This is a genomic window from Streptomyces sp. VRA16 Mangrove soil, assembly GCF_017377775.1.
Taxonomy (GTDB): Bacteria; Actinomycetota; Actinomycetes; order Streptomycetales; family Streptomycetaceae; genus Streptomyces.
Genome location: NZ_JAFVLN010000017.1, coordinates 115,344 through 229,649, shown reverse-complemented (window position 1 = coordinate 229,649; position 114,306 = coordinate 115,344). Strand labels below are relative to the sequence as shown.

General features: G+C 71.3%; 89 protein-coding genes, 1 rRNA gene and 2 riboswitches (1 of these 92 cut by a window edge). Of the genes, 51 read left to right on the top strand and 39 right to left on the bottom strand.

What is annotated here, in order from left to right; translation table 11 throughout:
- The first annotated feature begins 10 nt into the window (after positions 1-10).
- A 5S ribosomal RNA gene (rrf, locus tag J3486_RS35170) occupies positions 11-127 on the top strand.
- A gap of 94 nt (positions 128-221) precedes the next feature.
- Positions 222-863, top strand: coding sequence for a DNA alkylation repair protein (locus tag J3486_RS35165; protein WP_207827861.1), 642 nt, complete (start codon positions 222-224; stop codon positions 861-863).
- A 21-nt stretch (positions 864-884) separates the two neighbouring features.
- Here the strand turns inward: J3486_RS35165 and J3486_RS35160 are convergent, their stop codons facing one another.
- Complete coding sequence (locus J3486_RS35160) at positions 885-1,496, bottom strand: TetR/AcrR family transcriptional regulator (protein WP_207827838.1); 612 nt, start codon at positions 1,494-1,496, stop codon at positions 885-887.
- 185 nt (positions 1,497-1,681) lie between these two features.
- Here J3486_RS35160 and J3486_RS35155 point away from each other — a divergent pair, with 185 nt between their 5' ends.
- Positions 1,682-3,391, top strand: a complete 1,710-nt coding sequence (locus tag J3486_RS35155) for an MFS transporter (protein WP_207827837.1) — start codon at positions 1,682-1,684, stop codon at positions 3,389-3,391.
- A 39-nt stretch (positions 3,392-3,430) separates the two neighbouring features.
- On the opposite strand, the gene J3486_RS35150 is transcribed toward J3486_RS35155, so the two are convergent.
- Together J3486_RS35150 and J3486_RS35145 are read right to left on the bottom strand one after the other, a co-directional pair.
- Entirely contained in the window at positions 3,431-4,231 is an 801-nt protein-coding gene (locus J3486_RS35150) for a maleylpyruvate isomerase N-terminal domain-containing protein (protein ID WP_207827836.1), read from the bottom strand.
- 87 nt (positions 4,232-4,318) lie between these two features.
- Positions 4,319-5,218, bottom strand: coding sequence for an AraC family transcriptional regulator (locus tag J3486_RS35145; protein ID WP_207827860.1), 900 nt, complete (start codon positions 5,216-5,218; stop codon positions 4,319-4,321).
- A gap of 140 nt (positions 5,219-5,358) precedes the next feature.
- On the opposite strand from J3486_RS35145, the gene J3486_RS35140 reads away from it, so the two are divergent.
- Positions 5,359-5,922: a 3'-5' exonuclease gene (locus tag J3486_RS35140; RefSeq protein ID WP_207827835.1), complete on the top strand. Its 564-nt coding sequence runs from the start codon at positions 5,359-5,361 to the stop codon at positions 5,920-5,922.
- 26 nt (positions 5,923-5,948) lie between these two features.
- On the opposite strand, the gene J3486_RS35135 is transcribed toward J3486_RS35140, so the two are convergent.
- Positions 5,949-6,707, bottom strand: coding sequence for a DeoR/GlpR family DNA-binding transcription regulator (locus J3486_RS35135; protein WP_207827834.1), 759 nt, complete (start codon positions 6,705-6,707; stop codon positions 5,949-5,951).
- A gap of 60 nt (positions 6,708-6,767) precedes the next feature.
- Between J3486_RS35135 and J3486_RS35130 the strand changes: the two genes are divergently transcribed.
- Positions 6,768-7,229 carry a DUF4406 domain-containing protein gene (locus J3486_RS35130; protein WP_207827833.1) on the top strand — a complete coding sequence of 154 codons (462 nt, stop codon included), beginning with the start codon at positions 6,768-6,770 and terminating at the stop codon, positions 7,227-7,229.
- Positions 7,226-7,936, top strand: a complete 711-nt coding sequence (locus J3486_RS35125) for an NUDIX domain-containing protein (RefSeq protein ID WP_207827832.1) — start codon at positions 7,226-7,228, stop codon at positions 7,934-7,936. Before J3486_RS35130 ends, J3486_RS35125 begins: the two co-directional genes overlap by 4 nt.
- Here the strand turns inward: J3486_RS35125 and J3486_RS35120 are convergent.
- On the bottom strand, positions 7,899-8,798 hold the full coding sequence (locus J3486_RS35120; protein ID WP_207827831.1) for an aldo/keto reductase: 900 nt from the start codon (positions 8,796-8,798) through the stop codon (positions 7,899-7,901). The genes J3486_RS35125 and J3486_RS35120 overlap by 38 nt on opposite strands.
- Before the next feature lie 140 nt (positions 8,799-8,938).
- On the opposite strand from J3486_RS35120, the gene J3486_RS35115 reads away from it, so the two are divergent.
- Complete coding sequence (locus J3486_RS35115; protein WP_207827830.1) at positions 8,939-9,304, top strand: hypothetical protein; 366 nt, start codon at positions 8,939-8,941, stop codon at positions 9,302-9,304.
- A gap of 81 nt (positions 9,305-9,385) precedes the next feature.
- Here J3486_RS35115 and J3486_RS35110 read toward each other — a convergent pair whose 3' ends face one another.
- Positions 9,386-10,141: an MBL fold metallo-hydrolase gene (locus J3486_RS35110; RefSeq protein WP_207827829.1), complete on the bottom strand. Its 756-nt coding sequence runs from the start codon at positions 10,139-10,141 to the stop codon at positions 9,386-9,388.
- A gap of 118 nt (positions 10,142-10,259) precedes the next feature.
- Here J3486_RS35110 and J3486_RS35105 point away from each other — a divergent pair, with 118 nt between their 5' ends.
- From J3486_RS35105 to J3486_RS35095, 3 genes are all read left to right on the top strand, one after another.
- Entirely contained in the window at positions 10,260-10,667 is a 408-nt protein-coding gene (locus tag J3486_RS35105) for a MerR family transcriptional regulator (RefSeq protein WP_207827828.1), read from the top strand.
- Between the two features lie 5 nt (positions 10,668-10,672).
- On the top strand, positions 10,673-10,993 hold the full coding sequence (gene trxA, locus J3486_RS35100; RefSeq protein WP_207827827.1) for a thioredoxin: 321 nt from the start codon (positions 10,673-10,675) through the stop codon (positions 10,991-10,993).
- 177 nt (positions 10,994-11,170) lie between these two features.
- Positions 11,171-13,396, top strand: a complete 2,226-nt coding sequence (locus J3486_RS35095; protein ID WP_207827859.1) for an AAA family ATPase — start codon at positions 11,171-11,173, stop codon at positions 13,394-13,396.
- Here the strand turns inward: J3486_RS35095 and J3486_RS35090 are convergent.
- The 7 genes from J3486_RS35090 to J3486_RS35060 form a co-directional block, all read right to left on the bottom strand.
- Entirely contained in the window at positions 13,386-14,189 is an 804-nt protein-coding gene (locus J3486_RS35090) for a hypothetical protein (protein ID WP_207827826.1), read from the bottom strand. The two genes, J3486_RS35095 and J3486_RS35090, sit on opposite strands and share 11 nt — an antisense overlap.
- Before the next feature lie 29 nt (positions 14,190-14,218).
- Positions 14,219-16,432, bottom strand: a complete 2,214-nt coding sequence (gene glgB / locus J3486_RS35085; RefSeq protein ID WP_207827825.1) for a 1,4-alpha-glucan branching enzyme — start codon at positions 16,430-16,432, stop codon at positions 14,219-14,221.
- 55 nt (positions 16,433-16,487) lie between these two features.
- A complete protein-coding gene (locus J3486_RS35080) occupies positions 16,488-17,873 on the bottom strand; it encodes a maltokinase (RefSeq protein ID WP_207827824.1) in 1,386 nt (461 codons plus the stop codon).
- A gap of 345 nt (positions 17,874-18,218) precedes the next feature.
- Positions 18,219-19,919: a maltose alpha-D-glucosyltransferase gene (treS, locus tag J3486_RS35075; RefSeq protein WP_207827823.1), complete on the bottom strand. Its 1,701-nt coding sequence runs from the start codon at positions 19,917-19,919 to the stop codon at positions 18,219-18,221.
- A 37-nt stretch (positions 19,920-19,956) separates the two neighbouring features.
- Positions 19,957-22,128 carry an alpha-1,4-glucan--maltose-1-phosphate maltosyltransferase gene (locus J3486_RS35070; RefSeq protein WP_229379092.1) on the bottom strand — a complete coding sequence of 724 codons (2,172 nt, stop codon included), beginning with the start codon at positions 22,126-22,128 and terminating at the stop codon, positions 19,957-19,959.
- A 205-nt stretch (positions 22,129-22,333) separates the two neighbouring features.
- Positions 22,334-23,551, bottom strand: coding sequence for a S8 family peptidase (locus tag J3486_RS35065; RefSeq protein ID WP_229379091.1), 1,218 nt, complete (start codon positions 23,549-23,551; stop codon positions 22,334-22,336).
- 182 nt (positions 23,552-23,733) lie between these two features.
- Positions 23,734-25,200 carry a cell wall metabolism sensor histidine kinase WalK gene (locus J3486_RS35060; protein WP_207827822.1) on the bottom strand — a complete coding sequence of 489 codons (1,467 nt, stop codon included), beginning with the start codon at positions 25,198-25,200 and terminating at the stop codon, positions 23,734-23,736.
- Between the two features lie 64 nt (positions 25,201-25,264).
- Between J3486_RS35060 and J3486_RS35055 the strand changes: the two genes are divergently transcribed.
- From J3486_RS35055 to J3486_RS35045, 3 genes are all read left to right on the top strand, one after another.
- Positions 25,265-25,822, top strand: coding sequence for a 1,4-alpha-glucan branching protein (locus J3486_RS35055; RefSeq protein ID WP_207827821.1), 558 nt, complete (start codon positions 25,265-25,267; stop codon positions 25,820-25,822).
- A 38-nt stretch (positions 25,823-25,860) separates the two neighbouring features.
- Entirely contained in the window at positions 25,861-26,334 is a 474-nt protein-coding gene (locus tag J3486_RS35050) for a hypothetical protein (protein WP_207827820.1), read from the top strand.
- A gap of 140 nt (positions 26,335-26,474) precedes the next feature.
- The gene (locus J3486_RS35045; RefSeq protein ID WP_229379090.1) at positions 26,475-27,050 is read left to right on the top strand and encodes a hypothetical protein; all 576 of its coding nucleotides are present in this window, start codon (positions 26,475-26,477) and stop codon (positions 27,048-27,050) included.
- Here J3486_RS35045 and J3486_RS35040 read toward each other — a convergent pair.
- Positions 27,047-29,386: a PQQ-binding-like beta-propeller repeat protein gene (locus tag J3486_RS35040; RefSeq protein WP_207827819.1), complete on the bottom strand. Its 2,340-nt coding sequence runs from the start codon at positions 29,384-29,386 to the stop codon at positions 27,047-27,049. The two genes, J3486_RS35045 and J3486_RS35040, sit on opposite strands and share 4 nt — an antisense overlap.
- 58 nt (positions 29,387-29,444) lie before the next feature.
- On the bottom strand, positions 29,445-31,949 hold the full coding sequence (locus J3486_RS35035; RefSeq protein WP_207827818.1) for a protein kinase: 2,505 nt from the start codon (positions 31,947-31,949) through the stop codon (positions 29,445-29,447).
- Between the two features lie 229 nt (positions 31,950-32,178).
- Here J3486_RS35035 and glgP point away from each other — a divergent pair, with 229 nt between their 5' ends.
- Positions 32,179-34,803, top strand: a complete 2,625-nt coding sequence (glgP, locus tag J3486_RS35030) for an alpha-glucan family phosphorylase (protein ID WP_207827817.1) — start codon at positions 32,179-32,181, stop codon at positions 34,801-34,803.
- A 65-nt stretch (positions 34,804-34,868) separates the two neighbouring features.
- Here the strand turns inward: glgP and J3486_RS35025 are convergent, their stop codons facing one another.
- The 11 genes from J3486_RS35025 to J3486_RS34975 form a co-directional block, all read right to left on the bottom strand.
- Positions 34,869-36,434, bottom strand: coding sequence for a M4 family metallopeptidase (locus J3486_RS35025; protein WP_207827816.1), 1,566 nt, complete (start codon positions 36,432-36,434; stop codon positions 34,869-34,871).
- Between the two features lie 298 nt (positions 36,435-36,732).
- Complete coding sequence (locus J3486_RS35020; protein ID WP_207827815.1) at positions 36,733-38,808, bottom strand: M4 family metallopeptidase; 2,076 nt, start codon at positions 38,806-38,808, stop codon at positions 36,733-36,735.
- 489 nt (positions 38,809-39,297) lie between these two features.
- The gene (locus tag J3486_RS35015; protein ID WP_207827814.1) at positions 39,298-39,624 is read right to left on the bottom strand and encodes a hypothetical protein; all 327 of its coding nucleotides are present in this window, start codon (positions 39,622-39,624) and stop codon (positions 39,298-39,300) included.
- A 535-nt stretch (positions 39,625-40,159) separates the two neighbouring features.
- The gene (locus tag J3486_RS35010; RefSeq protein ID WP_207827813.1) at positions 40,160-40,861 is read right to left on the bottom strand and encodes a hypothetical protein; all 702 of its coding nucleotides are present in this window, start codon (positions 40,859-40,861) and stop codon (positions 40,160-40,162) included.
- Positions 40,862-41,103: 242 nt separating this feature from the next.
- Complete coding sequence (locus J3486_RS35005; RefSeq protein WP_207827812.1) at positions 41,104-41,829, bottom strand: PaaI family thioesterase; 726 nt, start codon at positions 41,827-41,829, stop codon at positions 41,104-41,106.
- 31 nt (positions 41,830-41,860) lie between these two features.
- Positions 41,861-42,085 carry a hypothetical protein gene (locus J3486_RS35000; RefSeq protein WP_207827811.1) on the bottom strand — a complete coding sequence of 75 codons (225 nt, stop codon included), beginning with the start codon at positions 42,083-42,085 and terminating at the stop codon, positions 41,861-41,863.
- 41 nt (positions 42,086-42,126) lie between these two features.
- Positions 42,127-44,019 carry an ABC transporter ATP-binding protein gene (locus J3486_RS34995; protein ID WP_207827810.1) on the bottom strand — a complete coding sequence of 631 codons (1,893 nt, stop codon included), beginning with the start codon at positions 44,017-44,019 and terminating at the stop codon, positions 42,127-42,129.
- Complete coding sequence (locus J3486_RS34990; RefSeq protein WP_229379089.1) at positions 44,016-45,860, bottom strand: ABC transporter ATP-binding protein; 1,845 nt, start codon at positions 45,858-45,860, stop codon at positions 44,016-44,018. The genes J3486_RS34995 and J3486_RS34990 overlap by 4 nt, the downstream gene beginning before the upstream one ends.
- Before the next feature lie 64 nt (positions 45,861-45,924).
- Positions 45,925-47,709, bottom strand: a complete 1,785-nt coding sequence (locus J3486_RS34985) for an NlpC/P60 family protein (RefSeq protein WP_207827809.1) — start codon at positions 47,707-47,709, stop codon at positions 45,925-45,927.
- 6 nt (positions 47,710-47,715) lie between these two features.
- Complete coding sequence (locus J3486_RS34980) at positions 47,716-48,510, bottom strand: hypothetical protein (protein WP_207827808.1); 795 nt, start codon at positions 48,508-48,510, stop codon at positions 47,716-47,718.
- A 23-nt stretch (positions 48,511-48,533) separates the two neighbouring features.
- Positions 48,534-51,971 (bottom strand): FG-GAP-like repeat-containing protein, encoded by a 3,438-nt coding sequence (locus J3486_RS34975; RefSeq protein ID WP_207827807.1) that lies wholly within the window; start codon positions 51,969-51,971, stop codon positions 48,534-48,536.
- Positions 51,972-52,441: 470 nt separating this feature from the next.
- Between J3486_RS34975 and J3486_RS34970 the strand changes: the two genes are divergently transcribed.
- From J3486_RS34970 to J3486_RS34940, 7 genes are all read left to right on the top strand, one after another.
- Positions 52,442-60,190, top strand: a complete 7,749-nt coding sequence (locus J3486_RS34970) for a ricin-type beta-trefoil lectin domain protein (RefSeq protein ID WP_229379088.1) — start codon at positions 52,442-52,444, stop codon at positions 60,188-60,190.
- Positions 60,191-60,360: 170 nt separating this feature from the next.
- Positions 60,361-60,855 carry a hypothetical protein gene (locus tag J3486_RS34965; RefSeq protein ID WP_207827806.1) on the top strand — a complete coding sequence of 165 codons (495 nt, stop codon included), beginning with the start codon at positions 60,361-60,363 and terminating at the stop codon, positions 60,853-60,855.
- A 53-nt stretch (positions 60,856-60,908) separates the two neighbouring features.
- Positions 60,909-61,715: a hypothetical protein gene (locus J3486_RS34960; RefSeq protein WP_229379087.1), complete on the top strand. Its 807-nt coding sequence runs from the start codon at positions 60,909-60,911 to the stop codon at positions 61,713-61,715.
- Between the two features lie 107 nt (positions 61,716-61,822).
- On the top strand, positions 61,823-62,758 hold the full coding sequence (locus J3486_RS34955; RefSeq protein WP_207827805.1) for an ABC transporter ATP-binding protein: 936 nt from the start codon (positions 61,823-61,825) through the stop codon (positions 62,756-62,758).
- Positions 62,755-63,522 (top strand): ABC transporter permease, encoded by a 768-nt coding sequence (locus J3486_RS34950; RefSeq protein ID WP_207827804.1) that lies wholly within the window; start codon positions 62,755-62,757, stop codon positions 63,520-63,522. The genes J3486_RS34955 and J3486_RS34950 overlap by 4 nt, the downstream gene beginning before the upstream one ends.
- Before the next feature lie 72 nt (positions 63,523-63,594).
- A complete protein-coding gene (locus J3486_RS34945; protein ID WP_307805065.1) occupies positions 63,595-64,893 on the top strand; it encodes a sensor histidine kinase in 1,299 nt (432 codons plus the stop codon).
- Positions 64,883-65,524 carry a response regulator transcription factor gene (locus tag J3486_RS34940; protein ID WP_207827802.1) on the top strand — a complete coding sequence of 214 codons (642 nt, stop codon included), beginning with the start codon at positions 64,883-64,885 and terminating at the stop codon, positions 65,522-65,524. The genes J3486_RS34945 and J3486_RS34940 overlap by 11 nt, the downstream gene beginning before the upstream one ends.
- On the opposite strand, the gene J3486_RS34935 is transcribed toward J3486_RS34940, so the two are convergent.
- Entirely contained in the window at positions 65,521-66,501 is a 981-nt protein-coding gene (locus J3486_RS34935) for a haloacid dehalogenase-like hydrolase (protein WP_207827801.1), read from the bottom strand. The two genes, J3486_RS34940 and J3486_RS34935, sit on opposite strands and share 4 nt — an antisense overlap.
- Positions 66,502-66,631: 130 nt before the next feature.
- Between J3486_RS34935 and J3486_RS34930 the strand changes: the two genes are divergently transcribed.
- Positions 66,632-67,840 carry a hypothetical protein gene (locus J3486_RS34930; protein ID WP_307805064.1) on the top strand — a complete coding sequence of 403 codons (1,209 nt, stop codon included), beginning with the start codon at positions 66,632-66,634 and terminating at the stop codon, positions 67,838-67,840.
- 39 nt (positions 67,841-67,879) lie between these two features.
- Here J3486_RS34930 and glgX read toward each other — a convergent pair whose 3' ends face one another.
- Entirely contained in the window at positions 67,880-70,168 is a 2,289-nt protein-coding gene (gene glgX / locus J3486_RS34925) for a glycogen debranching protein GlgX (protein ID WP_207827800.1), read from the bottom strand.
- A gap of 162 nt (positions 70,169-70,330) precedes the next feature.
- On the opposite strand from glgX, the gene J3486_RS34920 reads away from it, so the two are divergent.
- The 10 genes from J3486_RS34920 to J3486_RS34875 all read left to right on the top strand — a co-directional run bounded on the left by J3486_RS34920 (position 70,331) and on the right by J3486_RS34875 (position 82,054).
- Positions 70,331-71,551 carry an Ig-like domain-containing protein gene (locus J3486_RS34920; RefSeq protein ID WP_207827799.1) on the top strand — a complete coding sequence of 407 codons (1,221 nt, stop codon included), beginning with the start codon at positions 70,331-70,333 and terminating at the stop codon, positions 71,549-71,551.
- A 199-nt stretch (positions 71,552-71,750) separates the two neighbouring features.
- Positions 71,751-72,953 (top strand): Ig-like domain-containing protein, encoded by a 1,203-nt coding sequence (locus J3486_RS34915; protein WP_207827798.1) that lies wholly within the window; start codon positions 71,751-71,753, stop codon positions 72,951-72,953.
- A 102-nt stretch (positions 72,954-73,055) separates the two neighbouring features.
- On the top strand, positions 73,056-73,823 hold the full coding sequence (locus J3486_RS34910) for an enoyl-CoA hydratase/isomerase family protein (RefSeq protein ID WP_207827797.1): 768 nt from the start codon (positions 73,056-73,058) through the stop codon (positions 73,821-73,823).
- Between the two features lie 284 nt (positions 73,824-74,107).
- Complete coding sequence (locus J3486_RS34905) at positions 74,108-74,611, top strand: ATP-binding protein (RefSeq protein WP_207827796.1); 504 nt, start codon at positions 74,108-74,110, stop codon at positions 74,609-74,611.
- A 297-nt stretch (positions 74,612-74,908) separates the two neighbouring features.
- Positions 74,909-75,697, top strand: coding sequence for a polysaccharide deacetylase family protein (locus J3486_RS34900; protein ID WP_207827795.1), 789 nt, complete (start codon positions 74,909-74,911; stop codon positions 75,695-75,697).
- The gene (locus tag J3486_RS34895; protein WP_207827794.1) at positions 75,694-76,881 is read left to right on the top strand and encodes a YncE family protein; all 1,188 of its coding nucleotides are present in this window, start codon (positions 75,694-75,696) and stop codon (positions 76,879-76,881) included. The genes J3486_RS34900 and J3486_RS34895 overlap by 4 nt, the downstream gene beginning before the upstream one ends.
- A 67-nt stretch (positions 76,882-76,948) precedes the next feature.
- Positions 76,949-77,866: a MerR family transcriptional regulator gene (locus J3486_RS34890; protein ID WP_207827793.1), complete on the top strand. Its 918-nt coding sequence runs from the start codon at positions 76,949-76,951 to the stop codon at positions 77,864-77,866.
- Between the two features lie 55 nt (positions 77,867-77,921).
- A complete protein-coding gene (locus J3486_RS34885) occupies positions 77,922-78,137 on the top strand; it encodes an EF-hand domain-containing protein (RefSeq protein WP_207827792.1) in 216 nt (71 codons plus the stop codon).
- 60 nt (positions 78,138-78,197) lie between these two features.
- Positions 78,198-79,205 (top strand): helix-turn-helix transcriptional regulator, encoded by a 1,008-nt coding sequence (locus J3486_RS34880; RefSeq protein ID WP_207827791.1) that lies wholly within the window; start codon positions 78,198-78,200, stop codon positions 79,203-79,205.
- A gap of 134 nt (positions 79,206-79,339) precedes the next feature.
- Positions 79,340-82,054, top strand: coding sequence for a M4 family metallopeptidase (locus tag J3486_RS34875; RefSeq protein ID WP_207827790.1), 2,715 nt, complete (start codon positions 79,340-79,342; stop codon positions 82,052-82,054).
- A gap of 1 nt (position 82,055) precedes the next feature.
- Here J3486_RS34875 and leuA read toward each other — a convergent pair whose 3' ends face one another.
- Positions 82,056-83,762 (bottom strand): 2-isopropylmalate synthase, encoded by a 1,707-nt coding sequence (gene leuA, locus J3486_RS34870; RefSeq protein ID WP_207827789.1) that lies wholly within the window; start codon positions 83,760-83,762, stop codon positions 82,056-82,058.
- 211 nt (positions 83,763-83,973) lie between these two features.
- Between leuA and J3486_RS34865 the strand changes: the two genes are divergently transcribed.
- A complete protein-coding gene (locus J3486_RS34865; protein WP_374194808.1) occupies positions 83,974-84,672 on the top strand; it encodes a FadR/GntR family transcriptional regulator in 699 nt (232 codons plus the stop codon).
- 132 nt (positions 84,673-84,804) lie between these two features.
- On the opposite strand, the gene J3486_RS34860 is transcribed toward J3486_RS34865, so the two are convergent.
- Entirely contained in the window at positions 84,805-85,737 is a 933-nt protein-coding gene (locus tag J3486_RS34860; RefSeq protein ID WP_207827787.1) for an AraC family transcriptional regulator, read from the bottom strand.
- 102 nt (positions 85,738-85,839) lie between these two features.
- On the opposite strand from J3486_RS34860, the gene J3486_RS34855 reads away from it, so the two are divergent.
- Complete coding sequence (locus tag J3486_RS34855; protein WP_207827786.1) at positions 85,840-86,865, top strand: zinc-dependent alcohol dehydrogenase family protein; 1,026 nt, start codon at positions 85,840-85,842, stop codon at positions 86,863-86,865.
- Between the two features lie 27 nt (positions 86,866-86,892).
- Positions 86,893-87,588, top strand: coding sequence for an NADPH-dependent F420 reductase (locus tag J3486_RS34850; protein WP_207827785.1), 696 nt, complete (start codon positions 86,893-86,895; stop codon positions 87,586-87,588).
- A gap of 16 nt (positions 87,589-87,604) precedes the next feature.
- Here the strand turns inward: J3486_RS34850 and J3486_RS34845 are convergent, their stop codons facing one another.
- Entirely contained in the window at positions 87,605-88,156 is a 552-nt protein-coding gene (locus J3486_RS34845; protein WP_207827784.1) for a glycoside hydrolase family 25 protein, read from the bottom strand.
- Positions 88,157-88,447: 291 nt separating this feature from the next.
- Here J3486_RS34845 and J3486_RS34840 point away from each other — a divergent pair, with 291 nt between their 5' ends.
- Together J3486_RS34840 and J3486_RS34835 are read left to right on the top strand one after the other, a co-directional pair.
- Positions 88,448-89,401: an Ig-like domain-containing protein gene (locus J3486_RS34840; RefSeq protein ID WP_207827783.1), complete on the top strand. Its 954-nt coding sequence runs from the start codon at positions 88,448-88,450 to the stop codon at positions 89,399-89,401.
- 193 nt (positions 89,402-89,594) lie between these two features.
- Positions 89,595-92,303 (top strand): carbohydrate-binding protein, encoded by a 2,709-nt coding sequence (locus J3486_RS34835; protein ID WP_207827782.1) that lies wholly within the window; start codon positions 89,595-89,597, stop codon positions 92,301-92,303.
- Here J3486_RS34835 and J3486_RS34830 read toward each other — a convergent pair.
- The 4 genes from J3486_RS34830 to gcvT form a co-directional block, all read right to left on the bottom strand.
- Positions 92,290-93,660: an L-serine ammonia-lyase gene (locus J3486_RS34830; RefSeq protein ID WP_207827781.1), complete on the bottom strand. Its 1,371-nt coding sequence runs from the start codon at positions 93,658-93,660 to the stop codon at positions 92,290-92,292. The genes J3486_RS34835 and J3486_RS34830 overlap by 14 nt on opposite strands.
- A gap of 158 nt (positions 93,661-93,818) precedes the next feature.
- Entirely contained in the window at positions 93,819-95,081 is a 1,263-nt protein-coding gene (glyA, locus tag J3486_RS34825; protein WP_207827780.1) for a serine hydroxymethyltransferase, read from the bottom strand.
- Positions 95,082-95,088: 7 nt separating this feature from the next.
- Entirely contained in the window at positions 95,089-95,466 is a 378-nt protein-coding gene (gene gcvH, locus J3486_RS34820; protein WP_207827779.1) for a glycine cleavage system protein GcvH, read from the bottom strand.
- A gap of 76 nt (positions 95,467-95,542) precedes the next feature.
- Complete coding sequence (gene gcvT / locus J3486_RS34815; RefSeq protein WP_207827778.1) at positions 95,543-96,667, bottom strand: glycine cleavage system aminomethyltransferase GcvT; 1,125 nt, start codon at positions 96,665-96,667, stop codon at positions 95,543-95,545.
- A gap of 52 nt (positions 96,668-96,719) precedes the next feature.
- Positions 96,720-96,829: riboswitch (glycine riboswitch) on the bottom strand.
- A gap of 1 nt (position 96,830) precedes the next feature.
- Positions 96,831-96,927: riboswitch (glycine riboswitch) on the bottom strand.
- A gap of 141 nt (positions 96,928-97,068) precedes the next feature.
- Between gcvT and J3486_RS34810 the strand changes: the two genes are divergently transcribed.
- The 11 genes from J3486_RS34810 (at position 97,069) to J3486_RS34760 (ending at position 109,653) form a co-directional block, all read left to right on the top strand.
- Entirely contained in the window at positions 97,069-97,710 is a 642-nt protein-coding gene (locus J3486_RS34810; RefSeq protein WP_374194807.1) for an AAA family ATPase, read from the top strand.
- A gap of 129 nt (positions 97,711-97,839) precedes the next feature.
- Positions 97,840-98,664 (top strand): enhanced serine sensitivity protein SseB, encoded by an 825-nt coding sequence (locus tag J3486_RS34805; RefSeq protein WP_207827777.1) that lies wholly within the window; start codon positions 97,840-97,842, stop codon positions 98,662-98,664.
- Positions 98,665-98,782: 118 nt separating this feature from the next.
- Positions 98,783-99,583: an enhanced serine sensitivity protein SseB C-terminal domain-containing protein gene (locus J3486_RS34800; protein WP_207827776.1), complete on the top strand. Its 801-nt coding sequence runs from the start codon at positions 98,783-98,785 to the stop codon at positions 99,581-99,583.
- Between the two features lie 379 nt (positions 99,584-99,962).
- Positions 99,963-100,967, top strand: coding sequence for an ABC transporter permease (locus J3486_RS34795; protein WP_207827775.1), 1,005 nt, complete (start codon positions 99,963-99,965; stop codon positions 100,965-100,967).
- A gap of 117 nt (positions 100,968-101,084) precedes the next feature.
- Positions 101,085-102,854: an ABC transporter substrate-binding protein gene (locus J3486_RS34790; RefSeq protein WP_207827774.1), complete on the top strand. Its 1,770-nt coding sequence runs from the start codon at positions 101,085-101,087 to the stop codon at positions 102,852-102,854.
- Between the two features lie 116 nt (positions 102,855-102,970).
- On the top strand, positions 102,971-103,972 hold the full coding sequence (locus J3486_RS34785) for an ABC transporter permease (RefSeq protein ID WP_207827773.1): 1,002 nt from the start codon (positions 102,971-102,973) through the stop codon (positions 103,970-103,972).
- Positions 103,969-105,063, top strand: a complete 1,095-nt coding sequence (locus J3486_RS34780; protein ID WP_207827772.1) for an ABC transporter ATP-binding protein — start codon at positions 103,969-103,971, stop codon at positions 105,061-105,063. The genes J3486_RS34785 and J3486_RS34780 overlap by 4 nt, the downstream gene beginning before the upstream one ends.
- A 26-nt stretch (positions 105,064-105,089) precedes the next feature.
- Positions 105,090-106,229: an ABC transporter ATP-binding protein gene (locus tag J3486_RS34775; RefSeq protein WP_229379082.1), complete on the top strand. Its 1,140-nt coding sequence runs from the start codon at positions 105,090-105,092 to the stop codon at positions 106,227-106,229.
- 336 nt (positions 106,230-106,565) lie between these two features.
- Positions 106,566-107,963, top strand: coding sequence for a M1 family metallopeptidase (locus J3486_RS34770; protein ID WP_207827770.1), 1,398 nt, complete (start codon positions 106,566-106,568; stop codon positions 107,961-107,963).
- Between the two features lie 28 nt (positions 107,964-107,991).
- Positions 107,992-108,663, top strand: a complete 672-nt coding sequence (locus tag J3486_RS34765) for a trimeric intracellular cation channel family protein (protein ID WP_207827769.1) — start codon at positions 107,992-107,994, stop codon at positions 108,661-108,663.
- 114 nt (positions 108,664-108,777) lie between these two features.
- Positions 108,778-109,653, top strand: coding sequence for a thioesterase family protein (locus tag J3486_RS34760; protein WP_207827768.1), 876 nt, complete (start codon positions 108,778-108,780; stop codon positions 109,651-109,653).
- 136 nt (positions 109,654-109,789) lie between these two features.
- Here the strand turns inward: J3486_RS34760 and J3486_RS34755 are convergent, their stop codons facing one another.
- Complete coding sequence (locus J3486_RS34755) at positions 109,790-110,386, bottom strand: TIGR03086 family metal-binding protein (RefSeq protein ID WP_207827767.1); 597 nt, start codon at positions 110,384-110,386, stop codon at positions 109,790-109,792.
- A gap of 131 nt (positions 110,387-110,517) precedes the next feature.
- Between J3486_RS34755 and J3486_RS34750 the strand changes: the two genes are divergently transcribed.
- Complete coding sequence (locus tag J3486_RS34750) at positions 110,518-111,522, top strand: YafY family protein (RefSeq protein ID WP_207827766.1); 1,005 nt, start codon at positions 110,518-110,520, stop codon at positions 111,520-111,522.
- On the opposite strand, the gene J3486_RS34745 is transcribed toward J3486_RS34750, so the two are convergent.
- A complete protein-coding gene (locus J3486_RS34745) occupies positions 111,482-112,324 on the bottom strand; it encodes an alpha/beta fold hydrolase (RefSeq protein WP_207827765.1) in 843 nt (280 codons plus the stop codon). The genes J3486_RS34750 and J3486_RS34745 overlap by 41 nt on opposite strands.
- Before the next feature lie 18 nt (positions 112,325-112,342).
- Positions 112,343-112,990 carry a TetR family transcriptional regulator gene (locus J3486_RS34740; RefSeq protein ID WP_207827764.1) on the bottom strand — a complete coding sequence of 216 codons (648 nt, stop codon included), beginning with the start codon at positions 112,988-112,990 and terminating at the stop codon, positions 112,343-112,345.
- Between the two features lie 128 nt (positions 112,991-113,118).
- Here J3486_RS34740 and J3486_RS34735 point away from each other — a divergent pair, with 128 nt between their 5' ends.
- Both J3486_RS34735 and J3486_RS34730 read left to right on the top strand, forming a co-directional pair.
- Positions 113,119-113,277, top strand: a complete 159-nt coding sequence (locus J3486_RS34735) for a hypothetical protein (RefSeq protein WP_207827763.1) — start codon at positions 113,119-113,121, stop codon at positions 113,275-113,277.
- A gap of 26 nt (positions 113,278-113,303) precedes the next feature.
- Complete coding sequence (locus J3486_RS34730) at positions 113,304-113,633, top strand: hypothetical protein (RefSeq protein ID WP_229379081.1); 330 nt, start codon at positions 113,304-113,306, stop codon at positions 113,631-113,633.
- A 41-nt stretch (positions 113,634-113,674) separates the two neighbouring features.
- On the opposite strand, the gene yicI is transcribed toward J3486_RS34730, so the two are convergent.
- Positions 113,675-114,306, bottom strand: the 3' portion of a protein-coding gene (gene yicI, locus J3486_RS34725; protein WP_207827762.1) for an alpha-xylosidase. It continues 1,600 nt past the right edge of the window; the window shows 632 of its 2,232 coding nt (coding positions 1,601-2,232); its start codon lies beyond the right edge, outside the window — the gene reads right to left on this strand; its stop codon occupies positions 113,675-113,677.

Here is a 114,306-nt window from a genome sequence, read left to right as displayed (position 1 = left end):
TTCATAGTGTTTCGGTGGTCATAGCGTGAGGGAAACGCCCGGTTACATTCCGAACCCGGAAGCTAAGCCTCACAGCGCCGATGGTACTGCAGGGGGGACCCTGTGGGAGAGTAGGACGCCGCCGAACAAATTTTGAGAAAACCCCCGGACCGGGATACGGTCTGGGGGTTTTCTGCGTTTAAGGGGAGATTTCCGTGGCCGGTACGACACTGGACGACGTGATGGCCGAACTGGCCGCCCTGGAGGACCCGAAGGTTCGGGCCGTGAACGAGAAGCACGGGGACGACCACGGGGTGAACCTCGGGAAGCTGCGGGCGATCGCCAAGCGGCTGAAGACCCAGCAGGAACTCGCGCGGGAGCTCTGGGACACGGGCGACAGCGCGGCGCGACTCCTCGCGCTGCTGATCTGCCGGCCCAAGGCGTTCGCGCGGGACGAACTGGATGCCATGCTGCGACAGGCTCGTACACCCAAGGTGCACGACTGGCTTGTCAGCAATGTGGTGAAGAAGAGCCCGCACGCCGAAGAACTGCGGGTGGACTGGACCGGCGATCCGGATCCCGTGGTCGCCGGTGCGGGATGGACGCTCACCGCCGAGCGCGTCGCGAAAAAACCCGAAGGAATCGACCTCGCAGGGCTGCTCGATGTCATCGAGGCCGAGATGAAGGACGCCCCGGACCGATTGCAGTGGGCGATGAACCACTGCCTGGCCCGGATCGGGATCGACCACCCCGCGCACCGGGACCGGGCCATTCGCATCGGTGAGCGGCTCGGCGTGCTCAAGGACTATCCGACCTCGCCGGGCTGCACCTCCCCGTACGCGCCGGTCTGGATCGCCGAGATGGTGCGCCGGCAAGAAGCGTGAGCGGGGCGGCGGAGTTCGGGGTCAGGCGGATGCTGTCGCCAGGCGTTCGGCTTCCGCGGGTGGGCAGCCCGCCGCCGACAGGACCGCGACGACCGCCGCGCGGCCCGCTTCCGCGGCCGGGAGCACTCCGTCGTTGACGGCCTCCATCAGGCCGAACAGCACCTGCTCGTGGACGTAGGCCAGCGCCTCCGCAGGCAGCGGTGAAATGAACTCACCCTTCTCCAGGGCCTGTTGGATGAGGTCCGTGCAGACATGACGGACCGGGGCCAGTCGTGCCCTGATGCCTTCCATCGTGACGCTGCGCTGAGCCAGGTGGACCAGGAGGCGGTAGCGGTCGGCGATCGGCCAGATGGCCTGGATCGCGCGGGCCACCGCTTCCGCCGGGTCCGTGACACCCTCGCGGCCGGCCGCGTGCGCGTCGGCCACCGCCTGCGCCGCGTCGTCGACCAGCGCCTCGATCAGCGCGTCACGGCTCGGGAAGTGCCCATAGACCGTGCGGCGCACCACCCCCGCCGCGCGGGCGATCTGGTCCATCGACGCGTCGGGGTCGCGGAGCAGTTCGGCGAGGGCGACGTCGAGGATGCGGCGGCGGTTGGCGTCGGCTCGTACGGAAGCGGCAGTCACACCGTTCATTGTGCCTGGGGGCCTGGCCGGCTCGGCATGTGCCGTATCCCTCGCATCTCCCGCATCTCTCGCCGCGCCCGCGGCCTGTTCTCGGCGCTGCCGTTTTGCACACTGCTGTGCAACGACGTAGATTGCACAGCGATGTGTAATTGCACAGCCTTGTGCAAGTTCCTGCCCTGGAGGGGTTCCGCGCCATGCGCCTCGTCATGAACGAGCCGGTCGAGAACATGGACCGGCCGTACGCCCGCCGCTGGTGGGCGCTGCTCGTGCTCTGTCTGAGCCTTCTGATCATCGTGATGGCCAATACGGCACTCACCGTCGCGGCGCCGGACATGACCCAGGACCTGGGTCTGAGCAGCGCTGATCTGCAGTGGGTCATCGACGGCTACACCGTGCCGTACGCCGCGCTGATGCTGTTGCTCGGCGCCATCGGCGACAAGTACAGCCGGCGGGGCGCGCTGCTGCTCGGCCTGGTCGTGTTCGGGGGCGGGGCCGTCGCCGGGTCGCTCGTCGACAGCTCCACCGGGGTCATCACGGCGCGTGCCGTGATGGGTGTCGGGGCCGCGATGATCATGCCTGCGACGCTGTCGCTGCTCGCCGCCACGTTCCCCCGCGCCGAGCGGGCCAAGGCGATCGTGCTGTGGACGGCGACGGCCGGACTCGCCATCGCCGCCGGGCCGTTGGTGGCCGGTGCGCTGCTGCGTGACCACGGCTGGGCGTCGACGTTCCTGATCAACGTGCCGATCGCCGCCGTCGCGATCGTGGGTGCGCTGGTCCTCGTACCGCCGTCGAAGGCCGCCAAGCACGGGCGGATCGACTACGTGGGCGGTGCGCTGTCCGTCGTCTGGGTCGGGGCGCTCGTCTACATGATCATCGAGGGGCCGCACTTCGGTTGGGGTGCCAAGGCCGTGACCGCCGCCGTGGTGGCGGGTGTGGCGCTGGTGGCCTTCGTGGTGTGGGAGCTGCGGCACCCGCGGCCGGTCCTTGACGTGCGGCGGTTCGCACAGCGGCGGTTCGCCGGGTCGAACCTGGCCGTCGCGCTGTTCTTCCTCGCCGTCTTCGGTGCCTTCTACTACCTCACGCAGGACCTGCAGTTCGTGCTCGGGTACGACGCGCTGGAGACCGGTGTGCGGATGCTGCCCCTGGCCGGGGCCGTGTTCGTCGGGTCCGCGCTGACCGGGTTCCTCACGCCGCGGATCGGCATGAAGATCACGGTGACGGCCGGCATGGTCGGCGGGACCGCGGCCCTCGCGCTGCTGACGCGGGTCGACGCCTCGTCGACGTACGGGGACTTCGTACTGCCGCTCGTCATTCTCGGCCTGGCCATCGGGCTCGCGTTGTCGCCCTGCACCGACGCGATCATGGGGTCGTTCCCGGAGAGTGAGCTGGGGGTCGGCGGCGCGGTGAACGACACCTCGCTGGAGCTCGGCGGTTCGCTGGGCATCGCGATCCTCGGCTCGGTGCTCGCCGGGTCGTACTCCTCGCACCTCGCCGACGCGGTCAGCGGGACGAAGCTGCCGGGCGACGCGCTCGCCACGGCGCAGGACTCGGTCGGTGCCGGGTACGTCGTCGCGGAGCGGATCGGGGAGCAGGCGCACAAGCTCGCCGGGCAGGCCGGTGCCGCGACCGATCCGCAGCAGGCGGCGCAGCTCAAGGCGCAGGCCGGTCAACTCGCCGACGGGGCGCGGCAGATGGCGGACGCCGTGGGCGCCTCCTTCTCGGACGCCGTGGCGCACACGAGTGTCGTCGGGGCCGTGATCCTCGGCGTCGGCACCGTCGTCGTGGCCGTGCTGCTGCCGCGCAAGCGGCGGGGCGCGGAGGCCGACGCCGCGGGGCCGGATGCCGGTACGGAGACCGGTACGGCCGGTGCGGCGGCCGACAGCACCTCCGTCAGCGTCGGCTGAGGCGGACGCCCGGGGCCGCGGGCCCCGGGCGGCGTGCCGTCACTGCGTGGCGGTCGCGAGGCAGGCGCGCAGCTCAGCCACCGCTTCGGGAGCGCCGGTGACCGTCACCCCGGACGGGTCGCCGGCGCTCCGGCGGTTCCAGAGGTCGAGCAGCAGGGCCTGGGGCGAGCCGGTCAGAACGGTGTCGGCGGCGGTGCCGTCACCGGTGCCGTCCTCCACGGTGAACTGGCCGGGGCCCGTGCGGATCCGCCAGGCCGCCGCCTTCGTGCCGAGCGCGCGGATCTCGTAGGTCCGGCCGGGGGAAGCGGCGAGGGCGTCCGCGAAGTACTCGGCCCACTCCGTGACGCCGTACGCCGTGAACACCTTCAGCAGCTCGTCGATACCGTCGATCGCCAGGTCCTCGGGGACGGGGGCGATCGGCTCTCCCGCCGCCAGCTCGGCGTCGATGCGGTGGATCACCGTCTCCTGCGCCATCCGGCGGATCCAGAAGCCGACGGACCGGTCCGGCTTGTACCAGCCGCCCGCCGGGTCGCCGGGGGCGCGCGTGGTCAACTCCCCGCGCAGATCGGCGTACGCGCGGTCCAGGAGATCGAACGGCTCGGCGTCGGCCGTGCCCTTCGGCGGCCACTCGGACTCGGTGCCCTCGCGCATCGCGTGCGTCTTGTCCACGTAGACCTGCCCGACGTGCCGCACCAGGTCGGCGACCGTCCAGTCGGGGCAGCTCGGGACCACTGCGGTGGTGTCCGCGGCCGTGGCGACGGAGCGCAGCCGGTCGAAGTCCGCCGCCAGGCAGTCGAGGTAACGGGTGTCGGGCAGAGGCACTCGTACGTCGTGAGTCATGGGGCCAACGTAGCCTCGCCCACTGACAGTCGGCCCTCGACGTACGGTGCCGTGGCCGGAAGGAACGGCCGTGTCCCGCCGGGCGGTTCAGGGCTGTTCCCGCTCCACCGGGAGCCAGAGTTCGGCCCGCGCCGTCGGGCCGTTCGCGGACTCCGTGAGACGGGTGCGCAGGAGTTCGGGGCCGGGGCGGGTGCGGTACGGGTTCGACGGGAACCACTCCGTGTACACATCGCTCCACAGCCGCTGGATCGCCTCCGGCGCGGGGCCCGACGTCGTGAAGACCGCCCAGGTGCCGGCGGGGACCGGCAACGTGGGCAGCCCGGCCGGCAGGTCGTCCCGGAGCGCGGTGCCGGACGGGAGCACCACGCCCTGGTAGTAGTCGAGTTCGCTGCCCTCGGCGCGGCCGGGGTCCAGGTCGTCGCAGACCGCGAGGACGCCCTGCGGCTCCTCGGCCGAGCGCCGCGCCAGGGTACCCAGTGCACCCATGACCTCGCCGTCCAGACCGCGGACGAACTCCTCGATGGCCGTGTTCGGGCCCGAGTACACCAACGGCACCCGGGCCTTCGGCCCGACGACCGTGAATTCCGCCCGGTCCACCACTCGGTACCGCATGCTGCTGCTCCCTTCGACGGTGAGGCGGAAGGAGAGCCGGGGCTGTGAGACCAGCGCGGCGCCGGTGCGCCGGGCCTCGCCGGGGCCGACCCCGTGCAGGGTCCGGAACGCGCGGGCGAACGCCTCGCCCGAGCCGTACCCGTACCGCACCGCGATCGTCAGCAGCGGCTCCCGGCCCGCGAGCACCTCGGCCCCTGCCACGGTCAGCCGGCGCCGGCGCACGTACTCCGACAGCGGCATCCCGGCCAGCGCGGAGAACATCCGCCGCAGGTGGTACTCCGACGTGGCCGCGATCCGCGCGAGCTCGGTGACATCGAGCTCCTGGTCGAGCCGCTGCTCGATGTGGTCCATGGCCTGATTGAGCCGGTCCAGCACCCTGGCCTCCTTCGTCTTCCTGATCACCAAGCTAGGCGCGGCGGCGGGAGGCGGGCCCGACATTCCCTGCCCGGTCCGGTCGGGCGCCCGGTCCATAAAGCGTTCGCGGCCGAGCCGCCCCGCTTCGTACGCTGCCGTGCATGCCGCCCTCCGCGCCCACCGCGCTCCTCAACGTCGTCGACGTCGAGGCCACGTGCTGGGAGGGGCAGCCGCCCCCGGGCGCGGTGAGCGAGATCATCGAGGTCGGGTTGACCGTGGTCGACCTCGCCGCCGGTGTCCGCGTGGCGCGCCGTCGCATCATGGTGCGGCCCGTGCGGTCCCGCGTCGGCGACTTCTGCACCGAGCTCACCGGGATCACCCGGGCCGAGGCCGACGCAGGGGTGGACTTCGCCGAGGCGTGCCGGACGCTGCGCGAGGAGTACGCGGCGCGGACGCGGCCGTGGGCCAGCTGGGGCGACTACGACCGCAAGCAGTTCGAGCGCCAGTGCCAGGGGGCCGTCGGCCGCTGTCCCTTCGGGCGGACGCACATCAACGCCAAGGCCGTGTTCACCGGTAGCCACGGTCTGCGCAAGCGGCCCGGGATGGCGCAGGCGCTGCGGATCGCCGGGCTGCCGCTGGAGGGACGGCACCACAGGGGCGAGGACGACGCGTGGAACATCGCCGCGCTCGTGCTGCATCTTCAGGAACGCGGCGACTGGGAGTAGCTCCGTGGACCCCGGTCCTGCGGGGCTCAGGGCGCGGCGAGGATCTCCACTCCCTGGCTCGTCAGCCGCTCGGTCACCGGGTGGCCGGGGGCCGCGTCCGTGATCACGCCGGTGATGTCCTCCCAGGGCAGCACCCGGTAGCGGGACGCCGTGCCGATCTTCTCCGACGAGGCGAGTACGTAGGTGTCGGCGGCGCGGGACGCGAGGACCCGCTTCATCGCCGCCTCCTCGGCGTCGCCCGTGGTCAGGCCCGCCTCCGGGTGCACGCCCGTGACGCCGAGCAGGAACAGGTCGGCCGACACGTTCTGGGCCGCCTCCACCGCGGCGGCGCCGCAGGCCACCGCCGAGTGCTTGAAGACGCGGCCGCCGAGGAGGAAGAGCTCCGCGCGGGGGTGGTCGATCAGCGCCGCCACGATCGTCGGGCTGTGTGTGATCACGGTGCAGGACAGATCGGGCGGGAGCCGGCGGGCGACGGCGAGTGCCGTGGTGCCGCCGTCCAGGATCACGGCGCTGTCGGGGCGCACCAGCGCGGCCGCCGCCGCGGCCACTTTCTGCTTGCCGTCGGGGGCGACGGTCGTGCGGGTGGCGTAGTCCGCGACCGCGGGCGAGGCGGGCAGTGCTCCGCCGTAGACCCGCTGGCACAGTCCCTCGGCGGCGAGATCACGCAGGTCGCGGCGCACGCTGTCCTCGGAAATGCCCAGGTCGGCGGCGACGTCCTTGGCGACGATCTTGCCTTCGCGGGCCAGCAGGGCCAGCAGATGGTCGCGCCGTTCGGCAGCCAGCATCCGTACCTCTCTCCGGTTCTTGCCTGGTCTTGCACGTTTCTGCATGTATCGTAGCGCGGCATGAACGACGAACAGAACTCCGTGCAGCCCCAGCAGCCCCAGCAGCCCCAGCAGCCCCTGCTCGTGCTGCTCGCCGGTCCCTACCGCTCCGGCACCGGCGGTGACCCGGAGGCCATGGCCGCGAACCTCGCCCGGCTCGAAGAGGCGGCCTGGCCGGTCTTCGCCGCCGGGCACATCCCGATGATCGGCGAGTGGGTGGCCCTGCCCGTGCTGCGGTCCGCCGGAGCGGGACCGACCGACCCCCTCGCCGAGCAGGTGCTGTACCCGACCGCCGAGCGGCTGCTCGCCCGCTGCGACGCCGTGCTGCGGCTGCCTGGCGCGTCCGCGGGGGCCGACGCGGACGTCGCCACCGCCCTGCGCCGCGGCCTGCCGGTCTACCACGACGTGGCCGAGATACCGCGCCGCGTCCCCGCCGCCGACGAGCGCCGCACCCCCGCCGCCTCCGGTCAGGAGACCGTATGAGCACCGGCGCCGCCCCCAGGCCCGGCGTCGACGTGCCCGATCACCGCGGCCGCACCGGGCTCGACCGGGCCGGGCGCGACCTGGACCGCAACCCCGGCGTCGTCGTCCGCGACGTGGAAGTGACCTCGCGGGGCTGGCACGTGCTGCGTCGCACCACCTTCGACTACCGCCGCCGCGACGGGAGTTGGGAGACCCAGCAGCGCGAGACCTACGACCGGGGCAACGGCGCGGTCGTCCTGCCGTACGACGCCGGACGCCGACGCGTGCTGCTCACCCGGCAGTTCCGCTACCCGGCCTACGTCAACGATCACCCCGACGGCATGCTCGTCGAGGCCGCGGCAGGGCTGCTCGACGGCGACGACCCGCTCGCGGCGATCCGTCGCGAGAGCGCCGAGGAGCTGGGCGTGACGCTCGGCCGGGTCACCCCCGTCTTCGAGGCGTACATGAGCCCCGGCTCCGTCACCGAGCGGCTGCACTTCTACGCCGCGCCCTACACGCCCGCCGACCGCACAGGACCCGGCGGCGGAGTGGCGGAGGAGGGCGAGGACATCGACGTACTGGAGCTGGACTTCGACGAGGCCCTCGCCATGGTCCGCGACGGGCGGATCGCCGACGGCAAGACTGTCATGCTGCTCCAATGGGCCGCCCTGGACGGCCCGTTCGCCGCCGTCAGGCCGCGCTCAGCGCCCGCAGTTCCCGCTCGCTGAGCCGGATCGCGCCGGCCGCCACGTTCTGCGCGACGTGCTCGGGGTCGCCCGTGCCCGGGATGGCCAGCACGTTCGGGCCCTGGTGGAGCGTCCAGGCCAGCCGGATCTGGGCCGGGGACGCGTCGTGCGCCGCGGCGATCTCGCGCAGCGCCGGTGAGTCGGCGTCCTGCACGCCGCCCGCGTGCCCGCCCCGGCCCGCGACCGCGAAGAACGGGACGAAGGCGATGCCCTCGGCCGCGCAGAGACGCAGCAGTTCGGCGTCCCCCTCCCGCACCCGGCCGAGCCCGAACGGATTCTGCACGCACACGATCGGTGCCTCCTTGCGCGCCGCGGCGAGCGCCGCCGCGTCCACGCCCGAGACCCCGATGTGCCGGATCAGGCCCGCGTCCCGCAGCTCGGCGAGCGCGCCCACGAACTCGCCGATGTGCGGCGCGCTGAGCTCGTTCACCCGCATGTTGACGAGGTCGAGGTGGTCGCGGCCGAGCTGGCGCAGGTTCTCCTCGACGTCGCCGCGCAGTTCGTCGGGGCGCGCCCAGGCCGCCCACTCGCCGGCGCGGTCGCGGCGCGGGCCGACCTTGGTGGCGACGACCAGGTCGTCGGCGTACGGGGAGAGCGCCGCGTTGATCAGTTCGTTGGCCGAGCGGCGCGAGGAGAAGTAGAAGGCGGCCGTGTCGATGTGATTCACGCCGAGCTCGACGGCCCGGCGCAGGACGCGGACCGACCGCGCGCGGTCGGCGACGGAGGAGTTGTCGAAGGCGGTACGGCCGGGAAGCCGCATCGCCCCGAGGCCGATGCGGTGAACCGGGAGGTCACCGAGGAGCCAGGTGCCGGAGGCGGCTGCGTGCGGGGTGCTGCTGTTCATGGATCTCCTTGCTGAGTACGACACTTGAGAACGGCACTTGAGAACGTCACTGGCGAACGCCACTGGAGTACGACACTTGAGTACGTGGCCTGAGTACGGGCGCTCAGGCGTGAGCGCCCCGCGACGGGTGTGATGGGGACATGACCTCCTCCGCCCCGGCCGCCGCACGCGACAGCGCCCCGCAGTCCCGTGAGTGGATCGGCCCGCTCCTGTCCACGGTCGTGACACTGCCGGGGGCGTTCGTCGCCCACTTCTTCGCGGGGCTCTCGGCGATGGCCTGCGATTCCTGTACGGACGCCCAACTGGCCACCTTCGACCCGAGCTTCGACCGGGGCTTCTCGACGTTCGGGTGGCTGCTCCTGGTGGCACTGGTCGTGCTGGGTGTCGCGTGGCTGCTGCCGTGGCAGCGGCGGTTCACGGCGTACCGGATCGGGGCCGCCGTGGCCGCCCCGTTCCTGGTCGTGGTCGCCGTCCTGGTCTTCGCCTCGCTGGTCAGCTGGCCGTAGCCCGATCCGCAGGCCGTAGCCGGACTGCCGGGCTGGAGCCGGACTGCCGGGCTGGAGCCGGACTGCCGGGCTGGAGCCGGCTCAGAAGGCCGTGCTCTCCCCGGGCTTCAGCAGCCGCAGCCGCTCCGACAGGCCCGCCGCGTCGAACGCCGCCGTCAGCGTCGACCCGTCCTGCGTGAAGTGGCCCCAGTGCTCGAAGTGCAGCGGGACGACGTGCCGGGCGCCCAGGATCCGCGCCGCCTCGGCCGCGTCCTCGCTCGTCAGGGTCAGCGGGGCGTCCGGCACCAGCGGGGTGCGGGCCGCGCCCGCGAACAGCAGGGCCACGTCGATGTCCGGGAACCGGCCGGCGATCTGCCGGACGCGGTCCAGGGAGGCGTTGTCCCCGGACACGTAGACCGTCGGCAGGCCGTCCCCCGCCAGCACGAAGCCGGTGACCTCCCCGACCACCGGCTCGCTGCCCTCCGGGCCGTGCAGGGCGGGGACGCCCGTGATCCGGACCCCGCCGACCTCCACCTGCTCCCAGGCGGGAAGGGCGGTGACCCGGTCGCCGATGCGCTCCCTCGCCGCGGCCGTGGACAGCACGAGCGGCACGTCGTCGAGGGCGTCGCGGCCCGCGCGGTCCAGGTTGTCGGGGTGCTGGTCGTGGGAGAGCAGCACCGCGTCGACCGGCCCGATCCCGGCGCGGGCGATGCCGGGGCCCGCCGTCTTCACCAGCGTCCGGGTGCCGACCGCGTACGTGCCGGGCGCGTCGAACGTCGGATCCGTGAGCAGGCGCAGACCACCCACCTCTATGACGGACGTGGGGCCGCCGACGTATCGGACGGTGAGTGCGGGCATCGCATACCTCCAGGGCTGGTCGTGAACTTCGGGTACAAGAACCCGCTCCGGCCGGATATTCCGGGAATTTCGGCCGGAGCTGGCCTTGACGTCAGGGGCAACGTTTACGGTCGTAGGCATGCGCATCGGAGAGCTCGCGGACCGCGCCGGGGTGACCACGCGGACGCTCAGGTACTACGAGTCGCGCGGGCTGCTGCCCGCGCGGCGCGGCGGCAACGGCTACCGCACCTACGACGAGGAGGACCTGCGGGCGCTGCGGCAGATCCGCACGCTGCAGGACTTCGGGTTCGACCTGGAGGAGACCAGGCCGTTCGTGGAGTGCCTGCGGGCCGGGCATCCCGAAGGGGACTCCTGTCCCGCGTCGCTCGCCGTGTACCGCAGCAAGCTCTCCGAACTCGACGCGCTGATCGGCGAGTTGAGCGCTGTACGCGAGAAGGTCGGAGCGCAGCTGGTGCGCGCCGAACAGGCCATGAACGCGCTGGCCGCGGAGGACGAGTCCGCGCCGCGCTGCGAACTGAGGGAGTGATCACGATGGCGTTCCGTGAGGTGACCAACGCGGACTTCGACGAGCAGGTCGTGAAGTCGGGACGGCCGGTGCTCGTGGAGTTCACCGCCGAGTGGTGCGGGCCGTGCAATCAACTGGCCCCGGTACTGAAGGCCGTCGCCGAGGAGGAGCGGGAGCGGCTCGACGTCGTGGCGATCGACGTCGACGCCAACCCGGACATCGCCGTGCAGTACGGAGTGCTGTCCATGCCGACGCTGATGGTCTTCAAGGACGGGGAGCCGGTGTGGTCGCGGGTCGGCGCCCGGCCGAAGCGGCGGCTCCTGGAGGAATTGGCCGAGGCTCTCTGAAACGAACGAGAAGCCTCTGAAGCAAATCCTGCGGGTTGGAAAGAATCCCTGCCCGGGGTATATTCGGTGTTTCTGTGTGCCCACAGAAAAGGCCCCTCACTGGGGGCCAACTAAACACACCGTACCGGGCAGGGAGCAGTTTTGTCAAGCCGGGAATCCTCCGTATCCGAGAAGGAACTGCAAAAGGAACAGGAATTCATCGACCGGCTCTACGCGCGCGTCGACGAGCTGCGCGGCGAGGCCGCGGAGTCGGTCACGGACGCCCTGACGCCGGTCGGCACCGGTCAGCAGGCCAGGCTGGAGCGCGACCTGCTGGTCGTGGAGCGGTCCGGACTGCTGGCCGCGCTGAACGCGGTCGACGGCTCGCTCTGTTTCGGCCGGATCGATCTCACGGACGACGTGACGCACCACATCGGGCGTATCGGAATTCGTGCGGACGACTCCGCGCTCACCCCGATTCTCATCGACTGGCGTGCGCCGGTGGCGCGCCCCTTCTATCTCGCGACCGGGCATACGCCGATGGGTCTGCGGCGGCGCCGGCACATCACCACCGAGGGCCGGACCGTCACCGAACTGCACGACGAGATTCTCGATCTCGGTGACGACGAGCGCACCGGTTTCGAGGACCCGTCCGGTGACGCCGTGCTGCTCGCCGCGCTGAACTCCGCGCGTACCGGCCGCATGGGCGACATCGTGCAGACCATCCAGGCGGAGCAGGACCGGATCATCCGCCACGACCACCGGGGTGTGCTGGTGGTCGAGGGCGGTCCCGGCACGGGCAAGACCGCCGTCGCCCTGCACCGCGCCGCCTTCCTCCTCTACGAGCACCGGGAGCTGCTCGCCAAGCGGGCCGTGCTCATCGTCGGCCCCAACCCGGCCTTCCTCTCCTACATCTCCGAGGTGCTGCCCGCCCTCGGCGAGACCGGGGTGCTCCTGTCGACCGTCGGCGAGCTGTTCCCGGGTGTCCACGCCACCGCCGTGGACACGCCGCGCGCCGCCGCCGTGAAGGGCGCCGCCGCGATGGCCGACGCGCTCGCCGAGGCCGTCCGTGACCGCCAGCAGATGCCGGAGCCCGGGGCGCCGCTGGTGATCCGGCACGACGACGGCGACCTGATCCTCGACTGGGAGATCGCCTACGAGGCACGGCAGGCGGCCCGCGACACCCAGCTCCCGCACAACCTGGCCCGCCCGCACTTCGCCTTCCGGGTCATCGACGCGCTCACCGACCAGCTGGCCGAGCGGATCGGCGCCGACCCGTACGGCGGGCCGAACTTCCTCGGCCCCGACGACCTCGCGCAGCTCGGCAAGGGCGTCGCGGCCAGCGCCGAAGTGCACGCCGCCATCGCCGAGTTGTGGCCCCGGCTCACCCCGGAGGAGTTCGTCGCGGACTTCCTGGCCGAGCCCGTCCACGTAGCGGACGAGGAGGCCGCGGCGATCCGGCGCGAGGTGACGGGGCCCGCCGACTGGACGCCCGCCGACGTGCCGCTGCTCGACGAGGCCGCCGAGCTGCTCGGGTACGACGACTCCGCCGAGCGGGCCGCCGCCGAGGCCGCGCGCCAGGAGCGGATCGCCTACGCGCAGGGCGTGTTGGACCTGTCGAAGGGCTCGGAGACGTTCGAGTTCGAGGACGAGGACGAGTCCGAGGTGCTCGCCGCGCACGACATCGTCGACGCCGACCGGGTCGCCGACTGGTACGAGGAGGAGGACCACCGCAGCGCCGCCGAGCGCGCCGCCGCCGACCGGACCTGGGCGTTCGGCCACATCATCGTCGACGAGGCGCAGGAGCTGTCCCCGATGGCGTGGCGGCTGCTGATGCGGCGCTCGCCGACCCGGTCCATGACGCTGGTCGGCGACCCCGTGCAGACCAGCGAGGAGGGGGGCGTCGGCGCATGGTCGGACATCCTCGCCCCGTACGTCGAGGACCGCTTCGAGCACACCCGGCTCGGCGTCAACTACCGCACGCCGAGCGAGATCATGGAGCTCGCCGCGGCCGTCGTGCGTGCCGAGCACCCGGGCTTCGAGCCGCCGTCGTCCGTGCGCTCCACGGGCGTACGTCCCTGGGTGCGGGCCGCCGACGACCTGCCCGCGGCCGTGGCCGCGGCGGTCGCCGAACTCACCCCGGACGAAGGCAGGTTGGCGGTGATCGCGCCGCGCGAGCTGCACGGGACGATCGCGGCGAAGGTGGACGGGGTGACGGCGGGCGCCGCCCCCGACCTGACGCACACGGTCGTGCTGCTCGACCCGCGTCAGGCCAAGGGCCTGGAGTTCGACTCGGTGCTCGTCGTCGAGCCGGCCCGGTACGGGACCAGCGATCTGTACGTGGCGCTGACCCGGGCCACCCAGCGGCTCGGCATCCTGCACACCGGTGAACTGCCTCAGGCGCTGCGGCAGTTCACTTCCTGAGCGGGGGCAGGTCGGCGCAGAGGGCGGCCGGGAAGGCGGGCTCGATCCGGTGCACGTCGGTGCAGCCGCCCTTGACGCCGCGGGCGATCGGCTTCCAGCCGGACTTCTCGGCCCGGAAGAACCACCGGTCGCCGATGCTCGCCCCGCAGCCCGGCGCCGCGCCCTTGGGGCAGGCCGGGCCCACGAGGGAGGAGACGTCGAACACCAGCCACTTCCCGTCGCAGTGCTCCTCGCCACGGGAGGTGTGGTTCGGCACGTCGAGCGCCGCGACCGCCTGGTCGTAGGAGGCGGGGGTGCAGCCGGTGGGGGCCGGGTGACAGCCGAGCTCACCGCACAGGCGCAGATCGGGGGCGGTGGCCGCGTCGGCGGTGAAGGTCCGCAGACCGTCGACGCTGAGGACGCGCTTGCCGAGCGGCGCGGGCAGCCGGGTCCGCACGGTCGCCGTCCTCTCCCGTGCGACACAGTCGGGGACGCCCCCGGTCTCGTAGGTGACCTGCACCCACACCGTGCGGTCCGAGGTGCTGGTGACGACCGCTTTCAGATTCCGGTAGCAGGGGGAGCCGCTGCCCTCGACGTTCGGCACCGTCGGGGTGAGGGTCAGGGTCCGGCCGTCCGCGGCGAGCCGGGCGGCCCGCACATCGGTCGGGGCGTACGTCTGCCACCGCGCCGGGGTCGCGGAGGCGGTGCCCCCGGCCCCGGCCGCGCCCGCGTGCTGGGTGCCGCAGGCGGCGAGGACCAGCGCGCCCACGGCGCACAGCAGACTCACGACGACGGATCTGGCAGGCGGCTTCATGGGGTGACCATAAGCCGCCCGAGTCCGTCTCAGGCCGGCCGTAGCCAGACCGTTGCCAGCGGCGGCAGGGTCAGCCTGACGCTGGCCGGACGGCCGTGGGAGCCCTCCGCGTCGGGCTTCACCGGGTCCGGGTTGGTGACGTCGCCGCCGCCGTAGCGGGCCTGGTCGGTGTTGAGGACTTCGTGCCAGGCGGGGATGTCGTCGGGGACGCCGAGCCGGTACTCGTGGCGGACCACGGGGGAGAAGTTGGAGACGGCGAGCAGGGGGGTGCCGTCGGCGGCGTGGCGCAGGAAGGCGAAGACGTTGTCCTCGGCGGCGTCGCCGATGACCCAGGAGAATCCGGCGGGGTCGGTGTCGCGTTCCCACAGGGCGGGCGCGTCGCGGTAGACGTGGTTCAGGTCGCGGACGAGGTCGCGTACTCCGCGGTGGTCGGCCTCGGCTCCGTAGGCGGGGTCGAGGAGCCACCAGTCGGGGCCGTGGGCTTCGGACCATTCGGCGCCCTGGGCGAATTCCTGGCCCATGAAGAGGAGTTGTTTGCCGGGGTGGGCCCACATGAAGCCGAGGTAGGCGCGGTGGTTGGCGCGTTGTTGCCACCAGTCGCCGGGCATTTTGGAGACGAGGGAGCGTTTGCCGTGGACGACTTCGTCGTGGGAGATGGGCAGGACGTAGTTCTCGCTGTAGGCGTACACCATGGAGAAGGTCATCTCGTTGTGGTGGTACTTGCGGTGTACGGGTTCGTGGCTGATGTAGTCGAGGGAGTCGTGCATCCAGCCCATGTTCCATTTGAGGCCGAAGCCGAGGCCGCCGAAGCCGGCGGGGCCGGTGTGGTGGGTGGGGCGGGTGACGCCGTCCCAGGCGGTGGATTCCTCGGCGATGGTGACGACGCCGGGTACCCGGCGGTAGAGGGTGGCGTTCATCTCCTGGAGGAAGTCGACGGCGTCGAGGTTCTCCCGGCCGCCGAACTGGTTGGGGGTCCATTGGCCCTCCTCGCGTGAGTAGTCGAGGTAGAGCATGGAGGCGACGGCGTCGACGCGCAGGCCGTCGATGTGGAACTCCTCGCACCAGTACAGGGCGTTGGCGACGAGGAAGTTGCGGACTTCGCGGCGTCCGTAGTCGAATTCGAGGGTGCCCCAGTCGGGGTGGGCGGAGCGCAGTGGGTCCTCGTGTTCGTACAGGGGGCGGCCGTCGAACTCGGCCAGGGCCCAGTCGTCGCGCGGGAAGTGGGCGGGGACCCAGTCCATCAGGACGCCGATGCCGGCCTGGTGGAGTGTGTCGATGAGGTGTTTGAAGTCGTCGGGGGTGCCCAGGCGGGCGGTGGGGGCGTAGAAGCCGGTGACCTGGTAGCCCCAGGAGCCGCCGAAGGGGTGCTCGGCCACCGGTAGCAGTTCCACGTGGGTGAAGTTCAAGTCGGTGAGGTAGGCGGGGAGTTGCTCGGCGAGCTGGCGGTAGGTGAGGCCGGGGCGCCAGGACGGCAGATGGACCTCGTACACCGAGAAGGGCGACTCGTGGACGAGCCGGGTCGGGCGCTTCATCAGCCAGTCCCCGTCCTGCCACGCGTGGTGGGAGGCGTGGATCACCGAGGAGTTGGCGGGCGGGACCTCGGTGCGGGTGGCCAGCGGGTCGGCGCGCATCGTCTTGCTGCCGTCGGGGCGGGTGATCTCGTACTTGTAGAGCTCGCCCTCGCCGATGCCGGGCACGAACAGCTCCCACACGCCGGAGGAGCCGAGCGAGCGCATCGTGTGGGCCGCCCCGTTCCAGTAGTTGAACGTGCCGACGACCCGGACACCGCGGGCGTTCGGCGCCCAGACCGTGAAGCGGGTGCCCGCCACGTCCTGGTGGGTCATCGGGCGGGCACCGAGCGCGGTCCACAACTGCTCGTGGCGGCCCTCGGAGATCAGGTGCAGGTCGAGTTCGCCGAGAGCGGGCAGCAGGGCGTACGCGTCCGCGGTGCGGTGGGTCGTGTCGGCGTAGGTGATCTCCAGCTCGTAGGCGGACGGGACCTCGCGGAGCGGGAGGAGCGCGGAGAAGAACCCGTCGCCGTCGTCGTGGAGTTCGGCGTGGATGCCGTCCGGCGTGCGGACGGCGACCTTCAGGGCGAACGGGCGCCAGGCGCGGAACGCGGTGCCGCCGTCGGCGGGGTGCGCGCCGAGCACTCCGTGCGGGTTGTGGTGGGTCGCGGTCAGGAGGCGGTTCCGATCCGCCTCGGGGACGGGGGCCGCAGTGGTGGTGGGGCGGGCGGTCACGTGGGGGCCTCCTTGGGCGCCTTCGTTCGTTCCGGGTCGGTGCCGGTCGTGGTTCTTACGGGGCTTTGCTCTCTTCCGCCAGCCTCGCCAGGGCCGCCATCGGGACCGGGAGCCAGTCCGGGCGGTGGCGGGCCTCGTACAGGGCCTCGTAGATCGCCTTGTCCGTCTCGTACGCGCGCAGCAGCACCGGGTCGGTGCGCGGATCCCAGCCGGAGGACTCCGCGTAACCCGTGCAGTACGCGGCCCGGCACGCCTCCGACCAGGCCGGGGACCAGGGGCGGTGGGAGCGGGCCGCGTAGTCGAAGGAGCGGAGCATCCCGGCGATGTCGCGGTGCGCGGGGTGCGGCATCCGGCGCTCGGCCAGCGGGCGGGACGGCTCGCCCTCGAAGTCGATCAGGCGCCAGGCGCCGTTCGGCGCGCGCAGGCACTGGCCCAGGTGCAGGTCGCCGTGGACCCGCTGGGCCTGCCAGGTGTGGCCGCCCGCGGCCAGATCGGCCAGCGCGTCGAACGCGGTGCGCAGCGCGGGCACGTACGGATGCAGCGCCGGGACCTGCTGGGCCGTCGACTCCAGGCGCCGCGTCATGGCCGCGGCCAGCTGCTCGGTCTGGGCGCGGGTGTAGGTGACGGTGGGCAGGGCGTGCGCGAGGGCGGTGTGCACCTCGGCGGTGGCGCGCCCCAGCTCGTGCGCCTCGTACGTGAAGTCCTGCTGGTTGGTGAGGTGTTTGAGGGCCAGTTCCCAGCCGTCCGCCGCGCCGTCGAGGAACGGCTGGAGCAGACCGAGCGTCGTCTCGCCGTCCGCCGTCTCGAACCAGGCGACCGGCGCCGGCACCCGGTCGCAGCCCTCGCGGGCCAGCGCCAGGGGCAGTTCCAGATCAGGATTGGTGCCCGGCAGCACCCGGCGGAAGAGTTTGGCGATCAGCTGATCCCCGTACACCACCGAGGAGTTGGACTGCTCGGCCTGCAGCGGGCGCGGCGCGAGGTCGCGGGGGACCTGGCCGTACGGGCCGCGATGGAAGCGCAGGGCGCCGAGGGCGCCGGGCCTGCGCAGCCGCTCCAGGAGCACGGCGGCCTGGCGCGGGTCCTGCAGCGCCTCGTACGCGACACGGCCGGCCAGCGGGCCCCGGTCCATGTGCCCGATCGCGGCCGAGGCGAGGTGCGGGGCCAGCGCCTCGGCCGTTCCTATGAGCAGCTGGTAGCAGTCGCCGGGGCCGTCGTCGTCGGCCGGTGGCTGATGGGCCCGCAGCAGGAGGTGCAGCAGGGACGCGCGGGGCAGCAGCGGCGTGACGGAGTCGATGGTGAAGCCGGTGACCGGCCGGCCCTTGCCCGCGAACCAGCGCTGGCGCGGCAGCCACTCGCGCAGCAACGGGCCGAGGGACAGGAGTAGTTCGGAGTGACCGTCCACCGAGGCGGTCACAGCGGGCCGGGCTGCGGCTTCCGACATGGCGTCGCGTCCTTTCCCCGGGCCGGGAACGCGGGCGCTCGACGACGGTGTACGCGGTCCCGGGTGCCGAGATGCTGTCCAGAACTGCCAGAGGGGGACGTGCCGAGAGTGCGTGAACGAACGTGCGCGATCCGTGGCGCGGGCCGGAAGGGTGCGCGGCGGCGCCTGTCCCGCACGGTATTGGGGGAGAGTGCCCAAGGGGAGGGGACGGAAACCGGGATTGGCGTGTTCTTGGGCATTCCTCCGGTGCGTACGGGGGCGTACCCGCCGACGCCGTCGGCACCGGCGGCCACGCCGCCCTCACCGTCGTGGTCGAGGACCCGGCGGCGAGGGACGACGCGTCGATCAGAGCCCGTCCTTGCGCAACCTGAACCAGTAGAACCCGTGCCCCGCCAACGTCAGCAGGTAGGGCAGTTCGCCGATGGCGGGGAAGCGGACGCCGCCGATGAGTTCGACGGGGTGGCGTCCGTTGAAGGACTGGAGGTCGAGTTCGGTGGGCTGGGCGAAGCGGGAGAAGTTGTGGACGCACAGGACGAGGTCGTCCTTGTACTCGCGCAGGAACGCGATCACGGCCGGGTTGGACGAGGGGAGTTCGGTGTAGGAGCCCAGGCCGAAGGCCGGGTTCTGTTTGCGGATCTCGATCATGCGGCGCGTCCAGTGCAGCAGTGAGGACGGCGACGACATGGAGGCCTCGACGTTGGTGACCTGGTAGCCGTAGACCGGATCCATGATCGTGGGGAGGTAGAGGCGGCCGGGGTCGCAGGAGGAGAAGCCGGCGTTGCGGTCGGGGGTCCACTGCATGGGGGTGCGGACCGCGTCGCGGTCGCCGAGCCAGATGTTGTCGCCCATGCCGATCTCGTCGCCGTAGTAGAGGATCGGCGAGCCGGGCAGCGACAGCAGCAGGGCGGTGAACAGTTCGATCTGGTTGCGGTCGTTGTCCAGGAGCGGGGCCAGGCGCCGGCGGATGCCGATGTTGGCGCGCATGCGCGGGTCCTTGGCGTACTCCGCGTACATGTAGTCGCGTTCCTCGTCGGTGACCATTTCGAGGGTGAGCTCGTCGTGGTTGCGCAGGAAGATGCCCCACTGGCAGGAGGAGGGGATCGCGGGGGTCTTGGCGAGGATCTCGGAGACCGGGTAGCGCGATTCGCGGCGCACGGCCATGAAGATGCGGGGCATGACGGGGAAGTGGAAGGCCATGTGGCATTCGTCGCCGCCGGAGGCGTAGTCGCCGAAGTAGTCGACGACGTCCTCGGGCCACTGGTTGGCCTCGGCGAGGATGACGACGTCGGGGTACTGGGCGTCGATCTCCTTGCGGACCCGTTTGAGGAAGTGGTGGGTGGCGGGGAGGTTTTCGCAGTTGGTGCCCTCCTCGGCGTAGAGGTAGGGGACGGCGTCGAGGCGGAAGCCGTCGATGCCCAGGTCGAGCCAGAAGCGCAGGGCGGCCAGGATCTCCTCCTGGACGGCCGGGTTCTCGTAGTTGAGGTCGGGCTGGTGGGAGAAGAAGCGGTGCCAGAAGTACTGCTTGCGGACCGGGTCGAAGGTCCAGTTGGAGGCTTCGGTGTCGACGAAGATGATCCGGGCGTCCTGGTACTGCTTGTCGTCGTCGGCCCAGACGTAGTAGTCGCCGTAGGGTCCCTCGGGGTCCGAGCGGGACTGCTGGAACCACTCGTGCTGATCGCTCGTGTGGTTCATGACGAAGTCGATGATCACCCGCATGCCGCGCTGGTGCGCGGCGTCGACGAACTCCACGAAGTCGGCCAGATCACCGAACTCCGGCAGCACGGAGGTGTAGTCCGAGACGTCGTAACCGCCGTCCCGCAAAGGGGACTTGAAGAACGGTGGCAGCCAGAGGCAGTCCACGCCCAGCCACTGGAGATAGTCCAGTTTCGCCGTGATGCCCTTGAGGTCGCCGACGCCGTCGCCGTTGCTGTCCTGGAAGGAGCGGACCAGGACCTCGTAGAAGACGGCGCGCTTGAACCACTCGGGGTCCCGGTCTTTCTGCGGGGTGTCCTCGAAGGTGTCCGGGACGGGCTCATTCATGATCATGGTGTGGGTGACCCTCCGAATTCCTCTTCCAGAGAATTCATCGCGGCGTGGACGGTCGCAGGACGGTGAGGACGTGCGCGGGCGAACGGCCCGGCTCTAGACGCACATAGTTCGTCCTGCCCCAGAGATAGGTGTCGCCGGTGAGCTCATCGCGTACCGACAGGGACTCGTGCCAGCCGAGCCCCAGTTGTGGCATGTCCAACGAGACCGTCGCCTCCTGGGTGTGGTGCGGGTCGAGGTTCACGACCACCAGAACCGTGTTCGAACCACTGTGTTTCGAGTACGCGATCACCGCGTCCTGGTCGGCGTGGTGGAAGTGCACGTCACGCAGTTGCCGCAGCGCGGGGCTGCGGCGCCTGATGTCGTTGAGCGCCGTGAGGAGCGGAGCGATCGTCCGTCCCTCGCGCGCGGCCGACTCCCAGTCCCGCGGCCTCAGTTGGTACTTCTCCGAGTTCAGATACTCCTCGCTACCGGGGCGTAGCGGAGTGTTTTCGCAGAGCTCGTATCCGCTGTAGACGCCCCAGGAGGGGGAGAGGGTCGCGGCGAGGACCGCGCGGAGCTCGAAGGCGGGACGGCCGCCGTGCTGCAGGAACTCATGCAGGATGTCGGGGGTGTTGGGGAAGAAGTTGGGGCGCATGCAGGCCGCCGTTTCGGCCGCCAGCTCCTGGACGTACTCGGTGAGTTCCTGCTTCGAATTGCGCCAGGTGAAGTACGTGTACGACTGCTGGAATCCGATCTCGGCGAGGGTGCGCATCATCGCGGGGCGGGTGAACGCCTCCGCCAGGAAGATGACATCGGGGTCGGCGCGGTTGATGTCCGCGATGACCTGCTCCCAGAACACGACCGGTTTCGTGTGCGGGTTGTCGACGCGGAAGATGCGGACGCCGTGCGCCATCCAGTGCCGCAGGATCCGGGTCGTCTCGGCGATCAGGCCCGGCATGTCCTGGTCGAAGGCGATCGGATAGATGTCCTGGTACTTCTTCGGCGGGTTCTCGGCGTACGCGATCGTGCCGTCGGGGCGGTGGTGGAACCAGTCCGGGTGCTTGTCCACCCACGGATGGTCGGGCGAGCACTGCAGCGCGAAGTCCAGGGCCACTTCCAGGCCCAGCTCCGTGGCCCGCGCCACGAACGCGTCGAAGTCGTCGAGCGTGCCCAGGTCGGGATGGATCGCGTCGTGGCCGCCCTCGTGCGAGCCGATCGCCCAGGGCACCCCGACGTCGTGCGGGCCCGGGGAGAGCGAGTTGTTGGGGCCCTTGCGGTACGTGGTGCCGATGGGGTGGATCGGCGGGAGATAGACGACGTCGAAGCCCATCTCCGCGATGGCGGGGAGCCGGCGGGCCGCGGTGGCGAAGGTGCCGCTGACGGGCCGTTTGCCGGGTTCGACGAGGGCGCCCTCCGAGCGCGGGAAGAACTCGTACCAGGAGCCGTACAGGGCCCGCTCCCGCTCCACGATCAGCGGCAACTCCGGGGAAAAAGTGAGGAGTTCACGCAGCGGGTGCCGGGAGAGTACGTCGTTCACGTCCGGGGCGAGGGCGGCGGCGAGGCGGTCCGCGGGCGGGCGGCCGGGGTCGCGGAGCGCGGCGGCGGCCGCGAGCACGGGGGCGCGCAGCCGCTCGGGTATCCCGGCGGCGGCGCGCTCGTGCAGCGACGCGCCCTCTTCCAGGACGAGTTCGGTGTCGATGCCCGCCGGGATCTTGATCCCGGCCGTGTGCCGCCAGGTCGTCACGGGGTCGCCCCACGCCTCGACCGCGAACGTCCACGCGCCGACCGTGTCCGCCGCGACCTCGGCGCCCCAGCGGTCGGTGCCGGGGGCGAGTTCGCGCATCGGCGCCCACGGGCCCTCCCGGCCGTCCGGGCCGCGGAGCACGACATTGGCGGCGACGGCGTCGTGGCCCTCGCGGAAGACGGTGGCGGTGACCTGGAACGACTCGCCGGGGACGGCCTTGGCGGGCCGCGCGCCGCCGGCGATCAGCGGCCGCACGTCCCGGATGGGGATACGGCCCGTGGTGGGGCGGATCGGGGGTGGCGCCGCCTTCTTGGCGGGACGGACCGCAGGTGGCGCCGCCTTCTTGGCGGGGCGGGGCTTCTTCGGGGCCGGTCCGGCCTTGGCGCCCTTCTCGTCGGCGGCCTGGGCCGTGGGTGGTACCGACCCGTCCCGCCGGGCGGGACGCCTGCCCACGGGCTGGGCTGATTTCTTCTTTGCGGGCATGACCGCTCCTGTCCGCGAGGGATTCGGGGGTTGCGGAGACACGCTTCAGGGCTTGGGGGAGCGAGGGCCGTGCGGGGTACCGGGGGAGCCTTCCACGGTCCTCTGCCGGGCAATCCGGTGCTTTGTTAACTACTCGCGCGTAAGGGCACACACAAGACCGGTCCCGCCGTGGACGACGGGACCGGACCATGAACTCACCTCTCGTTTAAGGGTTGTTGACCTGCAGCAGCTTGTTCGGTGAACCGAGTCCCGCCCCGGTCACCCTGCCCGGAACCGCCCGGTCGACCAGTGCCTTGCTCACCTCCGCGGGCGTCGCCCACGCATGATCGGCGAGATACAGCGCGGCCGCGCCCGCGGCGTGCGGCGACGCCATGGACGTACCGGAGAAGGTGGCGCTTCCGGTGTTGCTCGCGTACGACGCGGACGTGATGTCCACGCCGGGGGCGAACAGGTCGAGTCGGGTACCCCAGTTCGAGAAACTCGCACGCGCGTCTTTCTGGTCGGTCGCGCCGACCGTGATCGCTTCCTTGACACGGGCGGGGGAGTACAGGCTCGCCGGGAGGCCGTCGTTGCCCGCCGCCACCGTGTAGGTGACACCGGAGGCGATGGAGTTGCGTACGGCGGCGTCCAGTTGGGCGTTGGCGTAGCCACCCAGGCTCATGTTGGCGACGGCCGGCTTGTGGGCGTGCTTGGTCACCCAGTCGATGCCCGCGATGACCTGGGCCGTTGTGCCGGATCCGTCGTTGTCGAGGACCCGCACCGCGACGACGTTAGCCTTCTTCGCCACGCCGTAGGTCTCGCCCGCGATGGTTCCGGCCACATGCGTGCCGTGGCCGTTGCCGTCCTGGGCCACCGCGTCGTTGTCGACGAAGTCCCAGCCGGAGGAGGCCCGGCCGCCGAAGTCCTGGTGCGTGGTGCGGATGCCCGTGTCGATCACGTACACGGTCACGCCCGCGCCCGCCGACTCCGGCCAGGTGTAGGACTTGTCGAGCGGCAGATCGTTCTGGTCGATGCGGTCCAGGCCCCACGAGGGCGGGTTCTTCTGGTTGTGGTCGTACGTGACGGCGGTGTCCTGCACGACGGAGGCCACGTCCGGGTCGGCCGCGAGCCTCTTCGCCTGCGCCTCGTTCACCTTCACCGCGTACCCGTTGAGGGCGTTGCTGTAGGTGTGGCGGATTTTCGCCCCGTATTTGGCGGCGAGGCCCTTGCCCGCCGCGGACGGCGCCCTGGTTCCCCCCTTCAGCGTCACTATGTAGCTGCCCGCCACGGCGCCGGGTTCACCGGCGCCGAGTATCCGCCCCTGCGCGGGGGCGGCGTGGGCAGGCAGCGTGATGGCCGAAAGCGCCGCGGCCGTGGTGAGCACGGTGAGTCCACCGGCCCATCGCAGCCGCCGCTTTCGCGTCACTGGCACGGTCACTGCCATGGATGAGTTCCCCTCCTCAACTCAGCGCACAATCACGCCAGTTGGCAGCCTCTCGTGTGGTGTGAAGTGCCACAAGGTCGTACGAGGGGGCGGAATCGGCCATATCGCCCGTGGAGGTGGCGTGAGGGTTGCGGCCGGGTTGCGGCGAATTCCGGCCGGATCCGGGAACGGGCCGGCCGCGGTCAGCCCCGGGGCGCGGCGACCGGCGGAGCCGACGAGCCGGGCAGCCGCAGGACCGCCTCGGTGCCGGCCGGCTCGACGGGCCGCAGCGCGACGGAACCGCCCGAGCGCTGCACGGTCTGCGCCACGATGGACAGCCCCAGGCCGCTGCCGGGCAGGGCGCGCGCCGTGGGGGAGCGCCAGAACCGGTCGAAGACGTAGGGGAGTTCGTCCTCGGGGATGCCCGGCCCCGCGTCGCGCACGGTCAGGACGCCCGCACCGGGACCGGCCGCCAGGCGCACGCGCACCTCGCCGTCGGCGGGCGAGAACTTCACCGCGTTGTCCAGCAGGTTCAGCACGGCCCGCTCCAGCGCCGCCGGGTCCGACAGGACGTACCAGTCGTCGAGCGCCGTGGTGAAGCGCAGCCCCGTGCCGCGCCGCCTGGCCCGCTCCAGGGCACGGCCCACCACCTCGTGGAACGCGACCACTTGGAGGGGCGCGTCCGCGGCGGCGCGATCCGGCCGGGACAGCTCCTGCAAGTCCCCGATGAGACCGGCGAGTTCACCGATCTGGGCGGTGACCGAGTCGAGCAGGTCCCTCTTGGCGGCGGCGGGGATGGCGCGGCCTGTGCGCTCGCTGTGGGCGAGCAGTTCGATGTTGGTGCGCAGCGAGGTCAGCGGCGTACGCAGCTCGTGACCCGCGTCGGCGATCAGCTGTTGCTGCCGGTCGCGCGAACTGGCCAGGGCCTGTGTCATCGCGTTGAACGCCTGCGAGAGGCGGGCGATCTCGTCCTGCCCCTCACTGGGAATGCGGACAGTGAGATCTTCCGTACGCGCGATGTGCTCGGCCGTGGCCGTGAGCCGCTCGACGGGGCGCAGACCGGCCCGCGCGATCCCGACACCCGCGCTCGCGGCGGCCAGCACACCGATCCCGGCGACACCGAGCAGCAGGAACGCGAGATTGCGCAGCGGCTGGTCGACGGAGTCGAGGGGCTGGGCGATGGAGACGGCGTACGGGCGGATGCCGGGCGGCAGCAGGGGGCGCGAGGTGGCGACCCGCATCCGCCTGCCGTCCGAGGTGACGGCGTCATGGAGCGTGTTGTGCCGCAGCCCCCGGGCGACGGCGAGATCGTCGGCGGTGGCCCTGATCGGTTGGTTGCCCGAGTCCGCGCAGAGCGTGCCGTCGGCGCGCACCACCTGCACCGTGTACGGCGACGGCCGCTGGTCCCGCCCGTCGGACAGCGGCGGGGTCGCGCCGCAGGTGTCGACCAGCTGCTTCACGTAGCCCGGGGACGCCTCCACGCTCCGCAGATTGGAGTCCAGCTGCCGCGCCAGCTGCTGCCCCGTGAACACGTACGCCGCCACCGACGCCGCGCTCACCGCGACGGCGACCGCGACCGCCGCGAGCAGCCCGAGCCGGGCCCGCAGCGACAGCCGCCGCAGCCGGTCGGCCGGTCGCCGTGTGCCGTGCCGCGTCCCCGTGAGACTCATGGCGAGAGTGTGTGGCGTGAAGATGAGAATGAGGTGAGCGCGGCGGCTGCGGCAGGATGGCCCCATGGCGATCATCCACAGAACGACCCTGAAGCCCACGAAGCTCGAACTCCTCACGGACTGGCTGCCGAAGCAGCCCTGGTACCGGGGCACCGGCACCCCCGAGCTCGGCAAGGCCGGCGGCTTCCGCCTCGACGACCCGGCCGGGCAGGTCGGCATCGAGTTCCTGGCCGCCACCGACACCTCGGGCCCCGAGCCGGTGACGTACCACGTGCCGATGACCTACCGCGGCGCTCCGCTGCCGGACGCCGACGACGCGCTGATCGGCACGCTGGTGCACGGGGTGCTCGGCGACCGCTGGGTGTACGACGGGACCCGGGACCCGCTGCTCATGGGCGAGTTGGCGGCCCTGCTGAGGGGTGAGGTGCCCGCGCACGCGCAGAGCGTCGACGGCGAGCTCGACCCGACCGTGCACGCCTCGCTCGGCGGCGGCGAGGGCCGCTTGGAGATCGTGCGCGTCCTGGAGCCGGGCTCCACGGCGGCCGGCGGGGTCACCGCCGAGTGGGACCTGGGGAACGGGAGCCGGGTGCGCGGCGTCTTCGCCGTCGTGCGGGGCGACTGACACCGGCTGACACGCGCCCGCGCGAAGGGGGTGCGGGCATGCTCGACGACGTGGTGCAGGGGGCGGTGGAAGGGGTGGTGCGCTGGACCCTGGGTCTGGCCACCGGACGGCGGCGGGAACGGTCCGCGCAGCGGGCCGCAGGCCGGACCCCCGACCCCGTCCTGGCGGCGGCCGAGGCCGGCCGCCCCGCAAACCTGGCCTGCGCGCTGCGGTGGAAGGCCGTGGGACAGAGCGCCTTCACGGACGGCTGGCTGCGCGTGAACCAGGGTGATCCGGTCTGGTGGGACCGCAGGACCAAAGGCCAACTGCCTCTGCCCGCAGCCGGATTCACCTGCGTCGAGCGGCGGATCGCACTGCCCGGCGAGTTCTTCCGCGGCGTCCACGGCACATCCTTCGTCCTGCGGCTGCGTGCCGCGGACGGCTCGCAGGCGGAGCTGTCGGTGGCCGCCCCCACCGCCCCGTACGTCCTGCGGCTCCTCACGGGAAGACCGGGCGTCGACCTGGGCAAGTGACGCCCGATGCCCCGGGAGTTGGCGGGATGTCGGATACCACCGAGGCGGCGGAGTCTGACATGGTGGCACCGTCCCCGGCGGTCACCGCCGGTCGACGCACTGTCACGCCGAGTGGGGGAGAAGCCGGAATGAGTGGACGCATGAGAGCACGCACGGGCACGACCGCGCACGCCACGGCAGCCGCGGCCACGGGCCGCCGGCGGCGCCGGATCGGCATCGCGGCTGCCGCGCTCCTGTCCACCGCCGGCGCGCTCGCCGCCACCACGACGCCCGCTCAGGCCTACAGCCCCAACCCCACGGTCAGCGCCTACTACCGCGACACGGACAGCTGCCCGTGCAGCGGCGGCACGCTCACCGACCCGTTCGACAACACGTACTTCGCCTACGACGCGGGCGGCTACGCGGTGAAGCTGGAGCTGAACCAGGGCGGTTCGTTCGTCGGCAAGGTCGAGTTCCACCCGAACGACGAGAAGCTCTGGGTGTACGACACGAAGAACGACGGCGACACCTTCTACGTGCAGGTCTCGTACACCTCGGGCGGCACCGGCCACAACCTCGGCACCTACTCGGCGCCCGGCACCGACGCCGTCATGGACTACGTGACCAAGGACTTCGACATCCCCGAGGGCGCCTACGTCGACATCTCGGTGTACGACGACGCGGGACTCACGGACTACATCGGCGGCGCCCGGGGCACGGGCGCCGCGATCGCCTAGGGCCTGCCCGGCGCCGCCACCGATCCCGCGGCGCCGCCCTGCGTCGACAGATACAGGGCGCCGCCCAGGACGAGCGGTTCGGTGAGCGGGCCGAGGGCCAGGCTCAGACCCGACGCGGTGGGCAGCCGTACGGAGCCCCCGGTGGAGCCGTCCGCGACGTCCAGAGCGCGGATCTCCCGGCGCGCCACGGCGAACACCCGGTCTCCGGCGAGTGCCAGAGCAGCCGTCGACGCGGGCGCCCGCACGTCCCAACGGGTCTCCCCCGTACGCCAGTCGAAGCCCCGTAGCCGCCCGGACCCGTCCCGTACGACGACGATGTCACGGTCGCCGACCACGGGCGCTGCGGCCGGGGTGACCGCGCCGGCCAGGGTGCGCCGGGTCGCGAGCGTCCGGGGGTCGAGCACGGCGATTCCGCGCCGCCCCGTCGACCAGCACAGCAGCGCGTCGTCGTGCGCGAGCAGCCCGGTGCAGTCGATGTCCCGGCGGATCCGGGGCTCGGGCACCGCTTCGGTGGTGTCCAGGCCGGCCGGGGAGCCGTCGGCGAGCGTCAGATGGACCGTCTTCCCGCGCACGACGAGCGGACCGTGCGCGTCCGGCAGATGCCCCGACCACATCTGCTGCCCGTCGCGCGTCCGCAGCGCCTGCACCTCGACCAGCTCGTCGGCGGCGGACGCCTGGTCGTCGACGTTCGCCACGTACAGTCGTCCGCGCGCGTACGTGAGCGCCCGCAGACCCGTGTAACTCATGCGCTGGTACTGCCACTTGATGTCACCGGTCGCCGCGTCCACGGCCGTGACCCCGGCCGCCGCGGCCACGTAGAAGAGGGTGCCGTCGGTGACGGGCGCGATCGCCGGGGCGCCCGGCGGTGTCCCGGGGAACAGGTCGTCGCTCGTGCGGTCCGCGCCGAAGCCCGCCACCCGCCACTTCTCCTTGCCGGTGGCGAGATCCAGGGCGCGGGCCGCACCGTGCCCGTCGCCGCACACCAGCAGCCCGGCGCCGGCCGTGCACCCGCCGGTCCTGCCCGCGCCCTTGACGCTGCGCGCCCACGGCCGCCAGCCCGCCGGCCGCCGCCCGGTGCCGAGTGCTTCGGCGGTGAACTCGCCGCTGTGCGCGGCGTTCGCGTCCGGTACGGCGAGCGGCGCCGGCTCGTGCCGCTGCGACCCGGCCGCGGCCGGGTCGGACGCCGTGGCGTGCGGGGTGCCGCTCCCGTCGCCGGGCAGCAAGGCGGCGAGGGTGACGGTGAGCGCCGTGGCGAGGACGGCGGCCACCGGGATCCACCAGCGGCGGCGGCGCGGCCGCTCCGGCACGGTCGGCGGGGCCTGCGGGCGGGCGAGCGCCGCGGTCGGGGAGTACGGCACCGCGAGCGGCGGCGGCGCCGTCGCCGGTGACGTGGACGCCGCCTCCAACGGCACGGTGCCCGCCGCCTGTTCGCACCGCTCCACGGCCTCTCGGTGCGCGGCGAACAGGGACAGATAGGGGGCGGGCCAGTACGGGTCCCGCGCGTCCGGCGCCGCCGACAGCTCGGCGGCAAGCTTCGCCGCCGCGAGGCGGTCCGCCGGATCGGGGGCGAGACAGCGGGAGACCACGTCGTGCAGCAGCGGCGGCAGTTCGGACAGGTCGGGGGCGCCGGACGCGATGCGGTAGAGGACCGACGCCGGTTCCTCGTCGTCGAACGGGCCGCGGCCGCTCGCCGCGAAGCACAGGATCGCGCCCAGGCAGAACACGTCGGACGCGGGCACCAGCGCATGGCTGCCCGTCAGATGCTCGGGCGACATGTAGCCGGGCGTGCCGATCAGCAGGCCCGTCGCGGTGAGCGCCGTCGCGTCGAAGGCCTGCGCGATCCCGAAGTCGATCAGGCGCGGCCCGTCAGGGGTGAGCAGCACATTGCCCGGCTTGAGATCGCGGTGCAGGATGCGCGCGTCGTGCACCGCGGCGAGCGCCCGCGCCAGGCCCGCGCCCAGGGAGCGCACGGCCGGCACGGCCAGGGGACCGCACCGGTCCACGGCGTCGGAGAGCGCGGGGCCCGGCACGTACTCCGTGGCCAGCCAGGGGAGCCGGGCGTCCGCGTCGCCGTCGAGCAGCGCCGCCGTGTGCGGTCCCGTCACCGTGCGCGCCGCGTCGATCTCGCGGCGGAAGCGGGTCCTGAACTCCGCCTCGACACCGTCCTCCCCGGCCGCGGCCTTCAGGGTCTTCACGGCGACGAGCGGCCCGGCGACCACCCCGCCCGTGACCTCCCGGCGCCCCAGGAACACCTCGCCCATGCCGCCCGCGCCGATCCGCCCGATGATCCGGTACGGGCCGATGCGGCGGACCGGGCCCTGCCACGGGGTCAGCACGACGCCTCCGCTTCCTGTGCGTCCGTCGGGTCCGTTGCGTTCGCTTTCCGTACGTCCGTCACGGCAGCCGCACCGACGTGATCGCCCCGCGGTCGAAGACCACGTGCGCCACCCCGCCCAGCATCAGGACCTCCGGCCGCCGGATCATGTCGCGGATCAGGACCGCGTCGTCGGTGGCCCGCGGCGCGCCGCGGTCGCCGGGCGCCCCGGGCAGCGGTACCGCCCGCGGGGTGCCGAGCCGGCCGCGTCGCTCGTCCAGCGGGATCACGTACAGCTTGTGGTGGTCGGCGAGGACCGCGCGCCCGTCGGCCAGCAGCGGCGCGGACACGCCCGGGCCTCGGACCGGCGCCTTCACCCGCTGCAGCTGCCGGCCGGTGCGCTGGTCGGAGAGGATCAGCTCGCCGCTGTCGGTGTCCTGCGCCAGCGCGTACCGGCGGTCGGTCGCCGTGACGAGGACATCGGCATCGGCGACCTTCTCGTCCAGCGGATACGTGGAGTGGCTCACGGGCTCCAGGGTGCGGGGCGCGTACCGGTCGACCCGGATCCCCGTCGTGGCGCCCGAGCCGTCGGGGCCCTCGGACTCCCGGCTGTCGCAGCGGATCGTGCCGCCGCCCGCGAACAGGTTCCGGCACCCGGCGGCAGTGGTCCCGGCGGCCCGGCCGAGCACCTTGCCGGTGCGGACGTCGACGGAGATCAGCCCGTCGGGCGTGCGCCCGTAGAGCACCCCGTCGAGGACGGCCACGGCCCGGTACGCGCCCTCCACCGCGGTGCTCTCGGCGGGCTTGTCGCTGAGCGTCCTGTCCCACAGGGTGTGGCCGTCACGGGCGTCGTACGCGCGGATCGAGGCGCCGCTGTCCGCCTCCACCCCGAGCTCCCCGCCGCTCAGGGTCGCGATCACCGTGTCGCCGGCCAGCAGCCCCTGGGTGCCGAACCTGCCGCGCCCCGCGGGCGGCGTGGCCTGCCAGCGCACGGCGCCGGTCCGGGTGTCGCGCAATTGCAGCCGGCCGCCCGAGGCGATCAGGGCCTGCCCGCCCCGCACCTGGGGCGGCAGCCGGTCGCCGGACACGAACAGGGTGCCGGTGGCGCTGACGGACGCCTCCTGCGCAGGGCTGCCCGAGGTCCACAGCCGCTTCCCGTCGGCCGCCGACACCGCCTCGTACGTACCGTTCGTCAGCAGGCACACCACGGCGCGGGTGTCCGCCGCGCAGTTCATCGGCGCGTCGCCGAGCCGCCCGTGCCACGGCTTCCAGCCCGGTGCGCGCTGCGCCGTGAACTGCGGGACGTAGCCGCTGCGGTCGTCGGTGCCGCCCGCGTCGACGCCCGCCTGCGCGACCAGTCGGGTGGGGCTCAGGGTGGTCGTCGGCCCGGGGCTCGCACCGCTCCCGGCCGCACCGCCGCCGTCCGCGCTGCCGCCGCCGCGCAGCGCCAGGTACGCGCCGACACCCGCGCCCGCGACGGCCACCGCCGCGATCACCGCGAGCGCCCGCACCCGGCCGCGGCGGGCCAGGGCCGGTGCGGCCGGGTGCGGGGCCGCGGGCGGCGCGGGCGGGTTCGGGCCCTGGGTGGGGAACTGGTGCGGGGCGAGCGTCCGGGCGCCCAGCGGCTGCTCGGGACCGGCATCCGCCGCGGGCTCGGGCAGCGGCAGCAGCGGGGAGCCCGTCGCGCACAGCCGGGAGACCTCCGCGCGGGTGTCGGCGACGGCCCGCACGACCGGCTCGGGCCACGCGGCCTGCCCCGCGGGACACAAGGCGTCGAGCCGCCCGGCCAGCTCCCGCGCCGTGGGCCGCCGCTCCGGGTCCTTCGCCAGGCAGTCGGCGATCACGGGGCGCAACGCGTCGGGCAGCGCGTCGAGTTCGGCTTCGGCCGCCGCCACCCGGAACAGTACGGCCGCCACCGGCCCGTCCCCGAACAGATCGCGGCCGGTCGCCGCGTACGCGAGCACCGAGCCCAGACAGAACACGTCCGACGCCGCCACCACGTGCCGGCCGCCGGCCATGTGCTCGGGCGACATGTAGGCGGGGGTGCCGACGATCCGGCCCGTCGCGGTGAGCGTGGTGGCGGTCAGGGTGCGGGCCACACCGAAGTCGATGACCTTGGGGCCGTCCGCGCCGAGCAGCACGTTCGCCGGCTTCACGTCACGATGCAGCGCGCCCGCCGCGTGCACGGCGGCCAGCGCCCGCGCCATCCCCGCCCCGAGCCGGGCCACCGCGGCGACGGGCAGCGGCCCGTGCCGGCCCACCGCCCCGGCCAGGGTCGGGCCCGGCACGTACTCGGTGGCCAGCCACACCGGCCCGGCGTCCGCGTCCACCGCACTCGCCACGAGCCGGGCCACACCGGGGTCGTGCACGGACTGCGCGACCAGCGCCTCCCGGCGAAAGCGCCGCAGATGGTCCGCGTCCAGGGCCACCTCGTTGCGGATCACCTTCACCGCGACCAGATCGCCGATCCCGTACCCGGCGACGAGCCGCTCGGGACGGGCCAGGAACACCTCGCCCATGCCGCCCGCGCCGAGCCGCGCCAATGTCACGTACGGCCCCACGGCGCGCGGCGATGTCTCGTACAACGGCCCCGGCATCCCCCGCCGCCCCCCAAGTCGCCCGCATCACAAATGTTTTCGACAGTGTTCCACGTGGTGGGGGCGGATCCGGTTCCGGGCGCCCCGCCGTGCGCCGTGGCCCGAAACCTGATCGCGCACTACCGTCGTGGATGAATTCTCGGGCCGCACGAGGACGCGCGCAGGCCCGGCCCGCTGTGTCCCCTGTGTACTCTCCGGTACTCGTCGAGGTGATCACGTGAAGGCCATCCGTCGGTTCACGGTCCGTCCGGTCCTGCCCGAACCTCTCGCCCCGCTCCACGAGTTGGCCCGTAATCTGCGCTGGTCCTGGCATCCGGGGACCCGCGACCTGTTCGCCCTCGTCGATCCGGCGCGCTGGGCCGCGTCCGACGGCGACCCCATGCGGCTGCTCGGCGACGTCCCGACCGCCCGGCTCGCCGAACTCGCCGCCGACGAGGGCTTCCTGGCCCGGCTGAGCGAGGTCGCCGACGACCTGCGCGGCTATCTCCACGACGACCGCTGGTACCAGACGCAGGGCGGCGGCCCGGGCCGGCTCCCCGCCTGTATCGCCTACTTCTCGCCCGAGTTCGGGATCACCGCCGCGCTGCCGCAGTACTCGGGCGGTCTCGGCATCCTCGCCGGCGACCACCTCAAGGCCGCCAGCGACCTGGGGGTCCCGCTGATCGGCGTAGGACTGCTGTACCGGCACGGATACTTCCGGCAGTCGCTGTCCCGGGACGGCTGGCAGCAGGAGACGTACCCGGTGACCGATCCCAACGAGCTGCCGCTGACCCTGCTGTGCGAGCCCGACGGCAGCCCGGCGCACATCTCCCTGGCCCTGCCCGGCGGACGCAGCCTGCTGGCCCGGATCTGGCAGGCCCAGGTCGGCCGGGTGCCGTTGCTGATGCTGGACTCCGATGTCGAGCAGAACGACGTGCACGCCCGCGAGGTGACCGACCGGCTCTACGGCGGCGGCAGCGAGCACCGCCTCCTCCAGGAGATGCTGCTCGGCATCGGCGGGGTGCGCGCCGTGCGCACGTACTGCCGGATCACCGGGCACGCCCCGCCCGAGGTCTTCCACACGAACGAGGGCCACGCGGGCTTCCTCGGCATCGAGCGGATCGGTGAACTCGCCGCGCAGGGGCTCGACTTCGACTCGGCGACCGAGGCGGTCAGGGCCGGGACGGTCTTCACCACGCACACCCCCGTCCCGGCCGGCATCGACCGTTTCGACCGCGAGCTGGTCGCCCGGCACTTCGGCGGCCCGGACGCCGAGCTGCCCGCCCTCGACGTCGAGCGGATCCTCGGCCTCGGCATGGAGACCTACCCGGGCGGCGACCCGAACGTCTTCAACATGGCCGTGATGGGCCTGCGCCTCGCGGGCCGGGCCAACGGCGTGTCGACCCTGCACGGCTCCGTCAGCCGGGAGATGTTCTCGGGCCTGTGGCCGGGGTTCGACCCGGAGGAGGTCCCGATCACCTCCGTGACGAACGGGGTGCACGCGCCCACCTGGGTCGCCCCCGAGGTGTTCCGGCTCGGCGCCCGCCAGATCGGCGAACGGCGCACCGAGGACGCCCTGTCGATCGGCGGCTCGGACCGCTGGGACGCCGTCGGGGACATCGCCGACCAGGACATCTGGGATCTGCGCCGGTCCCTGCGCGCCCAACTGGTGGAGGAGGTCCGTGAGCGGCTCGCCGCGTCCTGGCGCCAGCGCGGCGCGGGATCGGCCGAACTCGGCTGGATCGACGGGGTGTTGGACCCGGACGTCCTCACCATCGGCTTCGCGCGCCGCGTGCCCTCGTACAAGCGGCTCACGCTGATGCTGCGCGACCCCGACCGTCTGATGCGGCTGCTGCTCGACCCGGACCGGCCGGTCCAGATCGTGGTCGCCGGCAAGGCGCACCCGGCCGACGACGGCGGCAAACGCCTGGTGCAGGAACTGGTCCGCTTCACCGACGACCCGCGCGTGCGCCACCGCATCGTCTTCCTGCCCGACTACGGCATGGCGATGGCGCAGAAGCTCTACCCCGGCTGCGACATCTGGCTCAACAATCCGCTGCGCCCGCTGGAGGCCTGCGGCACGTCTGGCATGAAGGCCGCCCTCAACGGCTGCCTCAACCTCTCGGTCCTGGACGGCTGGTGGGACGAATGGTTCGAGCCGGCCTTCGGCTGGGCGATCCCCACGGCCGACGGCACGGCGACCGACGAGCACCGCCGCGACGACCTGGAGGCGGCGGCCCTCTACGACCTCCTGGAGAACCGGGTCGCCCCGCGCTTCTACGAGCACGGCCCCGACGGACTGCCCGACCGCTGGATCGAGATGGTCCGCCAGACTCTCACCCACCTCGGCCCCAAGGTCCTCGCGGGCCGCATGGTCCGCGAGTACGTGGACAAGCTGTACGCGCCCGCCGCCCGCGCCGACCGCGCCCTCACCCCGGACACCGCCAGGGAGCTGGCGAGCTGGAAGTCCAAGGTGCGCACGGCCTGGCCGCGGGTGGCCGTCGACCACGTGGAGGCGTCCACCGACACGGCGGAGCTCGGCGCCACGCTTCTTCTCCATGTCCGCGTCGCCCTCGGCGAGTTGGGCCCCGAGGACGTCGAGGTGCAGGCGGTCGCGGGCCGCGTCGACGCCGAGGACCGCATCGCGGAGGCGGCCACGGTCCCGCTGAAGCCGGTCGCGGGCCCCGACGAGGAGGGCCGCTGGTCGTACGAGGGCCCGCTCGCCCTCGACCGCACCGGCCCGTACGGCTACACCGTCCGCATCCTGCCCACGCACCGGCTGCTCGCGTCCCCGGCCGAGACCGGTCTGGTGACGGTGCCGTCGGAGGAGGTGAGCGAAGGGGGCGGGGTGCTGATGCGCTGAGCCGGGAACGCGGCCGGGGCGCCCGCAGACCACTGCGGACGCCCCGACCACCGTGGCTGGGACGGCTACTTGACGTTCACGGCCGTCCAGGCGGCGGCGACCGCCTTGTACTCCGCCGAGCTCGCCCCGTACAGGTCGGAGGCCGCGCTCAGCGTCGCCGTACGCGCCTTGGCGTAGTTGGTGCTCGACGTGAAGTACGTCGTCAGCGCCTTGAACCAGATCTGCTCGGCCTTGTCGCGGCCGATCCCGGTGACCGTCGAGCCGTCGGCCGTCGGGGAGTCGTAGGCGACCCCGTTGATGGTCTTCTTCCCGCTGCCCTCGCTGAGCAGGTAGAAGAAGTGGTTCGCGATGCCGGACGAGTAGTGCACGTCGACGTTGCCCGCGCCGGACTTCCAGGAGTCCAGCGAGGCGCCGTCCTTGCTGGGCTTGTCCATGTAGCGCAGCGGCGAGCCGTCGCCGTTGATGTCGATCTTCTCGCCGATGAGGTAGTCGCCCGGGTCGGCGGAGTTGTTCGCGTAGAACTCGACCGAGGTGCCGAAGATGTCGGACGTCGCCTCGTTCAGGCCGCCGGACTCACCGGAGTAGATCAGGCCGGCCGTCGCGGACGTGACGCCGTGGCTCATCTCGTGCGCGGCCACGTCGATGGCGGTCAGCGGGTCCTTGTTGCCGGAGCCGTCGCCGTACGTCATGCAGAAGCAGCTGTCGTCCCAGAACGCGTTGACGTACGCGTTGCCGTAGTGGACGCGGGAGTAGGCGCCCTTGCCGTCGCCGTTGATGCCGCTGCGGCCGAAGACGTTCTTGTAGAAGTCCCAGGTGACCTGCGCGCCGTAGGCGGCGTCGACACCGGCCGTCGCCGGGTCGTTGACGGTGCCGTCGCCCCACTTGTCGTCGGCGTCGGTGAACAGCGTGCCCTTGCCGGACGTGCCGTGGTTCAGGTTGTACGTGGAGTGGCCGCCGCGCGTGCCGTCGGTCAGCGCGTAGGACGAGCCCGACTTGGTCGTGCCGATCTCGACGGTGCCGCTGTACTCGGACGTACCGGTGCCGGTCATGATCGCGTCGAACTGGGTGATCTTCTTGCCGGTCGCGGCGTCCGTGATGACGTGCAGCCGGCTCGGCGTGCCGTCCTTCTTGGTGGACTTCACGACCTTCTCGTAGGCGAGTCTCGGCGTGCCGGTCGCCGCCCAGACGATCTTGCGGGCCCCGGACGGTGCCGCCGCGAGGGAGGCGCCGGTGGTGGCGACGTCGATCGACTTCGACGTGGCGCGGGTGACGCCCTCGCGCTCGCCGGACTTCGACGCGTGGACGACGAGGTCGCCGCCGAGGACCGGGAGGCCGTCGTAGGTCCGCTCGTAGCGGGTGTGGGTCGTGCCGTCGCGGTCCTTCACGACGTCACGGACGACGAGCTTCTCCTTGGAACCGAGCTTCAACTCCTGCGCCGTCTCGGCCGTGTTGGCGCGCGCGTCCTTGATGAGGTCCGCGCGGGCCGAGGCGCTCAGGGCCAGTGGGGTGGCCGAGGGGGCGGACGGCTGGGCGGCGGCGCCGGTGGCGGTGAGGGCACCGGTCAGCAGGGCGCCGGCGGCGACGGCGGTGGCGATGGACACAGTGGTGCGACGGGATATGTGGGGGGTCACGAAGAAAGCTCCTTGAAGGTGAAGTGGGGGGAGGTGAGCTTTGCCGTGCGGGTGATGCGGGTGGTGCGAGTCGTACGGGTGGTGCCAGTCGTACGGGTGGTGCGAGTCGTACGGTTCGTGCGGGAAAACTGTGGCAGTTGAAGACCGGAGATGTCATGTACGTGATCGAAGGATGGCTGGAATTCGTCCGTTGAGCGACAACTGCCGTACGGATTGCGAACGCAGCATGAACGGGCGCGCCGCACCGGGGAGTTGAACCACCGGTGCGACGCGCCCCGCAAGGGAAGTGCGGTACCGCTTACGGGAACGTCAGCTTGAAGCTGTTGATGTAACCCGTGTCCTGCGCGCCGAGGTCCTGGACCTTCAGCTTCCAGGTGCCGTTCGCGGTCTCCGTGGAGGCGTTGACCGTGTACGTCGTCTGGATGTTGGGGGTCGAGTCGTACGAGGACGAGTGCAGCCGGTACGTCTTCCCGCTCGGGCCCACCAGGTCGACCTGGAGGTCACCGCTCCACGTGTGGATGATGTCCACGCCGACCTTCAGGGTCGACGGCGCGTTCCCGCTGACGCCGGAGACGGTCAGGGACGAGGTCACGGCCGCGCCCGGGTAGTCGGGGATGGCCACATCGGTGTCGTTGGTGAACGTCTTTCCGGTGCCCGGGTCGGTGCCGCCGGAGCGCGCACCCACGTTGATCGCGGCGAACGCGTCCTGCACCGCCTTGTACTCGGTGGAGGTGGTCCCGTACAGCTCACCGGCCGCGGCCAGCGCACCGGTGCGCGCGCCCGCGTAGTTCGTGGTCGAGGTGAACTTCGTGGTGAGCGCCTTGAACCAGATCAGCGCGGCCTTGTCCCGGCCGATGCCGGTGACCGGAAGGCCGTCGGAGGTCGGCGAGTTGTAGGTGACCCCGTTGATGGTCTTCGTCCCGCTGCCCTCGCTGAGCAGGTAGAAGAGGTGGTTGGCCGGGCCCGACGAGTAGTGCACGTCGACCGAGCCGATGCCGGAGTACCAGGAGTCCTTGGACGCGCCGTCCTTGCTCGGCTTGTCCATGTAGCGCAGCGGGGTGCCGTCGCCGTTGATGTCGATCTTCTCGCCGATGAGGTAGTCACCGACGTCGGAGGAGTTGTTCGCGTAGAACTCGACGGCGGTGGCGAAGATGTCGGAGGTCGCCTCGTTCAGACCGCCGGACTCACCGGAGTAGTTGAGCCCCGCGGTGTTGGAGGTGACGCCGTGCGTCATCTCGTGCGCGGCCACGTCGATCGACGTGAGCGGCGCGGCGTTGCCGGAGCCGTCGCCGTACGTCATGCAGAAGCAGCTGTCGTCCCAGAACGCGTTGACGTAGTTGTTGCCGTAGTGGACCCGGCTGTACGCGCCCACGCCGTCGCCGCGGATACCGGTCCTGCCCTGGACGTTCTTGTAGTAGTCCCAGGTCAGCGCGGCACCGTAGTGGGCGTCGGCGGCAGCGGTCTCGGTGTTGGAGGCGCTGCCGTTGCCCCACACGTCGTCCGAACCGGAGTACAGGGTGCCGGTGCCGGACGTGCCGTGGTTCAGGTTGTACGTCTTGTGGCCGCCGCGGGTGGTGTCGTTGAGGGTGTACGACGAGCCCGACTGGGCGGTGCCGAGGGTGACGGTGCCGCTGTACTCGGTGTTGCCCGTGCCCGTCTCGATCGCCTGCCACTCGTGCAGCTTCTTGCCGGTGGTGGCGTCGGTGATGACGTGGAGTTCGTTCGGGGTGCCGTCGTCCTGGAGACCGCCGACCACGGTCTCGTACGCGAGCGTGGGCTGCCCCTTCTTCGCGCCCTGCCCGAGCCAGACCACCTTGCGCGGCGCCCGGTCGGCCTCGGTCTTCTTCGACCCGTCCGCCTTCGCGAGGCCGAGCGCCTGCTTCTCGGCGGTGGCGGCCTTCACGTCCGCCGTGGTGTCCACGCCCTTGAGCTGCGCCTTCGACGCCTTGGTGACGCCTTGCTCGGCGCCGGACTTCGCGGTGTCGACGATCAGGTCGCCGCCCAGCACGGGAAGCCCGTCGTAGGTCCGCTCGTACCGGGTGTGGGTGGTCCCGTCCCGGTCCTGGAGCACGTCACGGACGACGAGCTTCTCCTTGCCGGTCAGGCCGAGGTCCTTGGCGGTGTCGGCCTTGCCGGCGTTCGCCTCGCGCAGCAGTTCGGCGCGCTTGGCGGGGGAGAGTTTCACGGGCAGGGCGCCCGGGTCGGCGCCGCGCGCCGCGTTCGCGGTGACGCGGGCCGCTGCCGCGCTCAGGTCGCTGCCGTGCTCGGCCGCGGCCGGGGACGACTGGAAGGCGACGGCCAGCAGGGCGGTGACGGCGCCGACGGCGGCTGCGGCCGTGGCGCGGCGTCTGTGGGAGGTGGAAGTGCTTCTCAACGCTGAACTCCTTCTGCGTGACCGCGGGTTGCGCGGCCAGTGGGGAACGGGCGGCGGGTGGCCGTCCGGGCAGAACGCAGTGCAGGCGGTGCGGGTGGAGTGCGTGACGCGGCCGGGGTGCCTAGGGTCCGTGTTCCTGTGAGGCACTTGTGCGCCGGTCGAGGGGAAGAGTGGCAGGCGGAAGCGTTTCCTGTCAGGAGCGCGTCAGCAGGTTGGCCGGAATTGGTTCGGTGGGCGGGAGAGGGTGTTCGTTATCCGGAGGGCGCGGCCGGGGTTCGTGGCCCCGTGATTTGCGATCCGGATCAGGGATTCCGGCGCGGACGGGGGGCCCACCCGGCCGGGGGTTCGCGTTCGCGGTGCCGCCTTCTTTGATCCGGCTGAGCCCGCCCCCGCAGCGGCCCGAGATCTGTACGTGGCCAGTTTTCGCCCGGTTGGCGCTTCCGGCTGCCACGGCGGGCAGCCGGGGGAGTGGGGCATCCGGGTCAGGAGTCAGGCGCGCGGGGGGAATTGCAGCGCGACGAGCCATACGGCGAACGCGAACTTCAGGAGTTCGAGGCCGACGGCCGGCTCTCCGAGCCCATAGCTCGCCATGGCCGACGCGAAGGCGAACGAGCCCAGCCGGAAGAGGTCGGCCCGGCTCCGGAGCTGCGTCACCGCCGCAAGCCGCTCTTGGCGGCGAAGGTGGCGAAGCCGCTTGAGCTCCGCCTTCTGCTGGTTCAGACGGCACTGTGCGACGGCGATCAGCTCGTCGTGGTTCTGCGGGGACGGAACAAGAAGGTTCTGGCCATCGTCGCCCGACTGCATCATGCTCGCCATGGGAACTGTCCTTACGGGGGAGTTCCTGCTCCTTCTCTGGGTTCCAGCCGCGAGAGAGGGGCAGTGCCGTTGCCTTCTGGCCCGGTACAGAGAAAGACGCGGGCCGGAGAACCTTTCGTTAGGTTCTCCGGCCCGCGCCGTCTGCCGAGCGTCAGGAGGCTCTCGGCTCGTCGGCACCCCCGTTGTCAACGAGCAGCTCAGTGCGCTCTGTTATGCACACTCGCCCCGTCCCCTCCGCAGGTCCCCTTGGACTGCTGCACTGTTGATCAAGGTGAGAAAGGTGCTCGTCCGAGGCGGCGCCTGGGTGCGGCGGTGACTGATTCCTTTCGGCTTCACGGGAACGAGGAGGATCAGTAGTTGATCCCAGAGCTTCGCGAAGTACTTGCCGACAGCGCTGCCGATGGCCAACGCGCTGAAGAAGATGCTGTTCAACATGGGTCCTCTCACTCTCCGATTGGTCGGCTGTCAGCAGCCCACCTTCGGCGGGCGGGTGACCGGCCGGTGTCGGCCCCCGCCCCCGAAGCAAAGGCTGCTGCTAGTCGACGGCGGGCACTCCGAGGAAGCCCATCCCGTCCCCGTTGCCGCGGAGCTTGTTGCGCGCCCGGTGCACGGTCTGCCGAACGTTGTTGTCCGTCATGACGCGACGTCCGAGGGGGTCCCTGATGACTGTTACCGTCTCCCCGGCCAGCCTTGCCTCCTCGGCGAGGTCGAGGGCCTTCGCCACGTCCTCCTCGGTCAGGCCGTTGGCCTTGTTGATGGCCGCGGCCGCTTCCTTCGAGGTGAGCTTGTGGGAGTCGACGAGGAGCACCGATGCCAGCTCGACCCTGGTCAGACACGCGGTCAGCTCGGCGACCCGCTCGCGCACACGCTCCTGCTCCTCCTCCCCCTGAGCAGTGGCGGCGACGAGCATGTCCATGATCTCCTCGTCGTCGTAGGAGACCTCGTGCTCGTACAGCCCGGCCATCGAGCGGTGGTAGTCGGCGATGCCGTTCGTGGCGGCCTTCCACATGTACGGGCCGATGAGGCCCACCTGCTGTTCCTCCAGCGCCTTGAGGGCTTTGCGGAGCAGTTCGTTGAAGACCCAGGTCTCGTTACTCTCCCCTACGTTCCGCCTGACCTTGGCGCGGATCCTGAACTCGTTCTTGCAGATCCAGCACCACTGCTTGCGCTCTCGGGGCTGCAAGTGATCCCCGGCGCTGGGCCTGGCCAGCGGCTGCCGCCTGGATGAGTTGGTCACGGCACGTTCCTTAAGCTCGAACGGGTGGGCATCTGTGACGACCGGCCCCCCTCGACACTGCGCGGTCACCAGTAAGACGTGGGGATCCGGGCTGTTTGTTAGCCCGGCGGTGTGATGCGCACCACGAATCGGACGACTGGCGTCCAAGTCGCCTGTGGCAGTGCCCTGTTACCTCGTGCGAGCGACCATCAGCGCGACCGCCACGATCGCGCGGCCGTGCTGCGAGACGGATGCCGGTCGGGTCAGGGGCGCGGGTCGATCCAAAGGGCCTCGCCCACCGCGTGCAGGGTGCCGTCGGGGGCGGAGACGGACATGCCGTACGCGTGTTTGCGGCCCGATTCCTCGCGGACCCAGGCCGTGACGACGTACGGCGCCCCCGCCACGACCGGCCCGAGCAACGACGCCGAGAGGGACGCCGTCATCGCACCGACCCGCTGCGTACCGAGAAGCCGGCCCGCCCAGTTGCCGGGGCAGTCCAGCGCGCCCCAGACGATCTCGGGCGGCACCGTGCCGTCGGGGGCCGCATGGGCCGGGTCCGGGGTCCAGTCGCAGGCCACGACGTCGTCCCGCCCGTCGACCGTCCCGCAGTGCAGCCGCAGCCCCGTGCCCGGGGTGCGCGCGAGACCGCAGCCGAAACAGTCCGGACCCGCGTCGGCGGGCAGCGTCGCCCGGAGCCGCTCGGCCGCGCGCACCGCTTCCGCGAGCGTGGGCGGCGTGGGCGTCCCGTCACCGGAAAGACCGGCCCCGGCGCCCGCCGCGGCCAGCACACGGCCCTCCGCCGACCTCAACTCGAATCCGGCGTCCGGTACTTCGTGCAACTCGACCGGCGTCTCCACCGGCACCGGGCCACGGAAGTCCACCCGTACCGTCTTCGCCTCGACCAGCGCGGCGAGCCGCCCGGCCACGTAACCCCCGAAGGCGATGCCCTCGTATCCCTGATACAGCGTCGGCACGGTGAGGTGATTCATGGGGCCATCGGATCATCCCGGGACCGGGATGTCACTCGCCCCGTGCCCGCCGGTTGGCGATCAGCAGCCAGACCCACACCGCCACCAGCAGGGCCGAGACCGCGATCCGGCCGGGCGGGTCCTTGTCCACCACACGCCACACCAACAGGCCCAGGCTGATGGCCAGCATCGGCCAGTACAGCCTCGGACCCCACCGGCCGCCCGGCTGCGCCCAGGACGGCCCACGCCCCCCGGAACCCTCGGAACGTCTCGTCATCGTTCCTCCCTTCCCGTGCCGATTGCCCGCTCGGCCGCGCTTCAGCCCGTCATGCTCTCCCGCCACGCCCGGTGCAGCCCGGCGAACTGCCCCTGCCCGCCGATGAGTTCCGCCGGGCTGCCGTCCTCCACGACCTGCCCGTGCTCCATCACCAGCACCCGGTCCGCGATCTCCACCGTGGACAGCCGGTGCGCGATGACGACCGCCGTACGGCCGCGCAGCACCGTCCGCATCGCCCGCTGCACCGCCCGCTCCCCGGGAATGTCCAGGGAACTCGTCGCCTCGTCGAGGATCAGCACCGCCGGGTCCGCGAGCAGCGCCCGCGCGAAGGCGACCAACTGCCGCTGCCCCGCCGAGATCCGGCCACCGCGCTTGCGCACATCGGTGTCGTACCCGTCCGGCAGCGCCGCGATGAAGTCGTGCGCGCCGATCGCCTTCGCCGCCCGCTCGATCTCTTCCCGGCTCGCCTCGGGCCGCCCGATCGCGATGTTCTCGGCGACGGTCCCGGAGAACAGGAACGCCTCCTGCGTCACCATGACCACCCCGCGCCGCAACTCCGCGGTGGACAGCTCCCGCAGATCGACCCCGTCGAGCAGCACCCGCCCGTGCGAGGGGTCGTAGAAGCGGGAGAGCAGCTTCGCCAAGGTCGACTTGCCGGCGCCCGTCGACCCGACCACCGCCACCGTCTGCCCGGCCGGCAGCGTCAGATCGAAGCGCGGCAGCACCTCGCCCCCGGTCCGGTAACCGAACGACACGTCGTCGAAGACGACCTCGCGCCCCGGCTGCCCGTCCGCGACGGCGGGCAGCTCGCGCGGCGAGGCCGGCTCCGGCACCGACGGCGTCTGCGCCAGCAGCCCGGCGATCTTCTTGAGCGACGCGGCCGCGCTCTCGTACGAGTTCAGGAACATCGCGAGCCGGTCGATGGGGTCGTAGAGGCGACGGATGAAGAGGACCGCCGCCGCGAGGACGCCCAGCTCCAGCGTGCCGCCCGCCACCCGGTACGCGCCCCACAGGACCATTCCCGCCACCGCCGTGTTCGCGATGAGCCGGGACCCGACGACGTACCGCGCCATCTCCAGCAGCGCCGTCCCGTTGGACCGTTCGTGCCGTCGGTTCAGGCGCGTGAAGTGGGCGTCGTTCGCGGTCTCCCGGCGGAACGCCCGCACCGGCCGGATCCCGTTCATCGTCTCCACAAACTTCACGATGACCGCCGCGATCGCCGACGACCGCTCCCCGTAGACCCGCGCCGCGCGCCGCCGGTACGACTGGATCAGCACGAACAGCGGCACGAACGACGCCGCGGCCACCGCCCCGATGCCCAGGTCCAGCCAGAGCAGCATCACCGTGATGTAGAGCGACGCGAGGACGACGTTGACCAGTTCCTGAAGACCCTCGGAGAGCAGCTCGCGCAGCGACTCCACGTCCGTCGTCGCCCGCGAGATGACCCGGCCCGACGTGTACCGGTCGTGGAAGTCGACGCTGAGCGCCTGCGCGTGCCGGAAGATCCGGCCGCGCAGATCGACCAGCACGCTCTGGCTGACCCGCGCGGACAGCTGGATGTACGCGTACTGGAACGCGGCCGACGCGCACGCGGTCAGCAGGAACCCGACCCCCACCGCGACCAGCGGCCCGTAGGAGTGGTCGCGGAACGCCGGCACCGCGCTGTCGATGGCATACGCGACGATCAGCGGCCCCGACTGCACCGCGCCCTGCTGGATCAGCAGGGCGAGCACGGTCAGCACGACCCCGCGGCGATGGGGGCCGAGCAGCGACCGCAGCAGCGAGCCGGTCGCGCCCTTCGGGGTCGGCAGGTCGTCCTGGTCGAACGGGTCACCGGAGGAGGGGAGTCGAAGTTCCTCGTCCGGTTGCGCCGTGGCTTCCGTGGCTTCCGTGCCTTGCGCGGTTCCCGGTGCCGCCTCGGTGTTCGTCGTCATGCGCTCGCCGCCTCCCCCGTCATGTCCACCGACTCGTCACCCGACATCAGATACCGGTACTCCGCACTGCTCCGCAGCAGCTCCTGGTGGGTGCCGACCGCAGTGATCCGCCCCTGCGACAGCAGCGCCACCCGGTCCGCGAGCAGCACCGTCGACGGCCGGTGCGCGACCACCAGGGCCGTGCTGCCTGCCAGGACGCGGCGCAGTGCCGCCTCCACCGCGGCCTCCGTGTGCACGTCGAGCGCCGACAACGGGTCGTCCAGGACCAGGAACCGCGGCCCGCCCACGACCGTGCGGGCCAGCGCGAGCCGCTGCCGCTGCCCGCCCGACAGACTCAGCCCCTGCTCGCCGACCTCCGTGCCGACCCCGTCGGGCAGCCGCCGCACGAAGTCGGCCTGCGCGACACCGAGCGCCCGCTCGACGTCCTGCTCGGACGCGTCCGGGGCGCCCATCAGCACGTTCTCCGCGACGGACGCCGAGAACAGGGTGGGCTCCTCGAACGCCATCGACACCAGGGTGCGCAGCTCCTCGCGCGGCATGGCCGTCACGTCCCGGCCGTCCAGCGTGATCCGCCCGGCCGTGACGTCGTACAGGCGTGGCACCAGCGCCGTCAGCGTCGTCTTGCCGCTGCCCGTCGCGCCGACGAGCGCCATCGTCTCGCCCGACCGTATGTGCAGGTCGATCCGGGCCAGAGTGGGCACGGAGTCGGGCGCGGCGTCCGGGTAGCGGAACGCGACGCCCTCGAACCGCAGTCCGCTCTCCGCGGCCCGCCCGTCCGCCGCGTCCTCCCGCACCCGCGGATCCTCCTCCGCCTCGTCCATCACCTCGAAGAAACGGCGCGTCGCTGTCGCCGCCTCCTGGCTCATCGCGAGCAGGAACCCGATGGACTCGATGGGCCAGCGCAGCGCGAGCGCCGTCGACAGGAACGCCACCAGCGTGCCCGCCGACAGATCGCCGTCCGCCACCTGCACCGTCCCCAGCACCAGGGCCGTACCGAGCGCCAGCTCCGGCAGCAGCGTGATGACACCGAGGATCCCGGCGAGCAGCCGCGCCTTGGTCAGCTCGGTGCCGCGCACGGTCTGCGACAGCTCACGGAACGCCCGCGCCTGACTGCGGTGCCGCCCGAACCCCTTGATGATCCGGATGCCCAGCACCGATTCCTCGACGACCGTGGTCAGATCGCCGACCTGGTCCTGGGCGCGGCGCGACGCCTCCGCGTACCCGTGCTCGAACCGGTAACAGACCGCCATCAGCGGCACCGCGGGCGCGAGCAGTACGAGACCGAGCCCCCAGTCCTGCACCACGAGCACCGCGAGACCGGCCACGATCGTCACGGCGTTGACGATGAGGAAGGTCAACGGGAAGGCCAGAAACATGCGTACGACCATGAGGTCGGTCGTCGCACGCGACAACAGCTGCCCCGAGGCCCACTTGTCGTGGAACGCGACCGGCATCCGCTGCAGATGCCGGTACAGATCGCCCCGCATCGCCGCCTCGACCCCGGCCAGCGGCCGCGCCACCAGCCACCGCCGCAGCCCGAACAGCAGCGCCTCCGCGACACCGAGCGCGAGCAGCACGCCCGCGCCGAGCCACACACCGGACGGGTCCTGGTCGGTCACGGGCCCGTCGACGATCCACTTGAGCACGAGCGGAAAGACGAGCGCGAGGCACGACGCGAGCACGGCGACCACCGCGGCCCCCGCCCACCGCGCCCGCACGGGCCGCACGTACGGCCACAGCCGGACGAGCGTCCGCACGGCCGAGTGCCGTACGGGAGCGGCCGGTTGGTCCGGTTCGTCGCTTCGATCAGGGTCCGTGGTCGGTGCATCTGTAGTCGTCATCAGAGGTGAGATTACGGTTTGGCACTGACATCGCCCACTGGGTTTCGCGCGTGGACCCGGTCCGTCACACGCGGTGCACGGTGTGCAGGCTCCGGGCGTAGACGCCGGTGCCGTCCAGCAGCGAGGCGCCGCCGAGATCCGCCATGGTGGGGCCGTTGCCCGTCTTGCGGCTGGACAGGAAGCGCCGCTCGCCCGCCGCGTCCTCGCCGAGGTACATCCCGACGTGGTCGACCGTGACCGTGACGGTGTCGTCGCCGGAGTCGGCGTTGAACAGCACCAGGTCGCCCGGCTGCACATGCGTCGCGGCCGGCGGGGTGGTGCCGTCGGTGCGGTCGACGCGGACCCCCGGCGCGTAGTCGGCCATGTCCCGTGACTTGCGGGGGAGCCGGGTGCCCGAGGTGTCCGCGCCCGCGGCCATCGGCACGCCCAGGTGATGCCCGTACACCATGCGCGTGTAGCCGGAGCAGTCGAGGTTGCCCACCTGCTTGCTGGAGGGCCCCGTGTACGTACCGTCGGGGAACGTCCAGCCGATGCCCATGTACTCGTGGAAGTCGGCGCCCTCGTACCGGTAGCCCTGCGGGTCCAGGTAGCCGTAACCGGCCTCGCCCAGAATCTGCCGGCCCGCCGTCGGCCCCGCACCGCTCTCGACCGCGGGCGCACCCGCCAGGAACATCGCCGCGTACGCGAGGACGTCCGGGGCGGTGGAGCCGACCCAGGCGCGGACGGTGCGCTCCAGGTCAGCGGTCCATGTCCCGTCGAACGGCTCGTCCAGGACGCGCACCCAGGTGCCGTGCGTGACGCTCGGCGGCGTCCGCCAGGTGGCGGCGTCCACCTGGAAGCGGCTGACGGACAGCGTCACCGGCAGGTTGGTGCAGCCGTCGTTGGCCAGCGCGCGCAGGCCCACCCGGCCCGCGCCGAACGTGTCGTCGGTGACGTCGACCGCCCATGCCACCGGCTCGGCGGCCGACGTACGCCACGCCTTGCCCCGGATCCGGGACCCTTCCCGGCGCACCCGGATCGTCCAGTCCGTGCCGGCCTGCACGGCGGTGTCCAGCGTGAGGGCGGTGGTCAACTGCGTGACGACGTCCGCGACTTCCTTCTCCACGCGCAGCTCCACCGCGCCGGACGTCAGGAAGGACAGGCGGGCCCGGTAGTTGTTGTGCGTGTCCTGGTAGCCGAAGGACAGGGCGTACGAACAGGCCTGGCCGGTGGGCACCTTGTCGAAATGGGCGACGGCGCGCACGTCGACATCCGTGACGGCGTCGTCCCGCAGGCTGGCGTGCCGGCTCGCGTAGTCGGTGCTGAGCCGGATGAGACCGGCGCCCGGGGCGACCGCGTAGTCGTCGTCGGCGGGGCCCAGCGTCGACCAGCTGCCGCCGCCGGGCGAGGTGCCCCAGTAAGCGCGGTCCGCCACCGGCAGGGAGGTGTCGGGCAGCGTCCGCTGGAACGTGTCGGCGAACGGCTTCTTGTCCTCGGTGAACGTCCGCTCGGGGCCCGGCAGGACCACGGTCCGCGCCCCGTGCGTCAGCAGCGCGACCCGCCTGCCGCCGGAGGTGACCTCGGTGCGCGCCGGTGTCCCGTCGAGGACGCTGGCGGTGAGCGGGTCGGCGAGCGTCAGGCGCGAGAAGTACGAGGCGTCGAGCGCGGGCAGCGACACCGACGAGCGGGGTCCGGTGAGGCCACCGGAGACGGCGAGGGGCTCGGCCGCCGCCTCCGCGCCCGTCGCGGCCTGCGCGCTCACGCCGCCGAGCCCGGCGAACGGGACGGTGGCGGCGGAGACACCGAGCGCGGCGAGCAGCCGACGGCGTGACGTGTGAGGGACAGAAGGCGCGTGAGGTACGTGAGACATGCGCGGTCAGCCCATCTTGGCCAGCTGACGCCGGACCAGGTCGGAGGGGTGGGAGAAGTCGGCGCCGGTGGCGACCGAGGCGAGGTTCACCGCCGGGAAATAGGCGATCGTGGACCCCTTGCGGGCGACGACGACCTTCAGCGGGGACCGGGTGCCGTCGGAGTCCACGGTCAGGGTCAGGCCCAGCGCCTCGTCGGCCCCTTCGGGCGCGAGCGCCCTTTTCACTTTCGCCGTCCTCACCCGCTCGCCGTTCAGCCGGAAGGTGTACCCGTGCGCGCAGTCGTCCGCCGCCCGGCTGAGGTCCGCCATGGCCCGTGCGGCGCCCTTCTCGTCGTAGGCGGCGAGCGTCAGGAACACCGACGTGATGTCCGGCGCGACGGCGACCGTGCCCGAGCCGCCCTTCCCGCCCTTCTTCGCGGCCGGCTCGCCGATCCACATACGTTGCACGGAAGCCGTCGGCTTGCCCACCACCGCGGCCGACTGCACGTACGCGAGCGGCGCACAGGACGCGTCGTCGACGTCCACGGCGCTCTGCCGCGCGAAGTCCTTCGGCGAGACCTGATCGGTGACCGTGCCGTCCTCGATGTCCTTCTGGGTGAGCGCGGCCGCGTCCAGCTGCGCGGTGCTCAGCGGCCGCGCGCCCGCGCCCCCGCCCAGCACGTCCGGGACGCCGGACGCGACCGTGCCGGTGTCCGGGGTGGCGGCGGTGTCCGGCCGCCCGGTGCCGGAGCCGGAACCGCAGCCGGTCAGCAGAGCGAGGCCCAGTGCGAGGGCGGGGGCGCAACTGCGCAGACGTGCCATGGTGCTTCTTCCGTCGGGGCCGCTCAGCCGAAGCTGAGCTTGCTCGTGTTCCACTTGCTGTCGGCGCTGATGACGGTCGTCCCGGCGCCGAGCGCGGTCTTGCCACCGGCGTAGAACTTGATGCTGCCGTCGGCGGCCATCGCCCACAGGTCGGGGATCTTGTCGTTGTTGACGTCCGGCGTGCCGTGCAGGAACGCCATCGGGTACGCCGTGGTGGTCCAGCCGGTGGCGTACGTGGCGTCGGTGCCGCCGAGCGAGTCCGCCGACGTGGACAGCGAGGCCAGGGTGGCGCCGCCGGTGGTGGCGGGCGCGCCGAGCCGCAGCCGCAGATTGTCCGACTCCGAGCGGAACAGCAGGTCCGGCGTGCCGTCGAGGTTGATGTCGCCGACGGTGACCAGGTCCCGGTCCAGCCAGGCGGTCGTGGCGATCTGGGAGGCCGAGGAGAACGCGGCGCCGGTGTACCCGGTGAACGCCCACAGGCCGCCGCCCGCCGTCGTGGCGAACAGGTCCATCCGCCCGTCGAGGTCGTAGTCGCCCAGGATCACCTGGTCGAACGTGGCCGGATCCGGGGCGTTGGCTGGCAGCCGCACGTCAAGGCGCCGGTCGATGTCGGTGCCGCCGTAGCCGTCGCCGCGGTACACGTACAGCTTGCCGTCGGGCATGCGGGCCAGCAGGTCGCTGATGCCGTCGCCCGGCATCAGGTCGCCGCTGTGGGCGAGCAGGGCGGGCTTGCCGTCGGCGCCCTTCCAGTAGCCCGCGGCGAGCGGTTCGTCGCTCCCGCCGGGGGAGTTGATGAGCAGTTCCCCGTCCTGCTCGGCGGCCGAGAGACTGCGGTGCAGGTCGCCGGTGGCGCTGGAGGGGTACATGCGCAGGTTGCCGTCGCTGTCGATGGCGTACACGTCGGGGATGGCGTCGCCCGTGACGTCACCCGGCCTGTCGGCGGCGTCGCGAGGGGTGACGTAGAAGACGTACGCGGTGGGCGCCGACATGTTGCCCGCGCTGTCCTTGGCGCATACGTACAGGACGTTGGGACCCGCCAGCTTCGGGGTGACCGAAACGGTTCCGGTCTTGCCCGCGGCCACCGTCAGGGTGCTGGAGCAGGACGAGGAGTTGAGCGCGTAGCCGAAGGCGGTGACGTCGGTGTCGCTGTCCGGGGCGAAAGTGAAGCTGCCGGACTCACCGAACTTCTTCGCCGACCAGACGTCCCCGTTCTCGCTCTCCTCCGGGTAGTCCGCTGACGTCACGACGGGCGAGTTGGGGAAACTGCTGTCGTAGACGAACCGACAGGTCGGGTCGTAGCCCGACTTGTTGAGCGGCGCCCAGTCCGAGACCGCGTCGGTCTCGTCCTCGGCCTGCACCTGCCAGGAGTACGTCCAGCCGTTGGTGAGCGAGGACGAGGAGTACGTCACCGAGGCGTTGCCGCCACTGGTCGTGGTCCCCGTCTTCTTCAGAGTCGTGGAGTCCTGGTAACCCGTGTGCCACAGCTCGAAGTTGAGGTGGTCGAGGTCGCCGTCGGCGTCCGAGCTGTGTGCGGACAGCACCAGGTCGCGCTTGCCGATGCGCGGGTAGGGCTCGGTGCGGCTGCACGTCGGTCCGGGGGACATGTCGAGCGAGGAGGGGACCGCGGGCTTGCGGTAGTAGTTCACCGAAAGCCGCGGCGCCGAGGAGCCCTCCGCCTTGAACTTCTTCCAGGCGTACGTGGATGTCTCGTCGTAGGCCCGAAGGCCGATGGTCGTCGACCCCCAGCCGCCGTCCGCCGCGTCCTGGGCGAGCCCCTTGGCGTTGAAGCTCACATAGGCGTCCGGGCACGACGAGTTGTAGCCGTGCGCGATGTCGTGGCTGTCGAGCTCGGTCTTCCAGTCGGGCTGGTTGTTCCAGGTGGTCTTGGAGGAGATCGACCCGGTCTGCCACAGCTCGACCACGCGCCCTGAGCACGACCAGGAGTAGGTCTCCAGGACGCGCACGCTCGCCGAGGTCACCTTGGCGCCCTTGATGTTCTCCAGGTCGAGCCGGAAGAAGGAGCGCGAGGTGCCCCAGGTGTCGGCCTCGTAGCCGACGCGGGCCTCGGTGGTGCCGGTGTTGTAGTTGGCGCCGTCGTAGAAGCTGGACGACGGGTACTTCTTGTACGCGGTCGTCCAGTTGGTGGTGTGCCCGTAGAACGACGGGTCGATGAAGAGCGGGTACGCGGTCGACGCGGCGTCCGTCAGTTTGCTGCCGGGCGTGACGGTCAGCGTCGTGTCGCCGGTGCCGGGTGCGCTCAGGTCGGCGTCCGCGGTGGCCGTGTGCGTGCCGCCGTCCGGGCCCGCCAGGCCGGGCAGCGCGAGGACCTGGGCGTCGGTGAGCCGGTCCGCAGCGGTGTGCCAGGCGGCCTGCCGGGCAGGGGCGGCAGCGCTGCCGCTCGTCCGTACGGACGCGGGGTCGGCGTCCGGCGCGTCGGTGTCGTCGGCGTCGGACGGGGCGTCGGGCGTCTCGCCGGCGCCGTCGTGCGGGGGCGCGCTCTCGTCGGTGGCCTGCGGCGCGGGTTCCTCGGACGGTTCGGCGGGCTGCGGGTCGCCGCCCTGGGTGACGGCGGGCTCGCCGGCCGAGTCCCACAGGTACGGGGTGGGGCTCACGGCGATCTCCGCGCCCGACTCGTCCTGCGCGGTGACGGCCTTCGTGGTCGCGTCGAGGTGGAAGGTCAGATCCGGTGAGGACAGTCCGTACGAGAGCGTGTGCAGCGCCTCGGAGTGCCCGGCCTCGGCGGTGTGCACGATCAGCACATGGCTGAAGCCGCTGTCGCGCGCGGTCAGCAGCAGGTCCACGTCGGGCAGCACGTCCCGGTACAGGGCGCGTTCACCGTCGATCACCGGGGTCGGCAGCGTGCCGGGCCAGGACAGGGTGATCTCGTGGCCGGCGCTGGTGAGCGTGACGAGATCGGTGAACTCCGGTGTTCCGTCGTCGATTTGACGTGCCTCTGAGCCGGTGGTCGCCGGCAGGGCGAAGACGGCCGGGCGGGCGCCGCCGCCCTGGCCCGCGGGGCCGGAGGATGCCTGGCGCACGGTGCGTGTCGCCCTGCCGCCGCCCGCGGAGAACACCACCGGGTCGGCCGCGGCCTTCGGGGCCCAGCCGTGCGCCGTGCGGCGCAGCGTGCTGTCGAGCGGCCGCCACTCGCCGTCGACCTTCGCCCGGAACGGAGCCGCGGAGGCCTCCAGTTGGAAGCTGCCGTCGGGCTTCGCGTACGTCGTCGTCGACTCGGTGCGCAGCGCGGTGACCTCGACGCGGCGGCCGGTGGTGCGCGCCTTGGTCTGGGCGGCCTGTTCGCCGACGGTGGCCTTCGCGGTGCCGTGTGCGTCCCGTGCGGGAGCGGCGTCGTCGACCAGCAGGGGGACCAGGACGCCGGCTCCCAGCGCGGCCGCCACGCAGGCGGCGATCGCCCCCGAGGCGCGACGACCCGGCAGACGCCGGAAAAGACGACGATCCACGACAGTGAACCCCCTTGTGGAAACCGCGGTTGGGCAGAGCCGCTAGAGCATGAACGACACAGGCCCCTCGCGCCACATGCGCCAACCATCCACAGGAGTAACGCAATTGTGATGCGGGTGTGGAACCGGTCGCCCGTCGAACCCGTCAGGGTGCCGCCTGTCTGGGGACATCGAACCCCATGGGCCGCGAAATCCGACATTCCGTCACTTGTTTCGATCGGAGATGATCGAGAAGGCGAGTTACGCCCAACTCGCGCCGCTCGCGCCGGAATCAGGGGGAGCGCTCCCACTTGGCGGAAACTGAATCCGCTCGTTCCGCTTGGGCCCGTTTGGTGGCGTGACGCATCTCACAAGTGCCGCCTCGGGCCCGTTTGACCTGCGCATGTTCGGTCCGCATGATTCCGCCGATCGGTTTCATCGCGACGGGTGTACGGGTCTCTGACGTTCGGTCAGTCTCCGTCGCTCCTGCCATGATTGGGGGCTTCGGCGACGTGTGGGGTGTGCTCTCTTGGTCCGGACGCGGGTGGCTGGCCCGTACCGGTGTCCAGCGAAGCCGACGGGCCGCGCTGCGTCTGACGGTGATCGGCACGCTGTTCATGGCGCTCGTCGTGGGTGCCTTCGCCGGCAACGCCGCGGCGGCACCGCCCGGTTCGGGCGACCGCAGCGGCGTCGAGCTGGTGGACCTGCCCGACCGTGACCCGGCCGTCGCCGCCGAGGAGAGCGCGCTCAGCGAACTCGCCACGTCCGACACGGCGCCGCCGAAGGAGTACGACCCGGCGGCGACCGCAGCACCCGTCGACACCACGCCCGCGCAGGAGGAAGTGACCGGCCTCGCCCCCGGCGACAGCGTCGCCGTCGGCGACCTGCCCATCGAGGTCGGCGCCCCCGAGGACGCCACCGCCGAGGAGGCGGCCTCCCTCGACGGCACGTGGCAGGCCTCCGTTGTCCCGCAGACCGATCTCGACGCCGTCTCCATGGAGGGCCTCGCCTTCAAGGTCACCCCGCCGGCCGGGGCGACCGGCGAGGCCACCGTCACCCTCGACTACACCGCCTTCGCCGAGCTGTACGGTGCCAACTGGGCCGACCGCCTCAACCTCACGCAGTACCCGAGCTGTGTCCTGACCACCCCGGACGTCGAGTCCTGCACCGAGCCCGTAGCCCTGGACACCGACCAGGAAGTCACGGCGCAGGACGACGACACCGAGGACGACGGCAAGCTCGACGGCGAGCGCCGGCTGACCGCGACCGTCGACGTCGCCGCGCTCGCCGGGGACACCACGGCCACCACCGCGTCCACCGCCCGCGCCGACGGCAAGGGCACCGACCTCGCCGACGACGCGGTCTACCGCGGCCCGCCCAGCGCGAAGACCGCCACGCAGATCGCCGACTCCGCCGGCTCCTCCGTCCTCGTCGCCGGCTCCCACGGCAGCGGATCGGGCGGCGACTTCTCCGCGACCCCGCTGGTCAGCGCGGGTAGCTGGTCCGCGGGCGGCTCCTCAGGAGCGTTCACCTACTCGTACGGGCTGAACACCCCCAGTGTCCCCGGCGGTCCCTCGCCGAGCGTGACCTTCTCGTACAACTCCCAGGTCGTGGACGGTCGCACGTCGGCCACCAACAACCAGCCCTCCTGGATCGGCGACGGCTGGGAGTACAACCCCGGCTCCATCACCCGCACCTACAAGGCCTGCACCGACGACCGCGACAACGGCAACAACGCGACCCACAAGACCGGTGACCTCTGCTGGGGCAGCGACAACGCCGTCATGACGCTCGGCGGCACCACCACCGAGCTGGTCAAGAACGACGCGGACGGCACCTGGGCCACCGCCAACGGCGACGGTTCCAAGGTCGACCTGATCAAGGACACCTCGCTCGCCAACGGCGACAACGACGGCGAGTACTGGCGCATCACCACCCGCGACGGCATGCGCTACTACTTCGGCCGCAACAAGACCTCCACATGGAAGGACGGGGACCCGCTCACCAACTCGGTCCTGACCGTCCCCGTCGCGGGCAACCAGTCCGGCGAGCCCTGCTACGACGCGTCCTTCGCCAAGTCCTTCTGCGACCAGGGCTGGCGCTGGAACCTGGACTTCGTCCAGGACCCGCAGGACAACATGATGTCGCTGTGGTGGACCAAGGAGACCAACCACTACGCCAAGGACAACAAGTTCAAGGCGGCCGTCTCCTACGACCGCGGCGGCTACCTGAACCGCATCGACTACGGCCAGCGCGCCTCGACCCTCTACACCACCAAGCCGATCTCCCAGGTCGTCTTCGACACCGACGAGCGCTGCTTCAAGGAGGGGGAGGTCACCTGCTCCGACACCAACTTCACCTCGGGCAACTTCGCGCAGAACCGCATCTGGTACGACACTCCGGCCGACCTGTACTGCGCGGGCGGCACCAAGGAGTGCTGGGTGCCCGTGCCCACCTTCTGGTCTCGCAAGCGGCTGGCCAAGGTCACCACGCTGACCCAGCGCACCGAGGGCTCCACCGAGCTCACCCCGGTCGACCGCTGGACCCTCGACCAGTCGCTGCCCGCCCACCGCACCGACGAGGGCACCGCTCTGTGGCTGGAGTCCATCACCCGCACCGGGTACACCGCGGACGGTGAACCGGCCGAGGACTCCCTGAACCCGGTCGAGTTCCTGCCCAACATCCAGTCGATGCCCAACCGCGTCAAGCGCGGCGCGAACGACCCCAACCCGGTCTTCGACCGACTGCGCATCCAGCGCGTCGTCAACGAGTACGGCGGCGAGACACTCGTCGACTACAAGAAGCCCGACGCGGACAGCGCCTGCGGGACCGGCACCGGCTTCCCCAAACCCGAGGACAACACCGGGCTCTGCTTCCCGGCCTACTGGCACCCGGACCCGGACAAGGCCGACGAAACCATCGACTGGTTCCACAAGTACGTCGTCGCCGGCGTCCAGGAACTGCCCAACCTCGCCGGCTCCCCGGCCGAGACCACCGCGTACCAGTACGTGGGCGACGGCGCCTGGGCGCTGAACCAGGCCGAGTTCTCCAAGAAGAAGACCCGCACCTACGACCAGTGGCGCGGCTTCGGCGTGGTCCGCACGATCACCGGCGCGGACTCCACCACGCAGTACACCTCGACCACCCGCGGCATGTCCGAGACCCGCTACTTCCGCGGCATGGACGGCGACCCGCTGCCCGGCGGCGGCAAGCGCGCGGTCACCGTCACGGATCACGCAGGCGATAAGATCGCCACCGACGACATCGCCTACCAGGGCCGGGTCGCCGAGACGCTCACGTACACCAAGTACAACGGCGAGCTGCTGACCCGCTCGGTCGACTACCCGACCACGCCCCAGGTCCTCGCCACCCGCGCCCGCGACGACGGCGTCCCGGCGCTGAAGGCGTACCGCGTCGACACCGCCAAGTCGAAGACGTGGACGCGGTCCTCTGGCAGCGGGGACGACCCCGACACCGAGCGCACGACCACCACCACGAGCACGTACGACGCCACGTACGGCCTGCCGCTGACGGTGGAGACGACCGCCGACACCGACACCGGCGACACCACGTGCACCGTCAACTCCTATGTGCACAACACCGACCGGCACCTGATCGGCCTGCCCAAGCAGTCCCTCACCACCGCCGGCACCTGCGCCCACGCCCCGAGCGCCACCGCCGACGAGTGGATATCGGGCTCCCGCGTCGCCTACGACAACCAGGTGTACGGCACCGCGCCCACCGTCGGCCTCGCCACGGAGACCTGGGACATCAGCGGCGACGGCGGCTCCTGGACCGAGAACGGCACCGTCGGCTACGACAGCTACGGCCGCGCCACCAGCACCACCGACGCGTTGCAGCACAAGGAGACCACCACCTACGGGCCGACCACGGGGCAGGTCTTCAAGGTCACCAGCACCAACGCCCTGAACCAGTCCAGCACGTCGACGATCGACCCCGCGCGCGGCACCACGCTCACCGACACCGACCCCAACGGCAACACCACCGCCTACGCCTACGACGCGTACGGCCGCACCACCTACGCCTGGGCCCCCGGCCAGACCCCCGGAGACACGGACGAGGCGTCCGCCCACTTCACGTACACGATCGTGCAGGGCGAGCCGGTCCACGTCACCAGCGAGACGCTCAAGGAGGACGGCTCCTACGAGAAGGGCGTCACCTTCTACGACGGTCTCGGCCGCGAACGCCAGCGCCAGGAACCGGCCGTCGGCGGCGGCCGCCTGATCACCGACACCCTGTACAGCGCCGACGGCACGGTCCGCCAGACCAACAACGCCTACTTCGCCAACGGCGAGCCCGGCGACGAGATGTTCGACGTCGACTCCGACAGCCAGGTGCAGAACGCGACGCTGTACGCGTACGACGGCCTTGGCCGCGTCCTGACCGAGACCCCGTACCTCGCCGGCGTCGCCAAGCCGTCCAAGGCCACCAGTTACGAGTACGGCTCCGACTACTCCGTCGTCAACGACCCGGCGGGCGGCACCAGGCAGCGCTCCTACTCCGACGCGCTCGGCCGCACCACCCGCGTCGACACGTACACGGACATCAACCGGACCGTCTTCCGCTCCACGCGCTACGAGTACGACGCCCGCGGCGACCGCGTGAAGGCCGTCGACAGCGAGGACAACACCTGGTCGTGGACGTACGACGCGCGCGGCCGCGAGCTGACCTCGACCGATCCGGACGCGGGCACCTCGCACACCACGTACGACGTCCTGGACCGCGCGGAGACCACCGAGGACCCCCGCGGCGTCAAGGTGTGGACGAAGTACGACGCGCTCTCACGCCCGCTGGAGCAGCGTCTGAACAACAGCTCCGGCACGCTGCTGCAAGCCAACACCTACGACACCGTCACTGGCGGCATCGGCCAGCCCGCCACCTCCACCCGCTACACCGACGGCCTGGGCTACACCATGTCCGTCACCGGCTACACGGAGGACTACCAGGCGACGGTACAGCAGCTGAAGCTGCCGCCGTCGATCGCCACGCAGTACGGCCTGAAGGACACGTACACCTACTCCTACGATTACTCGAAGCAGGGTCAGCTGCGCTCCACGACCCTGCCGGCGGCGGGTGCGTTCGACGCCGAGAAGGTCGTCACCCGCTACAACGAGGACGGCCTGCCGGTCTCCACCTCCGGCCTGAACTGGTACACCGCCGACACGGAGTACAGCCCATGGGGCGAGGTGCTGCGCTCGGTCGCGGGCGAGCAGCCCAGCCGGGTGTGGACGACGAACCTGTACGACACCACCACGGGTGAGCTGACCCGCCAGATCGTCGACCGCGAGTCCACCAGCGACACCACCGCCGTCACCGGGCACCGGGTCAACTCCCGCTACTACGCCTACGACAACGCGGGCAACATCACCCAGACCACCGACGTCAGCAACAGCACCACCGACCGTCAGTGCTTCACCTACGACGGGCTCGGCCAGCTGACCGAGGCATGGACCTCGCCCAACGAGGCGTGCAGGCCCACGGACAAGACGTCCGCCGCGCCGTCCTACGACGACGGCACCACCAACGTCACGGCGGCGAACGACGGTTACTGGCAGTCGTTCACCTACGACGCGATGGGCAACCGCAAGAAGCTCGTCGAGCACGACGCGGCCGGTGACACGGCCAAGGACGCGACGACCGACTACGTCTACGGCAAGGCGGACGGCAGCCAGCCGCACACCCTGACCGGGATGGAGCGGACGTACACCACGGACGCGGGCGCCCGCGTCAAGGAGTCCTCGACGCTCCAGTACGACGCGGGCGGCAACACGACGACCCGCACCACGGGCGGCAACGAGCAGGGCCTGACCTGGACCTGGGACGGCCAGGCCGAGACGGTGTCCGGGTTCGGCGCGCACGGTTCGGGCGAGTTCGTCAACACCGCCACGCATCGCTGCCTCGACGTGCAGTCGTCCTCCACCACGGCCGGCACCCCGTTGCAGATCTACTCCTGCAACGGCACCAAGGCCCAGAAGCTGCGCATCGACCCCGCCTCCGACAGCGACGCCACCACGGGCGCCCTGAAGGTGCTCGGCCAGTGCGTGATGCCGAAGGACGGCGCCACCGCGGCCGGTACCGCCGTCGTCCTCGCGAAGTGCACGGGCGCGGCGAACCAGCAGTGGACCACCACGTCCACGGGCGCGCTCAAGCACGTCGCCTCCGGCAAGTGCGCGGCGCTGCCCGGCGGTACGACGACGCCCGGCACCGACCTCCAGCTCGCGACCTGTGACGGGTCCGCGGGTCAGGTGTGGAAGCCGGCCGACCAGATCCGCTACGTCTACGGTCCCACCGGCGAGCGCCTGCTCGCGCTCTCCGACAGCGAACACACCCTGTATCTGGGGGACACGACCGTGTCCACCAACGCGGGCGGCGACCTGTCGTACACCGAGCGGTACTACTCTCAGCCGGGCGCGTCCACCGTGATGCGGCACGCGCAGGGCACGTCTGCGGCCACCTTGTCGGTGCAGGTTTCCGACCAGAACGGCAGCGCGTACGTCAACGTGCAGCTGGCGCAGGGCAACAAGGTCCAGTTCTCCAAGGCGACCCCGTTCGGCACGGAGCGCGCCGAGAGCGCGAGCTGGCTCTCGCACCAGGGCTACGTCGGTGGCGGTGAGGACTCGTCCACGGGTCTGATCCATCTCGGGGCCCGCGAGTACGACCCGGTCACGGGGCGCTTCCTGTCCGCCGACCCGGTGGTGGACCTGGGCGACCCGGTCCAGCTCAACGGCTACGTCTACTCGGAGAACAACCCGGTCACGTACGCGGATCCGTCGGGCCTCTCGTCCGGCACGGACGCGTCCGACTACTACGACGGCCCCTCGGACTCGGCGGTGGCGGGCGCCCGCTCGACGGCGTCCCGCACGCTCGGCGACGTCATCCTGTCGACGGGCTGGGCGGTCCTCAAGGAGTTCCTCGGCTGGAACGACGTGGTCGGCTGCTTCTCCCGCGGTGACCTGTGGGCCTGCGGCAGCCTGCTCATGGACGCCATCCCGTGGGGCGCGATCTTCTCCAAGGGCAAGAAGATCTGGGGCGCGATCCGGGCGACGATGAGCGCGGTCAGCGCCTGGCGCAAGGCCGTGACCCAGGCCAAGAAGATCCTCGCCATCGCCAAGAAGGCGTGGGAGGTCGCCCGCAAGATGGCCGCGGCGGCGAAGGCCGCCGCGAAGCGGGCCGCGCAGCTGAAGAAGAAGGCGCAGGCCGCGAAGGCCGCCGCCACCCGCGCGGCCAAACGCCAGACACAGAAGATCGGCAACGCGACCCAGCGCAAGGCGCGCTCCGAGGCCAGAAAGACGGCGAGCAGCAAGCCGAGCACGACGGCCCGGAAGAAGTCCGAGGGCGGCGGGAACGAGACCAGCAGCGCCAAGGGCGAGGGCGACGGTGACACCTGCAACAGCTTCGTCCCCGGAACCAGGGTCCTCATGGCCGACGGCACGACCAAGGCCATCCAGGACGTGAAGCTCGGCGACAAGGTCCTCGCGACCGACCCCGACACCGGTGACACCACGGTGGAGACGGTGACGGCCGAGATCAAGGGCCAGGGCCTCAAGCACCTGGTCAAGGTCACGATCGACATCGACGGCAAGAAGGGCACGAAGACCGCGTCGGTCACGGCGACGGACGGACACCCGTTCTGGGTCGAGGAACTCCACGCCTGGGTCCCCGCGACCTCGCTGAAGTCGGGCGAGTGGCTGCGCACCAGCGCCGGCACGTACGTCCAGATCTCGGCGGTCAAGCGCTGGACGGTCGCCTCGTCGACGGTCAACAACCTCACCGTCAGCAAGGTCCACACGTATTACGTGCTGGCGGGGGCCGCGCCGGTCCTGGTCCACAACTGTGGTGGTTCCGGCAGTACGGCTGACCTGTCGACCCCTGAGCTCATTCAACAGGTCGCGGACCGGGCCGACACTCGCATCGCATCGAGTGGCAACAGGGCCGTGGATGGTTCCCGCAAGCACAAATACGCGGAGACCATTCTCGATCGCTACCAGACCATCTTCGAGGATCGTGGGCTGATCACGGAGCGGAGTTACCTGGGTAAGGTCCAGGTGCCGCACGGCACCAAGGGGAGTGCACGCCCGGACGTCTTCGATCCGTCCACCGGCATCGCCTACGACTACAAGTTCACGAAGAACCCGCCAGGGATCGGGAAGCGGCAGTGGGACAAGAACGCTGACAATGTTCCGGGGCTGTTCCTGACCGTCCCGGTGGTTCCCAGGTAAGGAAAGCCAGAAAGAGATTGAAAAGGCAGATAACGCGCGACTGGGCGGATTGTTTCCCGGAGTTCTCCGAGTGGCGGCCACTTCGCCTGCTGCGGAGGGTGGGGCCGGTCGTCCAAGGGGTCACCCTGGATCTGTCCACCAGAGGTGACCAGTACTACCCGACTACGCACGTGCATTCGCTGGTTCGGGACTTTCCTGTCGTCTCGCTCGAACTGGGACAACGCCTCCATGGTTCCTCCGGTGTGCAGGAGGCGATTCAGCTGAAGCAGCATGCCGAGCATTTCCGGTCCGCCGCGGTACGGCTGGAGGAGCAGAGCAGGCTCCCGCTGCGGCGGATGCCCGAGATCCGCGAGATCGTCGAGGCACTGCGGGACTTCGCGCGCGCGGCACAGCGCCATCGGCAGCCCATGGCTGCGCTTGAACTGCAGGACAGCGTCCTGATCCCCGCCGCCTCGGGGGACCGGGCGGAGGTCGCGGAGAGTTTGCGATTGGCGGAGGATCTCTCCGCGGGCTGGTCGAAGTACGAGTCGCCGCCCGGTTGGGAGAGCACGTCTGCCTGGCTGGACTGGCTGGCCGATTCCGCGCAGGACAGTGCTGCGCTGAACGCGCTTGTCGACCAGCAGGTCACCAAGCTGGGTCTGGCCGGCCTGCCGGTCCGGCCGTGAATATCGGCTCGACCAGGAATCGCGTTCTGAATGGACATGGAAAGGATCGTTGGTTGCGCAGAAGAACACGCTTCGGGCTCCTGTCCGGAGCCATAGGGCTGGGGATCATCGGCACGACGGCCATGACGGCCGAGGCGACCACCTACGAAGGCGGCGTCTCGTTCTCCAAGGTCGTCTTCAACAACGGGAAACCGATCGTCGTCGGGACGACGAACGAGGTGAGCGTCCCGCTGACGTTCACCGTGAAGAGCACCTCGGCGCTCGCCGAGTGGGAGGTGTTCGCCTATCGCGGGACCCTCGGCTCCAGCGACTACACGCTGGCCTCCGGTGAGACCCAGTTGAGCTGCTCGAAGTCGACGAGTGACGGGGTGACGACGCGCAACTGCAAGTGGAACATCAGCGTCGACCCGCGCCACATGCCCAGCGGCAACGGCGGCTCGCTCGTCAACAGTGACGCCACCGCGTGGAAGACCGCCGGCCGGGGATTCAAGACGAGCGGCAGCGTCGACACCGACGGGCTCTCCGGCACCGTCTCCCTCCAGCGGTACTCCCGGCTGACCGCCAACGCGTCGCCCGAACCCGCCGTGAAGGGCGGGAAGATCACCGTCACCGGTGTCGTCCAGCGCGCCGACTGGTCCGCCCACACGTACGTCAACTACGGCGGGCGCACGGTGTACCTGCAGTTCAAGCCCGCCGGGTCGGACACGTACACCTCGGTGAAGTCCGTGACCGCGAGCAGCACCGGCAAGCTCTCCACCACCGTCACCGCGGACCGGAGCGGCACCTGGCGCTGGAAGTACTACGGGAACTCCACCACGGGCGCCAGCACCTCGACCGGGGACTCCGTCACCGTCGGGTAGCGGTCCCGGACCCCGCGAGTCGTAGCGGCCCATCAACCGATCGGTTGATGGGCCTTCGAGCGTGATGGGCGATGCCCGGACCCTGCCCCCGCCGGGAGTCTTGAGGCATGACGACAGGGACCAGTACGACCACCGCGGCGCCGCTCATCGAGGTGAGCGGGCTGCGCAAGACCTACGACGGGCGGGCCGTCGTCGACGGGGTGTCCTTCTCCGTCGCCGAGGGGGAGATCTTCGGCATCCTCGGGCCCAACGGCGCCGGCAAGACCACCACCGTGGAGTGCGTCGAGGGGCTGCGGACCCCGGACGAAGGGCGGATCCGGGTCGCCGGGCTCGACCCCGTACGCGATCACGCCACCCTCACCGGCATCCTCGGAGCCCAGCTCCAGGAGAGCGAGATCCAGCCCAAGCTCACCGTGAAGGAAGCGCTGGAGCTGTACTCGGCGATCTACCCCGACCCGCTCGACTGGCGGCCGCTCGCCGAGCGGCTGCGGCTCACCGAGAAGCTCGGCACCCGGTTCGCCAAGCTCAGCGGCGGCCAGAAGCAGCGCCTGTTCATCGCGCTCGCCCTCGTCGGCAACCCCCGGATCGTCGTCCTCGACGAGCTGACCACCGGACTCGACCCGCGCGCCCGCCGCGACACCTGGGCGCTCATCGAGGACGTGCGCGACAGCGGCGTCACCGTGCTCCTCGTCACGCACTTCATGGAGGAGGCCCAGCGGCTCTGCGACCGTATCGCCGTCATCGACAAGGGACGCGTCGCCGCCCTCGACACCCCCGCCGGGCTGATCAGCCAGGCCAACGGTGCCACCGTCATCTCCTTCACGCCGTCCGCGCCGCTGGACGAACGGGAGCTCGCCGCGCTGCCCGGGCTCGCCTCCACCGACCACCGCGACGGCCGGGTCACCCTCACCGGCAGCGACGAGACCGTCAACGCCGTCATCAGCCTGCTGGCCCGCAACCACGTCACCGCCCACCAACTCCGAGTCGTCGACGCCACGTTGGACGACGCGTTCCTCGACCTGACGGGAGCCGGCCAGTCATGAGCACCGCCACCCTCACCCCCGCGTCCAAGGCCAACCGGGCCGTCCTGCGCACCGAGTTCACGCTCTTTCGCCGCGAGGCCGGAAGCCTCATCGGCATCCTGCTCTTCCCCGTCGCCCTCCTGGTGATCCTCGGCTCCATCCCGTCGTTCCGGGAGGCCGACGACGGGCTCGGCGGCATCCGGCTCGTCGACGCGTACGTGCCCGTCACCGTGCTGCTCGCCATGATCGCGGGCGGCATCCAGTCGATGCCGCCGATCATCACCGGGTACCGCGAGCGGGGCGTCCTGCGCCGCATGTCGACGACGCCCGTACGGCCCTCCGCCCTGCTCAGCGCGCAGATGGCGATTCACGGGACGGCCATCGTGCTGGGCGCCGCGCTCTGCCTGGCCGTCGGCCGCATCGCCTTCGACGTGGCGCTGCCGCGGCAGATCCCCGGCTATCTCCTCGCCCTGGTGCTGTCCGTCGTCGTCGCCCTCGCCCTGGGCGCGCTGATCGCCTCCCGGGCCCGTACGACGAAGATCTCCAACGCCGTCGGTACGGCCGTCTTCTTCCCCGCGATGTTCTGCGCGGGGGTGTGGGTGCCGGTGCAGGCCATGCCGGACGCGCTGGCGCACATCGTCGAGCTGACCCCGTTCGGCGCCGCCGCGCAGGCCATGAACCAGGCGATGGCGGGGGACTGGCCGGCCTGGTCGCATCTGCTGGTGCTCGCCGTGTGGGCCGTGGGGCTGAGCGGCGCGGCAGCCCGCTGGTTCCGCTGGGAGTGAGGCGGGAGTGAGGCGGGAGTGAGGCGAGGAGTGACCATGACGTCCCGGGGCGCCGAGCGGCAGACTGAGTGCGTGATCAACCGACCCGCACGCGAGCGCACCACCGCCGCCGAACTCGCCGACGCCGTCGCCACCGCCGAGGACCCCTGGCGCGTCGTCCACCGCTACGGTGCCTACGTCCTGCTCGCCATCGCCACCGTCCTGATCGCCGCCACCGGCGACGTGGTGGGGATGAACCGCCTCGACTGGACGGTCGATCTGTTCCTGATCCCCGCCGCGCTCCTGCTCCAGCTGTGGTGGACCTGGAAGGAGCCGAACACACCGCGCCCGTCCGGTGTCAGCGCGGCCGTCTACTGGGTGCGGTGGGCGATCACGCTCGTCGTCGCCATGACCAACCCGTTCTTCGCGTTCTTCGCCGCAGTCGGCTACTACGACGCCGACCGGCTGCTGCCGCGCCGGCAGCAGAAGCCCGGGATCCTCGCCTCGGTGCTCATCGTGGCGGGCGCCCAGTCCGGCGGGCTGTGGCCCGACAGCATGCTCGGCTGGACCGTGTTCGGGGCGCTCGTCGTCGCCAACATGGCGTTCGTCGTCGTCACCGGGCACCTCCAGGAGAAGGAGGCGGAGCGGGCCCGCGTCCAGATCCGCACCATCCAGGAACTCGCGGAGACCAACGCCGCACTCCAGCAGGCCATGGACGAGAACGCCGCCCTGCACGCCCAACTCCTCGTCCAGGCACGGGAAGCGGGCGTCGCCGACGAGCGCCGCCGGCTCGCCGCCGAGATCCACGACACCATCGCCCAGGGCCTGACCGGCATCATCGCCCAGCTCCAGGTCGTCAAGAACGCCCCCACCCTGGAGAAGGCCCGCGAACACCTCGACCGCGCCGACACCCTCGCCCGGCACAGCCTCGGCGAGGCCCGCCGCTCCGTGCACAACCTCTCCCCGGCGGCCCTGGCCGACGCCACGCTCCCCGAGGCCCTGAAGAAGACGGTCGCCGAGTGGGGCGTGCGCACCGGCGTCCGCGCCGACTTCACCCTCACCGGCACCGCCCAGCCGCTGCACGACGAGATCGAGGCGACGCTCCTGCGGATCACCGAGGAGGCCCTGTCGAACGCGGCCCGGCACGCGCACGCCTCCCGCCTCGGCGTCACCCTCTCCTTCATGGCGGGCGAGGTCACCCTCGACGTGCGCGACGACGGCCGCGGCTTCGACCCGCTCGCCCTGCCCGCCCGCACGGACACCGGCGGCTTCGGCCTCGACGGCATGCGGGCCCGAGCCGAACGCCTCGCGGGCGATGTCACGGTCGAGTCCGAGCCGGGGGGCGGCACGGCGATCTCCGCTCGCGTACCGTTGGTGCCCCATGACCAGTGACGCGTCCATCACCCTGCTCATCGTCGACGACCACCCCGTCGTGCGCGACGGAGTCCGCGGCATGTTCGAGTCCGCCCCCGGCTTCACGGTCCTCGGGGAGGCGGCCGACGGGGTGGAGGCGGTGACCCGCGTCGCCGAACTCGACCCGGACGTCGTCCTGATGGACCTGCGGATGCCCGGCGGCTCGGGCGTCGACGCCATCAAGGAGCTCGCCCGACGCGGCGCCCGCGCCCGCGTCCTGGTCCTCACCACGTACGACACCGACTCCGACACGCTCCCCGCGATCGAGGCCGGAGCGACGGGCTATCTGCTGAAGGACGCCCCGCGCGAGGAGCTGTTCGCGGCCGTCCGCGCGGCGGCGGAGGGCCGCACGGTCCTCTCCCCGGCGGTCGCCTCCCGCCTCGTCACCGCGGTCCGCACCCCGGCCGCCGCCGACGAGACGCTCTCCGCCCGCGAGCGCGAGGTCCTCGTCCTGGTCGCGCGCGGCACGTCCAACAAGGAGATCGCGCGCGAGCTGTTCATCAGCGAGGCCACCGTCAAGACCCATCTGACGCACATCTACGGCAAGTTGGGGGTCAAGGACCGGGCGGCGGCGGTCGCGGTCGCCTACGACCGGAAGATCCTCGGCTAGCCGATCCGCTCCGGTGTGACCGTCACCCACCCCTGGTCCGCGGTGACGGCGAGCCCGAGCTCCCGCTGCCGCGCGGCGCCCTCCGCCTTCATCCGCTCCAGCTCCTCGCGGTGCCCCGCGTCCCGGTCGACCCACAGCCGTACGCCGCCGCGCGCCACGTCCACCGACCACAGCATCGGACCGTCGCTGCGGGGCGTGTCCCCGGCGGCGAGCACCGGTGGCCGGTACGCGTCGACGTACGTACGGATCGCGGCGGTCTTGCCCTCGTACCAGGTCAGCGGCGCGCACAGGGTCGCCGTCAACTCCTTCTCGTACAGCGACCGTTGATCGTAGGTCCCGTCCTTCAGCTCCCAGCGGGAACTGGTCACGGCGCCGCTCGCGGGGTCCCGCAGCAGCGCCGAGACCCCGATGACGTGCTCCGGCGCCAGGCCGTACCCGTACCGCGGATCGCACAGCACCATCCGGACCAGGTCCTCGCTCGCGGCGCTCACCGCGTACACCTCGATGCCGTGCGCGCGCAGCACGCGATACAGCTCGCGCATCCCCCGGGACACGCGGGGCGGCCCGCCGAGCGCCAGCAACTCGTCGACGTACCGCTTCAACCGGCCGAGCGTGAACCCGGCGAAGACCTGCGCGGCCCACGGGTAGCCGACCTGGTCGCTGATCGCGCAGAGCCGTTCGTAGTACGCGGCCAGGGTCTCCCGGCCGTCCGCCGAGTCCTGGAACGGGACCACTTCGAGGGCCGGGTCCAGGGTGTCCCGCGTCAGCACCCCCTTCGCCTCCAGGAAGGGCAGCAGCGCCTCCTCCAGATCGCCGCGGTACGTGGTGTTGTCCGCGTCGAAGACGGCGTAGGCGCCGCGGTCCCGGTGAGCCGCGATCGTCCGGGCCAGGCGCAGCGCCTGCGGACGCGGCCAGTGGGTCAACTCGGCGGCGACGCGGTCTTCCTGCGCCCGGGTGTGGCTGGTGAGCTGGGACATGCCGGGTCATCGTAGGGAGACGGGGCCGACGGGGCGAGTCCGGTGGGGCATACGGCTTCTTACCGGCTTCCTACGGACATAGCCGGATTTTCCATTGTTCCGGACGGTGGGTCCGGGGGACGCTGCCGTCGTGGGCACGTCTTCCGTCACCGCGCGTCCCGAACGCGCACCCGCCCTGCGCCCGGCCCGTCATCGGGCGCAGCGCGGCCCCTGGTTCAGGCGTCCGCCCGGCGTCCTGCGCGCTCTCGCGGTGTTCGCCGCCGTCCGGCTGACGGGCGTCGCCGCCGTGGCCCTGATGGACCATCGGGCGGGCCGCCGACTGTCCGTCACACTGATGCACTCCTGGGACTCCAAGTGGTACCTGAGCATCGCGCGGTACGGCTACGGCCACCACTGGCGCGAGTCGGCCCGCGGGCTCCAGCAGACCGACTGGGCGTTCTTCCCGCTGTACCCGGGCCTGATCAGAGCGGTGCACACCGTGCTGCCGCTGTCCTTCGGCGCCGCCGCGCTGCTCGTCGCCTGGAGCGCGGCGCTCGCCGCCGGGTACGGGGTCTACGCGGTCGTCCACCGCGTGTACGGACGCGCCGTCGCCACGGTCACCGTCGCCCTGTGGGCGATGCTGCCGCACTCGGTCGTCCTCACCCTCGCCTACACCGAGGCGCTGTTCTGCGCGCTCGCCGCCTGGACGCTGTACGCGCTGCTCACCTCCCGCTGGCTGCTGGCCGGCGCGCTGTCCGCGCTCGCGGGCCTGACCCGGCCGAGCGGCTTCGCGGTGGCGGCGGCCGTCCTCGCGGTGGCCGCGCGCGAGGTCGTACGCGGCCGGGGCCGGGCCCCGCTCGCCGTGTGGGCCGGCGCGCTTCTCGCGCCCGCGGGCTGGGCCGGGTACGTCCTGTGGGTCGGCGCCCGCACCGGCGACCTGCTGCACGGCTACTTCAGGGTGCAGGCCGCCTGGGACTCCCGGATCGACCTCGGCCTCCAGGAATTCCGGTTCCTGCGCACCCTGTTCCTGCACGGCGGCAAGGTCGGCTACCCGATGGCGCTGGTGATCGTCGCGGCGGCGGTGCTGCTGTTCGCCCTGCTCTGCCTCGACCGGCCACCGCTCGCACTCTTCGTGTACGCGGGCGCCCTGGTGGCCCTGGTCGTCCTCGCCTCGGGCCCCTTCGGCTCCAAGCCCCGCCTGCTGCTCCCCGCGTTCCCGCTGCTGATCCCGATGGCGCGGGCGATGGTACGGGGCTGGTGGCAACGGCGCGGCCAGGTACTGGCGGTCGCGACGGCGCTCGGGGCGGTGTCACTGCTGTACGGGGCGTATCTGGTGGTGCTGGCCAAGCAGGCCCTGTGACCCGCGGGCCGCGTCCCCACCCTCACAGGGCGCATACACCTAGCGCACCCGCAGCAGCACCACGGACCGCGCCCCCACCGTCACCACGGTCCCCGCCCGGTGCACCACGGCCGGCGCGACGCCCTGTTCCTCCTCGGCCGTGTCCACCACGACCTCGTACTCCCGCGCCCACGGTTCGCCCGGCAGTACGAAGCTCTCCGCGCGGTCGCCCGCGTGCAGCACGGCCAGGAAGCTGTCGTCCTCGACCGGCTCGCCGCGGGCGTCGCGGCCCGGGATGTCGCGGCCGGAGAGATACATGCCGAGCGTCGCCGCGGGGGCGTACCAGTCCCGTTCCGTCATCTCCGTGCCGCGCGACGTGAACCAGGCCAGATCGCGCAGCCCGTCCGCCGAGTGGGCGCGGCCGGAGAAGAAGGCGCGGCGGCGCAGCACCGGGTGGGAGTGGCGCAGCTCGATCAGGCGCGCGGTGAGGTCGAACAGGGAGCGCCAGCCGGGGTCGTCGAGGAGTCCCCACTCCACCCAGCTGATCTCGTTGTCCTGGCAGTAGGCGTTGTTGTTGCCGCGCTGGGTGCGGCCGAACTCGTCGCCCGCGACCAGCATCGGCACCCCGGTCGACAGCAGCAGCGTCGTCAGCAGGTTCCTCAACTGCCGCCTGCGCAAGCCGAGTACGGACGCGTCCGTCGTCTCGCCCTCCACGCCGCAGTTCCACGAACGGTTGTCGTTCGAGCCGTCCCGGTTGCCCTCGCCGTTGGCCTCGTTGTGCTTGCGCTCGTAGCTGACCATGTCGCGCAGCGTGAACCCGTCGTGCGCGGTGATGAAGTTGACGGAGGCGTAGGGCCTGCGCCCGCCCCAGGCGTACAGGTCGCTCGACCCGGACAGGCGGTACCCCAGATCCCGTACGTCGGGCAGCGCGCCCCGCCAGAAGTCCCGTACGGCGTTGCGGTACCGGTCGTTCCACTCGGTCCACAGGGGCGGGAACGCGCCGACCTGGTAGCCGCCGGAACCCACGTCCCACGGCTCGGCGATCAGCTTCACGCGGCGCAGCACCGGGTCCTGGGCGATCACCGCGAGGAACGGGGAGAGCATGTCGACGTCGTGCATCGAACGGGCCAGCGCCGCCGCCAGATCGAAGCGGAACCCGTCGACGCCCATCTCCGTGACCCAGTACCGCAGCGAGTCGGTGATGAGCCGCAGCACGTGCGGCTGCACGACGTGCAGGGTGTTGCCGCAGCCGGTGTAGTCGGCGTACCGGCGGGCGTCGCCCTGGAGGCGGTAGTAGCCGCGGTTGTCGATCCCCTTCAGCGACAGCATCGGGCCCAACTCCCCGGCCTCCGCCGTGTGGTTGTAGACCACGTCGAGGATGACCTCGATGCCCGCGTCGTGCAGCGCCCGCACCATCCGCTTGAACTCGCCGACCTGCTGCCCGCCCGTGCCGGACGCCGCGTACGCCGCGTGCGGGGCGAAGTAGCCGATGGAGTTGTAGCCCCAGTAGTTCTTGAGGCCGCGGCGCAGCAGGTGGTCCTCGTGCGCGAACTGGTGGACGGGCAGCAGCTCCACCGCCGTCACCCCGAGCTTCACCAGGTGCTCGATCGCCGCCGGGTGCGCCAGACCCGCGTACGTGCCCCGCAACTCCTCGGGGATGCCGGGGTGCCGGCGTGTGAAGCCGCGTACGTGCAGTTCGTAGATGACCGAGTCCGCCCACGGCGTCTTCGGCCTGCGGTCGTCCGCCCACTCGTCGTCGGGCGCGTCGTCGTGCACCACCACGCCCTTGGGGACGTACGGCGCCGAGTCCCGGTCGTCGCGCACGGTGTCGGCGACATGCTGCTCCGGCCAGTCCCGTACGTGCCCGTAGACCTCGGGCGGCAGGCTGAACTCCCCGTCCACGGCCCGCGCGTACGGGTCCAGGAGCAGCTTCGCCGGGTTCCAGCGGGCGCCCGTCCACGGATCCCAGCGGCCGTGCACCCGGAAGCCGTAGCGCTGCCCGGGGCGCACGTCCGGCACGAAGCCGTGCCAGATCTCGTGCGTCAACTCGGCGAGCGGGGCCCGCGTCTCGCGCCCCTCCTCGTCGAACAGGCACAGCTCGACGGAGTCGGCGCCCCCGGCCCACAGCGCGAAGTTGGTGCCCGCGACGCCGTCCGGGCCGACGCGGAAGCGCGCGCCGAGCGGCATCGGCGCCCCCGGCCACACCGGTTCCACCGGAGGCCTGCGCTCCTGGTCGGTACCGCGTGCGATCAGCGCGGACGACACCGGTCGCCCATTGCCCGCCCTGCCGCCCGGCACGCCCTTGCGCGCGTCGGACTGCACGGCCTCCTGCTCGGGTGCGCTCGACACCTGTCAGCCTCCCGCGGCTCCGCGACTGGTGGGCGGGAGAAGGGCGTACGGCGTCCCGGCCGCGCTCCCCTCCGACCCTCCCCACTGGCCCTCCTCACTGTTCTGCCCAGAGCTTGGGTCGCACTCACGTTTCCCCAATGGGGGGAACGTCGTTGGCCTGGCGTGAGAACAGCTGTGAGGCGCGCGCGGCGCGCAGGGGCGACACTGGCCGCCGTACTGACATGGGCAGGACTGGTCGGCGCACTCGCCGGCTGCGACGCGGGCGAGGTGCTCGGCAAACCGCGGACGCCGGAGGATCTGATCCGTGTCACGCCGGACGACGCGAGCAAGAACGTGACGGCGGACGGGAAGCTCCAAGTCCAGGTTCCCGAAGGCAAGTTGGAGTCCGTGAAGGTGGTGCGGATCCAGGACGCGCAGGAGGAGGCGGTGCCCGGCCGCCTGGAGGAGGACGGCACACGGTGGCGGCCGACGGGACCCGGCGCCGACCGGCTCGCGCTCGCCGCGCAGTACACGGTCGACGCGGTGGCCGTCGACGACCACGGGCGGCGCATGGCCCGCCACACCACCTTCACCACCTCCGTCCCCGACGAGCGCTTCATCGGCTACGTCACGCCCGAGAACCGGGCCACGGTCGGCACCGGCATGATCGTGAAGGTGGCGTTCAACCGGGAGATCGAGAACCGGGCCGCCGTCGAGCGCGCGATCCGCGTCACCTCGAAGCCCGCCGTCGAGATCGCCCCGCACTGGTTCGGCAAGGAGCGGCTCGACTTCCGGCCCCGGAAGTACTGGAAACCCGGCACCAAGGTCACCGTCGGTCTGCGGCTGCGTGACATCGAAGGCGCGTCGGGCGTCTACGGCCAGCAGTACAAGTCGTTCACCTTCACCATCGGGCGCAGCCAGGTCTCCACGGTCGACGCGGCCGCGCACACCATGGAGGTCGTCCGCGACGGCGAACTGGTCGACACGCTGCCGATCACGGCGGGGGCGCCGCGCTCGACCACGTACAACGGAAAGATGGTGGTGACCGAGATGCACGAGGTCACCCGCATGAACAGCCGCACCGTCGGGTTCGGCGGCGAGTACGACATCCCGGACGTGCCGCACGCGATCCGGCTCACCGACTCCGGCACCTTCCTGCACGGCAACTACTGGTCGGGCGGCGCCTTCGGCTCGACGAACGTCAGCCACGGATGCGTGGGCCTGCGCGACGTCAAGGGCGGCAGTTCCCTCACGCCCGCGGGCTGGTTCTTCGACCGCACCCTCATCGGGGATGTCGTCGAGGTGAAGAACAGCGCTGACAAGAAAGTGGCTCCTGACAACGGGCTCGGCGGTTGGAACATGGACTGGGAGAGCTGGAAGGCCGGGGGAGCCGTCGGCTCTTAGCCATCGGCAGGGGGAGCCGGTGCCCGGACGGCAGACACGCAGCGGTCCGAAAGGGGGGTGGGGCACCGGCGGTTGGGACTAAACGGTGACATAGTTCGGGGCTCCGTTTTCCCAGGTCGTGTGGTTATCTTTCGCAGTGCGCGCGCGGACGCGCAGGGGTGCGGGCCCTGGACCGGGGCCTGGCGAGGGGAGAAACATCTTGAACGGGCGACGGCCGATATCGGCCGCTCTGCTGGGAGCGGCGCTGCTGCTCGTCACCGCGTGCGGTGGCGGGGGCGGTTCGGACTCGGGGAACGACGGCAAGGGGAAATCGGGCAAGGCCGGCGGTGACGACACCAAGGCGTCGGTCGCCGTGGTGACCGTGGCGCCGAAGGACGGCGCGGACGACGTGGCCACCAGCGGGGCGCTCAAGGTCAGCGCCGACAAGGGCAAGTTGAGCAAGGTCGAGGTCGCCGACGACAAGGGCAACCCGGTCGAAGGAAAGCTCACGGACGCGGGCGCCACCTGGACCCCCGACCACCACCTCGCCTCCTCCACCAAGTACAAGGTGCACGCGGTGGCGAAGGACAAGGACGGCCGGGAGTCGGCCAAGGACACCTCCTTCACCACCCTGACCCCGAAGAACACCTTCGTCGGCACCTTCACGCCCGAGGACGGTTCGAAGGTCGGCGTCGGCATGCCGTTCTCGGTCCGCTTCACGCGGGGCATCACGCACCCCGAGGACGTCGAGAAGGCCATCTCGATCAAGACCGAGCCGGCCGTCGACGTCGAGGGCCACTGGTTCGGCAACGACCGCCTGGACTTCCGCCCCGAGCACTACTGGGCCAAGGGCACCCAGGTCACCGTCAAGCTCAACCTCGACGGTGTCGAGGGCCGGCCCGGTGTCTACGGCAAGCAGGTCCGCACGGTGAAGTTCACCATCGGGCGCAGTCAGATCTCCACGGTCGACGTGAAGACGAAGATGATGACCGTGAAGCGCGATGGCAAGGTCATCAAGAGGATCCCGGTGACCACGGGCAAGCCCGGCTACGACACGTGGAACGGCCAGATGGTCATCAGCGAGCGCCTCAAGGTGACCCGCATGAACGGCGAGACGGTCGGCTACGGCGGCGAGTACGACATCAAGGACGTCCCGCACGCCCAGCGCCTGACCACCTCCGGCACGTTCATCCACGGCAACTACTGGGGTGGCGACGCGTTCGGCAACTACAACGCCAGCCACGGCTGCATCGGGCTGCGCGACGTCCGGGGCGGTTACGACAGCGGTGTCTCGGCCGCGTGGTTCTTCGACCGGTCGATGATCGGTGACGTGGTGATCGTGAAGCACTCCCACGACAAGACGGTGGCCCCTGACAACGGGTACAACGGCTGGAACATGTCCTGGGCCGACTGGAAGAAGTAGCCCGCGACGGTGCCGAGGGTCCGGGGCTCCGCCCCGGACCCCGCTCCTCAAGCGCCGGAGGGGCTTGAGGGAACCCGGTGAACGCCCGCTAACCTGCGGAGCATGACCGTAACCCTGGAAGTCTCCGAAGGCGTCGGCACGATCACCCTCGCCCGCCCCCCGATGAACGCCCTGGACATCGCGACCCAGGACCGCATCAAGGAGCTCGCGGAAGAGGCCACGGCCCGCGACGACGTGCGGGCCGTGGTGGTGCGCGGCAGCGAGAAGGTCTTCGCGGCCGGCGCCGACATCAAGGAAATGCAGGCCATGGACCACGCGGCCATGGTCACCAGGGCGCGGGCGCTGCAGGACTCGTTCTCCGCGGTGGCCCGCATCCCCAAGCCGGTGGTCGCCGCGATCACCGGCTACGCGCTCGGCGGCGGCTGCGAACTGGCCCTGTGCGCCGACTACCGGATCGCCGCCGAGAACGCCAAGCTCGGCCAGCCCGAGATCCTGCTCGGCCTGATCCCCGGCGCCGGCGGCACCCAGCGTCTGGCCCGCCTCGTGGGCCCCTCCAAGGCCAAGGACCTGATCTTCACGGGCCGCCATGTGAAGGCCGACGAGGCGCTCGTCATGGGTCTCGTCGACCGCGTCGTCCCGGCGGACGAGGTGTTCGGCGCCGCGCACGCCTGGGCGGCGAAGCTGGCGCAGGGCCCGGCGATCGCGCTGCGCGCCGCGAAGGAGTCGATCGACGCGGGTCTGGAGACGGACCTGGAGACCGGGCTCGCCATCGAACGGAACTGGTTCGCGGGCCTGTTCGCCACCCAGGACCGGGAGACCGGTATGCGCAGCTTTGTCGAGGAAGGTCCCGGCAAGGCGAAGTTCGCCTGACGGGCCTCCCGGTCGCGTCGTCAACTCCCTTTCGGGCAAGCTGAGTTGATCACGTCCCCCGTTGGAGCGGATTATCGCAGCCTTAAGGGAACCTTAAGAGATCCTCGGCCGTAACGATCAACGCCTGCTCGCGCACGGTAAGTCGTCGCAGGTCAGGTAGGGCGCAACCATCCCTTAACTGCCAGTGGCATATGCCGGAAGAGCCCTCCGGAATGAGGCGTTCCGGGGGGCTTATTCAGCCGGAACGGCCCCAAGACCCCGGTCGTGCGGCCATCATGGTGGGCATGGCGGGGCTTGAGGGTGTCGAACAGCCGCGGAGGCATGGCGGTGCGACCGCGTCGCGCTGGTCTCCCGCGGTCGAGGACGAACACGCGCTGCGCGCGCTGGAGTTGTTCGGCAATCCGACCGAGGCGGAGGTGCCGCTGCCGTCGCGCCCGGAATCGGCGGCCACCGCCCGCCGGCTCGCCCAGGTGATCGTCCTGCGGCACTGGGGCCTGTCCCCGAAGATGACCGAGGACGTGGTCCTGCTCGTCTCCGAGCTCGTCGGCAACGCGGTCCGGCACACCGGCGCCCGCGTCTTCGGTCTGCGCATGCTGCGCCGGCGCGGCTGGATCAGGGTCGAGGTCCGTGACCCGTCCCGCGGACTGCCCTGCCTCATGCCCGTGCACGATCTGGACGTCTCCGGGCGCGGCCTCTTCCTCGTCGACAAGCTCTCCGACCGCTGGGGCGTGGATCTGCTGCCGCGCGGCAAGACGACCTGGTTCGAGATGCGCGTCGCCGACCGCTGACCCCGCGGCGTCCCCGGACGCACGAAAGCCCCCGTTTTCTCCGTCGTGCGGAGCCGCGGGGGCTTTCGTGTGATGCGCCGCGGGCGTGGGGGTGTACTCCGCGGCGTCTGAAGACGACCTGGCCCGGGTCAATGGGGGTCGTGGCACCGATCATGGCAGACGACCCCAGGAAGGGCCAAATGAATCATTGGTGACAAGGGTCATGAGCCTCGCAAATGAAGGATCAGTACAGGTCGCGTTCAGCATTTATTAAGGCGCCCGGGTCGGTAGGAGGCTTTCCTCCCTGATCGCCCTTAAATGGGGCGGGTGACTCAGGCTGAACCGATCAGACGCCGCTCGGCCCTGCGCGCGGGCGCCGGACTCACCGCCGCCCTCGCCACCGGTTGCGCCGCCACCGAGCGGGCCGCCACCACCGCCACCGCTCCCCAGGCCCACCGCAGCACCGCCGCGGCGCGCGCCGCCCCGCAGCCCCGCCGCTTCCCCGGGCAGCCCGCCCAGATCGACCACGGCCCGCGCACCCGCGACCGGGTCGCCCTCACCTTCCACGGCCAGGGCGACCCGGCCGTCGCCCGGTCGGTGCTCAAGGAGGCCGAGCGGGCCGGCGCCCACGTCACCGTCCTCGCCGTCGGCACCTGGCTCGACGCACACCCCGACATGGCCCGCCGGATCCTCGACGGCGGCCACGACCTGGGCAACCACACGCTGCACCACATCGGCGTCAACGACCTGTCCGAGGCCGACGCCACCGCCGAGATCACCGGCTGCGCCACCCGCATCCGCCGCCTCACCGGCAGCGTCGGCACCTGGTTCCGCCCCTCCCGCGCCCAGCGCGCCACCCCGCTCGTCACCCGGCTCGCCGAGCGGGCCGGATACCCGCACGTCCTCTCGTACGACGTCGACTCGCTGGACTTCACCTCGCCGGGCCCCGCGGCGGTCGTCGACAACGTCACCTCGGCCGTGCGCCCCGGCTCGATCGTCAGCCTGCACTTCGGCTACCGGGACACGATCGCCGCGCTGCCGCCCCTCCTCGACCACCTCGCCCGCCGCGGCCTGTCCGCGGTCACCTGCACGGAGCTGCTCTCGTGAACCTCTCCCGCCGTACCGGCCTGCTGCTGACCGCCACCGCCACCGTTCTCGCCGCGCTCGCCGGCTGCGGCACCGGGTCCTTCGGCGACCGGTCCGCACCGGACGCGATCAAGCCGGTCAAGCCCGTCGAGCAGAAGCAGAGCCCGGTGGTCCACGGGCTGCCCGGGATGCCGCCCGTCCTCGACCCCGAGGACCTCTACGCCGCCGACCGCCCCAACAAGCTCTCCCCGGTGGTCAAGGACTTCCCCTCCCGGGTCTATGTCCCCAACACCGAGTCCGACACCGTCTCCGTGATCGACCCGAAGACCTTCGAGGTGATCGAGACGATCCCGGTCGGCCGTCAGCCGCAGCACGTCGTCCCGTCCTGGGACATGAAGACCCTGTGGGTCAACAACGACCGGGGCAACACGCTCACCCCGATCGACCCGAAGACCGGCAGGGCCGGGGCCACCGTCGACGTCCACGACCCGTACAACCTCTACTTCACACCCGACGGCAAGCACGCCGTCGTGATGGCCTCGCTCGACCGCGAACTGGTCTTCCGCGACCCGCACACCATGAAGATCCAGCACACCGAACCGGTCTCCTGCTACGGCGTCAACCACGCCGACTTCTCCCTCGACGGCCGCTACTTCATCGTGAGCTGCGAGTTCAGCGGCGAGCTGCTCAAGGTCGACACCGCGAGGATGAAGGTGATCGGTCAGCAGAAGCTGCCGTTCGCCGGGGCCATGCCGCAGGACGTGAAGGTCTCCCCGGACGGCAAGCGGTTCTACGTCGCCGACATGATGGCCAACGGCATGTGGGTCCTCGACGGCGACACGTTCTCCACACCCAAGCTGCTGCCCACCGGCAAGGGCACCCATGGCCTCTACATCAGCCGCGACTCCCGGGAGATGTACATCTCCAACCGCGGCGAGGGCACCATCTCCGTCTTCGACTTCCCGCAGAACCGGCTGACCAAGAAGTGGAAGCTCCCGGAGGGCGGCAGCCCCGACATGGGCGGCGTCTCGGCGGACGGCAACGTCCTGTGGCTGTCGGGCCGTTACGACGCCGAGGTGTACGCCATCGACACCAGGAGCGGCGTGCAGCTGGCCCGCATCCCGGTCGGCAAGGGGCCCCACGGGCTCGCCGTCTACCCGCAGCCGGGCCGCTACTCGCTGGGCCACACTGGCATCTTCCGGTAGGACGTCCGACAGCAGCCGTCGCCGGGCATTTGAGTCTCCACCCACTGGAAGGCACAGACTCCGGGACATGACCGACGACAGCGCCCCGCTGCTCACCATCGGCCGGCTGGCCCGGCGCACGGGACTGAGCGTGCGCACCATCCGCTACTGGTCCGACGAGGGGGTCCTGCACCCCGTGACCCGCAGCGACGGCGGATACCGGCTCTACGACGCCGAGTCCGTGGCCCGCCTGGAACTGATCAGGACCCTGCGCGAACTGGGCCTCGGTCTGGACGACGTACGCACGGTCCTGGCCGGGGAGCAGGACGTCGCGGCGGTGGCCGCCGCCCACGTGGCGGCCCTCGACGCGCAGATCCAGGTGCTCCGGGTGAACCGGGCGGTGCTGTCCACGGTCGCGAAGCGGAAATCGAGCGCCGAGGAGATGGCCCTGATGAACAAGCTGGCCCGCCTGTCCGCAGCCGAACGCAAGCGGATCATGGACGACTTCGCCGAGGAGATGCTGCGCGGCCTGGACACCGTCGACCCGGTGATCCAGGAGCGGATGCGCGGCATGAGCGCGGGACTGCCCGACGACCCGACGCCCGAGCAGGTCGACGCCTGGGTCGAGCTCGCCGAACTGCTCCAGGACCCCGGGTTCAAGCAGAAGATGCGGCGGGCCGCCGAGTCCAACGCGAGCGACCGCTCGCCCGAGGACCGGCCCGGCGCCTCCCTGCAGTTCCTGGCGAAGCTGGTCGAGCTCGCGGGCGACGCGCTGCGCCGGGACACCGCCCCGGAGTCCGCCGAGGCCGACGCGGTCCTCGACGAGCTGCTCGGCGCCGGCACCGACCGGGCCCTGGTCCTGGACCGGCTGCTCGCCACCATGGACGACGAGGTGGCCCGCTACCGCGAGCTGCTGTCCGTCCTGAAGGGCGCTCCCGCGCAGCCCGCGCACCGTCCCGAGTTCGCATGGGTACTGGCTGCACTGCGCGCCCACCCGGCCGGATAATCTGACCCCCGTCAACACGGCAACAAGAGCAGTACGTAAACGAGGGGTGGTCCCGGTGGCGAGCATCGAGGAAGCACGCAAGGCGTTCGACCGGTTCGACGCGGACGGCGACGGCTTCATCACGGCGGCCGAGTACAAGAGCGCCATGGCGCAGATGGGCGACTTCAACGTCACCGAGTCGGTGGCCGAGGTCCTCATCGCCCGGCAGGACGCCAACGGGGACAAGGTGCTGTCCTTCGACGAGTTCTGGGCCAACCTCAACAAGGCCTGAGAACTGAGCCACGCACCGCGCCCGCCCGGGCCGGACCGCAAGGGTCCGGCCCCGGCGGACGTGTCCCTCCTCACCCTGCTCGGGCTCGCCCCCGAGGAGGACGCCGTCTACCGGCAGCTCGTCGACCGCCCCGACAGCGAACCGGCCGCGCTGACCGACCCGTTGAGCCTGTACGAGGTGACGCGCGCCCTCGACGTGCTCGTCGAGCGGGGCCTGGCCAGCGCCCGGCTCGGCGCGCACGGGGCCGCTCCGCGCTACCGCGCCGCCTCCCCGCTGCTCGCGCTCGGCCCGCTCCTGGAAGCCCGCCGCGGCGCACTCCACCAGGTCGAGCACTTCGTCACCGAGCTGTCCGAGCGCCACCGCGCGGCCCAGAACCGGGCCTCCGGCGCCCCCGTCGAAGTGCTGTCCGGGGCCGCCGCGATCCGCCGCAGGCTGCTCGCCATGGGCCGCGAGGCGCAGCACGAGGTGTGCTCGCTGATCCCCGCGCGCAGGGCGCCGGTCGCGCTCTCCGCGGAGGAGGGCCTGGACGAGGTGGAGCGCGATTCCATGGCGCGCGGGGTGCAGCTGCGTGCGGTCATGGAGCGCGGCTGGTTCGACCGGCCGGAGACCGCCGCCGCCGTCAACCTGCTTGTGGAGCAGGGGCAGAGCGTCACCGTCGCCGACCGGGTGCCGATCAAGATGATCATCGCGGACCGCCGCACGGCACTGCTCCCGCTCGACCCGGAGCGCGAGGAGACCGAGCCGATCGCGCTCGTCGTGCACCGCAGCGGCCTGCTCACCGCGCTCCAGTCGCTCTTCGACCAGTGCTACGACCGGGCCACCCCACTGCGGGTCGGCATGGTGGAGGAGCCGCTCGACGACGATCCGATCGACGCGGCCGACCGCAACATTCTCGCCCTGCTGCACGTCGGACTGACCGACGCCGCCATCGCCCGCCAGCTCGGCATGGGCCACCGCACGGTGCAGCGGCGGCTGCGCGCGCTGATGGCACGGGCCGGCGCGGCGACCCGCTTCCAGCTCGGCTGGCACGCGGCGCGGGCCGGCTGGCTGGAGCCGGACGCCGGCTGAGGCGTATTTGCGCCAGGGCCACTTCACGCCACCGGTGATCCCTTGAACCGGGCCCTCCGGATGGCGAACCATCAGTTCACCGATCGCGTGGGGCCCTTGAGCCCCACGTTTCTGTGTGTGATGGGGAGGACGTTGTGGCCAAGAGACCGATACTCCGGGTGGTGGCCGCGGGGGTGGTGGCCGCCGCCACCGGTTCCGCACTGCTCACCGGGCCCGCCTGGGCCGCCGACGAGACGCCCGGCACGACCGCGGCGGCCGGCGCCCCGGTCCCGGTGGCGCCCGTCATGACCCAGGGTCTCGACAAGGAGGCCAGGAGCGGCACCCCCGCCCAGGCCGCCCGTGCCCACATCGCGGACCACCAGGACACCTACAAGGTGCCCGCGTCCGATCTGAAGACGGTCCGTACGACGAAGGACGGCGACCAGACCACCGTCCGCTTCCAGCAGGAGCACGACGGCGTCCCCGTCTTCGGCGCCGAGTACGCGGTGCAGACCGAGCAGGAGGGCGACGCCCGCCAGGTCACCTCCGCCACCGGCACCCTCTACACCGAGCTCACGGTCTCCACGACGCCCAAGGTCGACGAGGGCACCGCGAAGAAGCGCCTGTTCGTGCTCGACGCTGGGCTGCGCGGCGTCGAGGGCGCGAAGACCGAGGCGCACGGCCTGACCGTGCTGCCCGACGCCCAGGGCGGCCGCCTCGCCTGGCACTTCACCGTCACCGGCGCCCGGCAGGACGGCAGCCCGGTCCGCCAGGAGGCGTACGTCGACGCCCGGGTCGGCGGCATCGCCCTCTCCTACAACAACGTCGACGCCGCCGACGCCGCGCCCGCGCAGGCCACTGGTGTCCGCGTCGACGGCAGCGAGGCGAAGCTGGAGGTGAACAAGGAGGCCGACGGCTCGTACACGCTGGTCGACTCGACCCGCGGCATGTACGCCGAGACCGGCGGCCAGATCCGTACCTACGACGCCCAGCGCAAGACCTACCTCGACGTCGCCGGCGGCCCGGTCGCGGACGACATCCCGCTCGTGGCGTCCGCGACGGACCGCTTCGACGGGACGAACACCTCGTCCGGCGCCGTCGACGCGCACCTCAACGCCGCCAAGGTCTACGAGTTCTACAAGAACGAGATCGGCCGCGACGGCATCGACGGCAAGGGCGGCTCCGTCTACTCCGTCGTCAACGTCTCCAACAAGGGCAAGGACTACGCCAACGCCTTCTGGGACGGCTCCAAGATGGTCTACGGCCACATGGACGGCGTACCGCTCTCCGTCGGCCTGGACGTCGTCGGCCACGAGATGACCCACGGTGTCACCGAGCACAGCGCGGGCCTGGTCTACCTGAACCAGTCCGGCGCCCTCAACGAGGCGATCTCCGACTACTTCGGCAACGCCATGGAGACCGCCGACAAGGGCGTCGCCATGGACGACCCGAACTCCGGGCTCATCGGCGAGTACCTGTGCAACGGCGCGAAGTCGCTGGAGGAGTGCGCGCTGCGCGACCTCAACGACGGACGCAACGCGCAGAAGGACTACGAGCCGATCCCGCTCGACATCGACAACGGTGGTGTCCACTACAACTCGACGATCGTCGGCGGCGCGCTGTGGGACATGCGCAAGACGCTCGACAAGAAGCTCGCGGACCAGATCGTCTACCGCGCGGCCCAGAACTACCTCACCCCGCTGTCCGGCTTCACCGAGATGCGCAACGCGGTGACGCTGGCTGCCAAGTCCCTCAAGGTCTCCGCGGACGACCGGGCGAAGATCGCCGCCGCCTTCGACGCGCACGGCATCGAGGACGGCTGGGAGGCCAAGGGCGGCACCCACGACGGCACCACCATCGGCGCCGACGTGCTGCCCGCCTACGAGGTGTACAGCGGCATCGACGAGCAGGCCGCGCAGATCAGCGGTGACGTCTACGCCATCGGGCACGGCGACGCCATCGCCTGGGACCGGGGCTCCGCCGCGTTCGGCATCACGGTCGGCCGGTTCAGCAAGCAGGAGGGCGACTCGGACCACGAACTCGCCCAGGACGACGCCTACCTGCTCGACCCGTCCCTCGACAAGGACCGCGTCGTCTTCACCCGGGTCGGCGCCGACGGCATCGGCATCTACGGCGCCGGCGACAAGGGCCAGGGCGAGATCAAGAAGGTCGTCGACACCCCCGACGCCGACGAGACCGAGCCCGTCACCGAGAACGGCGCCCTCGCCTACATCTCCACCACGGCCGACGGCGAGCAGGACGTCATGCTCCGCAAGGCCGACGGCACGACCGTGAACCTCACGCCGGAGGCCGGCACCAAGGCGTACCGCCTGGCCATGAAGGACGGCGCCCTCGCCTGGGCCGGCGCCGACGGCACCTGGCTGTACACGTACGATATCGCCACGGGCCAGACCCGCGCCAAGCGGATCACCGGCTACCTCACCGACGCGATCATGGACGTCCAGCTCACCAAGGACCGTGTCTTCTACCGCTCCAACGGCGGCTTCCTCATCCCGAGCTCGTCCTTCGGCTCGGCGCCCCTGGGCGACGACTCGAAGCTGAAGTCCCTGGTCTACCCGGGCATGACCTACGTCGGTCAGTTCTCCGTGACGGACGAGTACTTCGCGTACTCCACGTTCGACTTCTGGGGCGGTCTCGGCGCCTGGAACAAGCCGGGCAAGGTCCAGGTGGCCAAGACGGAGGAGCTGTTCTCCGGCACCAAGCCGCAGTGGCAGCGCGTCTCCTGCTCCTCCGGCGCCCAGATGGCCCCGTCCCTCGGTGACGGACAGCGGATCGCGTGGCTGGACACCACGTCCGCCGCGACGGACGTGGTGACCCGCGAGACGTTCGCCGGTACCTGCGAGAGCTAGCTCAACCCGCCCGGCCGGCGGCCCGGTTCACCGCGGACAGCACCGCCCCCACGGAGGCGGACAGCACCGAGGTGTCCCGGGCCGCACCCCATTCCCGTACGTCACCGGCCCGGCAGTGCGCGTACGCCACCGCCTCGCTGTCGGGTCCCGACCCGAGGGCGTGCTGGGCGAAGTCCCGGATGTCGACATCGACGCCGGCGGCCCGCAGCGCGTCGGTGAAGGCGTCCAGCGGGCCGTTGCCCTTGCCGTCCAGCTCCCGCACGTCGCCGTCCACTTCGGCGGTCCCGCGGAAGCGGTGCACGGCGCCCTCCCGCTGTGTCGACCAATCGCCGAGCAGCTGTACGCGGCCGGATGCGGCGGCCTCCAGATACTCCGCCCGAAACAGCGCGTACAGCTCCTCCGGGCGCGCCTCGCGCCCGCTGTCGTCGGTCGCCTCCTGCACCAGCCGCGCGTACCCGGGACGCATCCCCCGGGGCAGGTCGACGCCGTGGTGCTCCTTGAGCAGATACGCCATTCCGCCCTTGCCCGACTGGGAGTTGACGCGGATCACCGCCTCGTACGTACGCCCCAGGTCGGCCGGGTCGACCGGCAGGTACGGCACCTCCCACGGGCCGTCCGGGTGCGCGGCGCGGTGCGCGAAGCCCTTGCTGATGGCGTCCTGGTGGGTGCCGGAGAACGCCGTGTGGACCAGGTCGCCCGCGTACGGGTGGCGGGGGTGGACCGGCAGCCGGTTGCAGTGCTCCACCGTCGCGCGGACCGCGTCGATGTCGGAGAGATCCAGCTTCGGGTCGACGCCCTGCGTGTACAGGTTGAGGGCGAGGGTCACCAGGTCCACGTTCCCGGTCCGCTCGCCGTTGCCGAACAGGCAGCCCTCGACGCGCTGCGCGCCCGCGAGGACGGCCAGTTCGGCGCAGGCGACACCGGTGCCGCGGTCGTTGTGCGGGTGCACGGAGACGATCACCGCGTCGCGGCGGTCCAGGTGGCGGCTCATGTACTCGATCTGATCCGCGTACACGTTCGGGGTGGCGATCTCGACCGTCGTCGGGAGATTGTGGGTCACCGGCCGGTCCGGGCTCGCGTCCCACAGCGCCGTCAGCTCGTTGCACAGCTCCAGGACGAAGTCCGGCTCGGTGAGGTTGAAGGTCTCCGGCGCGAACTGGAAGCGGATGTGCGCGTCCGGGCGGGCGTCGGCCAGCCGCGCCATCTGCTCGGCGGCCTCCCGCACGGTCTGCCGGATCTCGGCGCGCGTACGGCCCAGGACGACCTCGCGCCAGACCGGCGAGGTGGCGATGTACAGGTGCACGACCGCGCGCGGCAGCCCCTCGACCGAGGCGAAGGTGCGCTCGATCAGGTCCGGTTTGGCGGGCGTGAAGACGACGGGGGTGACGTCGTCGGGGATCGCTCCTTCGGTGACCAGATGGCGGACGAAGTCGAAGTCGGTCCGGCTCGCCGACGGATAGCCGACCTCGATCTCCTTGAACCCGGTGCGCACCATCAGATCGAAGAAGCGCCGCTTGCGCGCGGTGTCCATCGGCTCGGCGAGCGCCTGATTGCCGTCGCGCAGATCGACGGGGACCCACAGGGGCGCCTCGGTGATCCGCCGGCCGGGCCAACTCCGCTCCAGTACGGGGACGTTGACGCGCTCGTCGTAGGGGCGGTAGCGGTGGAACGGCATGGGGGAGGGCTGCTGCGGATTCCAGCGGTACATGAGGCTTCTCAGTCCTTCGTGGTCGGTTCGGCGTTCGACGGGGGACCGACCGGCAGCGCGGCACCCCGCGGCGGGGTGCCGGTCGCGTCAGGCCCCGCCGCGGCTGCCGAGAAGAAGGAGACCGCGGATCATGCCGCGTACACTAGCCACACCTCAGCTCCTCAGACAAGTACTCCTCAGACAAGTTCACTCCGACAGATTGGTGCACCCGGTGTCGTCGCCCGTCGGTCCGCTCCGCCCCAGCCCCCTCGTCGAACAGGCCGCGGAGCGGCTGCGCACCCAGATCGCCGACGGCGTCTGGCCCGTCGGCACCCGGCTGCCCGGCGAGACCACCCTCGCCAAGGACCTCGGCGTCGGCCGCTCCACGGTCCGTGAGGCCCTGCGCGCGCTCGCCGGGGCCGGTATGGTGCGCCCGCGCCAGGGCGCGGGCGTCTTCGTGACCGCGACCCGCCCCGCGGAGGACTTCCCGGCCCGGCTGCGCAGGGCCTGCGTCGCGGACCTGTACGAGGTCCGGATGCTCCTGGAGATCCAGGCCGCCCGGCTCGCGGCCGAGCGGCGCACCGACGAGGACGTCACGGCGATGCGGGCGGCCCTGGACGCGCGGCGCGCGGCGGCCGGCGGCCCCGGCGACGCCTTCGTGGACGCCGACATCGCACTGCACACCACCGTGATCGCCGCCGCCCACAACCCCGTACTGACCGATCTCTTCGCGGAGTTCGCCCCCGCGCTGCGCCAGGGCCTCCTCGACCTCCTCGACCTCGTGGACGTACCGCGGGCCGAACGCGACCACGGCGACGCGGCCCACGCCGGGCTCGTCGACGCGGTCGTGGCCCAGGACGCCGAGACGGCCGGACGGGTGGCGCGCGAGGAACTGGAAGCGGTGCTCGGCAAGCTGAGAGCCTGTCTTTGAACCCCCGCCTGCGCCCCGACGCCCGGCACGCACGCTCGTCGCACGCACCGACCGCCGCTGCGCCCGCCCTCCGGGCGGACGACGGGGGTTCAAGACAGGCTCTGACCGCGGCCGGCTGAGGCCGCCCGGCGGCTACGCGGCGGCCGCTGTGCGGTACTGCCCCGGCGCCACCCCGAACTCCCGCTTGAACGCCTTGGCGAACGCGAACTCCGAGGTGTAGCCGGTGCGGTGGGCCACGAGCCGCAGCGGGAGGTCCGCCTCGCGCAGCAGCCGGCCCGCCGTCGTCATCCGCCACCACGTCAGATACGCCAGCGGCGGCATCCCCACCGCCGCCGCGAACCGGCGCGCGAACGCCGCCCGCGACAGACCGCCCAACGCCGCCAGCTCCGCCACCGTCCAGCCGTGCGCCGGATCGCCGTGCACCGCGTGCAGGGCCGCGGCCAGCGGCGGCTCGGTCAGCGCCGCCGCCCAGCCGGAGGCGGGCGCGCCGTCGTGCCCCTGCTCCAGCCACCACGCCCGCAGGATGTACAGCAGCAGCGTGTCCAGGAGTGCGGGCACGATGGTGTCGGAACCGGGGCGCGGCGCGTCCAGCTCCTCGCCGAGCAGCTCGACCGCCGCCCGCACCGACCGGTGCGCGCCCACCCGCGCGGGCAGGTGCACGACGTCCGGCAGCTGCCCGAGCAGCGGATGGGCGTGCGAGCGGTCCAGCTGGTACGCGCCGCAGAGCATCACCGCGTCGGGGGTGGGGCCGAGCGCGGGACGCGGCGGGGGAGCGGGCCAGGTCCCGTCCGGGGCGAGCGTGAACTCCTCGGGTACGACGTCGAGTTCGCTGACCAGGGCGTGCCCGCGGCCGTGCGCCAGGAAGGCCACGTCTCCGGCCTCCAGGCGGACCGCGCGCCGCACGTCGCCCTCCGGCAGCAGCCACGCCGTGCCGCGCAGCAGCACGTGGAACCCGGCGCCGTTGTGCGCGTCGAACCGGTTCCCCCACGGCGCGAACTTGTCCCGCAGCGCCGAGTGCGGGCGCCCCAGGCGCATGGCGGCGACGGCGTCACTGAGGATGTCCACCGCCCCACCGTAGCGCGGCAGTTCACCCTCTGAGACGTACGGACATGAAGGTGAGACCGGCAGGCATGGAACGTCTTACCGGACCCCCATAGCGTCGACGCCATGACGAACACCGATGTGACCACCGATGCGATCACCGATGTGACCACCACTCGCGCCGTCCTCTTCGACGAACTCGGCGGGCCCGAGGTCCTGCGCGTCCACGACGTGCCCCTGCGTCGGCCCGGCCCAGGCGAACTCCTCGTCAAAGTCCAGGCGTTGGGCCTCAACCGCGCCGAGGCGCTCTTCCGCGCCGGCGCCTACTACTACCAGCCGACCCTGCCCGGATCGCGGCTCGGCTACGAGGCGTCCGGCGTCGTCGAGGCCGTCGCCCCGGACGTCACCGACTTCGCACCGGGCGATCCCGTCATGACGGGGCCCGGCATCGAGATGGGCACCCAGGGCGTCTACGGCGACCGGGTCGTCCTGCCCGCGACGGCGGTCGTGGCCCGCTCCCGCACCGTGGACGCGATCACGGGGGCGGCGGCCTGGCTCACGTACTCGACGGCGTACGGCGGACTGGTCGAGACCGCCGGGATGCGGCCCGGCGACCACGTCCTGATCACCGGCGCGTCCAGCGGCGTCGGTACCGCCGCCCTCCAGGTCGCCCGGCGCGTCGGCGCCGTGCCGGTCGCCACCACCCGCACCGAGGCCAAGAAGCAGGCGCTCCTCGACCTCGGCGCCGAGCACGTCATCGTGACCGACACCGAGGACGTCGCGAAGGAGACCCACCGCGTCACCGGCGGCACCGGCGCGGACATCCTCTTCGACGCGATCGGCGGGCCCCGGCTCCCGGACCACGCGGCGGCGTTGCGCAGCCGAGGAACGATCGTCGTCTACGGCTGGCTGGACGGACCGATCGCCTTCCCGATGAACTGGCCGCAGACCATTCACACCTACGCCAACTTCCTCCTGCCCCCCGACGGCCGCCGCCGCTTCGACGCCTTCCTGGCCACGGGCCTGCGCGACGGCGCCCTGCGCCCGCACATCGCCGAGGTCTTCGAGGGCCTCGACCGCGTCCAGGACGCCCACCGCCTCATGGAGAGCAACACGCACACCGGAAAAATCGTCGTACGGATCGCGGAATAGCAGGATGGATGCCCAGGTTCGCATTCCATGCACGTGCATGAATCTCGCGAAGGGCATGACATGAAGATCGGCATCATCGGCGCGGGCAACATCGGCGGCAACCTCACCCGCCGCTTCACGGCCGTCGGCCACGACGTCCACGTCGCGAACTCGCGCGGCCCGCAGACCCTCACGGCCCTCGCCGAGGAGACGGGCGCCACGCCCGCCACCATCGAGGACGCCGTACGGGACGCGCAGGTCGTGGTCGTCACCATCCCGCTCCGGGCCGTCCCCCATCTCCCCAAGGGCCTCCTCGACACGGCGGCGCCCGACGTCACCGTGATCGACACCGGCAACTACTACCCGCAGCAGCGCGACGGGAAGATCGAGGGGATCGAGGACGAGGGCCTCACCGAGAGCCGCTGGACCGAGCGCCAGATCGGGCACGACGTCGTGAAGGTGTTCAACGGCACGTACGCGGCCGACATCCTCGACAAGGCGCGCCCCGCCGGTGCGCAGGACCGCGTCTCCCTGCCGATCTCCGGTGACGACACCGCGGCGAAGGCCGTCGTCACCGCGCTCCTCGACGAGATCGGCTTCGACGCCGTCGACAACGGCGGCCAGGACGAGTCGTGGCGCCAGCAACCCGGCACCCCCGTCTACGGCATGGCCGCCGACGCGGACTCCGTCCGCAAGGCCCTCGCCGCGGCGTCCCCCGAGCGCACGGCGGAGTGGCGGGCCTGAGACCCGCCCGCTCGGGTCAGGGCGTGGCCCATGCGCGCAGCGCGCTCTCGCTGTCGAATGCGGCCACGTCCTTGTCGTGCGGGTGGTCCGTGTACTGGTGGAAGGTCCACTTCGCCTTGATGCGCGGCTTCCCGGCGGTCACGTAGTCGGCGATCCACAGGCCGTCGCCCGCGTACGACGTCGCATCGCGATGCAGCCAGGAGTCGCGGTTGCAGTACAAGAGGCATCGGTTGTCCGGCCGCAACCGCTTGACCTCGCGAATGAACCGGTCCTTCTCGGCGTTGCTCGCGTGGGTGCCGTCCCCGGTCGTCTCCCAGTCCACGGCCAGTAGATCCCCCGCCTTCTCCGGGGCCTTGCTCACGAAGTACTCGGCCTGTGCGGTCAGGTTCCCCGGCCACAGGAAGTGGTAGAACCCGACGACGCAGCCGCCGTCGCGGGCCAGTTTCGTCTGGTGGGCGAGGCGTGGATTGACGTACGAGCGGCCCTCCGTCGCCTTGATGAAGACGAACGACAGACCGTCCGTGTCGAACGTGGACTGGTACGAGCTGACATCGATGCCGCGCAGCATGCGGGGCCTCCTGGTCGGTGGGGCGACGAGGTCGGAGCTCCATCGTCCCGGAAACACCGGGCTCTGTGGTCACCTTCGGGACACCCGTACATCGCCGAGGTGAACCGTCGAAAGGGAGACCGCGGTGTGAGCCCGTGTGTTCTTGGAACACGCTTTACACGGGCCGGTGCAACTGAGCCCACCCGAAGAGGGGTCTGACAGTGGGCCGGGCCCCGATCGGGGGGCGCGGATCTAGCGAGAGTGGGGCAGGTCGTGGGACGGCGCAAGGGCGGCGGAATAGGGATCGCGCTCATGACGGTCGCGGTGCTGGTGGGGGCGAGCGCCTGCGGCGGGGGCGGCAGTGACGACAAGGCGGGCGGCAGCGACGGGAAGGCCTCGGGGAAGCCGAGCGCGAGCGCGTCGCCCTCGCCGGCGAAGCCCAAGGGCCCGCCGATGCTCCTGGAGACGATCATGCCGCAGTCCGGGGCCACGGTCGGTGTGGCGATGCCCGTATCGGTGATCTTCACCGACCCGGTGGCGAAGAGCGCCCGCGCCTCGGTCGAGAAGCACATGAAGGTCAGTGCCTCGACGCAGGTGGCCGGCGCCTGGCACTGGTTCGGCGACAAGCGCGCCGACTGGCGGCCCAAGGACTACTGGCCGTCGGGGACGCAGGTGAAGGTCGTCGCCGACATGGAGGGCGTCTCCAACGGCAACGGCCGCTACGGCGTGCACAGTTACACCCACACCTTCAAGGTCGGCGACGACGTCCGCGCCGACGTCTCGGTCACCGGACACACCATGAAGGTCACCAAGAACGGGTCCACGCTGCGCACCCTGTCCATCAACGCGGGCAGCGCCCAGTACCCGACCTGGAACGGCACGATGGCCGTCATCGACAAGCAGGAGAAGGTCCACATGACCTCCTGCAGCGTCGGCATCAGCTGCGACAAGGGCAGCGCCAACTACTACGACCTGACGCTGCCCTGGGACGTGCACCTGACCCAGTCCGGTACGTACGTGCACTACTCGACCGGTGACCCGAACCCGGGCAGCGGCAGCGCGCGCGGTTCGCACGGCTGCGTCCACCTGTCGATGTCCGACGCCAAGTGGTTCTACCAGCAGGTCAAGCAGGGTGACCCGGTCACCATCTCCGGCTCCCCGCGCGCGAAGGCCCCGGCCGACAACGGCTACGCCGACTTCAACCTGGGCTGGGACCAGTGGCTGGCGGAGAGCGGTTCGGGCGAGGGGACGACCGCCGCGCTGTGACGCACTGAGCCGCCCCACCGGCCGGCGCACAGAAGCAGGACGAGCAGAGGTCCGATCTCGTAGGCAGAGATCGGACCTCTTTCGTCATGTCCATTGACCGGCTTGCGCTCAACGGAGACGCTGTACCCGCGTTCGTGAACCATGGACATGTACGTGAACGAGTGTGCCGTCGCGACGAAGGGACAGTCCTCCGATGACCCCTGCCCGCTCCAGACCCGGAGCTCTGCTCGCCGCAGCGGCGGTCGCCGCCCTCGCGGCCGTCTCGGCCCTCGGTGTCAGCGCCCCCGTACAGGCCGCCGCCCCCGCCGGCCGCGTCCTGCACGTCGCCCCCGACGGCTCGGACCGGGCGCCGGGCAGCGCCGCGCACCCCCTGCGCACCATCGGCCGCTGCACCGACCTGGTCCGCCCCGGCGACACCTGCCTGATCCACGCGGGCCGTTACCGGGAGCAGGTCACCCCGCCGTCCGGCACCGCGCACGCGCCCGTCACCCTGGCCGCGGCCGGTGACGGAGCCGTCGTCGTCGACGGCACCGAGAAGGCCGGCGGCTGGCGGGACGCGGGCGGCGGGCTCGTCGCCGCTGATGTCCGGCTCCCTCTCGACCCGAGCGAGAACGCCCTGTTCCTGGACGGGGAACGGGCCGCCGAGGGCCGCTGGCCCAATGCGGGCGCCGATCCCCTCGACGCCACCTGGGCGGTCGCCGAGCGCACCTCGACCTCCCAGCACATCGACGACCCGGACCTGCCCGCGGGCACCGACTGGACCGGCGCGACCGTGCACCTGTGGGCGGGCTCCAACCCCTGGGCCCAGCAGACCGGCACGGTCACCGCCTCCGGCGCCGGCACCCTCGACTTCAAGGGCGGCAACCACCGCTGCACGCCGCTGTGCATGGGCGACCAGAACTACCGCAACTACTACCTCGTGGGTGCGAAGGCCGCCCTGGACCAGCCCGGCGAGTGGTACTACGACCACGCCGCGCACCGCCTCTACATGGTTCCGCCGAAGGGCGGTATGCGCGGGCACACCGTCACGGCCAAGTACCGCGCCTGGGGCGTCGACCTCCGCTCGTCCTCATACGTGAACGTGCGCGGCCTGAGCCTGTGGGGCACCTCGCTGCGCACCGGCGACGACTCGCGCGGCGTGACGGTGAGCGGGCTGCGCGCCCGCTACGTCTCGGAGTTCTCCACGCTCCCCATGCCCGCCGACAGCGACCTGGCCATCGAGCCGGGCGAGGGGCACATCGTCGCCTCCCGGATCCTCGACTCCGGCGTGCAGATCCGCGGGCACGGCAACACCCTGCGCGACAGCGAGATCTCCGACTCGGCGGGCACCGGCGTCCTCGTCCGCGGCGACCACAACACGGTCACCAACTCGCTGATCCACGACGTGGGTTGGATGGGCAGCTACACCCCCGGCATCGAGGTCAACGGCAGCAACCAGACGATCACGCACAACACCGTGCGCCGCACCGGCCGTTCGGGCATCGACACGGCGTGGCAGCTCAACGGCGTCCCGTTCCACGACAACCGCATCGCCTACAACGACCTGTCGGAAGGCATGCGTTCGTCCCGCGACGGCAGTTCCTTCTACGTCTGCTGCAACCTCGACGCGTCCGGCACCTCCGTCGACCACAACACCACCCACGACCACGACGGCCAGATCGGCTACTACGTCGACAACTCCTCGGCGAACTTCCTGCTGCACCACAACGTCGCCTGGAACATCGGCCGCAACGGCTCCTTCTTCAACGCGCACGGCACCTCCAGCACCGGCAACCGCGACCAGAACTCCAGCTACGGCGAAGGCATCACCGGCCCCACGATCCGGATGAACGGCTCCCTCGACGCCTCCGGGACCGTCTTCTCCAACAACATCGTGCGCCAGTCCATCGAGATCACCGGCGGCCTCGGCGACCCGCCCGCCGTCGCCCGCACCAACCTCACCCCGCCCGCCGACCCGCTCTACGAGGACGCGCGCAACGGCGAGCTGTGGCTGAAGGACGGCTCACCCGCCATCGACGCGGGCGAGACGATCGACGGCGTCACCGGCTCCTACCGGGGCGCGGCCCCCGACCAGGGCGCCTACGAGTACGGCGACGCGATCTGGTCGTCGGGCTGCTCGCTGCCCGGCTGCACGACGCAGGTGCGGCGCGGGGACTGGAAGGCGACGTCGAGCGACGGCTCGGACGCCTCGGCCGCCGTCGACGGGCAGACCCCGACCCGCTGGACGGCCCCCGCGGCGCAGCGCGCCGGCCAGTCGCTCACCCTCGACCTGGGCACCGCGAAGACCTTCGACCGAGTGGTGCTCGACGCGGGCCTCGACGCGACCGGCCAGGCCGCCGGCTGGACGGTCGCCGCCAGTGACGACGGCACGCACTTCGGCGCACCGCTCGCCACGGTCGGCGGCGGCGCCTTCGCGCAGGACGCCACGTTCGCCCCGCAGACGGCCCGCTTTCTGCGCTTCACGCTCACCGCGGACGGGTCGGTCCCCTGGCAGGTCACGGACGTCCGGCTCTACGCCGACGGGCCCGACGCGGCGAGCCCGGTCCAGGCCGAGCGGGCACAGAGCGGCCCCGGGACCGCCGACCTTGCGAGCAGCGGTGCGCTGGGCAGCGGCGACGCGCTCGGCTTCCGGTCCGTGGCGTTCGGCGCGGGCGCGGACCGGCTGAGCGTCCGGCTCGCCGCCGACCGCCCGGCACCGGGCACCCGCCTCGAACTGCGTCTCGGCTCACCGCACGGACGCGTCGTCGCCACCCTGCCGGTGCCGGACACCGGCGGCGCCGACACCTGGCGGGAGACCTCGCTCGCCCTGCCCGCACCGCTGACCGGCACCCACGACGTCTACCTCGTCGCACCGCGCGGCGGCGTCGCCGTCGACTGGTGGAAGGCGGTCAGCACTCGATGATGTTGACGGCGAGGCCGCCCCTCGCCGTCTCCTTGTACTTGACGCTCATGTCCGCACCGGTGTCCCGCATGGTCTTGATGACCTTGTCCAGGGACACCTTGTGCGAGCCGTCGCCGCGCATCGCCATCTTGGCCGCGGTGACGGCCTTGACCGCCGCCATGCCGTTGCGCTCGATGCACGGGATCTGCACCAGGCCGCCGACCGGGTCGCAGGTCAGGCCGAGGTTGTGCTCCATGCCGATCTCCGCCGCGTTCTCCACCTGCTCCGGGGAGCCGCCGAGCACCTCGGCCAGGGCGCCCGCCGCCATCGAGCAGGCCGAGCCGACCTCGCCCTGGCAGCCGACCTCGGCGCCGGAGATCGAGGCGTTCTCCTTGAAGAGCATGCCGATGGCGCCCGCGGAGAGCATGAAGCGGACGACGCCCTCCTCGTCGGCGCCGGGCACGAAGTTCACGTAGTAGTGCAGGACCGCGGGGATGATGCCCGCCGCGCCGTTCGTCGGCGCCGTCACGACCCGGCCGCCCGCCGCGTTCTCCTCGTTCACCGCCATCGCGTACAGGGTGATCCACTCCATGGCGTGCGCCAGCGGATCGCCCTCGGCGCGCAGCTTGCGGGCCGAGCTCGCGGCCCTGCGGCGGACCTTGAGGCCGCCCGGCAGGATGCCCTCGCGGGCCATGCCGCGCGACACGCACGCCTGCATCACGCGCCAGATCTCCAGGAGGCCCGCGCGGATCTCGTCCTCGGTGCGCCAGGCCTTCTCGTTCTCCAGCATCAGCGCCGGGATGGACAGGCCGGTCTCGTTGCTCAGGCGCAGCAGCTCGTCGCCGGTGCGGAAGGGGTACTTCAGGACCGTGTCGTCAGGGACGATCGGGTTCTCGCCCGCCACCGCGTCCTCATCGACCACGAAGCCGCCGCCGACCGAGTAGTACGTCTTGGTCAGCAGTTCCTTGCCGTCGGCGTCGTACGCCCACAGGCTCATGCCGTTCGCGTGGTACGGCAGCGCCTTGCGGCGGTGCAGGATCAGGTCCGCGTCGAAGTCGAAGCCGATCTCGTGCACGCCGAGCAGGCTGATCCGGCCGGAGCTCTTGATCGCCTCGACGCGCTCGTCGGCGTGCTCCACGTCGACCGTGCGCGGCGACTCGCCCTCCAGGCCGAGCAGCACCGCCTTCGGGGTGCCGTGCCCGTGTCCGGTCGCGCCCAGGGAGCCGTACAGCTCGGACCGTATCGAGGCGACGTGGGCCAGCAGGCCCTCGTTCTTCAGGCGCCGGGCGAACATCCGCGCCGCGCGCATGGGGCCGACCGTGTGGGAGCTGGACGGGCCGATGCCGATCGAGAACAGGTCGAAGACCGAGATGGCCACGGGGAACTCCAATGGTGGTGGTAGACGCCGTTGTCTGCCGGGACAAGCGGGGCGGAGAAGGGGTGGGGCTGTGGGGGGACGTGGTTCGGGGCACCCCGCTCACTTCCCAGTGTGCGGGGTGCCCCGAAAGTCCGTACGTCTCAAAGCGTACGTAATTGCTACAGGCCGGGGTACAGCGGGTGCTTGTCGGCCAGAGCGGTCACGCGGGCCTTGAGCGCCTCGGCGTCGTAGGACGGCTTGAGGGCGAGCGCGATCACGTCGGCGACCTCACGGAAGTCGTCGGCGTCGAAACCGCGGGTGGCCAGCGCCGGCGTGCCGATGCGCAGACCGGAGGTGACCATCGGCGGGCGCGGGTCGTTCGGGACCGCGTTGCGGTTGACCGTGATGCCGACCTCGTGCAGCCGGTCCTCGGCCTGCTGGCCGTCGAGCTCGCTGTCGCGCAGGTCGACGAGGACCAGGTGGACCTCGGTGCCCCCGGACAGCACGTTCACGCCCGCCTCGCGGGAGTCCGCGGCCGTCAGACGCTCGGCGAGGATGCGGGCACCCTCGATCGTGCGCTCCTGGCGCTCCTTGAACTCCTCCGACGCGGCGACCTTGAAGGAGACCGCCTTGGCCGCGATCACGTGCTCCAGGGGGCCGCCCTGGAAGCCCGGGAACACCGCGGAGTTCAGCTTCTTCGCGAAGTCCTTGTTGCGGGCCAGGATGATGCCGCCGCGCGGGCCGCCCAGCGTCTTGTGCGTCGTGGAGGTGACGACGTCCGCGAACGGGACCGGGTTCGGGTGCAGGCCCGCGGCCACCAGGCCCGCGAAGTGCGCCATGTCGACCCACAGGTACGCCTCGACCTCGTCGGCGATGCGACGGAACTCGGCGAAGTCCAGGTGGCGCGGGTACGCCGACCAGCCCGCGATGATCACCTTCGGGCGGTGCTCCTTGGCGAGCCGCTCGACCTCGGCCATGTCGACCAGGCCGGTCGTGTCGTCCACGTGGTACGCGACCACGTTGAACTGCTTGCCGGAGAAGTTCAGGCGCATGCCGTGCGTGAGGTGACCGCCGTGCGCCAGGTCGAGGCCGAGGATCGTGTCGCCGGGCTGGGCGATCGCGAACAGGGCGGCCTGGTTCGCGGAGGCGCCCGAGTGCGGCTGCACGTTGGCGTACTCGGCGCCGAACAGCTCCTTCACCCGGTCGATGGCGATCTGCTCGGTGACGTCGACGTGCTCGCAGCCGCCGTAGTAGCGGCGGCCGGGGTAGCCCTCCGCGTACTTGTTGGTGAGGACCGAGCCCTGGGCCTCCATGACGGCGACCGGGGCGAAGTTCTCGGACGCGATCATCTCCAGCGTGGACTGCTGGCGCTTCAGCTCGGCGTCCACAGCCGCGGCGACCTCGGGGTCGAGCGCGTGCAGGGATTCGTTCAGTGCGGACATCAGGGGGTCAGCTCCCGGAGAACTCGGTGTACTCGTCGGCGGAGAGCAGGTCCTTCGGCTCCTCGGCGACGCGGACCTTGAACAGCCAACCGCCCTCGAACGGGGCCGAGTTGACGAGCGAGGGGTCGTCGACGACGTCCTGGTTCGCCTCGACGACCTCACCGGTCACGGGGGAGTACAGGTCGGAGACCGACTTGGTGGACTCCAGCTCACCGCAGGTCTCGCCCGCCGTGATGGTGTCGCCGACCTCGGGAAGCTGGACGAACACGATGTCGCCGAGCGCGTTGGCCGCGTGCTCGGTGATGCCGACCGTCGCCACGCCGTCCTCGACGGCCGACAGCCACTCGTGCTCCTTGCTGTAACGCAGGTGCTGGGGGTTGCTCATGATGCGAATTCTCCTGTACGCGGGAAGGTGCTGCTGACGGCGGGTCTCGGGGGGTCTGCTACGAACGGCGCACGCGCTACTTCTGGCGCTTGTAGAACGGCAGGGCCACGACCTCGTACGGCTCGTGCGTACCGCGGATGTCGACACCCACGCCCGCCGTGCCCGGCTCGGCGTGCGCCGCGTCCACGTAGGCGATGGCGATCGGCTTGCCCAGGGTCGGGGACGGGGCGCCGGAGGTGACCTCGCCGATCACCTGGCCGTCGGCGACGACCGGCATCCCGGCGCGCGGCACCCGGCGGCCCTCGGCGATCAGGCCGACGAGCCTCCGCGGCGGGTTCGCCTCGGCGCGCTCGGCGGCGGCGGCCAGCGCCTCGCGGCCCACGAAGTCGTCACCGCGCTCTCCGGTGGACGTCTTCTCGAACTTGACGACGCGGCCCAGACCGGCGTCGAAGGGGGTGAGGGCCGTGGTCAGCTCGTGTCCGTACAGCGGCATGCCCGCCTCCAGGCGGAGCGTGTCACGGCAGGACAGGCCGCACGGGACCAGGCCGTGCGCGGCGCCGGCCTCGGTCAGCGCCTGCCACAGCTTCTCGGCGTCGGCCGGGGCGACGAACAGCTCGAAGCCGTCCTCGCCGGTGTAGCCGGTGCGGGCGATGAGCGCCTCGACGCCCGCGACGGTGCCCGGCAGCCCCGCGTAGTACTTGAGCCCGTCCAGGTCGGCGTCGGTGACCGACGTGACGATGGCGGGGGACTCCGGGCCCTGCACGGCGATCAGCGCGTACGCGTCCCGGTCGTCGCGGACCTCGGCGTCGAAGCCCGCGGCGCGCTCGGTGAGGGCGTCGAGGACGATCTGCGCGTTGCCCGCGTTGGCGACGACCATGTACGTGCTGTCTTCGAGCCGGTAGACGATCAGGTCGTCGAGGATGCCGCCGTCCTCGCGGCAGATCATCGTGTACCGGGCGCGGCCGACGCCGACCGAGCCGATGTTGCCGACGAGCGCGTAGTTCAGCAGGTCGACGGCCTGGGCGCCGGTGACGGTGATCTCGCCCATGTGGGAGAGGTCGAAGAGACCGGCCTTCGTGCGTACGGCGTTGTGCTCGTCGCGCTCGCTTCCGTAGCGCAGCGGCATGTCCCAGCCGGCGAAGTCGGTCATCGTGGCGCCGAGCGAACGATGCAGGGCGTCCAGGGCGGTGGTACGGGTCATCAGTGGTGCTCCCGGGGCATGACGGCGATGGCGAAGCGTCCCGAGCGGGACGTCCTCCCCATCTGTCATCGGAACCTGAGAGGTTCGCCCCGAGGGGCTTGCACCTTGGGTGGGGTCGCCCTCCTTCCGGTCTTCCGGAGGGTGACCCGCTTTTCAGATGTGCCTCGCCCGCGCGGTACGGGGCCTGAGAGATTCAAGGGAGGGACTTGCTCCTTCGGCGCCCAGGGCTGATGTGCCTGGGACTCTCCCGCGCGGATTCAAGCGGCCGGTATGCAGTTGGTTGTGCGGTTGGCGCACATCATTGCATGCCCGGGGAACCCGAAAACAGGTTGGCTGGCATTACCTTCTCTTTACACTTGGCGGGCAAGAGTGGCGTGACCGGAACGGGGAGGACGATCACGGTGCAGAAGGCTGTAGCAGGGGTGTCCCCCGGGGCGCTGGCGGGGACCGTGCGGATCCCTCGGCAGCGCTCGGTGCGGGACCTGCGCGGGCGCGGCGGCCGTACCCCGCGCCGCATCGGCTTCGCGGCCGGCGACCTCGTCGTCGTCTCGGGGCTGCCGGGCAGTGGGAAGTCCACGCTGATGCGGCGGGCGGTGGCCGTGGTGCGGATCGACTCGCAGGACGCCAGGGAGCGCTGGGCGGCGCGGCTGCCGCGCTTCGTGCCGTACGCGCTGTACCGCCCGCTGGTCCGTCTCGCGCACTACGCGGGCCTGCGCCGCGCCATGCGCTCCGGCGCCAGCGTCGTCGTGCACGACTGCGGCACGCAGGCCTGGGTGCGCCGCTGGGTGACGCGGACGGCCCGGCGCCGGGGCGCCGCCGTGCACCTGATGGTGCTCGACGTGCCCGCGGACCTGGCCCTGGAGGGCCAGCGGGACCGGGGGCGCGGGGTGTCGCGGTACGCCTTCGCCCGCCACCGCAGGGCCGTCACCGCGCTCGTCACGTCGACCGAGCGCGGGGACCTGCCGGCCGGGATCGAGTCGGCGGTGCTGCTCGACCGGGAGGCGACCGACGCGCTGGGCGGGATCACGTTCCGGGAGCGCTAGGGCGTGTTTCGAAAGTCCCGCCTGCCCGGCGGCCGACGAGGGGGCCGTCCGGGTGTACGGGTTATCGTCGGGCCTGCGGCCCGGCCAAGGGGTGGCCGCGTACGGGCAGAGCAGAGGTTGAAGACAGCTATGGAGACGCCGGGCATCCCGGAACAGGGACACGAGCACTACGCGCAGGGGCCGGAGGGCGCCGCCGCGCACGGCCACCCGCAGCCGCAGCACAGCTGGCCCGCGAACGAGCTGGAGGAAGTCCTCTCCGCGGCGCTCGGCCGCCCGGAGGCCGGCGGCCGCATCGTCGAGGTGCTCGGCCGCAGTCACATCTGGATCCCGCTGCCCAAGGGCGGCAACCGGGGCAGCCGCGACCTCGATCTGCCGACGCTGGAGATCGAGGGCCAGGCGTACGTCCCCGTCTTCAGTTCCGAGCACGAGTTCATGCAGGTCACCGGCGGCCGGATGGACTGCACGGTGGCCCCGGCGGTGGAGTTCGCGCGCGGCCTGCCGCCGCAGGTCGGCCTCGCCGTGAACCCGGACGGCACCATCGGCGTCCCGCTGCCCCCGCCCGCCGTCGCCGAGCTGGCCCGCAGCGGCCGAACCCCGCTGGACGGCCCCGCCACCGGCGGCCGCGTCGTGCTGTCCGAGCCGGACTGGCAGGACGACCCGGTGGACTTCCTGGCCGCGGTCCGCGAGGAGTTCGACGCGACCGGCGTCGTGCTCAGCGCGCGCCGCTGTCTCGCGGTCGTCGAGGACGGCGCCCCGTCGCTGTTCATCGGCGTGGAGCTGGCTCGGCCGGGGGAGGGCCCGGCACGGGACGTTCCGCTGGACGCGCTGGGCCGCGCGCTCGGCCGGGTGCCGGTCGCCTGGCCGGTGAACCTGGTCTTCCTCGACGTCACCCAGGACCCGGTCGCCGACTGGCTGCGGAGCCAGGTGCGCCCTTTTTACGGGCGAGAGGTATGACACCGTCCGTCAAGTCGGTGTCAGTAACGCCGCTTAAGCTGGTTTCATGACCTGACCGGGCGGCGCCGTGCCCTCCGGTCACGGGCGGACACGGAAGTTCACGAAGGGGCGGTTACGGGTGAGCGCGTCGGGCACTGCCGCGGCCGGACAGGTCGAGCACATGCTGCGCCAGGTGACCCCCGGTCGCTACGACGCGTACGAGGCGCTGCTCCAGGCCCTCGCCGACCCCGCCGCCGGGCAGGTCTGGATGCTGCTCTGGCACGGCCAGGCCGGCTCCCCCGACGCCCAGTACGGGAACATGGAGGTGGACGGGTTCTCGTACGCCCCCTGCGTCACCTCCGCCCAGGAGCTCTCCGCGTCCGGCTGGTCGCGCGCGTACGAGGTGGTCGGCGGCGTCGACGCGGCCCGCACCCTCTACCCCGACCACTACGGCCTCTGGCTCAACCCGCACGCGCCGGGCGGCGGCGTCGGCATCCCCTGGCTCGACCTGCGCCGGATCGCGGGCGGCCTGGACCGGCAGCCCGCGGGACCGCTGCGGCTCTCCGAGCCGACGATCGAGATTCCCCAGTTCTACGCGGTGCTGGCGCAGAACGCGCACCGGACGACCGCGATCCGCGCGCTGCGCAGGGCCTGGGTGCAGCCGGCGCTCGGCTCCCCGTACCTCGCCATCGGCCTCGACGTGTACGACACGTCGCCCGCCTCCGTGGACTCCGTGCGCGCGATGATGCAGCAGTCGATCTCGGCGGTGCCGGACGGCCTGCCGGTCTCGACGGTCGCCATGTCGGACGAGTACGACCCGGTGGCGATGTGGCTGCGGGCCAACGCGCGGCCGTTCTACGACCGCGAGGCGCACGTCGCGCCGGCGGGCCAGGCGGGTGGGGGTTACGGGTACCCGCCGCCGTACGGCGCCTCGTACTGATCCCGAGCACCCCTCTGACCTCCCCGAACCTCAGATCTTCCTCAACTCCGGTCGCGTAGCGGCCATTTCGGGAAGGGGTGGGTTGGGGGAGGGAAGGGCGGTTGTGCGTCCAATGTCCGCTCTGGTGCCGCTAACGACCCAACTGCCCGCCGTCCGGCGGCCGTTCACGGCCGTCCGGATAACGGAACCCCCCAGACAGCATCACGTTTAGGCATCCTTTCCCCGTCAAGTCTGGCAACAGATCGCACACAGGTTGAAGACTCCCGCTCCAAGGGGTTCGGCCTTGTGTACGACCCCTCCGAGTACGACGGACTGAACCACGCCGCTACAGCGGCAAGTGCTGGCCGGTCACCGCCGGTTGAGAGGGGTCCTTGCCACGATGACGGCACCATTGCACGACACGACCGCGGAAGCGGAACCGACCGCACCGGTCGACGCTGCCGCGAGCGAGGCGGGCCGCAAGGTCGAGGGCCGGTCACTGAAGCAGATCGCCTGGAACCGCCTCAAGCGGGACAAGGTCGCGCTGGGCGGTGGCATCGTTGTCGTCGTCCTGATCCTGGTGGCGATCTTCGCTCCGCTGATCGTCGGCCTGCTGGGCCACCCGCCGAACGACTTCCACCAGGACAAGCTCGATCCGCTGACGAACCTGCCGACCGGCTCGTTCGGCGGCGTGAGCAGCGACTACCTGTTCGGCGTCGAGCCGAACAAGGGTCGTGACGTCTTCAGCCGGGTCGTGTACGGCGCCCGGATCTCGCTGCTCGTCGCGTTCCTCGCGGCGATCGTCGCGGTGACGCTCGGCACCTTCTTCGGTGTGATCGCCGGCTACTTCGGCGGCTGGGTCGACTCGGTCATCAGCCGCGTCATGGACGTGCTGCTCGCCTTCCCGCAGCTGCTCTTCATCATCTCGCTGGTCTCGGTCCTCCCCGACGACCTGCTCGGCCTGACCGGCACCGGTGTCCGTGTCGCCATCCTCGTCCTGGTCATCGGCTTCTTCGGCTGGCCCTACGTCGGACGCATCGTCAGAGGCCAGACGCTCTCGCTGCGCGAGCGCGAGTACGTCGAGGCGGCCCGCTCCCTGGGCGGCGGCAGCCGGCACATCCTGCTGCGCGAACTGCTGCCCAACCTGGTCGCGCCGATCATCGTCTACGCGACCCTGATGATCCCCACCAACATCCTCACCGAGGCCGCCCTCAGCTTCCTCGGCGCGGGTGTGCGCCCGCCGACGGCGTCCTGGGGCGGCATGCTCCGCGACGCGCTGGCGACGTACGAGCACGACCCGATGTTCATGGTCTTCCCCGGCGTGACGATCTTCATCACCGTCCTCGCCTTCAACCTCTTCGGGGACGGGCTGCGCGACGCCCTGGACCCCAAGGGCACCCGCTAGACCCCTGCAAGGCCGTAACGGCCGTCCTCAGAACAGCCCCTGACGTCATGTCAGGCGGTGTACCCGACTGGTTCCACGGCACCTTGCCCGGACCGCGATCTCGGAGGTTACGAGAAAATGCCCACAGGTATTCCCAAACGGCGGATCGCCGCGAGCGCGGCCCTCGTCGTCGGGGCACTGGTGGCCACCACGGCCTGCGGTGGCGGCGACGACGACAGCAAGGACAGTGCCAAGGCTCCCGGCTACAACGCCGCGCTGAACAAGGTCGTCAACGCGTCCGCCAAGAAGGGCGGGACGCTGAAGTTCGTCGGCAAGCAGGACTTCGACTCCCTCGACCCGCAGCGCACGTACTACGGCATGACCTGGGACTTCATGCGGTACTACACCCGCACCCTGGTCACGTACGACACCAAGCCGGGCAACGGGTCGAACAAGCTGGTCGGCGACCTCGCCACCGCTCCCGCCACCATCTCGGACGGCGGCAAGACCTACACGTACAAGCTGCGTGACGGCCTGACCTGGGAGGACGGCTCCAAGCTGACCTCCAAGGACGTCAAGTACGGCATCGAGCGCATCTGGGCCACCGACATCATCACCGGCGGTCCCGGCTACCTGCGCTCCACGCTCGACCCCAAGGGCAAGTACAAGGGCCCCTACAAGGACAAGACGAAGGACAAGCTGGGCCTGGAGGCGATCCAGACGCCCGACGACCAGACCATCGTCTTCCACCTGCCGAAGCCCAACGGTGACTTCGAGCAGATGCTCGCCATGCCGACCGGCGCCCCGGTGCCGCAGGCGAAGGACACGGCCGCGAAGTACACGCAGAAGCCGATGTCCTCCGGCCCGTACAAGATCCAGAGCTACAACGCCGGCAAGAGCCTGACGCTGGTGCGCAACACGGCCTGGAAGAAGTCGTCCGACCCGATCCGTCCGGCCCTGCCGAACAAGATCACGGTCACCATCTCCTCCAACCTGGAGGAGAACGACAAGCGCCTGATGGCCGGCGACTACGACGTCGACGTCAACGGCACCGGCATGACCCAGTCCGGCCGCGTCTCCGCGGTCCAGGACCACAAGGGCAACGTCGACAACATCCAGACGTCCTTCGTGCGGTACGTGGCCCTGGTCACCGCCGCCAAGCCGCTGGACAACGTCGAGTGCCGCAAGGCCGTCTTCTACGGCACCGACTTCGCGAGCCTCCAGCAGGCCCGCGGTGGCGAGGTCGCCGGTGGCGAGATCGCCAACTCGACGTTCCCGAAGGCGATCCCGGGCTACAGCGACTACGACCCGTACGGTGTCCTCGCCCGCAAGGGCAAGCCGGACGTCGCCAAGGCGAAGGCCGCCCTGAAGGCGTGCGGCAAGCCGAACGGCTTCTCCACCAAGATCACCGCGCGCAGCAACAACACGGGTGAGGTCGACACGGCCGAGGCGCTGCAGGCGTCGCTGGCCAAGGTCGGCATCAAGCTGACGATCGACTCGATCGACGGCGCCCAGTCCTCCTCGATCACCGGCTCCCCGAAGGTCGTCAAGTCCCGTGGCTACGGCATGACGATGAGCGGCTGGGGCCCGGACTTCAACTCCGGCCAGGGTTACGCGCAGCCGCTGTTCGACAGCCGCTTCATCTTCCCGACCGGTAACTACAACGAGTCCCAGATCAAGGACAAGAAGGTCGACGGTCTCTTCGACCAGGCGATCGGCAGCACCGACCAGGCCAAGTCCACCGAGCTGTACAAGCAGCTCGACAAGGAGGTCCTGGACCAGGCGTACTGGATGCCGTTCATCTACGAGAAGAACATCTCGTGGCGCAGCAGCCGGCTGACGAACGTGTTCTCGTCCGCCGCCTACAACGGCCGCTACGACTACGTGATGCTGGGCGTCACCAAGTAGTAGCAGCACTCCAGCAGAACCCGTCCATGCCGCCGAATCCCGCCAGTCCGAAGGGCAGGTGATGGCCTCGGTGGCGGGGAGCCCCACGAAGGCTCCCCGCCACCGGGCCGCGCACAGTGCTTGCTTACCTCATCCGGCGCCTGTTCGCCGTCGTCATCATGGTGCTGATCGTCCTCTTCGCGACGTTCACCATCTTCTTCATGCTGCCCAAGTGGGCGGGGCAGGACATCGCCGTTCTCTTCGCCGGCAAGGCCACCAGCCCCGAGGCGCTGGAAGGGATCCGCATCAAGCTGGGTCTCAACGACCCGTTGCTCCTGCAGTTCTGGGACTTCGTCAAGGGCATCCCGCTCGGCCGCGACTACGCCAACGGCAGCGACATCACCCACTGCCCGGCCCCGTGCTTCGGCTACTCCTTCCGCACGGAGGAGCCCGTCTGGAACACGCTCAAGCAGGACGCGCCCATCACCGGCGCGCTCGCGCTCGGCGCGTGTGTGCTGTGGCTGATCGGCGGTGTCGCCACCGGCGTGCTCTCCGCCCTCAAGCGCGGCACCATCTGGGACCGCGCCGCGATGACCACCGCCCTCGGCGGCGTCTCGCTCCCCGTCTTCTTCACCGGCATGGTCGCGATGGGCATCTTCGTGCACACCCTGGGCTGGGTGCACATCGCCGACAGCCTCTCCACGAACGACTCGATCGGCACCTGGTTCCAGACGCTGATCCTGCCGTGGATCGTCCTCGCCTTCCTCAACGCCGCCATGTACGCCCGGCTCACCCGCGCCACCATGCTGGAGATCCTGGGCGAGGACTACATCCGCACGGCCCGCGCCAAGGGGCTGGGCGAGTCCGCGGTCATCACCCGGCACGCGCTGCGCTCCGCGATGACGCCGATCCTCACGGTCTTCGGACTCGACCTCGGCGTCCTGCTCGGCGGCGCCGTGCTCACCGAGTCCACCTTCAACCTCCCGGGCCTCGGCCTGGAGGCGGTCCAGGCCATCAGCAACAAGGACCTGCCGGTGATCCTCGGTGTGACGCTGTTCGCGGCCCTCGCGATCGCCGTCGCCAACCTGGTCGTAGACCTTCTGTACGCCGTCATCGACCCGCGAGTGAGGCTGGGATGACCGAACTGTCCAAGACCGGAGCCGCGGTCGGCGAACCCACCGCCTCCGGCGCTCCCAGCGCCTTCCTCGAGGTCCGCGACCTCAAGGTGCACTTCCCGACCGACGACGGCCTGGTCAAGTCCGTCGACGGGCTCTCCTTCACCCTGGAGAAGGGGCGCACCCTCGGCATCGTCGGCGAGTCCGGATCGGGCAAGTCCGTCACGTCGCTGGGCATCATGGGCCTGCACACCGCGGGCCAGTACGGCCGCCGCAAGGCGCAGATCAGCGGTGAGATCTGGCTGGACGGCACGGAGCTGCTCTCCGGCGACCAGGACAAGGTGCGCCGGCTGCGCGGCCGCGACATGGCGATGATCTTCCAGGACCCGCTCTCCGCGCTGCACCCGTACTACTCGATCGGCAAGCAGATCGTGGAGGCGTACCGGGTCCACCACGACGTCGACAAGAAGACCGCCCGCAAGCGGGCGATCGAGATGCTCGACCGGGTCGGCATCCCGCAGCCCGACAAGCGCGTCGACTCCTACCCGCACGAGTTCTCCGGCGGTATGCGCCAGCGCGCCATGATCGCGATGGCGCTGGTGAACAACCCCGAGCTGCTGATCGCCGACGAGCCGACCACGGCCCTCGACGTGACCGTGCAGGCGCAGATCCTGGACCTGATCCGTGATCTGCAGAAGGAGTTCGGCTCGGCCGTCATCATGATCACGCACGACCTCGGGGTCGTCGCGGAGATGGCCGACGAACTGCTCGTCATGTACGGCGGCCGGTGCGTGGAGCGCGGCACCGCCGCCGAGGTCTTCGAGGAGCCCCAGCACCCCTACACCTGGGGCCTGCTGGGCTCGATGCCGCGCATCGACCGCGAGCAGACCGAGCGGCTCATCCCGGTCAAGGGCTCCCCGCCCAGCCTGATCAACCTGCCGAGCGGCTGCGCCTTCAACCCGCGGTGCCCGTACGCGGACATCCCGAAGGACAACATCACGCGTACCGAGCGCCCCGAACTGCGCGAGGTCGGCTCCGGTCACTTCTCCGCCTGCCACATGTCGGCCGAGGAGCGGGAGCGGATCTGGACCGAAGAGATTGCGCCGAAGCTGTGACGGACGCCAAAGGACCCGAGAACGAGATGACGATCCCCCCGCAGGCGGCCGAGTCCCCCGAGTCCCTCGCGACTTCCGCGGACGCGGCGCCCGGTGAGCCGCTGCTCAAGGTCGAGAACCTGGTCAAGCACTTCCCGATCAAGAAGGGCCTGCTCAAGCGGCAGGTCGCGGCCGTGCAGGCCGTCGACGGGCTGTCCTTCGACGTCCGTGCGGGGGAGACCCTCGGCGTCGTCGGCGAGTCCGGCTGCGGCAAGTCGACGATGGGCCGGCTCATCACGCGGCTGCTCGAACCGACCGGTGGCCGTGTCGAGTTCGAGGGCAAGGACATCACGCACCTGGGCACGGGCGGCATGCGTCCGCTCCGCCGCGACGTGCAGATGATCTTCCAGGACCCGTACTCGTCGCTGAACCCGCGCCACAACATCGGCACGATCGTCGGCGCCCCCTTCAAGCTGCAGGGCGTCAAGCCCGAGGGCGGCGTGAAGAAGGCGGTCCAGGATCTCCTGGAGCGGGTCGGGCTCAACCCCGAGCACTACAACCGCTACCCGCACGAGTTCTCCGGCGGTCAGCGCCAGCGCATCGGTATCGCGCGGGCGCTGGCGCTGCGCCCGAAGCTGGTCGTGGCGGACGAGCCCGTCTCGGCCCTGGACGTCTCGATCCAGGCGCAGGTCGTGAACCTGCTGGACGACCTCCAGGACGAGCTCGGCCTGACGTACGTGATCATCGCGCACGACCTCTCGGTCATCCGGCACGTCTCGGACCGGATCGCGGTGATGTACCTCGGCAAGATCGTGGAGCTGGCCGACCGCGACGATCTCTACTCCACGCCGATGCATCCGTACACCAAGGCGCTGCTCTCGGCCGTGCCGGTGCCGGACCCCAAGCGGCGCGGGGCCAAGAGCGAGCGGATCCTGCTGCGCGGTGACGTGCCGTCGCCGATCGATCCGCCCGCCGGGTGCCGGTTCCACACGCGGTGCTGGAAGGCGACGGAGCTCTGCGCCACGAAGGAGCCGCCGCTCCTTCAGCTCGGCACCGGGCACCAGGTGGCCTGCCATCACCCGGAGAACGCTCCCGACCAGGCCCCGGAGGACACCAAGCTCCTCCAGGTCGCCAAGGAAGCCATCGACGTCATCACGGTCCCGGCCCCCTCGGCCCCCGCCGAGTAGCCCCCCGCCTTGGGCAATCTGCCGCCTGCCGCACCCGCCTTGGGCAATCGCCGCCGGTCGCCCCCGCCTTGGGCAATCTGCCGCCATGGGCGGCAGGGTGGGCAAGGCGGCGCCCCGGCGCGGGGTGAGCGTTCCCGCCGGCGTTCAGATCGGTCCCGGCCGCTTGGTTGCCGGGTGCACGCCCGGTGGGGGCTGGCAGCGCCCGCGCGGCGGAGCCGCTGCCGGCGGAGCGACATGGCCCAAATGGGTCATGTACATGTCGCACCCTTTCCGGACAGAGTCCTGCGTGTCGGATACACCGGCACGCAGGACTCAGCCCCGAAGGGACACACGCCCATGGCTCTCTCCCGTTCGGCCCGCCTCGCCGCCCTCACCGTCGCGGCAGCCTCCTTCACCCTGATCGCCGCGGCCCCCGCCCCCACCCCCGGCTCCGCCGGCATCGGCGACCCGTACTTCCCGGAGCTCGGCAACGGCGGCTTCGACGCCCGTCACTACGCCCTCGACGTCGCGTACGACCCCGACACCGACCGCCTCGACGGCCGTACGACCCTCACCGCGCGCGCCACCCAGAACCTCTCCTCCTTCGACCTGGACCTGCAGAAGCTCACGGTCACCCGGATCGAAGTGAACGGCAGACACGCCGAGTTCACGCGCACCGGCGACGAGATCGTCATCACCCCGCGCACCCCGCTGCGCAAGGGCAACACCTTCACCGTCAGCGTCACCTACGGCGGCGTCCCCGAGGCGCTCAGCGGCCCCATCGTCTTCGGCTCCGACTACGGCTGGATGAAGACCGCCGACGGCGTCTTCGTGGCCTGCGAACCGAACGCCGCCTCCACCTGGTTCCCGTCCAGCGACCACCCCGCCGACAAGGCCACGTACGACATCCGCATCAAGGCCCCCAAGGGCCTGACCGGCGTCTCGAACGGCCGGCTCGTCGACACGTACGACACCGACAAGGGCACCCGGACCGTCAACCACTGGCGCGAGAGCAAGCCGATGGCGACCTATCTCGCGACCGCCAGCATCGGCAAGTTCGACGTGAAGACCGGGAGGACCCCGGCCGGCACGCCCATCTACGTGGCCATCGACCCGGTCCTCGCCAACAGCAACAACGTCGACGTGTACGCGGTGACGGCGGAGGCCACCGACTACTGGTCGCAGGTCTTCGGCCCGTACCCGTTCGAGGAGACCGGCGCCGTCGTCGACGACATGCCCGAGGCCGGCTTCTCCCTGGAGACCCAGTCCAAGCCCAGCTACTCGGCCGTCCGCTCCGAGTCGACGATCGTGCACGAACTGGCCCACCAGTGGTTCGGCGACTCCGTCTCCGTGGAGCAGTGGAAGAACATCTGGCTCAACGAGGGCTTCGCCACCTACGCCCAGTGGCTGTGGTCCGAGCACAAGGGCATCCGGTCCGCCCACGACTCGTTCCGGGCGGGCTACGACGCGCGACCCGCCGACTCCTCGTTCTGGCAGATCAAGGTCGGCGACCCGCAGCGCGACACGATGTTCGCCTCGGCCGTCTACCAGCGCGGCGCGATGACGCTGCAGATGCTGCGCGAGCGCATCGGTGACAAGGCGTTCTTCGAGCTGCTGCCGCAGTGGACGCGACTGCACCGGTACGGGAACGCCACCACCGAGGACTTCATCGCGCTGGCCGAGCGGGTCTCCGGGCAGCAGTTGGACGACTTGTTCGACACCTGGCTGTTCACGACGGGCAAGCCGACGCTGTAGGCCCATGTTCCATAGGTAAAAATATCGGGTGCTCCAGGAACTGTTCACCCCCTCCGTCCAGCATTGGCTCGACCTCATCGGCATCTTCGTGTTCGCCATCTCCGGTGCGTTGATGGCCGTACGCAAGAACTGGGACGTCTTCGGGATCGCCGCGCTCGCCGAGGTCACCGCGCTGGGCGGAGGGGTCTTCCGTGACCTGGTCATCGGGGCGGTGCCACCGGCCGCCTTCACCGACCTCGGCTACTTCATCACCCCGCTGTTCGCCGCCGCGCTCGTCTTCTTCCTGCATCCGGAGGTCGAGCGCACCCAGATCGCGGTGAACGTCTTCGACGCGGCGGGCCTCGGCCTGTTCTGCGTCACCGGCACGACCAAGGCGTACGACTACGGGCTCGGCCTCACCTCCTCCGCGGCCCTGGGCCTGGCCACCGCGGTCGGCGGCGGCGTGCTGCGCGACATCATCGCCAACGAGGTGCCGTCCCTGGTGCGCTGGGACCGCGACCTGTACGCCGTTCCCGCGATCGTCGGTGCCGTCATCGTGGTGCTCTGCATCCGTTTCGACGCCCTCGACGGGTTCACCAGCGGCATCGCCGTGCTGACCGCCTTCGTGCTGCGGCTGCTCGCGATGCGCTACCACTGGCGCGCGCCGCGCGCCTGGAACCGCAGGTCGACGGTGGTCGAGGTGACGGACGAGACGCCTTGACGGCGGTGGCTCCGGCCGTGGCTGTGGCTGTGGCTGTGGACGTGGCCGTGGCCGTGGCTGTGGTCGTGGCAACAAAAGCTACCGCTTAGTAGTCACGTGTTGTACGTTTCCGGTATGGCAGACGCAGTATCCACGCAGGATCGCCCGGCGCGCATCGGCGACAGCGAGTTCGACCGCGACACCGCCGTCACCCGGCGCCCGGGCGAGCCCGGGGTCTACGACATCGACCTCTCGGCGGGCTGGACGATCATCAATGCCGTCAACGGCGGCTATCTCCTCGCCGTGCTCGGCCGCGCGCTGTCGGACGCGCTGCCGCACTCCGACCCGTTCACGATCTCCGCGCACTACCTCACCGCCTCGGCCCCCGGCCCCGCGGTGATCCGCACGGACGTGGTCCGCACCGGCCGCACCCTCTCCACCGGGCAGGCCTCCCTGTTCCAGTACGCGGAGGACGGCACCGAGGTCGAGCGGATCCGTGTCCTCGCCTCGTACGGCGACCTGGACGCGCTCCCGGACGACGTGCGCACCAGCGCCGAGATGCCGGCCTTCCCGCCCATCGACCAGTGCTTCGGCGCGGGCGACGCCCCCGAGGGCGCGCCGCCCGTCCCCGGCTCCTCCGCGATCACCGACCGGCTCGCCCTGAAACTCGACCCGTCGACGCTGGGCTGGGCGCTCGGGGCGCCGTCCGGCAAGGGCGAGATGCGGGCCTGGTTCGGCCTCGCCGACGGCCGGGACGCCGACCCGCTGTCGCTGCTGCTCGCGGTGGACGCGCTGCCGCCCACCGCGTTCGAGATGGGCCTCAAGGGCTGGGTCCCGACGGTCGAACTCACCGTCCACGTCCGCTGCCGCCCGGCCCCCGGCCCGCTGCGCGTCTCCATCACCACCCGCAACCTCGCGGGCGGCTTCCTGGAGGAGGACGCCGAGGTCTGGGACTCCCGTGACCGCCTCGTCGCCCAGTCGCGCCAACTGGCCCGGGTCCGGCTCGGCTAGGGCGCGTCCTCCATCTCCCTCCTGCCTCGGGAGTACCTCCGGGTCATCGGCACAGCCTTGCACCCGGCACGCCGAGAGCGCCCACCGTTCAGCCGCGTCAACAACCCTGCGGGTCGATCCACCTAGGACCGGACGGCTACGGCCTGCCGAGGGGGCGGCGGCCCAGCCAGGCCGCCAGCTCCCCGTGGGCGTCCGCGCCTTCGGGCGCCGGCACGACCTCGTCGAACGGCACATCGGCGCCGCGCCGCTCCGCGGGCAGCGTCTGCCGGGCGAAGGCCAGCGCGAACACGGCCGGCTCCGGGGGCAGCGGGTCCGTCCGGCCCAGCGCCTCCCGCAGGTCCCAGGCGTGGGCCGAGGACTCCAGCACATAACCGGACAGCGCCCCGCGCCCCGGCACCTTGCCCCACGGGACGGACACCTGCCGGTCGAGCACGGCCTCGTCCTGCCAGGCCTTGAGCGCGTCGGCCCGCGCGGCGTCGTACGCCTCGGCCAGCCCGGCGTCCGGGACCTCGTCGGCGAAGGAGACGACGGCGTTCCCGTCGCCGCCCTCCCCGACGACGGCGATCCGCCGCATCCCGCCGATACAGTGCGACACCAGCCGCCGCACGTCGAACTCGCTGCACGGAGTGGACAGTTCGTACTGGTCCGGCCGCACCGAGGCGATGAGCCGGGCCACTTGCGAGGTGGCCTCCTCGAAGAGGGGGCGGGGGTCGGACGGGAGGACCTGGGACATCTCGACTCCTGAAGTACGGATGGGAGAGGCGCGGCGAAGCCGCACGCGCCCCCGCTCTTGGCCTCCACCTTGCCGCAGATACCTGACAGCTTCAGTCAGCATTTTTGCCGAGTCTGCGAGACGCTGACCCGGTGAAGTCAGACCGCCTCCTGTCGATCATCCTGCTGCTCCAGACCCACGGCCGCGTCCCGGCCCCCGACCTGGCCACCCGCCTGGAGGTCTCGGTCCGCACCATCTACCGGGACGTCGACGCGCTGTCCGCTGCGGGCGTCCCGGTCTACGCCGAGCGCGGCCGCCACGGCGGCATCGCGCTCCTGCCGGGCTACCGCACCGACATCACGGGGCTGACCGCCGACGAGGCCCGCGCCCTGTTCATCCTCGCGGCCCGCGGCGCCCACGCCGCCCTCGGCCTCGACCAGGCCTTGGGCTCGGCGCTGCGCAAGGTGATGGTCGCGCTGCCCGAACCGCACCGACCCGCCGCCGAGTTGACGAGCCGTCGGATTCTGGTCGAGGCGTCCCGCTGGATGGGCCCGCCGCCCCGCGAGGTCGACGTCACCGATCTCCAGGAGGCCGTCTTCACCGACCACAGGCTGCGCATCCGGTACCGGCACAGCGGCACCGAGACGCCGCGCACCTACACCGTCGACCCGTACGGCCTCGTCTCCAAGGCGGGCGTCTGGTACCTGGTCGCCGACCGCCGCGGGGTGCCCCGGCTCTTCCGGGCCGACCGCACCCAGTCGGTGACGGTCACCGACGCGCCGGTCCAGCGCCGCGACGGCGTCGAACTCGCCGACGTCTGGGCCGTGTTGAAGCGCCAGGTCGAGCAGCGGCCCGGCGGAATCGCCGTCACCGCGCGGGTCCACCGCAGTCGCTACGACCTGTTCCTGCGGCTGTGCGGCAACTCCTTGATCGAGCACCCCGAGGACGGCGCGAAGGCCGCGGACGACGCGGACGGCGACGGCGGCGAGTGGATCACGGTCAGGCTCGGCTACGGCGTCCTCGGTGCCACCCGCAGCCTGCTGCCCTTCGCCGGGCACCTGGAGGTGCTCGAACCGCCGGAGGTCCGCGCCGAACTGGCCCGCTGCGCCGCCGAGATCACGCGCCTGTACGCAGGAACTCCCCGAGGGCGAGCGTGAGTTCGGCGGGCGCGTCCTCCTGGACGAGGTGCCCCGCGCCCTCGATGATCCGCAGCTCCGCGCCGGGGATCAGCCGGGCCAGCTCATGGCCGCGTGCGACCGGGATCCAGGTGTCCTCGGCGCCCCAGCAGATCAGCACGGGCAGGTCGAGATCCCCGTACCGGCCCTGGATGTCATCGGTGGCCTCGCACGGGACGTTCTGCTCGATCTGCCGGTAGAAGGCGTCCCGCCCGGCCGCGGTCAGCCACGGCGCGACGAGCCGTGCGTGGGTGTCGGGGCGCAGCCCGGGGTGACTGCACGAGCTGATGTAGCGGTGCACCAGCGCCTCGTGCAGGTCGCCGGGCAACTGCCGGAAGACGTCGGCGTGTTCGGCCAGCAACCGGTACGTGGGCGAGCCCCACGGCGCGAGCGCCACCGGATCGACGAGCGCGAGCCGGGAGTACGCGGCGCCGTGCAGCAGGTGGGCGCGCAGGCTGACGGCGCCGCCGAAGTCGTGGGCGACGACGGCCGGCCGTTCGAGCCGCCAGTGGCCGAGGAGTTCGGCGAGGGCGCGGGCCTGGCTGTCGAGGTCGACGGGCTGCCCCGCGCGCATCTCCGAGGCGCCGTAGCCCGGCAGGTCCCACACGTACACACGGAACCGGCCGGCGAGCGCCCGCGCGGGGGCCCGCCAGACGTACGACGAGAACGGGGTGCCGTGGACGAGCACGACGGGCGGCGCGTCCACGGCGCCGAGTGCGGTCCAGCGGATCTCGCCGGACGAGCCGGTGAAGCTGCGGTCGAGGTTCCAGTCGCCGACTGTCATGACCGTAAGGCTAGTTGCTCATGACGATGGTGGCGCGGCGTTTCCGGCGTCCCAGTGTCTGCGCCCCAGACTCACCAGCCGCATCTGCCGCTCCATCAGATCCCGCAGCCGCGCCCGGTCGTCGCCCTCCGTGGTGGCCAGGAACTCGGACGCCGTCAGCACCATGTGGTCGACGTAGAGCCGGGCCAGCATCAGCAGATCGTCGTCGTTCCAGCCGGCCGACTGCGGGTCCAGGGCGAGCGCGTCCCGTACCTCGTCGGCGAACTGCCCGAGCTGCGCGCCGATCGCCTCGCGCACCCGCTGCACGCCACCGTGCCGTTCGCGCGCGATGAAGCGGACGTGCGCGGGGTAGGCGTCGACGTGCCGGACGATCAACTCCACGGCGCGCGCGATGCGTTCGTCGCTGTCCCCGGTCGCCGCCATCACCTCGCGGATCACCGCGTGCAGGCTGCCGAGCGCCTCCTCGACCAGGGCGACACCCAGGTCGGCCGTGCTGTCGAAGTGCCGGTAGAACGCGGTCGGGGTCATGCCCACGGCGCGGGTGACCTCGCGCAGGCCCAGGCTGCTGAGGCTCTGCTCCTCCAGCAGGCCGAGCGCCGCGTCCAGGAGCGCCTGACGGGTCTTCTGCTTCTGCGCCTGCCGGACGCCGAGGGTGGTGTGACTCATGTCATCCAGTTAACAACTGTTCTCCGTAGGGGGGAAGTCGAGCGCGGCGTTAGACTCAGGAGTCAGTGAACAGTTGTAACCCAACTTCGACTCCTGCTGGAACTCGACTCGACTTCGAGAGGTTTTCCGTGCTGTTCCTCGTAGCGGCCCTCCTGCTGCTGGGCTTCGCGCTCGGCACCGTGGCCCACGCCCCGCTGTCCTTCACGCTCGTGGCGGCCGCCGTCATCGCCGTCTGGCTGGCCGTCTTCGCGGTCCGCGAGCACCGCGCCCGCCGTCACCAGAGCTGACCGCAGCCATCAAGGGGGTACCCACCATGCAGCTCACCAAGGAATCCACCACCACCACCACCGAGCGCGCCGAGCCGCAGGCCGCCCAGGCCGGGCCGGAGCCGGAGCGCCCCGTCGGACGCCGGGACACCGACGGGATGGCCGTCGCCTCGTTCGTCCTCGGGCTCATCGGCCTGCTCGTCATGAACGTCTTCCTCGGCCCCATCGCGATCGTCCTCGCGGGCCTCGCCCTGTGGCGCGGCACCGCCCGCCGCGGCCGCGCCCTCCTGGGACTCGGCCTCGGCATCGCCGACCTCGTCGTGCTCGGCGTCCTGGTCGCGGCGGACGGCACGCTGTCCTGGAGCATCGCGGGCTGACCCGGGGCCGCGGCCCCAAGGATCAGCCCTCGGCGGCCGGGTCAGGGACCGGCCGTCTCCACCACGTCCACCGGCGCACCGTCCGGGCCCGTCGCCCGCACCGAGCCGTCGGCCTCGCGCACCACGCGGTACGTGGTCACCGACGCACCCGAGTGGTCCGGGACGGTCACCACGGTCTCGCCCGCGGCACCGGGCGCCGCGAGCAGCGTCAGACCGGTGGTCCAGTCCCCGTCGGGACGCGACTCGTCCGCGCCCAACGGCAGTACGGCGCCCTCGCGCACGTACAGCGGAAGGCTGTCGAAGCCGTGCCGCTCGACGCGCCAGCGCCCGCCCTCGACGCGCTCGCCGGTCAGCAGATGCGTCCAGGTGCCGGCCGGGAGGTAGACCTCGACGTCGCCCTCGGCCGTGAACACCGGCGCCACCAGCAGGTCGGAGCCGAGCATGTACTGCCGGTCCAGCGTGCGGCACGTCGGGTCCTCGGGGAACTCCAGGACCATCGGGCGCATCATCGGCACACCCGTGCGGTGGGCGCGCACCGCGGCCCCGTACAGGTACGGCATCAGGCGGTGCTTCAGCTTGGTGAACGTGCGCGCCACGTCGACCGCCTCGTCGCCGAACTCCCACGGCACGCGGTACGACGACGAGCCGTGCAGCCGGCTGTGCGAGGAGAGCA

What these genes read in the sequence shown, in the direction of transcription:
- J3486_RS35165 (WP_207827861.1), top strand. Translation starts at nt 222, where the DNA reads ATGGCCGAACTGGCCGCCCTGGAGGACCCGAAGGTTCGGGCCGTGAAC.
- J3486_RS35160 (WP_207827838.1), bottom strand. Translation starts at nt 1,496, where the DNA reads ATGAACGGTGTGACTGCCGCTTCCGTACGAGCCGACGCCAACCGCCGC.
- J3486_RS35155 (WP_207827837.1), top strand. Translation starts at nt 1,682, where the DNA reads ATGCGCCTCGTCATGAACGAGCCGGTCGAGAACATGGACCGGCCGTAC.
- J3486_RS35150 (WP_207827836.1), bottom strand. Translation starts at nt 4,231, where the DNA reads ATGACTCACGACGTACGAGTGCCTCTGCCCGACACCCGTTACCTCGAC.
- J3486_RS35140 (WP_207827835.1), top strand. Translation starts at nt 5,359, where the DNA reads ATGCCGCCCTCCGCGCCCACCGCGCTCCTCAACGTCGTCGACGTCGAG.
- J3486_RS35135 (WP_207827834.1), bottom strand. Translation starts at nt 6,707, where the DNA reads ATGCTGGCTGCCGAACGGCGCGACCATCTGCTGGCCCTGCTGGCCCGC.
- J3486_RS35130 (WP_207827833.1), top strand. Translation starts at nt 6,768, where the DNA reads ATGAACGACGAACAGAACTCCGTGCAGCCCCAGCAGCCCCAGCAGCCC.
- J3486_RS35125 (WP_207827832.1), top strand. Translation starts at nt 7,226, where the DNA reads ATGAGCACCGGCGCCGCCCCCAGGCCCGGCGTCGACGTGCCCGATCAC.
- J3486_RS35120 (WP_207827831.1), bottom strand. Translation starts at nt 8,798, where the DNA reads ATGAACAGCAGCACCCCGCACGCAGCCGCCTCCGGCACCTGGCTCCTC.
- J3486_RS35115 (WP_207827830.1), top strand. Translation starts at nt 8,939, where the DNA reads ATGACCTCCTCCGCCCCGGCCGCCGCACGCGACAGCGCCCCGCAGTCC.
- J3486_RS35110 (WP_207827829.1), bottom strand. Translation starts at nt 10,141, where the DNA reads ATGCCCGCACTCACCGTCCGATACGTCGGCGGCCCCACGTCCGTCATA.
- J3486_RS35105 (WP_207827828.1), top strand. Translation starts at nt 10,260, where the DNA reads ATGCGCATCGGAGAGCTCGCGGACCGCGCCGGGGTGACCACGCGGACG.
- trxA (WP_207827827.1), top strand. Translation starts at nt 10,673, where the DNA reads ATGGCGTTCCGTGAGGTGACCAACGCGGACTTCGACGAGCAGGTCGTG.
- J3486_RS35090 (WP_207827826.1), bottom strand. Translation starts at nt 14,189, where the DNA reads ATGAAGCCGCCTGCCAGATCCGTCGTCGTGAGTCTGCTGTGCGCCGTG.
- J3486_RS35080 (WP_207827824.1), bottom strand. Translation starts at nt 17,873, where the DNA reads ATGTCGGAAGCCGCAGCCCGGCCCGCTGTGACCGCCTCGGTGGACGGT.
- treS (WP_207827823.1), bottom strand. Translation starts at nt 19,919, where the DNA reads ATGATCATGAATGAGCCCGTCCCGGACACCTTCGAGGACACCCCGCAG.
- J3486_RS35070 (WP_229379092.1), bottom strand. Translation starts at nt 22,128, where the DNA reads ATGCCCGCAAAGAAGAAATCAGCCCAGCCCGTGGGCAGGCGTCCCGCC.
- J3486_RS35065 (WP_229379091.1), bottom strand. Translation starts at nt 23,551, where the DNA reads ATGGCAGTGACCGTGCCAGTGACGCGAAAGCGGCGGCTGCGATGGGCC.
- J3486_RS35060 (WP_207827822.1), bottom strand. Translation starts at nt 25,200, where the DNA reads ATGAGTCTCACGGGGACGCGGCACGGCACACGGCGACCGGCCGACCGG.
- J3486_RS35055 (WP_207827821.1), top strand. Translation starts at nt 25,265, where the DNA reads ATGGCGATCATCCACAGAACGACCCTGAAGCCCACGAAGCTCGAACTC.
- J3486_RS35050 (WP_207827820.1), top strand. Translation starts at nt 25,861, where the DNA reads ATGCTCGACGACGTGGTGCAGGGGGCGGTGGAAGGGGTGGTGCGCTGG.
- J3486_RS35045 (WP_229379090.1), top strand. Translation starts at nt 26,475, where the DNA reads ATGAGAGCACGCACGGGCACGACCGCGCACGCCACGGCAGCCGCGGCC.
- J3486_RS35015 (WP_207827814.1), bottom strand. Translation starts at nt 39,624, where the DNA reads ATGGCGAGCATGATGCAGTCGGGCGACGATGGCCAGAACCTTCTTGTT.
- J3486_RS35005 (WP_207827812.1), bottom strand. Translation starts at nt 41,829, where the DNA reads ATGAATCACCTCACCGTGCCGACGCTGTATCAGGGATACGAGGGCATC.
- J3486_RS35000 (WP_207827811.1), bottom strand. Translation starts at nt 42,085, where the DNA reads ATGACGAGACGTTCCGAGGGTTCCGGGGGGCGTGGGCCGTCCTGGGCG.
- J3486_RS34995 (WP_207827810.1), bottom strand. Translation starts at nt 44,019, where the DNA reads ATGACGACGAACACCGAGGCGGCACCGGGAACCGCGCAAGGCACGGAA.
- J3486_RS34990 (WP_229379089.1), bottom strand. Translation starts at nt 45,860, where the DNA reads ATGACGACTACAGATGCACCGACCACGGACCCTGATCGAAGCGACGAA.
- J3486_RS34985 (WP_207827809.1), bottom strand. Translation starts at nt 47,709, where the DNA reads ATGTCTCACGTACCTCACGCGCCTTCTGTCCCTCACACGTCACGCCGT.
- J3486_RS34980 (WP_207827808.1), bottom strand. Translation starts at nt 48,510, where the DNA reads ATGGCACGTCTGCGCAGTTGCGCCCCCGCCCTCGCACTGGGCCTCGCT.
- J3486_RS34970 (WP_229379088.1), top strand. Translation starts at nt 52,442, where the DNA reads ATGATTGGGGGCTTCGGCGACGTGTGGGGTGTGCTCTCTTGGTCCGGA.
- J3486_RS34955 (WP_207827805.1), top strand. Translation starts at nt 61,823, where the DNA reads ATGACGACAGGGACCAGTACGACCACCGCGGCGCCGCTCATCGAGGTG.
- J3486_RS34950 (WP_207827804.1), top strand. Translation starts at nt 62,755, where the DNA reads ATGAGCACCGCCACCCTCACCCCCGCGTCCAAGGCCAACCGGGCCGTC.
- J3486_RS34940 (WP_207827802.1), top strand. Translation starts at nt 64,883, where the DNA reads ATGACCAGTGACGCGTCCATCACCCTGCTCATCGTCGACGACCACCCC.
- J3486_RS34935 (WP_207827801.1), bottom strand. Translation starts at nt 66,501, where the DNA reads ATGTCCCAGCTCACCAGCCACACCCGGGCGCAGGAAGACCGCGTCGCC.
- J3486_RS34910 (WP_207827797.1), top strand. Translation starts at nt 73,056, where the DNA reads ATGACCGTAACCCTGGAAGTCTCCGAAGGCGTCGGCACGATCACCCTC.
- J3486_RS34905 (WP_207827796.1), top strand. Translation starts at nt 74,108, where the DNA reads ATGGCGGGGCTTGAGGGTGTCGAACAGCCGCGGAGGCATGGCGGTGCG.
- J3486_RS34900 (WP_207827795.1), top strand. Translation starts at nt 74,909, where the DNA reads ATGGGGCGGGTGACTCAGGCTGAACCGATCAGACGCCGCTCGGCCCTG.
- J3486_RS34890 (WP_207827793.1), top strand. Translation starts at nt 76,949, where the DNA reads ATGACCGACGACAGCGCCCCGCTGCTCACCATCGGCCGGCTGGCCCGG.
- leuA (WP_207827789.1), bottom strand. Translation starts at nt 83,762, where the DNA reads ATGTACCGCTGGAATCCGCAGCAGCCCTCCCCCATGCCGTTCCACCGC.
- J3486_RS34855 (WP_207827786.1), top strand. Translation starts at nt 85,840, where the DNA reads ATGACGAACACCGATGTGACCACCGATGCGATCACCGATGTGACCACC.
- J3486_RS34850 (WP_207827785.1), top strand. Translation starts at nt 86,893, where the DNA reads ATGCACGTGCATGAATCTCGCGAAGGGCATGACATGAAGATCGGCATC.
- J3486_RS34845 (WP_207827784.1), bottom strand. Translation starts at nt 88,156, where the DNA reads ATGCTGCGCGGCATCGATGTCAGCTCGTACCAGTCCACGTTCGACACG.
- J3486_RS34840 (WP_207827783.1), top strand. Translation starts at nt 88,448, where the DNA reads ATGACGGTCGCGGTGCTGGTGGGGGCGAGCGCCTGCGGCGGGGGCGGC.
- J3486_RS34835 (WP_207827782.1), top strand. Translation starts at nt 89,595, where the DNA reads ATGACCCCTGCCCGCTCCAGACCCGGAGCTCTGCTCGCCGCAGCGGCG.
- glyA (WP_207827780.1), bottom strand. Translation starts at nt 95,081, where the DNA reads ATGTCCGCACTGAACGAATCCCTGCACGCGCTCGACCCCGAGGTCGCC.
- gcvH (WP_207827779.1), bottom strand. Translation starts at nt 95,466, where the DNA reads ATGAGCAACCCCCAGCACCTGCGTTACAGCAAGGAGCACGAGTGGCTG.
- gcvT (WP_207827778.1), bottom strand. Translation starts at nt 96,667, where the DNA reads ATGACCCGTACCACCGCCCTGGACGCCCTGCATCGTTCGCTCGGCGCC.
- J3486_RS34805 (WP_207827777.1), top strand. Translation starts at nt 97,840, where the DNA reads ATGGAGACGCCGGGCATCCCGGAACAGGGACACGAGCACTACGCGCAG.
- J3486_RS34795 (WP_207827775.1), top strand. Translation starts at nt 99,963, where the DNA reads ATGACGGCACCATTGCACGACACGACCGCGGAAGCGGAACCGACCGCA.
- J3486_RS34790 (WP_207827774.1), top strand. Translation starts at nt 101,085, where the DNA reads ATGCCCACAGGTATTCCCAAACGGCGGATCGCCGCGAGCGCGGCCCTC.
- J3486_RS34780 (WP_207827772.1), top strand. Translation starts at nt 103,969, where the DNA reads ATGACCGAACTGTCCAAGACCGGAGCCGCGGTCGGCGAACCCACCGCC.
- J3486_RS34775 (WP_229379082.1), top strand. Translation starts at nt 105,090, where the DNA reads ATGACGATCCCCCCGCAGGCGGCCGAGTCCCCCGAGTCCCTCGCGACT.
- J3486_RS34770 (WP_207827770.1), top strand. Translation starts at nt 106,566, where the DNA reads ATGGCTCTCTCCCGTTCGGCCCGCCTCGCCGCCCTCACCGTCGCGGCA.
- J3486_RS34760 (WP_207827768.1), top strand. Translation starts at nt 108,778, where the DNA reads ATGGCAGACGCAGTATCCACGCAGGATCGCCCGGCGCGCATCGGCGAC.
- J3486_RS34755 (WP_207827767.1), bottom strand. Translation starts at nt 110,386, where the DNA reads ATGTCCCAGGTCCTCCCGTCCGACCCCCGCCCCCTCTTCGAGGAGGCC.
- J3486_RS34745 (WP_207827765.1), bottom strand. Translation starts at nt 112,324, where the DNA reads ATGACAGTCGGCGACTGGAACCTCGACCGCAGCTTCACCGGCTCGTCC.
- J3486_RS34740 (WP_207827764.1), bottom strand. Translation starts at nt 112,990, where the DNA reads ATGAGTCACACCACCCTCGGCGTCCGGCAGGCGCAGAAGCAGAAGACC.
- J3486_RS34730 (WP_229379081.1), top strand. Translation starts at nt 113,304, where the DNA reads ATGCAGCTCACCAAGGAATCCACCACCACCACCACCGAGCGCGCCGAG.